The 115,343-nt window shown below is 42.3% G+C and carries 93 protein-coding genes, 1 pseudogene and 2 riboswitches (1 of these 96 running past the window's edge); of the genes and pseudogenes, 52 read left to right on the top strand and 42 right to left on the bottom strand.

Annotated elements, in window-relative coordinates; all coding sequences use genetic code 11:
• Positions 1-278 carry the 5' portion of a cytochrome-c oxidase, cbb3-type subunit II gene (gene ccoO, locus EPB74_RS10910; protein WP_079691303.1) on the bottom strand. The gene continues 361 nt to the left of window position 1, outside the view, so the window shows 278 of its 639 coding nt (coding positions 1-278); it begins with the start codon at positions 276-278; its stop codon lies off the left edge, out of view.
• Positions 279-287: 9 nt separating this feature from the next.
• Positions 288-1,769, bottom strand: coding sequence for a cytochrome-c oxidase, cbb3-type subunit I (gene ccoN / locus EPB74_RS10905; protein ID WP_079691304.1), 1,482 nt, complete (start codon positions 1,767-1,769; stop codon positions 288-290).
• An 851-nt stretch (positions 1,770-2,620) separates the two neighbouring features.
• On the opposite strand from ccoN, the gene EPB74_RS10900 reads away from it, so the two are divergent.
• Complete coding sequence (locus EPB74_RS10900) at positions 2,621-3,010, top strand: SCP-2 sterol transfer family protein (RefSeq protein WP_274904169.1); 390 nt, start codon at positions 2,621-2,623, stop codon at positions 3,008-3,010.
• A 132-nt stretch (positions 3,011-3,142) separates the two neighbouring features.
• Here EPB74_RS10900 and EPB74_RS10895 read toward each other — a convergent pair whose 3' ends face one another.
• Positions 3,143-4,126, bottom strand: coding sequence for a hypothetical protein (locus EPB74_RS10895; protein ID WP_274904168.1), 984 nt, complete (start codon positions 4,124-4,126; stop codon positions 3,143-3,145).
• A gap of 449 nt (positions 4,127-4,575) precedes the next feature.
• Between EPB74_RS10895 and EPB74_RS10890 the strand changes: the two genes are divergently transcribed.
• The 3 genes from EPB74_RS10890 to EPB74_RS10880 all read left to right on the top strand — a co-directional run bounded on the left by EPB74_RS10890 (position 4,576) and on the right by EPB74_RS10880 (position 7,007).
• Entirely contained in the window at positions 4,576-5,811 is a 1,236-nt protein-coding gene (locus tag EPB74_RS10890; protein WP_274904167.1) for a lipoprotein-releasing ABC transporter permease subunit, read from the top strand.
• Between the two features lie 44 nt (positions 5,812-5,855).
• Entirely contained in the window at positions 5,856-6,536 is a 681-nt protein-coding gene (gene lolD, locus EPB74_RS10885) for a lipoprotein-releasing ABC transporter ATP-binding protein LolD (RefSeq protein WP_079691307.1), read from the top strand.
• 159 nt (positions 6,537-6,695) lie between these two features.
• Positions 6,696-7,007: a hypothetical protein gene (locus EPB74_RS10880; RefSeq protein WP_274904166.1), complete on the top strand. Its 312-nt coding sequence runs from the start codon at positions 6,696-6,698 to the stop codon at positions 7,005-7,007.
• A 45-nt stretch (positions 7,008-7,052) separates the two neighbouring features.
• Here EPB74_RS10880 and EPB74_RS10875 read toward each other — a convergent pair whose 3' ends face one another.
• Positions 7,053-7,628: a DUF2062 domain-containing protein gene (locus EPB74_RS10875; protein ID WP_227516741.1), complete on the bottom strand. Its 576-nt coding sequence runs from the start codon at positions 7,626-7,628 to the stop codon at positions 7,053-7,055.
• Positions 7,629-7,933: 305 nt separating this feature from the next.
• Between EPB74_RS10875 and EPB74_RS10870 the strand changes: the two genes are divergently transcribed.
• From EPB74_RS10870 to EPB74_RS10855, 4 genes are all read left to right on the top strand, one after another.
• Positions 7,934-10,993, top strand: coding sequence for a ComEC/Rec2 family competence protein (locus EPB74_RS10870; protein ID WP_274904165.1), 3,060 nt, complete (start codon positions 7,934-7,936; stop codon positions 10,991-10,993).
• A 198-nt stretch (positions 10,994-11,191) separates the two neighbouring features.
• Positions 11,192-12,247, top strand: coding sequence for a signal peptide peptidase SppA (gene sppA, locus EPB74_RS10865; RefSeq protein WP_274904164.1), 1,056 nt, complete (start codon positions 11,192-11,194; stop codon positions 12,245-12,247).
• Between the two features lie 135 nt (positions 12,248-12,382).
• Positions 12,383-13,270 (top strand): alpha/beta fold hydrolase, encoded by an 888-nt coding sequence (locus EPB74_RS10860; RefSeq protein ID WP_274904163.1) that lies wholly within the window; start codon positions 12,383-12,385, stop codon positions 13,268-13,270.
• An 11-nt stretch (positions 13,271-13,281) separates the two neighbouring features.
• Positions 13,282-14,079: a CPBP family intramembrane glutamic endopeptidase gene (locus EPB74_RS10855; protein WP_274904162.1), complete on the top strand. Its 798-nt coding sequence runs from the start codon at positions 13,282-13,284 to the stop codon at positions 14,077-14,079.
• Positions 14,080-14,136: 57 nt separating this feature from the next.
• Here EPB74_RS10855 and dusA read toward each other — a convergent pair whose 3' ends face one another.
• The 3 genes from dusA to EPB74_RS10840 all read right to left on the bottom strand — a co-directional run bounded on the left by dusA (position 14,137) and on the right by EPB74_RS10840 (position 18,551).
• Entirely contained in the window at positions 14,137-15,108 is a 972-nt protein-coding gene (dusA, locus tag EPB74_RS10850) for a tRNA dihydrouridine(20/20a) synthase DusA (RefSeq protein WP_274904161.1), read from the bottom strand.
• Between the two features lie 230 nt (positions 15,109-15,338).
• Positions 15,339-16,640 carry an MFS transporter gene (locus tag EPB74_RS10845; protein WP_274904160.1) on the bottom strand — a complete coding sequence of 434 codons (1,302 nt, stop codon included), beginning with the start codon at positions 16,638-16,640 and terminating at the stop codon, positions 15,339-15,341.
• Between the two features lie 237 nt (positions 16,641-16,877).
• Complete coding sequence (locus EPB74_RS10840) at positions 16,878-18,551, bottom strand: phospholipase D family protein (RefSeq protein WP_274904159.1); 1,674 nt, start codon at positions 18,549-18,551, stop codon at positions 16,878-16,880.
• Between the two features lie 396 nt (positions 18,552-18,947).
• Here EPB74_RS10840 and EPB74_RS10835 point away from each other — a divergent pair, with 396 nt between their 5' ends.
• The 4 genes from EPB74_RS10835 (at position 18,948) to EPB74_RS10820 (ending at position 22,897) form a co-directional block, all read left to right on the top strand.
• Positions 18,948-20,222: an O-succinylhomoserine sulfhydrylase gene (locus EPB74_RS10835; protein WP_274904158.1), complete on the top strand. Its 1,275-nt coding sequence runs from the start codon at positions 18,948-18,950 to the stop codon at positions 20,220-20,222.
• Positions 20,223-20,306: 84 nt separating this feature from the next.
• Positions 20,307-20,636, top strand: a complete 330-nt coding sequence (locus EPB74_RS10830) for a YbaB/EbfC family nucleoid-associated protein (protein WP_079691316.1) — start codon at positions 20,307-20,309, stop codon at positions 20,634-20,636.
• Between the two features lie 162 nt (positions 20,637-20,798).
• Positions 20,799-21,392, top strand: coding sequence for a recombination mediator RecR (recR, locus tag EPB74_RS10825; RefSeq protein WP_274904157.1), 594 nt, complete (start codon positions 20,799-20,801; stop codon positions 21,390-21,392).
• 194 nt (positions 21,393-21,586) lie between these two features.
• A complete protein-coding gene (locus EPB74_RS10820) occupies positions 21,587-22,897 on the top strand; it encodes a ribonuclease D (RefSeq protein ID WP_274904156.1) in 1,311 nt (436 codons plus the stop codon).
• Between the two features lie 16 nt (positions 22,898-22,913).
• Here EPB74_RS10820 and EPB74_RS10815 read toward each other — a convergent pair whose 3' ends face one another.
• From EPB74_RS10815 to gcvT, 5 genes are all read right to left on the bottom strand, one after another.
• Positions 22,914-23,588 (bottom strand): esterase/lipase family protein, encoded by a 675-nt coding sequence (locus EPB74_RS10815; protein ID WP_274904155.1) that lies wholly within the window; start codon positions 23,586-23,588, stop codon positions 22,914-22,916.
• Between the two features lie 211 nt (positions 23,589-23,799).
• Positions 23,800-26,700: an aminomethyl-transferring glycine dehydrogenase gene (gene gcvP, locus EPB74_RS10810; protein ID WP_274904154.1), complete on the bottom strand. Its 2,901-nt coding sequence runs from the start codon at positions 26,698-26,700 to the stop codon at positions 23,800-23,802.
• A 78-nt stretch (positions 26,701-26,778) separates the two neighbouring features.
• Entirely contained in the window at positions 26,779-27,537 is a 759-nt protein-coding gene (locus EPB74_RS10805) for a nitroreductase family protein (protein ID WP_274904153.1), read from the bottom strand.
• A 328-nt stretch (positions 27,538-27,865) separates the two neighbouring features.
• Entirely contained in the window at positions 27,866-28,246 is a 381-nt protein-coding gene (gcvH, locus tag EPB74_RS10800) for a glycine cleavage system protein GcvH (protein ID WP_274904152.1), read from the bottom strand.
• Positions 28,247-28,315: 69 nt separating this feature from the next.
• Positions 28,316-29,503 (bottom strand): glycine cleavage system aminomethyltransferase GcvT, encoded by a 1,188-nt coding sequence (gene gcvT, locus EPB74_RS10795; protein WP_274904151.1) that lies wholly within the window; start codon positions 29,501-29,503, stop codon positions 28,316-28,318.
• 170 nt (positions 29,504-29,673) lie between these two features.
• Positions 29,674-29,811, bottom strand: a riboswitch (glycine riboswitch).
• A gap of 56 nt (positions 29,812-29,867) precedes the next feature.
• A riboswitch (glycine riboswitch) is annotated at positions 29,868-30,005 on the bottom strand.
• 237 nt (positions 30,006-30,242) lie between these two features.
• Between gcvT and EPB74_RS10790 the strand changes: the two genes are divergently transcribed.
• The 4 genes from EPB74_RS10790 to EPB74_RS10775 all read left to right on the top strand — a co-directional run bounded on the left by EPB74_RS10790 (position 30,243) and on the right by EPB74_RS10775 (position 33,919).
• Positions 30,243-30,563: a YcgL domain-containing protein gene (locus tag EPB74_RS10790; RefSeq protein WP_274904150.1), complete on the top strand. Its 321-nt coding sequence runs from the start codon at positions 30,243-30,245 to the stop codon at positions 30,561-30,563.
• Positions 30,564-30,800: 237 nt separating this feature from the next.
• Entirely contained in the window at positions 30,801-31,406 is a 606-nt protein-coding gene (locus EPB74_RS10785; RefSeq protein ID WP_274904149.1) for a hypothetical protein, read from the top strand.
• A 300-nt stretch (positions 31,407-31,706) separates the two neighbouring features.
• Positions 31,707-32,570, top strand: coding sequence for an AAA family ATPase (locus tag EPB74_RS10780; protein ID WP_079691327.1), 864 nt, complete (start codon positions 31,707-31,709; stop codon positions 32,568-32,570).
• Positions 32,571-32,695: 125 nt separating this feature from the next.
• Positions 32,696-33,919 carry a vWA domain-containing protein gene (locus EPB74_RS10775; RefSeq protein WP_274904148.1) on the top strand — a complete coding sequence of 408 codons (1,224 nt, stop codon included), beginning with the start codon at positions 32,696-32,698 and terminating at the stop codon, positions 33,917-33,919.
• A 77-nt stretch (positions 33,920-33,996) separates the two neighbouring features.
• Here EPB74_RS10775 and EPB74_RS10770 read toward each other — a convergent pair whose 3' ends face one another.
• The 6 genes from EPB74_RS10770 to EPB74_RS10745 form a co-directional block, all read right to left on the bottom strand.
• On the bottom strand, positions 33,997-34,767 hold the full coding sequence (locus tag EPB74_RS10770) for a phosphodiester glycosidase family protein (RefSeq protein ID WP_342462773.1): 771 nt from the start codon (positions 34,765-34,767) through the stop codon (positions 33,997-33,999).
• A 110-nt stretch (positions 34,768-34,877) separates the two neighbouring features.
• Positions 34,878-36,680 carry an FMN-binding glutamate synthase family protein gene (locus tag EPB74_RS10765; protein ID WP_274904146.1) on the bottom strand — a complete coding sequence of 601 codons (1,803 nt, stop codon included), beginning with the start codon at positions 36,678-36,680 and terminating at the stop codon, positions 34,878-34,880.
• 215 nt (positions 36,681-36,895) lie between these two features.
• On the bottom strand, positions 36,896-37,999 hold the full coding sequence (rtcA, locus tag EPB74_RS10760; protein WP_274904145.1) for an RNA 3'-terminal phosphate cyclase: 1,104 nt from the start codon (positions 37,997-37,999) through the stop codon (positions 36,896-36,898).
• 538 nt (positions 38,000-38,537) lie between these two features.
• Entirely contained in the window at positions 38,538-38,996 is a 459-nt protein-coding gene (locus EPB74_RS10755) for a DIP1984 family protein (protein ID WP_274904144.1), read from the bottom strand.
• A 36-nt stretch (positions 38,997-39,032) separates the two neighbouring features.
• On the bottom strand, positions 39,033-39,956 hold the full coding sequence (locus EPB74_RS10750) for a hypothetical protein (RefSeq protein ID WP_274904143.1): 924 nt from the start codon (positions 39,954-39,956) through the stop codon (positions 39,033-39,035).
• Between the two features lie 64 nt (positions 39,957-40,020).
• Positions 40,021-41,253: an RtcB family protein gene (locus EPB74_RS10745; protein ID WP_274904142.1), complete on the bottom strand. Its 1,233-nt coding sequence runs from the start codon at positions 41,251-41,253 to the stop codon at positions 40,021-40,023.
• A 267-nt stretch (positions 41,254-41,520) separates the two neighbouring features.
• Here EPB74_RS10745 and rtcR point away from each other — a divergent pair, with 267 nt between their 5' ends.
• Positions 41,521-43,218, top strand: coding sequence for an RNA repair transcriptional activator RtcR (gene rtcR / locus EPB74_RS10740; protein WP_274904141.1), 1,698 nt, complete (start codon positions 41,521-41,523; stop codon positions 43,216-43,218).
• Between the two features lie 65 nt (positions 43,219-43,283).
• Here the strand turns inward: rtcR and EPB74_RS10735 are convergent, their stop codons facing one another.
• Positions 43,284-43,865, bottom strand: coding sequence for a hypothetical protein (locus tag EPB74_RS10735; RefSeq protein ID WP_274904140.1), 582 nt, complete (start codon positions 43,863-43,865; stop codon positions 43,284-43,286).
• 193 nt (positions 43,866-44,058) lie between these two features.
• On the opposite strand from EPB74_RS10735, the gene EPB74_RS10730 reads away from it, so the two are divergent.
• From EPB74_RS10730 to EPB74_RS10720, 3 genes are all read left to right on the top strand, one after another.
• Positions 44,059-44,442, top strand: a complete 384-nt coding sequence (locus EPB74_RS10730) for a hypothetical protein (protein ID WP_274904139.1) — start codon at positions 44,059-44,061, stop codon at positions 44,440-44,442.
• Between the two features lie 56 nt (positions 44,443-44,498).
• Positions 44,499-45,701, top strand: coding sequence for an acyl-CoA dehydrogenase (locus EPB74_RS10725; protein ID WP_274904138.1), 1,203 nt, complete (start codon positions 44,499-44,501; stop codon positions 45,699-45,701).
• Positions 45,702-45,970: 269 nt separating this feature from the next.
• Positions 45,971-47,437 (top strand): NAD-dependent succinate-semialdehyde dehydrogenase, encoded by a 1,467-nt coding sequence (locus EPB74_RS10720; RefSeq protein WP_274904178.1) that lies wholly within the window; start codon positions 45,971-45,973, stop codon positions 47,435-47,437.
• A gap of 487 nt (positions 47,438-47,924) precedes the next feature.
• Here the strand turns inward: EPB74_RS10720 and EPB74_RS10715 are convergent.
• From EPB74_RS10715 to EPB74_RS10675, 9 genes and pseudogenes are all read right to left on the bottom strand, one after another.
• Positions 47,925-49,046 (bottom strand): annotated as a pseudogene (locus EPB74_RS10715) (glycosyltransferase); the annotation flags it as partial.
• A 161-nt stretch (positions 49,047-49,207) separates the two neighbouring features.
• On the bottom strand, positions 49,208-50,092 hold the full coding sequence (locus EPB74_RS10710) for a TIGR03915 family putative DNA repair protein (RefSeq protein WP_274904136.1): 885 nt from the start codon (positions 50,090-50,092) through the stop codon (positions 49,208-49,210).
• Between the two features lie 56 nt (positions 50,093-50,148).
• Complete coding sequence (locus EPB74_RS10705) at positions 50,149-51,417, bottom strand: putative DNA modification/repair radical SAM protein (RefSeq protein WP_274904135.1); 1,269 nt, start codon at positions 51,415-51,417, stop codon at positions 50,149-50,151.
• 141 nt (positions 51,418-51,558) lie between these two features.
• On the bottom strand, positions 51,559-52,134 hold the full coding sequence (locus EPB74_RS10700) for a hypothetical protein (RefSeq protein ID WP_274904134.1): 576 nt from the start codon (positions 52,132-52,134) through the stop codon (positions 51,559-51,561).
• Between the two features lie 314 nt (positions 52,135-52,448).
• On the bottom strand, positions 52,449-53,360 hold the full coding sequence (locus tag EPB74_RS10695) for a hypothetical protein (RefSeq protein ID WP_274904133.1): 912 nt from the start codon (positions 53,358-53,360) through the stop codon (positions 52,449-52,451).
• A 366-nt stretch (positions 53,361-53,726) separates the two neighbouring features.
• On the bottom strand, positions 53,727-54,203 hold the full coding sequence (gene greA, locus EPB74_RS10690; protein ID WP_079691347.1) for a transcription elongation factor GreA: 477 nt from the start codon (positions 54,201-54,203) through the stop codon (positions 53,727-53,729).
• 349 nt (positions 54,204-54,552) lie between these two features.
• Complete coding sequence (carB, locus tag EPB74_RS10685; RefSeq protein ID WP_274904132.1) at positions 54,553-57,807, bottom strand: carbamoyl-phosphate synthase large subunit; 3,255 nt, start codon at positions 57,805-57,807, stop codon at positions 54,553-54,555.
• 149 nt (positions 57,808-57,956) lie between these two features.
• On the bottom strand, positions 57,957-59,207 hold the full coding sequence (gene carA, locus EPB74_RS10680; protein ID WP_274904131.1) for a glutamine-hydrolyzing carbamoyl-phosphate synthase small subunit: 1,251 nt from the start codon (positions 59,205-59,207) through the stop codon (positions 57,957-57,959).
• Between the two features lie 344 nt (positions 59,208-59,551).
• Positions 59,552-60,121: a phosphatase PAP2 family protein gene (locus tag EPB74_RS10675; RefSeq protein ID WP_274904130.1), complete on the bottom strand. Its 570-nt coding sequence runs from the start codon at positions 60,119-60,121 to the stop codon at positions 59,552-59,554.
• A gap of 175 nt (positions 60,122-60,296) precedes the next feature.
• Here EPB74_RS10675 and EPB74_RS10670 point away from each other — a divergent pair, with 175 nt between their 5' ends.
• The 4 genes from EPB74_RS10670 (at position 60,297) to ppnP (ending at position 63,109) form a co-directional block, all read left to right on the top strand.
• On the top strand, positions 60,297-60,833 hold the full coding sequence (locus tag EPB74_RS10670; RefSeq protein ID WP_274904129.1) for a gamma carbonic anhydrase family protein: 537 nt from the start codon (positions 60,297-60,299) through the stop codon (positions 60,831-60,833).
• Positions 60,834-60,877: 44 nt separating this feature from the next.
• Complete coding sequence (locus tag EPB74_RS10665; protein ID WP_274904128.1) at positions 60,878-61,585, top strand: HAD family hydrolase; 708 nt, start codon at positions 60,878-60,880, stop codon at positions 61,583-61,585.
• A 101-nt stretch (positions 61,586-61,686) separates the two neighbouring features.
• Positions 61,687-62,782, top strand: a protein-coding gene (gene prfB, locus EPB74_RS10660) for a peptide chain release factor 2 (protein WP_121509225.1) whose coding sequence is annotated in 2 segments (ribosomal slippage) — positions 61,687-61,758 and positions 61,760-62,782 — 1,095 coding nt in all. Because the reading frame shifts where the segments join, the coding sequence is not laid out codon by codon here.
• Positions 62,783-62,824: 42 nt separating this feature from the next.
• A complete protein-coding gene (gene ppnP, locus EPB74_RS10655) occupies positions 62,825-63,109 on the top strand; it encodes a pyrimidine/purine nucleoside phosphorylase (protein ID WP_274904127.1) in 285 nt (94 codons plus the stop codon).
• 121 nt (positions 63,110-63,230) lie between these two features.
• Here the strand turns inward: ppnP and EPB74_RS10650 are convergent, their stop codons facing one another.
• Positions 63,231-63,707: a GNAT family N-acetyltransferase gene (locus tag EPB74_RS10650; protein WP_274904126.1), complete on the bottom strand. Its 477-nt coding sequence runs from the start codon at positions 63,705-63,707 to the stop codon at positions 63,231-63,233.
• Between the two features lie 172 nt (positions 63,708-63,879).
• Here EPB74_RS10650 and EPB74_RS10645 point away from each other — a divergent pair, with 172 nt between their 5' ends.
• The 7 genes from EPB74_RS10645 to EPB74_RS10615 all read left to right on the top strand — a co-directional run bounded on the left by EPB74_RS10645 (position 63,880) and on the right by EPB74_RS10615 (position 74,803).
• Positions 63,880-65,013: a DNA topoisomerase IB gene (locus EPB74_RS10645; RefSeq protein WP_274904125.1), complete on the top strand. Its 1,134-nt coding sequence runs from the start codon at positions 63,880-63,882 to the stop codon at positions 65,011-65,013.
• Between the two features lie 184 nt (positions 65,014-65,197).
• Positions 65,198-66,907, top strand: a complete 1,710-nt coding sequence (locus EPB74_RS10640) for an AMP-binding protein (protein WP_274904124.1) — start codon at positions 65,198-65,200, stop codon at positions 66,905-66,907.
• A 63-nt stretch (positions 66,908-66,970) separates the two neighbouring features.
• The gene (locus EPB74_RS10635) at positions 66,971-67,762 is read left to right on the top strand and encodes an SDR family NAD(P)-dependent oxidoreductase (protein WP_274904123.1); all 792 of its coding nucleotides are present in this window, start codon (positions 66,971-66,973) and stop codon (positions 67,760-67,762) included.
• A gap of 132 nt (positions 67,763-67,894) precedes the next feature.
• A complete protein-coding gene (locus tag EPB74_RS10630; RefSeq protein WP_274904122.1) occupies positions 67,895-68,464 on the top strand; it encodes a L,D-transpeptidase family protein in 570 nt (189 codons plus the stop codon).
• A gap of 272 nt (positions 68,465-68,736) precedes the next feature.
• On the top strand, positions 68,737-71,334 hold the full coding sequence (gene clpB, locus EPB74_RS10625; protein WP_274904121.1) for an ATP-dependent chaperone ClpB: 2,598 nt from the start codon (positions 68,737-68,739) through the stop codon (positions 71,332-71,334).
• A 172-nt stretch (positions 71,335-71,506) separates the two neighbouring features.
• Positions 71,507-72,760, top strand: a complete 1,254-nt coding sequence (locus EPB74_RS10620) for a PQQ-dependent sugar dehydrogenase (RefSeq protein WP_274904120.1) — start codon at positions 71,507-71,509, stop codon at positions 72,758-72,760.
• Between the two features lie 387 nt (positions 72,761-73,147).
• On the top strand, positions 73,148-74,803 hold the full coding sequence (locus tag EPB74_RS10615) for a BCCT family transporter (RefSeq protein ID WP_274904119.1): 1,656 nt from the start codon (positions 73,148-73,150) through the stop codon (positions 74,801-74,803).
• A gap of 126 nt (positions 74,804-74,929) precedes the next feature.
• Here EPB74_RS10615 and EPB74_RS10610 read toward each other — a convergent pair whose 3' ends face one another.
• The 9 genes from EPB74_RS10610 to dnaQ all read right to left on the bottom strand — a co-directional run bounded on the left by EPB74_RS10610 (position 74,930) and on the right by dnaQ (position 84,134).
• Positions 74,930-75,295: a hypothetical protein gene (locus tag EPB74_RS10610; RefSeq protein ID WP_274904118.1), complete on the bottom strand. Its 366-nt coding sequence runs from the start codon at positions 75,293-75,295 to the stop codon at positions 74,930-74,932.
• A gap of 241 nt (positions 75,296-75,536) precedes the next feature.
• Positions 75,537-75,941, bottom strand: coding sequence for a DUF3144 domain-containing protein (locus EPB74_RS10605; protein WP_446740042.1), 405 nt, complete (start codon positions 75,939-75,941; stop codon positions 75,537-75,539).
• Between the two features lie 87 nt (positions 75,942-76,028).
• Positions 76,029-77,195, bottom strand: coding sequence for a methionine adenosyltransferase (metK, locus tag EPB74_RS10600; protein WP_274904117.1), 1,167 nt, complete (start codon positions 77,193-77,195; stop codon positions 76,029-76,031).
• A 194-nt stretch (positions 77,196-77,389) separates the two neighbouring features.
• Positions 77,390-77,722 (bottom strand): low molecular weight protein tyrosine phosphatase family protein, encoded by a 333-nt coding sequence (locus EPB74_RS10595; protein WP_079693041.1) that lies wholly within the window; start codon positions 77,720-77,722, stop codon positions 77,390-77,392.
• Between the two features lie 24 nt (positions 77,723-77,746).
• Positions 77,747-78,442, bottom strand: a complete 696-nt coding sequence (gene nth, locus EPB74_RS10590) for an endonuclease III (RefSeq protein ID WP_079691365.1) — start codon at positions 78,440-78,442, stop codon at positions 77,747-77,749.
• Positions 78,443-78,483: 41 nt separating this feature from the next.
• Entirely contained in the window at positions 78,484-79,395 is a 912-nt protein-coding gene (locus EPB74_RS10585) for an RnfABCDGE type electron transport complex subunit B (protein ID WP_274904116.1), read from the bottom strand.
• Positions 79,396-79,496: 101 nt separating this feature from the next.
• Positions 79,497-80,534: an NAD(+) diphosphatase gene (gene nudC / locus EPB74_RS10580; protein WP_274904115.1), complete on the bottom strand. Its 1,038-nt coding sequence runs from the start codon at positions 80,532-80,534 to the stop codon at positions 79,497-79,499.
• A 68-nt stretch (positions 80,535-80,602) separates the two neighbouring features.
• The gene (locus EPB74_RS10575; RefSeq protein ID WP_274904114.1) at positions 80,603-82,285 is read right to left on the bottom strand and encodes a hypothetical protein; all 1,683 of its coding nucleotides are present in this window, start codon (positions 82,283-82,285) and stop codon (positions 80,603-80,605) included.
• 148 nt (positions 82,286-82,433) lie between these two features.
• A complete protein-coding gene (gene dnaQ, locus EPB74_RS10570) occupies positions 82,434-84,134 on the bottom strand; it encodes a DNA polymerase III subunit epsilon (RefSeq protein WP_274904113.1) in 1,701 nt (566 codons plus the stop codon).
• 439 nt (positions 84,135-84,573) lie between these two features.
• Here dnaQ and EPB74_RS10565 point away from each other — a divergent pair, with 439 nt between their 5' ends.
• Complete coding sequence (locus tag EPB74_RS10565) at positions 84,574-85,131, top strand: hypothetical protein (protein WP_274904112.1); 558 nt, start codon at positions 84,574-84,576, stop codon at positions 85,129-85,131.
• Between the two features lie 138 nt (positions 85,132-85,269).
• Positions 85,270-85,575, top strand: a complete 306-nt coding sequence (locus EPB74_RS10560; protein WP_079691369.1) for a hypothetical protein — start codon at positions 85,270-85,272, stop codon at positions 85,573-85,575.
• Between the two features lie 87 nt (positions 85,576-85,662).
• On the opposite strand, the gene EPB74_RS10555 is transcribed toward EPB74_RS10560, so the two are convergent.
• The gene (locus EPB74_RS10555) at positions 85,663-86,073 is read right to left on the bottom strand and encodes a YkvA family protein (protein ID WP_274904111.1); all 411 of its coding nucleotides are present in this window, start codon (positions 86,071-86,073) and stop codon (positions 85,663-85,665) included.
• A gap of 439 nt (positions 86,074-86,512) precedes the next feature.
• On the opposite strand from EPB74_RS10555, the gene EPB74_RS10550 reads away from it, so the two are divergent.
• A complete protein-coding gene (locus tag EPB74_RS10550; protein ID WP_274904110.1) occupies positions 86,513-87,838 on the top strand; it encodes an LD-carboxypeptidase in 1,326 nt (441 codons plus the stop codon).
• A gap of 45 nt (positions 87,839-87,883) precedes the next feature.
• Here the strand turns inward: EPB74_RS10550 and EPB74_RS10545 are convergent, their stop codons facing one another.
• A complete protein-coding gene (locus tag EPB74_RS10545; protein ID WP_274904109.1) occupies positions 87,884-88,918 on the bottom strand; it encodes a GlxA family transcriptional regulator in 1,035 nt (344 codons plus the stop codon).
• A 195-nt stretch (positions 88,919-89,113) separates the two neighbouring features.
• Between EPB74_RS10545 and EPB74_RS10540 the strand changes: the two genes are divergently transcribed.
• The 6 genes from EPB74_RS10540 to arfB all read left to right on the top strand — a co-directional run bounded on the left by EPB74_RS10540 (position 89,114) and on the right by arfB (position 95,263).
• Positions 89,114-90,931 carry an acyl-CoA dehydrogenase gene (locus tag EPB74_RS10540; RefSeq protein ID WP_274904108.1) on the top strand — a complete coding sequence of 606 codons (1,818 nt, stop codon included), beginning with the start codon at positions 89,114-89,116 and terminating at the stop codon, positions 90,929-90,931.
• Positions 90,932-91,135: 204 nt separating this feature from the next.
• A complete protein-coding gene (locus tag EPB74_RS10535) occupies positions 91,136-92,143 on the top strand; it encodes an NADP-dependent oxidoreductase (protein ID WP_274904107.1) in 1,008 nt (335 codons plus the stop codon).
• Positions 92,144-92,146: 3 nt separating this feature from the next.
• On the top strand, positions 92,147-92,941 hold the full coding sequence (locus tag EPB74_RS10530; protein WP_274904106.1) for an SDR family NAD(P)-dependent oxidoreductase: 795 nt from the start codon (positions 92,147-92,149) through the stop codon (positions 92,939-92,941).
• Positions 92,942-93,052: 111 nt separating this feature from the next.
• A complete protein-coding gene (locus tag EPB74_RS10525; protein WP_446740041.1) occupies positions 93,053-93,814 on the top strand; it encodes an SDR family oxidoreductase in 762 nt (253 codons plus the stop codon).
• Positions 93,815-93,942: 128 nt separating this feature from the next.
• Positions 93,943-94,788, top strand: a complete 846-nt coding sequence (locus tag EPB74_RS10520; RefSeq protein ID WP_274904105.1) for an HpcH/HpaI aldolase/citrate lyase family protein — start codon at positions 93,943-93,945, stop codon at positions 94,786-94,788.
• Positions 94,789-94,849: 61 nt separating this feature from the next.
• On the top strand, positions 94,850-95,263 hold the full coding sequence (gene arfB / locus EPB74_RS10515) for an alternative ribosome rescue aminoacyl-tRNA hydrolase ArfB (protein ID WP_274904104.1): 414 nt from the start codon (positions 94,850-94,852) through the stop codon (positions 95,261-95,263).
• 121 nt (positions 95,264-95,384) lie between these two features.
• On the opposite strand, the gene EPB74_RS10510 is transcribed toward arfB, so the two are convergent.
• On the bottom strand, positions 95,385-96,584 hold the full coding sequence (locus EPB74_RS10510) for a sugar transporter (protein WP_079691379.1): 1,200 nt from the start codon (positions 96,582-96,584) through the stop codon (positions 95,385-95,387).
• A gap of 379 nt (positions 96,585-96,963) precedes the next feature.
• Here EPB74_RS10510 and EPB74_RS10505 point away from each other — a divergent pair, with 379 nt between their 5' ends.
• The 9 genes from EPB74_RS10505 to EPB74_RS10465 all read left to right on the top strand — a co-directional run bounded on the left by EPB74_RS10505 (position 96,964) and on the right by EPB74_RS10465 (position 107,953).
• Positions 96,964-97,641: a cupin domain-containing protein gene (locus tag EPB74_RS10505; RefSeq protein ID WP_274904103.1), complete on the top strand. Its 678-nt coding sequence runs from the start codon at positions 96,964-96,966 to the stop codon at positions 97,639-97,641.
• A 308-nt stretch (positions 97,642-97,949) separates the two neighbouring features.
• Positions 97,950-98,294, top strand: coding sequence for a DMT family transporter (locus EPB74_RS10500; protein ID WP_274904102.1), 345 nt, complete (start codon positions 97,950-97,952; stop codon positions 98,292-98,294).
• A 20-nt stretch (positions 98,295-98,314) separates the two neighbouring features.
• Positions 98,315-98,884: a TetR/AcrR family transcriptional regulator gene (locus EPB74_RS10495; RefSeq protein WP_274904101.1), complete on the top strand. Its 570-nt coding sequence runs from the start codon at positions 98,315-98,317 to the stop codon at positions 98,882-98,884.
• A 204-nt stretch (positions 98,885-99,088) separates the two neighbouring features.
• The gene (gene betB / locus EPB74_RS10490; protein ID WP_274904100.1) at positions 99,089-100,591 is read left to right on the top strand and encodes a betaine-aldehyde dehydrogenase; all 1,503 of its coding nucleotides are present in this window, start codon (positions 99,089-99,091) and stop codon (positions 100,589-100,591) included.
• A 118-nt stretch (positions 100,592-100,709) separates the two neighbouring features.
• The gene (gene betA / locus EPB74_RS10485) at positions 100,710-102,410 is read left to right on the top strand and encodes a choline dehydrogenase (RefSeq protein WP_274904099.1); all 1,701 of its coding nucleotides are present in this window, start codon (positions 100,710-100,712) and stop codon (positions 102,408-102,410) included.
• 295 nt (positions 102,411-102,705) lie between these two features.
• Positions 102,706-104,751: a choline BCCT transporter BetT gene (gene betT / locus EPB74_RS10480; RefSeq protein ID WP_274904098.1), complete on the top strand. Its 2,046-nt coding sequence runs from the start codon at positions 102,706-102,708 to the stop codon at positions 104,749-104,751.
• Between the two features lie 739 nt (positions 104,752-105,490).
• Positions 105,491-106,408 (top strand): hypothetical protein, encoded by a 918-nt coding sequence (locus EPB74_RS10475; RefSeq protein ID WP_274904097.1) that lies wholly within the window; start codon positions 105,491-105,493, stop codon positions 106,406-106,408.
• A 36-nt stretch (positions 106,409-106,444) separates the two neighbouring features.
• Entirely contained in the window at positions 106,445-107,029 is a 585-nt protein-coding gene (locus EPB74_RS10470) for a YqiA/YcfP family alpha/beta fold hydrolase (protein ID WP_274904096.1), read from the top strand.
• A 285-nt stretch (positions 107,030-107,314) separates the two neighbouring features.
• Positions 107,315-107,953, top strand: coding sequence for a hypothetical protein (locus EPB74_RS10465; RefSeq protein ID WP_274904095.1), 639 nt, complete (start codon positions 107,315-107,317; stop codon positions 107,951-107,953).
• Between the two features lie 163 nt (positions 107,954-108,116).
• Here EPB74_RS10465 and EPB74_RS10460 read toward each other — a convergent pair whose 3' ends face one another.
• On the bottom strand, positions 108,117-110,003 hold the full coding sequence (locus tag EPB74_RS10460) for an autotransporter domain-containing protein (RefSeq protein ID WP_274904094.1): 1,887 nt from the start codon (positions 110,001-110,003) through the stop codon (positions 108,117-108,119).
• Positions 110,004-110,295: 292 nt separating this feature from the next.
• On the opposite strand from EPB74_RS10460, the gene EPB74_RS10455 reads away from it, so the two are divergent.
• The 3 genes from EPB74_RS10455 (at position 110,296) to EPB74_RS10445 (ending at position 115,183) form a co-directional block, all read left to right on the top strand.
• Positions 110,296-111,615 (top strand): short-chain fatty acid transporter, encoded by a 1,320-nt coding sequence (locus tag EPB74_RS10455; protein ID WP_274904093.1) that lies wholly within the window; start codon positions 110,296-110,298, stop codon positions 111,613-111,615.
• A gap of 708 nt (positions 111,616-112,323) precedes the next feature.
• Complete coding sequence (locus EPB74_RS10450) at positions 112,324-113,037, top strand: DarT1-associated NADAR antitoxin family protein (protein ID WP_274904092.1); 714 nt, start codon at positions 112,324-112,326, stop codon at positions 113,035-113,037.
• Positions 113,038-113,554: 517 nt separating this feature from the next.
• A complete protein-coding gene (locus tag EPB74_RS10445) occupies positions 113,555-115,183 on the top strand; it encodes a sodium:solute symporter family transporter (protein ID WP_089554926.1) in 1,629 nt (542 codons plus the stop codon).
• Positions 115,184-115,343: the final 160 nt, after the last annotated feature.

The following is a 115,343-nucleotide window of genomic DNA, read 5'->3' as shown; positions in this document are numbered from 1 at the left end:
GGCCCATAACGTTCAACTTCAGCACGTAGCGGACGAATCATTTGGGTATGACAAACGTGACAACCTTCACGAATATAGATGTCACGACCTTCAAATTCAAGCGCAGTCCACGGTTCCATAGCAGGAAGGGGAGCGTTCACCCCACCTTCTTCAGGACCCTTGTTATCATATATTAGCGGTACGATTTCAACTAGCGTTGCAAAACTAATAGCAATCACAATACCGATGACCAACAAGCCTGTATTTTTTTCAATAATTTCATGCGGTGTACCAGCCATGATCGCTCCTTATACGTTAGCTGCCGAAGGTTTATCAACACTAGGTTCATGATCCGTTGGGTCAGCGATATCTACAGGCTTTCCTTCTGGCATCTTAAGTGTTTTATAAACGTTATATGCCATCACAAACATACCCGATACATACAGTAAGCCACCAAAGGCACGACCAATATATGGGAAATGTGAGAACTCAACCGTATCAACGAAGCTATATACTAAAGTACCATCTGGATTGGTAGCAAGCCACATCATGCCTTGGCCAATACCTGAAATCCACATCGACACGATATAGAAGATAGTACCCGCTGTCGCCAACCAGAAATGCGTGGTGATTAAGCTGATTGAATACATTTTTGGCTTGTTATAGATACGTGGTAACAATACATATAACGAACCAATGGTAATCATACCAACCCAACCAAGTGCACCTGAGTGTACGTGACCGACTGTCCAATCCGTATTATGCGATAACGCATTGACGGTCTTAATTGACATCATTGGACCTTCAAAGGTCGACATTGCATAGAATGACAATGCCACAATCATAAAGCGAATGATCGGATCGGTACGTAATTTATCCCAACTGCCTGATAAAGTAAGTACACCGTTAATCATACCACCCCAAGATGGTGCAAATAGGATGATTGAGAATACCATTGCTAAAGACTGCGTCCAATCTGGAAGCGCTGAGTAATGCAAATGGTGACCACCAGCCCACATATAAGAGGCAATTAGTGCCCAAAAGTGAACGATAGACAAACGATAAGAATAAATAGGACGACCAATCTGTACCGGCACGAAGTAATACATCATTCCAAGGAACGCTGCCGTTAAGTAAAAACCTACCGCATTATGCCCGTACCACCACTGCACCATCGCATCGGTTGCACCGCCAAATAATGAATAAGATTTAAACGCACTAACAGGAATAGCCATACTGTTTACGATATGCAGTAGTGCAATCGTAATAATAAAGGCTGCAAAGAACCAGTTAGCCACATAAATATGTGAGGTCTTACGTTTGATGAGCGTACCAAAGAAAACGATGGCATAAGAAATCCATACCAAGGCAATCAAGATATCGATTGGCCACTCCATCTCAGCGTATTCTCTGGTCGTAGTTAAACCTAGAGGAAGCGTAATCACTGCTGACACGATAACCGCTTGCCAACCCCAAAAGGTAAACCAAGCTAAGTAAGGGGCAAATAATCTTGTCTTACACGTACGTTGAACGATGTAGTAAGACGTTGCGAACAAAGCACTACCACCGAATGCAAAAATAACCGCATTGGTATGCAGTGGTCTTAGACGACTAAATGTCAACCATGGAATGTCAAAGTTGAGTGCTGGCCATGCTAACTGTGAAGCAATGAACACGCCAAGACTCATGCCGATGATGCCCCAAACTACGGCCATTATCGTAAAGAATCTTACGACAGTAATTTCGTACTCACGGTCAACTGGGGCGACTGCTGTGTTTTGTAAACTCATTGGATGATTCCTTTACAGCCCGAATTATCAACAGAATTAACTAACTCTCCGCGGCATCTGTATTATATAAAAATAAATAACCAGATAAGGATTGCGGTACATGCTGTTTTTTGACTTATCTTATCAGGCTGACGTTATTAACTATCAAGCTAAGCTTTCGCTAGGTATCTGCTGCTGATGGGCAGAGAACAGCGCTAAAAATGCACGGCGCTCACAGCTAGTCGATAGTAGGATTGTTAATAAAATGTCAGGTTTAATAAGAAAGTATGCCTTCCTTGAGCATCAAACATCTATTGAGGCGAAGTATTTATCTTCATTATTACTGATAAAAAAAGTACTAACGAAGATAAATACTGATATTCAACTGGTGATAAAAAACTTATCGACCATCAATGTATGCTAGCGGCGGCTGACAAAAAAACATGTTTACGTAATGTTTAGTTAAAACTCCCGACTCTGTTTAAGGGTATTGTAACGCAAACCTAATAAAATATCATCAGAACTATGCGCCAAAATACAAACTCTTTGGTAAAAATATTAGCAAGCAACTTATTATTGCTGCACTATCCACCTATTTTATACCCAATCTTCATACTATTCTAGGGGTGAAAAAATATACTGCTAACAAGGTTAAAAAACAAATTATTAACAAGGTTTTGTAACAATTGCAGTGCTAGCGCTACAAATAGGTTTTACTTATTATGAAGTCGCATCTTATAATAAGACTGAGTATGGCAAGTAATAGAGTGTTTTTGACATTAATGTTAATAACACTTTGATCATTTAAATAGCGGTCAGGCTAGGGTTATAAACAGCATTAGCCTACCATAATAAGTATTAAGGATAATAATATGGCAGTTTTTTTGACAGATGAGTGGTTCGATCAAGTTGAACAGATGGGTAACGAGGCCGGTGAGTTAAATTTACCACCTGCGCTGGCTAATATGGTTGTTAATCTCAAAGTATCTGACGCCGAACAAGATATCGAAGCCAGTTTCGCGGATGGTTTATTACATCGCGGCTTAAATGACGCGGCAACGACCACCTTGTTGCTTGATCGCAGCATTTTACAGTCGATCATCACAGATTTCGATACCAATGAGATCATGGGCGCGTTTATGGGTGGTAAAATCCGTGTCGAAGGTGATATGTCACAATTGATGGCGGTACAAACTGCCCGTCCAAGTGCTGAGCAAAAAGAGCTTTATAGCCGTATTAAGTCAATGACCACGATGGCTTAATTTTTTATTGATTTACTTATGTCTAGCTGAATACAAAAAAGCCCCTAATGGATATATTAGGGGCTTTTTATTTGAGCGTTCAACCTGATTTTGAGCGCCCGTTAAATTCTAAAATGAGCTGCTCAAAGCTGACTAGCTGGCTTTTGATTGTTGTGCAGCCGCTTGTGGTTTCTGATTTTCTTTATAAATAGCAGCTTGTAGCCAAACATTCGCTTGCACATAATCATGAACTTTAATAGAGGCAGTCTCTGGCGTTTTGAGCGCGCCAATACGCACCACAAATGGATCGGCATCTTGCTCACGTAATATTACGACATCAAATAAAATGATTGGCTTACCATTGAATAGCGTGTCCTGCTTGCCAAGCACCTGACCTTGACACCATGCTTCGTCTTCTTGTCCCAAGGTGTCGCCAAATAGATAGGCACACATGTGGCCCAAATTGATCTCTACTGGTGCCATTTGTTCTTTGGTTTCTGGCTGCCACTCTTTGATCTGCTCTTGTAAATCGTCGGGTATTTTTCCGTCATTGGCAGCGACAATATCATTAAAGGCACGGTGATAGCGGATAGACTCTTGGTCTTCCACCATAATCACCTCGTTTTGTTCACTTAGCTTAATCTCATGCGCCCAAGCACTAAGATTGACGAAATAAGCCATATCTTGCTGATACAAATGACGGTTGGCGGTATAAAGTTGATCAAAAGCATAAATAATACTACCGTCAGTCGTGCGTAAGCGTAGTACCGCATCGTGTGAGTTGTCATTGACAATCATACGTTCGATTTTACATGTCAATCCATAGGGGCTATCAACACAAGGATAAGCATTGATAAAACATTCAGGCTTACCATCTTTCATGGCCAGTACTTGATTGATGTGGCAAGGCTGGTCTTCAGATAGGAGCAAGCAGCTGTCTTTTGCGGCACTGACGCTGGTATTGAGTCCTTTAGGCATTGCGGCCTGCTCAATCATCTTCTGTAACCATTCTGGTACATCATGACTCATGTCATCGGTCAAAATACGCCAATGATCAGCATGACCTGCGGACTGCTCGTCAGTTAAAGTGATTTTGGTGGGAGATTGGATGTTTTTATATTGGTAATTAATAGTCATGAATATACTCAAACTTAAGTCAGCCATGAGGTTTGGATCTGAAACTGTGATTGCTGACTACCATGCAACATCTTAGATGGTTGGTTTATGATAGCTCGCAATGTCGTCAGTAAAGAGGCAACAAACAACAATGATGGGTTAATGACAATTGTCCTTAGCCTACAATATATAGGTATAGAAGCAAAGAATAGCAAGTCCCTCATGAAAAATAATAATAAAACCTAATTTTTTATTAAAAAATCTGGGCAGTTTGCGCGAATGACTGGCACATATAAGCCGAATTGTGTCAAACTAGCTCCCTTTTGACAGCCGCATTTGGCTTGTCTTATACCCTGTTTTTGTGTTCGATTGATATGTTTCTGTGGCAGGTGCAAAATGTTGATGCCGCTGCCGCTATTTGTTTTGTAACATATATAAAGTCGCACGTAGATAAGATAAAGAGTTTGAATATGTTTCGTCCTTTAGCGTTATTTATCGGCTTACGGTACACCCGAGCAGAGCGTAGTAATGGTTTTATCTCCTTTATATCTCTAATCTCGATGATTGGTTTGACTCTTGGCGTGGCAGTATTGATTACGGTACTATCGGTCATGAATGGCTTCGATCGTGAGCTAAAAACTCGTATTTTGGGTATGGTGCCGCAAGCGACTGTCACTTCAACCGAGATTATTGGTGATTGGAAACAAATAGCGGATAAGATTAAAGAAGATCCAGAAGTCGCCGCTGTTGCACCTTTCATTCAGTTGCAAGGTATGCTGACCTCAAATGGTCAAGTGGCAGGAATTATGGTCACAGGCGTTGACCCTGAGTATGAAAAAAATGTTTCCATCATCAACGAACACATGGTGGAAGGGAGCATTGATACGCTACAAAATGGCGAGTTCAGTATTGTGCTAGGCGAAGGGATGGTGCAATCTTTGGGTTTGCAATTGGGCGACAAAGTGACTTTAGTGCTGCCAGAAGCATCGCCATCACCTGCAGGCGTGATACCGCGCTTTAAGCGTTTTACCTTAACCGGAATATTTACCATCAGTCCAGAAGTGGACAGTCTCATGGCATTTATTCCGATGGGTGACGCTGCAAAATTACTGCGACTCCCAGATGGGGCGCAGGGTATCCGTATGAAGCTTGATGATATCTTTAATGCACCGATGGCGGCGCAAAAAGCCGCAGCGATTGCCCCTGAACAGTTGTATCCTAGCGATTGGACACAAACGCACGGTAATCTGTTTGGTGCCATTCAGATGGAAAAAGCAATGGTAGGGTTGCTGCTGTTTTTAATTATCCTAGTTGCTGCTTTTAATATTGTTTCAAGTTTGGTCATGTTGGTCACCGATAAAAAAGCGGATATCGCTATCTTAAAAACTTTTGGCGCGTCCCCTCGTTTGATTACTCAGGTCTTTATGGTTCAGGGTATAGTCATCGGTTTTATCGGAACGATTGCTGGCACGATATTGGGCGTGATATTTGCGTTGACGGTCAGTGGTATTTTGGGCTTTATCAACCAAAGCTTTGGTCTAAATTTATTTGATGCTTATTTTGTTAATTATCTGCCATCGCAGCTGCGCTTGACAGATGTGGTGCTGATTACGAGCGCGTCATTTGTGTTGAGCTTTTTGGCAACTATTTATCCAGCACGCCGAGCGGCTAAGATCCAGCCTGCGCAAACGCTGCGTTACGAGTAATATAAAGGCGTAAATGCCACTATAAATAAAATAAAGGAAGCATTATGTCTGCGATTTTAAAAGCGATTAATATCAATAAGATATATGATGAAGGCGCCGTCAGTACACAAGTATTGACAGGTTTAGATTTGACCGTCAATGCCGGTGAGCGTATCGCTATTGTTGGAACCAGTGGGTCAGGAAAAAGTACCTTGCTACACCTGCTAGGTGGACTTGATATGCCGACTAGCGGCGAAGTTTGGCTGCATGGTCAGTTATTAAATAATATGAATGAGACTGAACGTGGGGCGATGCGTAATAAGCACTTAGGATTTATTTATCAGTTTCATCATCTATTGGCTGAATTTACTGCCATTGAGAACGTGGCTATGCCGTTATTGATGCGCCCAAAAGTATCGACGACTGAAGCGCGTCAACAAGCGATTGATATCTTAAATAGTGTCGGTCTTGAGCATCGCTTGGCACATAGACCTGGTGAATTATCAGGAGGTGAGCGTCAGCGCGTGGCTATTGCCCGTGCCTTGGTCACCAAACCATCGCTTATTTTGGCAGATGAGCCAACTGGTAACTTAGATTATGACAATGCACAAAGCGTTTTTGGTCTGTTATCAGAGCTACAAAGTACAATGAAAACGGCGCTGTTGATGGTGACGCATGATCGCAATTTGGCCGCGCTGGCTGATCGTCAGCTGCTATTGCGTAATGGTCATTGGGAAGATTATTAAATAGTGTGCTTTTAATAAGGTAAGTAATTGCCAGCGCGCTAAGTGTTTTATGTTAAATGCTACTGAGCAGTATGTTTTTATGCTTAGACTTTTAATAAAAAATAAGATAAAAAAGAGGCTGCAAAATAGCAGCCTTTTTATTTAATGAGGATTGATGTTATGAATAAAGATGACGACCCGATTGCGGCTTTTGGTAGTATTGAAGAGGGTGATGAGCCATTAAAGGCTTATATGGATCCAACACTATTTGATACGATTGAAAAGCAGGCGCAAATAGAGCTGCTGACTCCTGTTTTTGATAGCATTACTTTAGCCGGTGTTGATTTCGATTTAAAAGCTCAGGATAGCGCAACAGGCAAGCGCTACATATTACTTAAAGATGAGGCAGTGGTTGATGTTTTTGTGATGGATACCAACCTTACCAATAATATTCTGAACACGATAGAGAAACATAAAGAAGACGATTTATAGGTTTGGATGACGATACCGGCTACCACTTTATATTACAGTAGCTGATTAAGGTTTAGGTGGTTTATCGGAGGAGTTACTCTGACGTTTCTGCCAAGTGGTCACAGTTTTATAACGCCAGATCGCTTTAAATGCTAAGCCGCATACAATACTGGTAATAATGGCTAGAATGGTGATACCTAAAGAAAAAGCCGATATTGATACGGTGCCTTTATAAGTAATAAATGGATTGGCGCCGTCTGACAATGCCCATAAGCTAAAATCAGCAATCATCCTGCCAATAAGCCGTAGACTAATCATCGGTACGTCAAGGATTTTGGCGCCAATATAATAAGCGGCATAAAAGATAGGTAAGCTGGTGAGCGGATTGGTAATCCATGTCAGACCGAGCGCCATTGGTACATTAGCACGAAAAATAAGCGCGCCGATTAATGCCAATAACATTTGTCCTGGTAGTGGAAAAAATGCGCTAAGCACGCCAATATAAACCGCTTTGTTCAAGCTATGCCGATTAAAATGCCACAAACGCGGGTCAGCAAGTTGCGGCGCAAATAGTTTTAATGTGCGACTTTCTAAAATTTGTTCAGGGGTAGGGAGCAAGTCTTGCAGACGTTTTTTTGGCACAGAATCGCCTTCGATCGTTATCTACAGCCCGCTCAATCATATTGATAGGCTAGTATGCAGTAATATTGTTAATAAAAAATACGGATAAGGATGTTATCAGAAAAACAGGATAATAATGTTGGATAATCACGATCGCAGTATGTGTCATCAGTATAGGGTAATATCAGTATAAATACCATTGCTCGATATAGCGGTTTTTATGGCTAAGGTAAGAATAACGGAACAACCCAATTCTTTATTTATGCTAATAAGAATGTTGTTCTTAGACATAATTTAACATTCAGAATATCAAGCAAGGAGCGCTGGTGTACTGGTTAATTGGTAGCTTTATCATCATCGCTATGATGGGTGTTTTGGCAGTTGCTGATAGTATGGCGCTGCCAATTAATCCGTGGTTAATGGATATCGTAAATACTCCTATTCTATCTTTATCACTCATTTTTCTTGTCATTATTCTGCTGGTTATTAGCCAATTCAATATACCTTTCGTCAATAGTGTAAGCCCTTCTCGCCATTCATCTCGTTACTCTCAGCTTGCTGCTCGTATCGCCACTCATATCTTAGTCGCCATATTAGCAATCGGACTGGTTATTGGAAGTGCGCTGCAAGCCTTAGTTAGCCATCAACAGGCAGAAGCCACAAAAATCATTGAGCCAATGCGTGTACAGGCTTTAGTTAGTATCGAGGGTATCAGTGATAGCGTCTATGATGCCACCACTGATAGTGGCTATCGGCAAGTAGCTACCATCAGTTACGTAACGCCATTGGTATCTGAGTTGACGGCGCAAGATTTAGATACAGTTTCAGAGAATTATAGGTCAGGGCTTAATAATAGCCTAAGCATGGATAAGGTAAATAACGATTATTTAAGTGAAAGTGATTTAAGCGTAAATAGTACCGAAAGTGTTGAATATCGTGTATTGCTCAATGCTTATCCGAAAAAATCAGTTAAACAGCCATTAAACAAGGCGTCTAACAAATCATCTAAAAAGTCATCTAAAAAACTATCTAAGCACACATCGAATAAAACAACTAAGCAAAATCAGATGATAGACTTAAATCATTTGCAGCCTGGTGATAAGCTATTTATGACCTTGACGCTTACGCCGCTTGCTACTTCTGAGCAAGCGCTAAACAATCCTTCAGGTTTTGATAGTTATCGATGGTTACGGGGTCGTCATATTGATGGGGTAGCCAATATACTGGCTACCAGTAGCTCGACTGTGGCGCTTAATGACTCAGCGTCGCTGGTAATATCTGATGATTCTTATCTAAAACGCTTACGTACTAGTATTGACCAAGGGCGTTGGCAGTTACGCCAACACTTTTATCAAGATTGGTCCGAAAATACTGCCGCAGAACAACAAGCGAAAGCAGTAACTTTAAGTTTGCTGACCGGCGATCGCAGTTTAATCAGTCGTGATACTAAAGATTTATATCAACTGGCAGGTATTTCGCACTTGTTGGCTATCTCAGGTACGCATGTTTTGTTTTTAGCAATTATGTTTGCAGGGGCTGTTGTACTATTGCTGAATCGTCTGTATCCAGCAGTATATCGTTATGTATCGCGCTGGCAAGTACGTTGGTGGGTGATGATTAGCGCTGCGTTTATTTATGCGTTATTTACTGGGTTTGATGTACCGGCTGCTCGTACTGCTTGGATGCTACTGGCCGTAGGTGTGGCAAGGCTCACTTTATTGTCCATCAGTACCATGCGCGTATTATTTGCACTGGCAGTGCTAATGGCATGGCGCGATCCTTATGTGTTATGGCAGGCAGGTTATTGGTTGTCCTTTATCGCCGTGGCGCTATTACTCAAATATGATGATACCTCACAGCAGCGTCAGCAATTACAATCAAGCCAATCACCTATCTTTACTCATAACTTTTCTCCGAATAGTCGCCCGCCGAATAATTCATCTCCAAACAACCTTTATAAAAACCGTCATGTGCTTACACCTATATGGATAGGCTTTAAACACCTATTTAAATTACAGTGTTGGCTATTTATCGCTCTACTGCCTGTGACTTTATTGTTGTTTGGTAAGGCATCGCTGTGGGGTCTGGTCATTAATCTATTTGCGATTGGCTTATTTGGCTGGATCATTGTACCGCTGAATCTGTTAGCAGGACTTTGCTATTTGATATTACCTCCTGTAGCAGAGGGTATTTGGACGCTTGTCATTGCAATGGTAAGTAGTTTACATGAGCTGATAGCATGGCTAACGGCATTGCCTGCGCTATCAGATGCGTGGCTATATACACCCGTCAATTTGGCGATTTTACTCATGGTATTACTAGCCATGTTGCCTTGGTTGGTGCCCCGCGGTCTGATCAGTCGTTGGTTAGCACTACCGCCGCTCAGCCTTTTAGTCATGACCGTATATGCCAATCAGCAATCACTAACTATGACCCCGAGCTTATATATTCTGCCAACGGGTGATCAATATATAAGTGCTTCTTTGTTACAGTATCCTGTCATCAATAACACGGATAAGAAAAGTGTCAGTTGGCTGTTTTTAGCCGACCATAGACCTATGGATGCAAGAACAATGCCCGGTAGTCTGACAGCAGATAAATTATCTGCCGCACTAGAGCAGCAATTGGGTAGCTTATCCGTTAATAAACTAGAGGGCATCGTAGTACAAAGCAGTCGTATTGGCGTGACTGATTCGCGCGCTTATGACAATACGCGCAATGCGATGAATCCCAAAGCCTCTGAGCTTTTACCAATGACAGTCGCTCAGCTAAGTCAGCGTTTACCGGTTAGCCAATATTGGCAAGCAGGGCGTAGTGAGCGTTGGTCTGCGCTTCAGGAAGCTTATAAAGTAGCTAATAACTCTCAAAGTGCTATGACTATCAGTGCCCAACACTGCGAATCAGGTAAAACATGGCAACTAGCGAACGGTGGTTTAACGTTGCAAGCAATTACAGGTTGGAGCAATATAGAGGATGCCAGTGTTTGGGACTGCACTGTTGCTATTGATAGCAGCAAACCTATAAGGGTGCTAAAGTATCATGCAAGTGATCCACTCAAGTCATTACCTGCTACTTTACAAACACTCACGTCAAACCGCCAACAACCGACTGACCAAGCACATACTTCTCAATCACGTCTGATTTTGAATACAGATACTCATCAGCGCGTCTGGCAAATGTGGTCATTAATGTGCTCGGCTGAGACAAAAAATACAAATGTAGCGATGAATCGCACGACATGGCTTGGTCACAGTACATCGCATATATCTGCTGATGTAATAAGCCGGCAACAAATACGTGAGATAATAACCTATGATGATAAGCCTTTAGAAGCTGCTTTATCTGTTAATGCTATTGCCGATACTGATACCTACATTAAGCCTTAGCCTTTATCTTGATAATATTGCCATTATAAAATGCGCGTATTTCACAGATCCGCTATTGAACCATGAGCGAAATGGCACCATACTTAGTAGCCTATTCATACAGAAATCTTGAACAGTAAGAAATATTAATTTTTGCTGTACATAGTTTCTATATCATCTCTTTTATCGTTTTACATTGTTTCTGACTTAGGAAGTTATATGCCCAACTGGCCACCAGACCCTAACAAACGTCCTGACAATTCGGCAAATCAGCCAGTGCCGATGCAGCAGTCAAGCCAGCCGAGCGGACAAGAATGGCGACTGATTGAAAATACTTTACTAGCTAGTGTGGTCGAGCAACGTCGCGCACGTCGCTGGAGTATTTTCTTTAAGCTATTGACCTTTGGTTATATTCTATTGATATTTTTGACGATCGGTCGTAGTTGCAGCACTGAAACAGCATCTGGTCTTGATGGTATCGATACCAGCAAGCCACATTTAGCAGTGGTTGAGCTACAAGGAACAATTAGTAGTGGTGATGTCGCCAATGCTTATGATGTCAATGACGCCTTAACTCGCGCTTTTAAAAACAGTAATTCAAAAGCGGTGGCTCTAGATATTAACTCACCGGGTGGCTCTCCCGTACAGTCTGACGAAATCTGGCAAACCATGATGGACTTACGTAAAGAGTATCCCGATAAAAAGCTTTATGCGGTGATTGGTGATATTGGTGCTTCTGGCGCTTATTATATCGCTTCAGCTGCTGATGAAATTTATGTCAATCCATCAAGCTTGGTTGGTTCGATTGGGGTTATTATGCCAAGCTATAATATAGAAGGCTTAATGGATAAGGTCGGCGTAGAAGATCGCACCATTACTGCTGGCGAGTACAAAGATATTTTAAGCTTGTCACGTCCACTCACTGATTACGAAGAAAAGCACGTCGAAAAAGTGCTGGCCAATACGCATAAACACTTTATCGATGCAGTGAAAGAAGGTCGCGGCGATCGTCTAAAAAATCCTGAACAGAATAAGTTGTTTTCAGGGCTATTTTGGACTGGAGAGCAATCTATCGCACTCGGTCTAGCAGATAAAAAGGGTAGTATCTCAAGCTTAGAAAAGCAGTTAAAACTTGATAATGTGGTCAATTATACCCCAACTGATCCGTTCAGCTTATTTATGGATCGCTTTGCGGTTAAATTGGGCGCAGGCGTTGGTTCAAGTATCAATCTTGATGTGTTACCACAACAAGAGGGTAATGCGCAGATGCGTTAATGACTTTATGTTTTAGATTTAATGTGTATGATTGTTGAGGCTGAGCGTATTATTATGCTCAGCCTTAATTGTATCTCATATTCAATTATTATAAAAAATATACCAAATATCTATTTAAATTAATGAGAGCCTGTCATGAATGGAATCAACTTGCAAACCTTTGCTGCGCTACCTGTATCTAAAATAACACAAAAGCCAGTCATTCATTTTGCCCATGCTAATGGGATGCCAAGTGCAGTCTACCAGCCTTTTTTTGAGAATTTAGCGGAATTTTTTACGATTGAATATATTGCTATGCTGGGTAACACCCCTGATTATCCCGTCGATGATCATTGGCGCAGTCTCACACAGCAAGTTATTGATAGTGTTAAAAATACCTGTGAGAAGCATGGTGTCACCCAAGTGGTAGGCGTTGGTCATTCGCTCGGTGCTATGTGTACCTTGCAGGCGCTATATCGCGCCCCAGAATACTTTGCTCAAGCGGTGCTCATGGATCCACCTTGGATTTATGGCAAAGTCAGTTTCCTATGGCATCTTGCTAAAACTGCAGATCGATTACCAATGATGAATAATCGCTTGATGGATAAGTTATCACCAGCTGGGGTGTCTAAGCATCGCCGTGACGTTTGGGATAGCCGAGAAGATGCGTATGATAAAATGCGCCATAAAGGGTTTTTCAAAAATTTTGATGAGCGCAGTTTTCAGGGCTATATCGAGCATGGTTTACATGAGCGCGCTGATGGCAAGGTGACACTCGCCATCCCCAAAGAAAGTGAAGTTGCGGTCTTTCGAACCAATCCATCGTGGTATTGGCTGAGCCCAAATCGTGCTCCTAAGCCAGCCGTTACTCTGATTATTGGCAAGGACAGTGTGTTTTTGAAGAGCCGCTTCCCGCAGCAAATAAAGTCACGCTTGGATATTCCATATGAAACTCATGCAGGCGGTCATATGTTTCCACTTGAGCATCCAGAATCTGTATCACTGCAAGTATTAGCGTTGATAAAACAACAATTGCCAGCTTGAGTTACGACGTTATGCTAAAGCCAAATCCAACGATGACTGTAAATAACGACTCTGATTCACCGTCTAACCATTCGCCATTATTTTCGCGCTTAGGCACCTTGCTACTTGTCATAGGAATGGTGGTTACGTTTTTTATTAGTCAATTAATAGGCGTTTATATCGCTGGCAAACTATTATTGCCTGCCGCTAAAAATGCAAGCGTAGGCGATATTTTCTTGTTTGGTAGTAATGATGGAACGGTGGTCAGTATTTCTATCATTATAGGCTGTCTACTATTAGTGGCAATCAGCATTTTAATCATTCGCTTAAGAGGAGGTGATTTACGCCAGTATTTGGCGTTAAAGCCGTTTTCATTAGCGGTTGGCGTGGGCATGATAGGACTGCTGTTGATATTTATGATTGGCAGTCAGGCATTAACATACTGGATTGATGCGTCGCCGCTAGCGTTTGTAGACCCTTTATATCAGTCTGTGAGCTCAGTGTGGTTACTGGTTTTTGCGATGGTCATTGTTGCGCCACTTTATGAAGAGCTAGTATTTCGTGGCATATTATGGTCAGCCATTGCAGAGCAATTCTCTAGCTCATTATATTCCGAGCATCGCGGGGCGATAGTTGCGAGTTTTGTGACCAGTTTGATATTTGCTGTCATTCACTTGCAATATGGCATTTATGAGATAAGTACCATTGTGGTACTGGCGTTGATCTTCTGCTATGCGCGTATCAAATCAGGCTCGTTATGGCTGCCAATATTATTGCATATTATAAATAATGGCGCGGCTATGGGGCAATATTTAGCGCAAGTTGCATAAAGCAATAACGGCTGTTCGCGCATACTTAACAGCCATTATTTCATATTATAAATTCAGCTAAGCATCAGGGTTTAATAGTAAAACCTCATCCGCAGCGCGTTTGATATCGTCAATCGTCAAGTGCGGTTTACCACTCAACGCCTGTCGCCATTTTCGTGCACCCGTCAGCCCTTGGAACAATCCTAAATAATGCCGTGTCATCGTTGGCAGCACTTCACCTTTAGCCATTTGCTCTTCTAAATAAGGATAGAGCTGCGCCAAAATATCTGAGCGTTTAGGTGCTGGCTCGCCCCATAAGCTATTGGCTTCTGCTAATAAGTAAGGGTTATGGTAAAACGCTCGTCCAATCATCACGCCGTCTATATGCTGCAAATGTGTGGCAATATCAGCGACCGTCTCGATACCACCATTAATCTCGATATCAAGCGCTGGAAAATCTTGTTTAAGACGGTAAACATCCTCATAGCGCAGCGGCGGTATCTCGCGATTTTGCTTCGGACTTAAGCCTTGTAGCCACGCGGTACGCGCATGAACGATGAATCTTGTACAACCGGCTGCCGCCACCGTTTGCACAAAATCTGCCATAAACTCGTAACTGTCAAAATCATCGATACCAATACGGTGTTTAACTGTCACTGGAATATCGACCGCCGCTTGCATGTGTTTCACTAAATCTGCAACTGTATTGGGCTCCGCCATGAGGCAGGCACCAATCTTATTATGTTGTACGCGGTCAGATGGACAACCAACGTTGATATTGACCTCGTCATAGCCATGCTGCTGAGCGAATTCGGCGCACTGGGTCATCTCAGCGATATCTGCCCCACCAAGTTGCAGCACCAGCGGGTGCTCAAGCGTATCAAAGCGTAGATGCCGCGCACGATTACCGTGTATGAGTGCACCTGTACTAATCATTTCGGTATACAGATAGACATGTGGATTAAAGAGGCGAGCAAAATAACGGTAATCTGTGGTGGTCCAATCGATCATGGGCGCGACTGAGAGGCGCTTGTTGGTCATATCAACCATGGTTGTTAAGCCTTAATTTTCTAAGAGGGTTTTTAAGTGTGTTCTTCAAGTGTGGTTTTCAATTAATTAGATTGTATGTGGCGATGCTAGATGACGACTGTATAAGGCGCAATGGTTCAACTACGCATTGCACCTTATGGTTAATCTATAAGTTCATTCTATATAAGTAAAAGGGTCACTAAGTCAGACAGTAAGAGAACCCAATAGCAGGCAAGTAGAATACCCTTTACCTAAATGACTTCATCAATTTTTTTGAATTCAGGCAAGTTATAAAAATAAAGTCCCATTATTATTCCAATAAAACCGATGAACGCGATATAGAGGGCGGGTGAAAAACTCACATATAGAGTGGCATAACCCAACCCAAAAGGTACCAATACACCTACAATGCCGTAGGCGATATTATAACAAAAAGCCATTCCTGTTAGGCGTACATTGGTTGGAAATAATTGCACAAGGATAGCGGGTATCATACCAACGATGCCAGCACAAAATCCCAAAAGGGCATACATAATTAGGATGTAGTCGCCACTTGCTTGCAGATGATAAAAAAAGGCAAACATTTGGGCGATTAATAAGATAGAACCTATCGTCAAAATTTTGCCAAAATTTTGGTGGTTAGAGATGATGCCATAAAAGACACAGCCAAAAATCATAAAGACAATGCCTAGGCTGTGTGAAAAACCAAATAAATCACTGTCTAATGTAAAGCGTAATTCAATTAAATCAGGTAGCAAGAGCACGACGACGGTCGTTATACTAGAAACAATTAGGGCTAAAACCATGCCAATAAATATGGAATGCTTACAATGCTTAAAAAGAAGGGTAAATGGTTTAGCAACATACTCTTTCGGTTTTGAGTTTTTCATTTGAGCAAAAAACGGTGATTCATCTATCCATCGCCATCCTAATAACGGCAAGACACTGAGGATGGCTGCAACAAAAAACGGTATGCGCCAGCCATAATCAGCAAGTTGGTCAACGGTCATCGAATTGCTTAACCAAAGAAAAAAAGCATTAGAGAATAATACACCTGTAAAAAAACTGGCGGTGACATAACTACAGCCCACTGATAGGTATTGGCGCGGTACATGCTCAGCTACGAAAACCCAAGCAAGCGGTACATAAAGACCAAATGCCATCCCTTGTATCAGTCGTAATATAATAAATAAAGCCGGCGCAATCAATCCCAGTTGTGCATAAGTAGGCAAGCAAGCCATAGCTAATACACTGCCAGCAGTAACCAAAATACTGATTAATAGCATGGGTTTGCGACCTTTGATATCACCATAACGACCAAAGATGACGCCGCCAAGTGGGCGCGCCAAATAACCAATGGCAAACAGTACAAGCCCCTGTATTTTTATAGTAGCAGGATCGGTAATAGCAGGAAAAAAAGAGGCGGCAATAATATCTGCGAGGTATAAGTAAATCAAAAAATCAAAGAACGCGATTGCGCCGCTGAAGCAGATAAACAGTACTGTATTTCTGTCTTTAGAGGACATTAGTGCATATTCAGAACGAGAGGGCATAATAGGTCGCGCATCCACATATGAGAGTATTTGTTAAAAAGGTCATTATATAGATAACCAGCTATAATAAAAAACGACAAATCAGTATTAATAAATAATGATTTGCCGAAAAAATAAAAGTTATTGAGCTGAGAGGTTTGAAAAGCAAGCACTTAAATTAAGAGCATTCAAGTGCGTGTTATTGATTTAAATATTATCAGATATTGATTTAAAGCTTATCAGATAAAGTTATGACTATTATAACAGCCAATCGATCGGTAACCATGACATGATAGTAAGCCAAACATGGTCGCTCACATCGACGCGCGGCTCTGAATCGTAAATCACTTTTTTATCATCTTCAATGGTATGCCACTGTAAATTGCCATTATCTTGTAATTTAACCTCATAAGCTTGGCTTAATAAGTCGTCGCTCAACGCATCATGTAACTGGGTGGCAAGTTGATCATCATTGATAATCACCCCCATCTCAGTATTGATATTAGCGGAGCGAGGGTCAACATTATAGGAACCAATGAATACTTGATAATCATCTACCGCAAAAGCCTTGGCATGTAGGCTGGTTGATGATTGACTGCGTGCTTTCCAGAGTTTGTTTTCGCGTTTTTCTTCACCAGCGGTCGCTTTTAGCTCATAGATTTTGACCCCAGCGCGCAGTAAGCTAGGACGCCATTGGCTATAACCAGAATGTACAGCCGTGACATCGGTTGCATCAAATGAATTGGTCAAAATTTTGATATCGATACCAGATTCGGCTAATTCTACCAGCGTATTGACACCGTCTTTGGTCGGTACAAAGTAAGAAGATATAATGGTCAGTTTTTTTGATGGGCTACCTAATAGAGTGCGTAGCTGATGAACCAAGTTGGTGTCCGCTGGCACCGTTTTGGTTAATTTACCCACGTCATCACTTAAAAACTGCATATCCGTCCAGCGAAAGGGCACACGCTTATTGATTAAATCTGTATCAATAGAAGAGTCATCAATCGCAGTCTTATAAATCGCTAAGCTACTTTTATTGTTATTTTTCTCATCTGCTCTTAACTTATCTAATCCTTCTAAGAAGTCAGTTGTTTCTCTTTTATCGAGTTTGGCTAAGGTTTCGATATCAAATGATATCGGTGCCGACCAGTAATCGGCAAAACTATTATCTATATCTGCCACCACTTTACCAATCAGTAAAACATCCAAATCAGCAAACTGACTATTTTTATCGTTGCTAAGGTATTCATCGCCAATATTACGCCCACCAATGATGGTGATTTGCTTATCAAAAATCATGCTTTTATTGTGCATGCGTCTATTGATACGAGGTAGGCCTGTTAGATAGTTCAAGGTCTGAAATTTACGATACATCAATGGATTGATGATACGTACGGCGATATTGGGGTGACTGGAAAAACGTAATAAATGCTGATCGAACTTAGCATTATTATTAAAATCATCCAGTAATAGACGAACAATGACCCCGCGCTCAGCAGCATCCCATAAGTCTTTTAGCATCAGCTGACCCGCCTGATCATCATGCCAAATATAATATTGTGCATCGATATTGCGTGTCGCCATGCCGGTCAAAATACTGCGTGAGGCAAAAGCGTTGGCGCCGGTTACGATCGGATGGTAGCCTGACAAATCGGGGTGAATGTCGTTTTGTTCACTGATGGCCGCAACCAAATCAATACTATCCGTGTTTGAGTTGGTAATACTCGTACCGTTATCCAAACGCTTTATTTGAACCCTATCTGATTTTTTATTGTCTTGTTGGTATAACGCTTCAACACGTGCCGATAGTGCTTGGCTCTCAGGTAAATGCGGCTGCTTTGGTAGAATTTGGCATCCACTAAGACATAAAGTCAGGCCGAGTGTCAGACTCAACGATAAGTTGCTTGGTTCTATAGTGAACATCGACATAAATAAGTTACCTTAGTGAGCCTTAATATAATAAAAATTTGCCGAAAAACGTGCGTGAGCTTTGTGACGGTTTTGCAGATGACAATACTAATGACAACACTGATTATGAGGCATAGGATAATATCAGCCCAAGGTAGATTTTAAATGGCCGCTAAGTTTATCAGTTGTCGGCAGCTGTGCCTATTATAAATACGTTGTTTTTGTTAGATGTAGCCTTGGTGATTTCTTTCATATCGTCTTAATCAACAGGTCGATCGCTATTCAAAAATAATATGTAGTGAGTATCTGAAACCAGCTGTTTGGAATAAGTTGACATGATATGATAACGAGAATAAATGATGTTTATAATCAACAATAAGCCGTATTTTTAATAATAACCAGTGCAATGGAAACATTATGAGTCAGTCGCAAGTGGATAGTGAAAGCAATTTGAATACATTAGATCCAAACTGGCGCGATGATGCGCTAAATTTAGAACTCGATTATGGCATGCAAACCATTGCTGTGCGTGCAGGACAGCATCGTACCGATGAGGGCGAACACTCAGAAGCTATATTTACCACCAGCTCTTACGTCTATCACTCAGCAGCTGATGCTGCCGCCCATTTTGATGGCACAAAAACTGGCAACGTCTATTCGCGCCATACCAATCCAAGTGTACGTACCTTTGAACGTCGTTTAGCAGCGCTTGAAAACGGTGAGCGCGCGGTTGCCACGGCTTCGGGTATGGGTGCGATTTTGACCATGTGCTTGGCGTATTTAAAAGCTGGCGATCATCTACTGGCTGCCAATCAATTATTTGGCTCATCTATTGGTCTGTTTAATAACTATATGGCTAAGTTTGGCGTTGAAGTCAGTTACGTTGACTGCTTCGACAATGACGCATGGTCAAAGGCTGTTCAACCAAATACCAAGGTTATTTATTGCGAAAGCCCAAGTAATCCATTGGCGCAGATTTGTGATATCGGTTATTTAAGTCAACTATGTAAAGCCAATGACATACTATTGGTGGTTGATAACTGTTTTGCGACACCTGCATTGCAACGTCCACTCGATTTGGGTGCTGATGTGGTGATTCATTCTGCGACCAAATACTTAGATGGCCAAGGTCGAGTGTTGGGCGGCGCGCTGGTCGGCAGCGACAAACTAATGCAAGAAGCCTTTACCGTGATACGCTCAGGCGGTATCAGCATGAGTCCATTTAATGCATGGGTGTTTACCAAAGGGCTTGAGACGCTTAAGTTGCGCATGCAGGCGCATTGTGCCAATGCCAATCAGGTAGCTGATTTTTTAGTCAATCATCCCAATGTTAGTATTGTGCATTTCTCAGGTTTGAGCGATCATCCCTCACATGAATTGACCAAACGCCAGCATCATATGAAAGATGGCTACGGCGCGATTATGGGCTTTGAAGTTAAAGCTACCGATAAACTTGATCCAAAAGCTGCTGCTTGGCATGTGATTGATTCAACGCAAATGGTCTCAATCACCAACAATTTAGGTGATGCCAAAACCACCATTACCCATCCTGCGACCACCACTCATTTTCGCCTGACGCCTGAAGCACGTGCGGAAGCTGGCGTTAAAGATGGTCTTATCCGTCTGTCAGTTGGTCTAGAAGATGTCGAAGATATCATCAAAGATTTGGCGCGTGGTTTAGACAGTTTGTAAAGATAACGGTATAATCGCTGTTAGTGTTTTATTTTAACTCATGACAATATCAATTGTTTATTATTACAAAACAAAGAGGCAACTATGAATATTCAAGCATTAATGCAACAAGCACAAACGATGCAAAAGAAAGTCGAAGCAAACGTTGAAAATGCTAAAAAAGAGCTGGCCAATAAAGAAGTTCATGCAGAATCGGGTAGTGGTCTGGTAAAAGTGACCATGACTGGTCGTCATGTGGTCAAGCGTTTGACCATTGATCCAAGTTTGCTTGAAGATGAGCCAGACATGATCGAAGACTTGATTGCAGCGGCTATCAATGATGCCGTCCGTCAAGCAGATGAGTTATATGAAGAAACGATGGCTGGTGCTACCTCAGGTATGGGTCTACCACCAGGTATGCAAGGTATGTTCTAGGCTTTAATTTGCGTTAAATATGACACATTGAATTTAGAAATGGGGTTGTTATCGACATGATACGACCCCATTTTTATAGCTACGGTTTGAGATTATATATACTGTTTTTAGTAAAATAATTTACATGATACTGATTTCTATAATACTGAAAAGGAAGACACTTTGCTTACAGCTAAATTTGATCAGCTGGTCAAACAGTTGCGTATTTTACCTGGTGTTGGTCAAAAAAGTGCCCAGCGTATGGCATTGCATCTACTCACTAAAAAACGTCCACAAGGGATGGCGCTTGCTCAAGCGCTTGATGAGGCAATGCGTGATATCGTTGAATGTCAGCGCTGCCATAGCTTTAGTGATGATGCAATCTGCCCACTGTGCCAAGACCCAAGGCGTGATGACAACCTATTATGTGTAGTCGAAACTGCAGCAGATGTCATGGCTATTGAGCAGACAGCTGGCTATCGTGGCCGTTATTTCGTTCTAGGTGGTCACTTATCACCGATTGATGGTATTAGCGCCGACGATTTAAATATTGAGCAGCTGGTTTGGCGGGTGAAACAAGAGCCGGTAGAAGAAATAATATTAGCAACCGGTACGACGGTTGAAGGTCAGACCACAGCACACTTTATCAGTGAGGCGGTCAGTCGTCATGTTAATAAGGTGACACGTCTGGCGCAAGGGGTTCCAATGGGTGGTGAGCTTGAATACCTCGATAGTATGACGCTTGGTCAAGCCATGCAAAATCGCTCTTTTTTATAGTATCTGTATAACATCATAGTGTCTACCATAGTACCTATCATCGTATTATCTATATAGCATCTTTATAAAATCGAATGCTTGCCCATTTTATTTTATGATATTGTTATAATGGCTTTATTATTATTTTCTCCTTTAATTTTATTAAGACGCTATTTTAGCGTTTTATTTCCTCTTATCAATGCAGGTATCTGCCCGTGTCCAACAACGCTTTAACCGAATCGAACATTCAAGACAAACTTTCTGCTGTTACTGATGACTTATCAAAGCAATCAGACCAGACTGATATAGAGTCAGCAGGGTTGCCACTAGAACCAGATATCGATGCGCTGTTGGATATCGCCGATGAAGTTGCTATCACTTGGGTGCGTCAGCAAAGCCAATTGAATGAAGTGATTGAGGCATTAGCCACTTGTGGGCGGGTGGCATTAGATACTGAGTTTATCAAGCGTGATACTTATTATCCGCGCTTGGCATTGGTACAGCTTAACGTTGGCGATCATATTTATCTATTAGATGCGCCGCAGCTACAGTTAGATGAGTTGTGGCAAGCCCTAATTAAAGTGGATGTGGCTATTTGGCATGCTTGCGGTGAAGATTTGGGTATTTTTTACCTATTGTCTGGCTGCCCGCCCTTGACCAATATTTTTGATACCCAAATTGCCTTATCTTATTTGACGGGACAATTGCAAATGGGCTATCAGCAGGCGCTTGATGAGCAATTGGATATGCATATCGATAAAGAGCAAAGTCAGTCAGACTGGCTACAGCGTCCGCTATCAGATGAGCAAGAGCAGTATGCGATTGATGATGTACGCTTTTTGCCAGCGTTATATTTGAGCCTTGAATATGAGCTAAAAAAGCAGAATTTATACGATTATGTGTGGGCCGACTGTCAGTTATACGCCCATGATTTATATAAAGCACAGCATGTTGAAGATGAGGCCATGTATCTGACCATGGCTGATTATCGCTATACCTCACAACAAATGGCGGTATTACAAGCAGTTGCGACATGGCGTGAGGAGCTTGCACGTGCGACTAATCAACCTCGTACTTTTGTGATTAAAAAACAAGCGGTACGTGAGATTATCACTGAAAATCCAAGCAATATGCGTGAGCTTGCGCACAAAACGACCATGCACCGTAGTATGCTGCGCCTATATGGTGAAGAGTTAATGAAGGTGATTAAGGACGCAAAAATGCTTGCGCCTGTTGAGCATCCACCTTGCTTACTGCCACCTTATCGTTCTAAAAATAAAGTCTTATCAAAAGCGGTACAAGAAGCAATCGCTAAGCGTGCTGAACAAATTGGTGTACCAGAAAACGTATTGATGCGTAAAAAATGGCTAGGACAATTGTACGAAGTTATCGCCTTTGAGCAAGGGCTAGCAGCATTACCACAAGGCTTAAAAGGCTGGCGTAATAAATGGGTAACGCAAACATTGATTCCAGTGATTGAAGCGCATAAAAAAGAGCTACAACAAGGTATGGGAATTAATGTTTAATCTTTATTGGTATTTACTAACGTTTAAACTGTTCATGTTGTAAAAAATATCCTGTCTGCTTAGCGACGTCATTATCGACCAACATGCCGGTATGCGATACCGGCATGATTAAATGGTCTGTAGCAGCTTCAAGTTTTGTTTCTTTCAAATATACCGTACCATCATGGACAAGATGTTCATCGAGCAGTGGATTACCAGCTTTACGCAGTTTGCGATTATGATAGTGCAAAAATACTTGCCCTAAACCGTATGGGCGATTGCCAGCAATGATACCCAAGGTGATATGCTCAGGTAACGGCGCAACGGTACCATCTAAAGCATCCACATACGATTTTCCTACTATAGCTGGTGTCAGTCGCCAAATATAATCGGCACATATACTGCCAATATGCGGTGTACCTAGTGTCACGCAGCGTCCAATCTGCCACTGCGGATAATGATAAACAAAATCACGAATGATAAGACCGCCTAAACTATGCCCGACTAGATTTATGGGTTGGTCAGGATGATGATGTTGCTCAAGCCATTTATTAAGACGATCACTATTGGTTTGAATGCCATCGCGCATACTACGATAGCCATATTGATGAGTGTCAAGCCCTTGCGCTTGTAGGCGTTTAGCGAGTGGACGCATAATCCATGCGGTTTGATGTAAGCCGTGAATAAGAATAGTGCGGTTTTTTTGCTGCATAGTATTTTCCAAGAAAAGGTTTTTACTTAAATAAATTATCTCATATGCTAATGATATTAAGCTTTTATGACAGCTTTCAATATTGAAAGTACATAAATAATATATGACTGAACAATAAACAGACCAAATAAAAACCTCCAAGTCAGTAGCTGACTTGGAGGTTTTTTAAGTTTCATAACAGACAATTTACTGAGAAGTCTGTTATTGGAAACTACATGTAGTTTTCAATACTTGGGCAAGAGCACATTAAGTTCTTATCACCGTAAGCGTCATCAATACGACCAACGCTTGGCCAGAATTTATGTTCGCGTACATAAGGTAATGGGAATGCGGCTACATCACGGCTATACGGATGTGACCAGTCGCTGCCAGTAATCACAGCGGCGGTATGTGGTGCATTGACTAATGGGTTGTCTTCTAACGTCCAACCATCTTCGCCAGCTTTGGCTTTCATCGCTTCAGCTTTGATAGATTTCAGTGCATTAATAAAGCGATCCAATTCTTCTTTTGATTCAGACTCAGTAGGCTCAATCATCAAGGTGCCTGATACTGGGAAGCTCATGGTTGGGGCGTGGAAGCCATAATCCATTAAGCGTTTGGCAATATCACTTTCACTGATGCCGGTTTCGTCTTTTAATGGGCGAATATCGATGATACATTCGTGCGCCACACGGCCATTTTTGCCAGCATATAAGATAGGGTAGTCACCTTTAAGCTGATCAGCAACATAGTTAGCGTTTAACAATGCAAGATTGGTCGCTGCTAACAAGCCATCACGGCCCATCATGGTAATATACATCCAAGAGATTGGCAAAATGCTCGCTGAACCATAAGGTGCAGCTGATACTGCTGAGCAATCATTTTGCGCATTATGTACAGGGATAATCTTGTGGTTGGCAATAAACGGTGCCAAATGCGCTTGCATACCGATAGGACCCATACCTGGACCACCGCCGCCATGAGGAATACAGAAGGTTTTGTGCAAGTTCATGTGTAATACATCAGCACCCACTTCCGCTGGCTGCATGATAGCAACCTGTGCGTTCATGTTGGCACCATCCATATAAACCTGACCACCATGGTTATGAATGAGGTCACAAATATCACGGATACCTTCTTCAAATACACCATGGGTTGATGGATAGGTAATCATCAAAGCACCTAGATTGTCGCTGTGCTCTTCACATTTAGCGGTTAGGTCAGCGATATCAACGTTACCATTGTCATCAGTTTTGACCACGACCACTTTCATGCCCATCATGATGGCAGTTGCAGGGTTCGTACCATGTGCAGATTGTGGAATCAGGCAGATATCACGATTCATTTCACCTAATGACTCATGATAACGACGGATCGCAAGGATACCGGCATATTCACCAGAGGCACCAGAGTTTGGCTGCATAGAGATTTCATCAAAACCTGTGATGGCTTTAAGTTGTTCTTGCAAGCTGTCAATCATCGCCACATAACCAGTGACTTGATCTACTGGTGCAAAAGGATGCACGTTTGCAAACTCAGGCCAAGTAATCGGTAACATCTCACTGGTCGCATTCAGTTTCATGGTACAGCTACCAAGGGCAATCATACTACGGTTCATCGCTAAATCTTTATCTTCTAAAGATTTTAAATAACGTAGCATTTCATGTTCGGTATGATGCGAGTTAAATACTGGATGGCTTAAGATATCATCGGTACGTAAATGCGCAGCATCTAATGACACAGTAGCCGCTTCTGGTAAATCATGCGCTTTGCTAACAAATAACTGGGTTAGGACGCTAAAGTCTTCTTGGTCACTGGTTTCACTAAAAGCAACGCCCAGTTTATTATTGCCAAGACGCCATAAGTTATAGCCAACATTATCCGCATTTTCAAAGATTTGCGTCGCAAGCTGCTCTGAACCACAATCAACCACCACGGTATCAAAGAATTGGTCATGAACTACGCTTAACTTATTGTCACCATTTGCATTTTTAATCACGTCAGCAAAAGCAGTAGCAAATGCATGAATACGGGTAGCAATACGCTTAACGCCAGTTGGACCATGATACACAGCATACATACCCGCTAAGTTAGCAAGTAATACTTGTGAGGTGCAGATGTTTGAGTTGGCTTTTTCGCGGCGGATATGTTGCTCACGAGTTTGTAGCGCCATACGTAAAGCGGTATTGCCTTGAGCGTCTTTTGATACGCCAATGATACGACCAGGTGCTGAACGCTTAGCTTTATCAGAGAAGGCAAAGTAAGCAGCATGTGGACCACCAAAGCCCATTGGAATACCAAAGCGCTGCGTGCTACCAAGTGCTACGTCTGCACCCATATCAGCAGGTGATTTTAACAATACTAAACTCATGATGTCGCTGACGACTGAGGTATAGGTTTTGTTTTTTTTCACTGCAGCGATAACGTCGGTTAAGTCTTTAACATCGCCTTCTTGGCCGACATATTGGAATAATGCACCAAAGTAATCACCAGATTTAGCCAGTTCAAAATCACCAACGACAACGTCAAAACCAAAGTATTTGGCGCGAGTATTAACAACGTCTAGCGTTTGTGGATAAATGCGCTCATCAACAAAGAATTGGTTTGATTTGCTTTTGCTCATACGTTTTGACATGGCCATAGCTTCTGCAGCTGCCGTTGCTTCATCAAGTAATGACGCACCAGCAAGCTCAAGACCGGTCAAATCGATACAAACTTGTTGGAAGTTAAGCAATGCTTCTAGACGACCTTGGGCAATTTCAGCTTGATAAGGGGTGTAAGCGGTATACCAGCCTGGATTTTCTAACACGTTACGCTGAATAACGGCTGGCATGCGCACAGGCGAATACCCCTGACCGATATAGCTTTTATTAACGGTAATACCGTCTGCCATCTTGCGTAATTTGGCGAGAGCAGCGTGCTCACTCATGGCAAGTGGTAAATCTAATGCTTTATGCATGCGTACTGGCTCAGGGACAGTATCATTGATAAAGCTTGCCATATCTTTATAACCAACAGCACTGAGTAAATCCGCTTGCTTGGTTTCATTAGAGCCAAGATGGCGATAAACGAATTCAGCTTCGTTAAATAAACCTTTAAAGGTATCGAACGTTGGGTTTTGAGAAATAGTCATGACAATCCTTGGAAAAGGGTGATAAAGGGTGGTAACAGAGATTGCTATAATAAATAATAGAAAGAATAGCGTGATTAATTATACGTAGTGCACAAATTGATTTTGCTCAAAGCGAAACTGGGTATTGTAGACGCCATTGTCCGCACGCTCGCCAGCCCCAACCATCATCACGATATGATGCTCGTCGCTTAACTTTAACAAGCGCTTCATGGCAGGTTCATCGAAGCCGCCCATCGGACAGCTATCAAAGCCATGCGCTCGTAGTGCCAACATTAGGTTTTCGGCGGCTAAAGCCGTATTGTTGGTTGCCCAGTTTTTGGTATCTTCAAAGGTATAGTAAGGCGATTTGATCGGACCTTTGACGCGTCTGACCACTTGAGTTGCACCCCATTTAGCGGCTGATATTACATTGGCTGGCCCACGAAAAAAGTCCATGGCAACGACTTTGGTATAGTAGTCTTTGACTTTTTTTGGCACCGGCGTATCAGGATATTCACGTAGAATCTGCTTAGCATGGTCATGCCAAACGTCAGTACGAGCAACGACAGCGATTAAGCGCGCTGATGTTTTTGCCGCATTTTGATTCATGCAGTTTTTGACCGCGCGTTTGCGATTATCAGCATCATCGATAACATAAAACTCCCATGGCTGTAGATTGCTAGAGTTCGGCGCTAGCATAGCCAGACGCAGACAGTCTGCTAATACATCGTCAGGTATTGGCGTGTCCGTAAAACGGCGTACCGAACGGCGCGACTCTACTATGTCGCGAAACGCTTGTAGCTGCGGTGTATGATTAGGCGTAGCGAGGCTGTCTTTATTATCAGTGTTGGGGTTCATATTAAGATCCATGCTGGGGATTGAGTAATCAACTTGAGTCATTATCGATTGCACATCTTTAAGATAAACTGACAAGTGATTAATACGAATAAACGAGATAGCGATTGGAAGTAATAAATTGGCCGATTCAGCGCTTTTAACGAGTAGGCACTTTTAAATAGCAAGAGCCTTTAATTAGCAAAAATCTTTCATTGGTAAAAGCTTTTAAATAAGTAAAAAGTATAGATACCAGCTGACGCTAGTATCTATAATAAGGAGTTATGTTTTTTCTAGATAAAACTGAGACTTAAATCAAACCTCGCTTTTATATGAGTAAGTAAAGCTAATATTACAGCTCGTTTTCGTACTCATCAGCAGACAGTAATGCTTCGTAGTCAGCCATATTGTCAGGCTTCATTCTAAAGAACCAACCTTCACCGTATGGATCAGAGTTGATGATCTCTGGATCATCTTCTAGTGCTTCGTTAATCGCAACCACTTCACCTGAGATAGGCGCATAAACGTCAGAAGCTGCTTTTACTGATTCAACCACTGAGATTTCGTCATCAACCGCGATGATGTCACCCACGTCTGGCAATTCTACAAATACCACATCACCCAATAGCTCTTGAGCGTGGTCAGTGATGCCAACAGTAATAGTACCGTCGTCTTCTAAGCGTAACCACTCGTGGCTGGCGATGTATTTTAGTTCTGCTGGGATGTTACTCATGGTCTCTCTCCTAAGTGATAGAGGTTACTTAATAAAAATAGTAGAAGCTAATAATAAAATTTATGACGCCTATGAGTCAAACTGCTGTTTACCATTACGGACAAACGGTAGCTTAAGGACGCGTACATCGACGAACTTACCTTTGCCGCGCAGATCAATTTGCACATTGTCATCGTCTGCTAGGGTAGCAGGAACACGGGCGATGGCGATAGAATTTTTGAGGCTAGGGGAGAAGGTGCCACTAGTAATGATACCTTTTTGCTCTTTATCAGTGCCTTGATTGATGGTCACTTCCATGCCTTCGCGTAATACGCCACGGCTGGTCATTAATAGGCCAACTTGCTTCATGGCAGTATTGTCATCTTTTGACTGTTTGCGTTTATTAACAAGTGCCTCACGACCAATAAAGTCACGCTCGTCTTTTAACGCAAGTGTCCAACCCATATTGGATTCATAAGGGCTGATACCTTCATCCATGTCATGACCATAAAGATTCATGCCAGCTTCCATACGCAAGGTATCACGAGCGCCAAGACCAGCAGGTTTAACGCCATTGGCTTTTAATTGCTCAAAGAACGCTGGAGCATCATCGCCATGCATGATGACTTCGACGCCATCTTCACCGGTATAACCGGTACGGGCGACGAACCAATCTGCGCCTTCGATATCCGTTAAGTCGGCACCAACAAAAGGCTTAATCGCGGTTAAAGTATCAGCCCAGCTAGGTTTAACTTGTGCCAGTTTTTCAACCGCATTGGGTCCTTGAATGGCAAGCATAGCAAGCTCTATACGCTCAGTTAACGTAACATCAAATTCTTTCGCCGTTTTTTCAAAATGCGCCATATCTTTATCGCGCGTTCCAGCATTTGAGACGATACGGTATGCCGTTTCTTCACTATTCGATAAGTAGACGATTAAGTCATCGATGATGCCGCCTTGCTCATTAAGCATAGGAGAGTATAAAGCTTTGCCAACTGTTTTTAGTTTATCTACATCATTAGCGAGCAGCTTTTGTAACCACGCTTTGGCATCACTACCTTTCACATCAACAATAACCATATGTGAGACATCAAACATACCGGCATCACTACGAACGGCTTCGTGTTCTTCGATTTGTGAGCCGTAATGAATAGGCAATTCCCAGCCAGAAAAATCCACCAGTTTGCCAGCACTATCAACGTGAGACTGGTAAAGGGGCGTGCGCTGAGGGGTTTGGCTATTGCTATCTTGAGCAGTGATATCTTGAGTAGCGGTCATAACAAGTCCTTATGTGTACATCAGTCGTACTCGATGAAAAGTATCATAGCTGATGCACATTATCATAGTAGCGAGAAGCAATATCGCAGGGCGCGAATATCACATCAAAGGTTGGTACAGAAAAAATACAAAGCAATTCACCAAACAAACGCTGAACGTCGGTTTAGGTAAAAGCCCTATCTGTCCTGTAACCTGAGATTTTCAACACGACCCATCATTGTCTGTTTTTAAAAGCCAATGATGTCGCGTTTTCTCCCCTTCGGTGGGTAAGGCGTCGTCCGTCCTTACCGCTCTCCAGATTTGTTATGCCTAAGGTTTAGAGTGCAATACGCCTATCAGCGCGATACAGATAAACCGTTGTGACATGTGTTTTTCAGTCCTTTTACCTGAGCGATTGGCAGGGTGGATGCGCCTTCGGTGGTCATATAGCGGCTGTCAGCTCATGCTCATTGATATGAGCGTAACCAATTTGATGCTAAAGACTCTCTCCTGAAAAACGCTTTTATTATGGAAGGTTCACAGCTTTTTTACAAGTCATCAAAGGTATTAAAGTGAATAATTTTGGCAAAAATCACTTTTTATCAAGATAATCCGCCAAACTTTATAGGATGTGAGCGTTTTTATGTCTATGGTAGCGCATAGCTTTTAAAGCGATTTACCATATCAAAACGTAAAGCGACTAATGATATTTGCTTGAAATATGCTAACCTATGACGATAGTTTCTGATAGGTTGTTCTTATGCATTGCGATATTTATAAATTCCCTAAACATAATGATATGTATGTCTATGTTGCGCGTCCTGATTATCCTAACGATACCGACGAGATTAAGGATTGGCTGGGTGTCCTACCGAAAGACTTTCGTGCCAGCTTAGGTCGTAGCAAGTTTGTCATGCATTTAGATTTGGCAGCCACGCCAACCCTTGCTCGTGTCGACAAAGCAGAAGTATTGGCAAAATTACAGTCGCAAGGATACTTTGTGCAGATGCCACCACAAGATGTCATGCGCCGCCAAGCAGAGTTGCGTGCACGAGAAGCTCAAGACAATATTTATGATTAGCAAATGCTCTAAAAAAGGCTTTAAGAAGGTTCAAAATGAAAGCTTTAAATTCGTTTTATTAAATTCTATTTCTTAGTTCTCTTTCTTAATTTGCTTTTTTAAAAATAGTAGATAGACATATATGAAACATTTAGTGTCATTCATTTTGGTGAATAGTCGTGATAAACTAGGCACTGATTAACATGGTTACTATCATCAATATCCCGCATTATTGACAAACGCAGGTAATAAAAACGCATGGACTGGTTAAAAAATCTCTTACATAGCTTACCGCTAGAAGCCATTAGTGACATTCTTGGTGAGATTGCTATTTGGTGGGGGCAGTTGGTAAAAGACGTGCCGGCAGCAGACTTACCGATGTATGCGTATCTTGGCGGTGTCATTATCGTATTGGTACTTTGGGTGCTGGTTGCTCGGGTATTACCACGGCCATTGGGTGGTATGAGCTGGATGATATTGTTTGCCGTTTTGCTCGCTCCAGGGACTGCACTTGGCGACCCCAGTGTGATTGCACCGGCCAGTATCAGTGTTGTCTATGCAATTATGATGAAAGACACAGCTGGCGCGATTGCGAACTTATTACCCATATTAGTCGTGCTGGTGGTGGGCTTGTTTGTTGGCTTTGTTTGGCAGCTCATTCGCGGAGCATTTGAGTCAAGCTTAGACAAAGCCCGTCGGCATACCTCTGAGGATACTCAAGCTAATATGCAGCTGGCGTCCGGCAACTATATGGCAACAGAGTCTGACGCGTCAGTGCCAGTAGTAAATACTGAGACAGAGATTAGTCTAAAAAAAGATAATAAGCTGCTTAAAAAAGTGTCTAAAGATGCTGACCAGCCTTAATACTTTTAGTTTTTAATATATATTGCTTCTAACTTTAGCCTCATCATGATTTTCTTATGATCTTAAAAGACACCGTGTGTGTCTTTTTTTATGTGAGATGGTTTGCTCTTTGCTGGTTAACTTGAGCAATTGAGCGCATTCAAAAATATGTAAGAGTTGTTAGTATCTGCGAACGCATGAGTATTTTGGCAATCAACAATGCTGTGCTAATCTAAATGATTATTTATCATCCATCGATTGCTTATAACCCTTTTATTACGCTTAAATTCTTTAACGTATAACAATAACTGAGACTTGATTATGACCACAGCGGATAAAACGAAGAAAAAATTTACTGGCACGCAAAGCTATATTGCCACCGATGATTTACAGCTGGCAGTCAACGCAGCGATGACGTTACAAAAGCCATTGCTGATCAAAGGTGAGCCGGGTACCGGTAAGACTTTACTGGCAGAAGAAGTTGCCGAAAGTTTAGGTATGCCACTGATTACATGGCATATCAAATCGACTACTAAAGCAGAGCAAGGGCTGTATGAATACGATGCTGTATCGCGTTTGCGTGATTCGCAAATGGGTGATGATAAGGTGTATGAAATTGGCAACTATATTAAGCCGGGTAAATTGTGGGATGCCTTTACCAGTAAAGAGCGTAGCGTACTATTGATTGATGAGATTGATAAAGCGGACATTGAATTCCCAAATGATCTGCTACACGAACTTGATAAGATGTCTTTTTATGTTTATGAGACCGGCGAGACCATTACCGCTGAGCAACGCCCAGTAGTAATTATCACTTCAAACAATGAAAAAGAGCTACCGGATGCATTTTTACGTCGTTGCTTCTTCCATTATATTGATTTCCCAGAAGAAGAAACCATGCGCCAAATCATTGAAGTGCATTTTCCTAATATTCAAGAAAAGCTGGTCAATGATGCGCTTGATATCTTTTATAAGCTACGTAATATTCAAGGGCTCAAAAAGCCACCATCAACCTCAGAATTGGTCGATTGGTTAACGCTATTACTTGCCGATGATATGGCACAAGCAGAATTAGAAGAAAACTTGCGCGGTGAAAAATCTATTCCGCCGTTATATGGTGCTTTGCTTAAAAACGAAGCTGATGTGAGCCTGCTCCAGCGCTTTGCCAATATTATGCGTCGTTAAGTATGATTCGCCGTTAAGCATTGTTATTTACAATGAGGTCATGATCTGAGCTTTTAATGGACATGACCAAGCTCATACACAGGTCCAAATCGTAACCATATCAGCCAATAAGTGATGCATATCTTATGTTTATCAAACTATTCTATACCTTGCGTACTTACGGCGTGCCTGTCAGTACGCGTGAGCTGCTTGATCTAAATGCCGCGCTTGAGCAAGGGTTGATGATGCAGCCACATCCTGAAGATGCAAAATTATCTACCTTTGCCAGCCGTGAAGACATGTACCGGCTGATTCGGCTATGCATGGTCAAAGACGAGCGCCATTTTGATAAATTTGATCGGGCGATGGCAGATTATTTTGAGGGCGTTGATAGTCTCGATATGGATGAGCTGTTGGCTAAGCTGACTGACGTCCCTAAAGAGTGGTTAGATTTAAAATTAGACCCAAAAAACCTGACTGATGAGCAGCGTCGATTGCTTAAAAAGTACGGCTCACTTGAAGAGTTGATGAAAGCATTAGAAGAACGCCTCAAGGAGCAAAAAGAGCGTCATCAGGGTGGTAGCAAGTGGGTCGGCACAGGTGGCACATCGCCATTTGGTGCTTATGGCGATCATCCAGAAGGCGTGCGCGTTGGTGGCGAATCGCGTAAACGCAGCGCAGCCAAAGTTTGGGAGCAGCGTAAATACCGCAACCTTGATGACGACAGTCAGCTTGGTACCCGTCAAATTCAGATGGCATTGCGCAATCTGCGCCAGTTTGCGCGTACAGGTAGCGCTGATGAGCTTGATATTCATGAAACCATTAAACGCACTGCCAAGAAAGGCGTGCTTGATATTCATATGCAGGCTGAGCGCCGTAACCGCGTCAAGGTGCTGATGCTGTTCGATGTCGGCGGTAGTATGGATATCCATGTCGAAGCGTTAGAAAAGCTATTTTCTGCAGCCAAAAATGAGTTTAAGACCTTAGAGTTCTTTTATTTTCATAATTGTTTGTATGATTATGTGTGGAAAGACAATGACCGTCGCCATAGCGCACCGATGCCAACCTTTGAGCTGCTTAATAAATATGGACGAGAGTATCGTGTCATATTCGTTGGTGATGCGTCGATGTCGCCTTATGAGCTGATGACGGTCGGCGGCAGTGTGGAGTATATGAATAATGAAGCAGGTATTGTCTGGTTAAAAAGGGTATTAGCACATTTTGATAAAGTGGCTTGGCTCAATCCTGAAAACCCAGCCTATTGGCAATATACCCAAACCATCGTTGAGATTAAAAAGTTATTCGATAATAAAATGTATCCGATGACGTTGCATGGAGTCGAAGAGATGACCAACTATATGGCACGGTAGTAACGGTTTTGAGCATTATTTGGCTCATTTCAGTAATAAATCACTTAATAAGAAGTAGCCGTTATGATTGATAACGGCTACTTCTCAGTTTCAATGAGCCCAATGATAACACCCATCTCTTTTTTATCGTGTTTATCGATGCTGGGCGCATACAACGCTGAAGCGATACCGCCATCCAAAAACAGCGCATTTGGACACTTTAGATCGTCTTTGAACAGCGCTGCAAATTGATAAAATGTCACAGGCTCATCGCTATTAACAAACCGTATGCTGCCATCACTGCAAACGCCTGCGCCGTTACGAAGCTTGATTGATGTGCTATGAGGGTTAAATTGCGGATGAATCTCATTATTAATAACCAGCATAGGGCCCGATTGAGTGGCATACCAAGGTTGGGCTTGACCACTTGTTAGCTGCTCATCTAAGGTGTTGCTTTCGGTGATTTGCACTGCGCCAGTCTTATCCCACCACATCACACCATTAGGCAATAAGTGAAAGTTGCCACCACCTTCTTTAAGGTTTAACGCACGAATCTCTTTACCTTTGATAACGGTATAGCCGATGGGCGCGTAGTTCTCGTTGTACATGCCAGCGTTCATGGCAAAATTCAGTGTTTGTTCTGCTGGCAAAGTCGTTAATAAGTTATCAAAAGACAGTAACGGCTGAGTACTATTGGCTTGCTGCCAAAACAGCTGTAGTGAATAACGTTCGCCAGCTAATACCTCAGATTTAACGTGACAAACACTATAAGCAAACGGCAATTTCTGCGACTGACACGACCAGTTAGTCGTATCAGGGGCAGTGCTATGGGTGCCCGTTGGCTGGCAAGCACTTATACTAAATGCCATAAGTGCTGTTGCCAGTATGGTGTGAGGTCTAGTAAAAATGGAGCTTGGCATCAATGACGTATCTTTTATCATGTGGACAGAGTTTGTCTGTTTTAACTACTTAATAGTATTTAGTCGCTTGTAGGTGGAAAGTCGCGAAAAGTGTTATTAACGTTACCGATTAACCGCCCACCGCCAGTGATATTCACAAAACTCCCAAGACCCTGATCTGTTGTCGCACTGGTTTCTTTACCTTTATCACGCGAGTCTTGATTATAAGCAATTAAGGCATCGTTATTGGCTAAGAAGCTATCAGCATTTGCCATCACCCACATTTGATTAAACACGTCCGCGCGCGCGCTATTATTGAGCAGCGCGCCCTTATCGGTAAAATAGAAGAATTTAGACAGCAGCTTGATCTGCCCGTCATCCAAACGGCGAGCAATATGATAAGGCTGCAATTGACTTGGATGTTGCAGACCAACTGCACCTACGATGCTGGCAAGTGATTTAAGCGTGTTCTTATGGAAGCTTGCGACACGATCCGCTTTGCTGGGCACATCGAGTGCCTTTTGACGATAAGGATCTTGCGTTGCAACGCCTGTCGGGCAAGTATTGGTATGACATGAGCGCGATTGAATACAACCTACGGCAAACATAAAGCCACGTGCTGAGTTACACCAGTCTGCGCCCAATGCAATCAGACGTGCAATATCGAAGCCGGAGACGATTTTACCGCTGACGCCAAGCTTAATTTTGTCACGGATACCGGCACCGACTAAGGTATTGTGTACTAATAAAAAGCCATCGACCATCGGCATGCCGACGTTATCCATAAACTCAACGGGCGCTGCACCTGTACCGCCTTCAGCACCATCAATAACGATAAAGTCAGGATAGTTGTCGGCTTCAATCATGGCTTTAACAATCGCCATAAATTGCCACGGCTGACCAATACAAAGCTTAAAGCCAACGGGTTTACCTTCTGATAATTCACGTAGTTGTTGCCAAAAAGCAACCAGCTCACGTGGGTTACTAAAAGCCGAATGCGAAGAGGGCGATACACAATCTTGCCCCATCGGTACTTGGCGGGTATCAGCAATTTCTTGGGTAATTTTTTCTGCGGGTAGCACACCACCTTGCCCGGGTTTCGCACCTTGTGATAGTTTTATTTCTATCATTTTCACTTGTGGATCGATAGCCTTTTCGGCAAAGGATTGCGGGTCAAAATTGCCATGGTCATCGCGGCAACCAAAATAACCCGTGCCCAGCTCCCAAATCAAGTCGCCACCGAACTTACGATGATAAGGACTGATTGCGCCTTCACCGGTATCATGGGTAAAGCCGCCCATCTTTGCGCCTTGATTGAGCGCCATAATGGCATTGGCTGATAAACTGCCAAAGCTCATCGCTGAGATATTGAACACTGACATATCATGCGGCTGCTGACAACGCTCGCCGCCAACAATAATACGAAAATCTTTATTTTTTAACGGTTCGCTAATTGCTGATTGTAAAAACCACTCTTTGCCATGAGCATATAAATTATCAAGCGTACCAAAAGCATTAGTATCGCTGACATTTTTGGCACGTTGATAGACCAAGGCGCGCTGCTGACGCGAAAACGGTACTTGTTCTTTATCATCTTCTAGCAAGTACTGACGAATCTCAGGACGAAAATCCTCCAGTACATAGCGGATATGCCCTGCGATCGGGTAGTTGCTTAATATAGAGTGCTTTGATTGCAGCAAATCATAAATACCTATAGCGACCCCAATACCGCCAATCACAATCAGCCACCAATTAAATAATAGTACGCCCGCTAAGAACAGTAATATAGCAGCGCCAAAGGTGCTATAGCGCAGCAATACACCGGTCAAATAAGGAGAGTTATGGTCAGGTTTGGGATTTAGATTGGTACGAGATTGGGGCATAGCAACGCTCAACAATAAGACATGAAAGTTAAAAAACGCGCTAATTACTAGTAAGAGATAAAAGTAGCATACCCTAATCATCGATACAGATGGTTTGGAAGTAAGCTAGCTTTATCTTAACTTATAATTAACGCGCACATTATACGCTTATGATATCACTGCATCGGTGTAATTGGGTAACAGTGTGCTAACTCGATTTCTGCAGCCCACTCGTTTTAAGTCATAATCTTGACTATTGTTCTATCGTTATCAATAATGTCAAAGGTAATTTTAACCGGTAAGAACTGTTCTATTAACCAAGCTTGAGTCTCGGTATGCTGACTGATGACGCGCGCGGTAAACTCACCGCCGCCGGATAAAGCTAAAGGAAGCAGCAACTGATCGGTTAGATACTCGTCGACTAATGCATCGGTTTTAAACAAGTAACGCTTCACCAGTCCTGCTAAGCGATTGCCTATCTTTTCAGCCGAAGTGCACTTTTCTCCGAGCAAAGTAAACATCTCTTGGTGATTTTGTTCATGATTGTGGGTTGCAGCAATTTTATGAGTTACTTTCGCGTAGCAAGTATTGCCTTCTCCAATACCAATTAGTTTATTACATCTTGTGGTAATAAGTGTTTCGTCGATTCCAGATTCAACCAATAGCGCTTTCGCGCTGGCAAGTTCACGTTGGCAAATGTCGTACTCTAAATTTAGATTACTAGCGACCAACTCCATGCTTATAAGCTCACTGCGTTCCGTTAGTTTAAACGGTGACGAGTCAGCACGGCGCAAAAACGGCGTTATCGTTGTCTTAATGGTGCCACCACCAACGGGCGCAAAACCTGCTTGCAGACATTCAATATCTACTTGCATACCCAGCTTAGTAAGCGCAGGAATAAACGCATGTTGTAAAAAGTCTATGGTTGGCGCCATTGGATTGTGAGTGCCGCCTTTAATCGTTACGGTTGAAGCAGCTTTGCTATCGGTATTAGCAAACAGCAGGGCAGGGAGTACAGTTTGCAGTACGAGACTGGTACTACCAGCCGAGCCGATATCAAAAGCATAATCGCCTGAGTTAATCATATTTGGCGTAAAGCTAAATGCTGTACTAGCTAAATTCGCGCCTGACACGCTAGCATCTGATATCGCATGTGACGCTTGCACGCACATTAAATGTTGACGCATCAATCCAGGTTTAGCACGTCCAGCCCGAATATTAACTATCTCAATTGGAATGCCAGTTAGCATAGATAAAGACAATGCGGTACGGATAATTTGTCCACCGCCTTCGCCAGTGCTGCCATCGATTTTTAGAGGTTTGGTTTTTGATATTGGCATGATGTTAGACTTTTTTATTTTTTGGGATGTTTTTAGCGTTTTTTTGATGACACTCATCGCGTAAGGATAGTTGAATAGATTTTATAAAAATAGAAATGTTAGAGAGCCATAAAAATAAATGCGTTGGGCAAAGCAGGCTTCGCTTATTCCTCCTCAAGGCTTGCAAGGAAAATATCTACAGGCACAGCCTTCCGTCTTGCGCTGCGGACAACTGTCTCCCAGACAGTTGTTACTCCTTGCTCATAAATAGAATTTTCAAAAGTATTCCGATTAACTAAATAAATTGAAACCGACTGTCAGTGTCTGGTGGTAAGGTCTAAATAGTGCTATGTGAGCAGTGACGTGTACGGGGCATGAGGTGTAAAAAAAGCGTCTGCCCGCAACGCGTAGCGGCCACTACAGTATGTTTTCAACCCCCTGTTGTGGAAGTAAGGGGTCTGACACTCGCTCAGTCGGTTCCAAACTGGTCGTCTATGCGCTTATATTCAGCACGTAGAAAATTCTAAAATATGTGGTTTAACATTGTTATTTAAGCAAATCATTCAACCAAATCAATCTGCCAGTTATTGGCTTGAATAACAATGTTAATTTTGCGTAGTTTCATAGCGATGTCATCGGCTTGCTTTTGTAATCCTGCGACCGAGACTATGATATTCCATTTAATCTCACGATGGCTATAGCGATCTGCCTCAGTATCAGTGGCTTCAATTGCCTCAATCAATAACTTATGGCGCATCTCTAAGGTATCACGCTCAACCAGTAGTGTCAGCATCGATTGACCTTTATCCGTCTTAGCAATGGCATTGGTACGGTGAATACGTTCGATCAATGCGAATAATTCGCTAATAATTTGGCTGGCATCGATCATCAGCGCATTAGGATCTTCGCTTGGCGTATCGCCGTCTTGGACTTTGACGTTGCTGCTAATACGACCTTTGAGCTGGGCAAGCTTCTTTTGCATATCGCTGCGGATAAGTAGGGCTTCTGCGAGTTTCATAGGATTCTCTCTTATTTTTTGATGTTTTTAAGCTAATCAAAATTCAGCGTCACTGATTAATCTGAAAGAGTTCTTAAGACAAATAGCTTTTAAGTTAGGGTCATCTATTTCGAATTGATTCATGGAGTAACCGTCACTTTTTTTGAGTAGAATAATTTTTCTAGTAATCTTTTTTAACTGTTCAAAGTCTTCTCCTCCTATGTACCACCACTTGTATGGAACCTCATAGTCTAGAAAAATCACACCATCGCTATGATTGTAAGGTCTTTCTGGGCATGATAATTCTGATATCACAAAACTAAAAAACTCAGTCAAGTATGAATAAAGTGCATGAGCATATAGCCCAAAAAAATTATCTGTATAATTAATGTTATTGTTATACCTATTGCTGTAATAGTAGTCTATAGGAATGATGGCTTCTAAGTTCTTGTCGTATGCTTGGAAGCAAGCTAATTCTTTATCTTCAAGGTAAAAAGGCATTATATTAATACCTCCATGAACTATTTTATTTCTGATTTTATTTATGTTTTTAAACCAATCTATTGAAATTTGTGTAGATTGAGTATTATTGTACTTTTCAAATTTATAAGAAAGAAATGAATATCTAGTCATTTCTTTCTTTGGGTTTTCTAAGTTATATGTATTTCTTTCGCTAGAAAAATCTATTAATTTATCAGCAATTTGATAGGCAATGTCACGTATGGTACTTATCTTATAAAAACAATACTCAGTAGGCTGAGCTAAGACAATGCCAGATGAGTTGTATTTCTTAAATAAATCTTTATCACTTTGAATTTCACTTAAATTAGTTATTGAATAAATAAGCTTATAAAAATGTGTTGTTAAATTTTTAATCAAGAATTCTAGGTTAGTATTTTGAATTTTATCTTCATGGTAGTCATTAAGGTATTCAATTAATCCAAACATTGGGCTGGGTATTTTTACATTATCTAAGTTCATTTTTTTACCTCTAAGTGAGTAAGTTTTGAAGTTTTATATTATTGTAACATGCGGAAATATCAAACTATCCCTTAACACAAACCACCTGCCTCAAAGTATGTACTACTTCTACCAAGTCACTTTGCGCTTTCATCACATCGTCGATATTCTTATAGGCTGCTGGAATTTCGTCAATCACTTCCGCATCTTTACGACATTCTACCCCTTCAGTCTGCGCGATTTGATCGGCGACCGTAAACTGTTTTTTCGCCTCGGTCCGCGACATCACCCGACCTGCACCATGCGAGCAGGAGCAAAACGATTCCTCATTACCTTTACCACGTACAATAAAGGATTTTGCGCCCATCGACCCCGGAATGATACCGTATTCACCAACGCGAGCACGTACCGCGCCTTTACGAGTCACAAAGATTTCTTCACCGTAATGCTCTTCTTTTGCCACATAGTTATGATGACAGTTCACTGCTTTAACCTTGGCATCAAAGGGCTTAGTAATGATTTTACGCAGCGCTTTGATGGCTTTTTCCATCATGATTTCGCGGTTCTTAAAAGCGAATCGCTGCGCCCAACCGACCGCAAACCAATAGTCATCAAAATGCTCTGTACCTTCAGCAAAATAAGCCAAGTCTTTATCAGGCAAGTTAATAAACCACTTGCGCATATCCTCACGCGCCAGCTCGATAAAGTAGCGACCAATAGCATTACCGACACCGCGCGAACCTGAATGCAGCATAATCCACACTTGATTGGTCTCATCCAAGCAGACTTCTACAAAGTGATTGCCCGTGCCTAGCGTTCCCAAATGATTAAGATTATTGGTGTTTTTAAGCTTAGGATGCTTTTGGCTTATATAGTTAAAATCATCGACCAACGTTCCCCAACCATCCATTACGCTATTATCAGGATTTGACCAGGCACCAACATCACGACGTGAACCGCGTCCACGAGTTTTACTACGACCATGCGGAATGGCTTTTTCAAGCTCAGTACGCAAACCTAGCAAGTTATCAGGCAGATCGTTAGCGGTCAAAGTGGTTTGCACCGCCATCATACCGCAACCGATATCGACACCGACCGCTGCTGGAATAATGGCTTCTTTGGTCGGCAGCACCGTACCGATAGTCGCGCCAATACCAACATGCACATCAGGCATTACCGCCAGCCATTTATAAATAAACGGCATTTGCGAAGCTTTAATAAGCTGGTCATAGGCTTTTGGGTCAACAGGTACGCCCTTTGTCCAAAGTCGAATAGGGGTTCCACCGTCCTGAATAATATTATGAGTGGTTGGTTGCATAGCACTTTCCTTAGATTTAAAAATATCATTTATTATTGAATAAGCTGTACTTTATACAATGCGAAGGCTGTGCCAAGTTTAATGTTTCTATATATTTAATACCTAAGTATATGATATTAATGATTTAAATGAGTCTATATACTTAAGGATAAATTTTAATATTAAATTTAAGCTAATTATCTAATATAAAATATTCTATAAAAATAGAATTTGATATATATTAACTATAATAATGGACTGCTCTATATTTATTATAAGAATAATACTATGGCTAACAAAACTGCCGTTATCGGCTTCCTCGGCACCACTTTAGACAATGGCTTTAACGATAAGCGTTGGCAGCGCTGGCGTCCGACGGTGAGTTTGGGATTGCATGATGAGCTGCTAGTTGATGAACTACATATCTTATATAGCACCCGTGATAAACGGCTGTTTAATATAATCGTCGATGATGTGGCACAAGTCAGTCCGCAGACACAAGTTATTGGTCATCATGTCTCGTTATCTAGTCCGTGGGATTTTGCTGATGTGTATGCCGAACTATATGATTTCGCGGCAGCGTTCGACTTTCAAGATAATACTGACTATTTGCTGCATCTGACTACGGGCACGCACGTGGCGCAGATTTGCTGGTTTTTATTGGTAGAGGCAGGATTTATTCCTGCTGATTTACTGCAAACTTCTCCTTGTCCGAGACCTGACCAAGCTGATCCGCAAGGTCGCTATCAAGTAATAGATTTGGATGTCTCGCGTTATGATGGTTTACGCGCACGCTTTGAGGCGGAAAAGCAGCAGCATTGGCAAACCCTGCAAGCCAATCTCGTCACTCAAAATGCTGCTTATCAACAGCTCATCTCCGATATCGAAAAGGTCGCTACTCGTTCAACTGCACCAATACTTCTAATGGGAGCAACAGGGGCAGGCAAGTCGCAATTGGCAAGCCAAATCTACGCCCTAAAAAAGATAAAATCTGACAGTACGACACAAGCTAAATATGCTTTGAATAAATTCGTCGAGGTCAATTGTGCCACTTTGCGTGGTGACACGGCAATGAGTGTACTGTTTGGTCATGTCAAAGGCGCATTTACAGGTGCAGTGAGCAATCGTGATGGCCTATTAAAATCAGCAGACGGTGGTTTATTGTTTTTAGATGAAATCGGTGAGCTCGGGCTGGATGAGCAAGCAATGTTATTAACGGCACTAGAGGAGCAGCGCTTTTATCCGCTGGGTAGTGATGCGCCGATTAACGTCTCGTTTCAACTAATGGCAGGAACCAATAAAGACTTGCGGCAAGCGGTTGCCAATGGCGAGTTTCGTGCGGACTTATTTGCACGGCTCAACACATGGACATTTTTTTTGCCATCACTTAAAGATAGACTAGAGGATTTACCTGCCAATATCAATTATGAGCTGGCACGTTTGGGTAGCGAGCAACAGCAGCAATATCGCTTTACTGTAGAAGCACGGCAGCTGTATGAATCCTTTGCCATGAGTGCTGATGCGACATGGCAAGGCAACTTTCGCGATTTGACCGCCAGTATGATTCGGCTGACTACGCTTGCTGAAAGTAAGGTTATTAGAATGGAGGATGTGCGGGCAGAGATTGAGCGCTTAAAAGAGCTATGGCAGCTACCATTAAGTAATATTCTACAGTCGAAAAATAGCCTAAGTAAAGATGAGATTGAAACCACGTTAGATAGTGGACTCTTAGAGCAGGGTAGCTATGACCTTTTAAGTCAATGCCTTGACGAGGAAACTTTGACTACTATTGACCCTTTTGATGCGGTGCAACTGGCCTATGTAATTAAGGTTTGTATTCAGCATAAGAACCAAGCAACGGCGGGGCGATATTTATATGCCAACTCAAGAGATAAGCTCAAAAGTCCCAATGATAGCGACCGATTACGTAAGTATTTAATGAAGTTTGGATTGAAGTTTGATGAGTTGGGTAAAAATATTTTATAAACTATATAAAAATGCTGTCATGATCACCTATCTAAATCTATCGTAACTATTCAAGCATAACCTTCCTATAACCTCAATGCTGATTCAAGGCCAATACTAATGCTAGTTACGACATCATTATCTACTTGATACTTAGTGCCTAAATTTTGTCCATTATCTTTATACCAATAATAAATGATAATGTTTTCGTTGGGATTGCCGTAAGGACTGTCTTCGACCTCAGGTGATTGACCGTCATGCTTAGCATAGAGCTGATCAAGGCTATCACCAGTCGTAACACCATAGGCCGATGAAATATCTTTGCTCCACGTGCTTATTTCAACTACCGTATTATCGATAATCATGTAGTCGGTAGCAGGATGAGAGGGGCTTTGTGCGCCGAAGCAGTTGTCCAAGGTTTCAGTGTTTTGCGTTAATATCTGCGGGTCAAAGGTAGCACCGATCTTTATATTATCAAGGCTATTGGTAGTAAAAGAGCCAGAGGGCGAGATATCGGTAGCCATGCGCTCATCGACTTTGACCTCACTAGTATTATCAACGTCGTTATCGCTAACGGTATCCGTTGTTGGTGTGCAAGCTGTTAAACCTAGTAATAACACGGTGAGCAGAGGAATTATTCGGTATGGGCTTGTGTATAAAGTCGGCATAAGCATTCCTATTCCTTAAAATCATAGCTTTTGACTATCGGTTTGTCGTGACTAAAGTCAATTTTACATGGGATAAAATTATATCCTTTCCTATTTAACTTGTTTTAGGTATCTTTCATCATACACATATAGTTAAGTGTTTCCACAATAACGAATACTACTTTAATGAAATAGAAAGTTAAGTGAGTTAGATATGCAGCACCTCAAAGCAACCATGAGCATTTTTATCGCTGCTTTGCTGACGGCTTGTCATCCACTGCCCGAATTAAAGCAAACAGTTGGCTTAGTCGACAACCAATCGACTCCACTAGGTATCACCGAGAGGGCGGCATTCGAATTATTAATAGTGGCTTTAGAACAGCGTCCGAACGCAGATCTGGATTGTTTACAGTTTCTCCCTGAGAGCAACAATGATGACACCATAGCGACAACTTGGGAGTTTGCCGCTATTGAAATTCACGATGAAATCTGCGGTGGCGATCCTTACATTGCTCATGTGCGCAGTCGCTACCAGATTAGTGCAGATGGTTCGGTTATGGTTTACGATGCTATAACTGCCGAATATGAACTGCTCTAATATTTGCTTATTTAATAAAACCAAAACAGCTATATAAATCAGCTAAGGAATGAGCCATGTCTGTCCCTATTACTTTGCGTACCAATGCTAGCCCTAGCTTTGACTGGGAAGATCCTTTCTTATTGCGCGATCAATTAACTGAAGAAGAACGTATAGTCAGCGATAGTGCACAGCAATTTTGTCAAAAAGAGCTCATGCCTGGAATCATTCAAGCTAACCGTCATGAGCACTTTGATCGCAATATTATGCGCCAAATGGGTGAGATGGGCTTGCTTGGCGTAACGATTGAAGGTTATGGCTGTGCAGGATTATCACATGTCGCTTATGGTTTGATTGCCCGCGAAGTAGAAGGGGTTGATTCAGGCTATCGTTCAGCGATGAGTGTGCAGTCAAGCTTGGTCATGCATCCGATTTGGGCATACGGCACTGAAGAGCAGAAAGAAAAATTTCTCCCCAAGCTTGCCACTGGCGAATATGTCGGCTGTTTTGGTTTGACCGAGCCAGATTCAGGATCAGATCCTGCTTCGATGTTGACGCGGGCGCACGCAGTCGCTGGCGGTTATGAGCTGACTGGTAGCAAAATGTGGATTACCAATAGTCCGATTGCTGATGTGTTTGTTATTTGGGCGAAAGATGACGAAGGTAAAATACGAGGTTTTGTCTTAGAAAAAGGTATGAAAGGCTTATCAGCGCCGAAAATTGAGGGCAAGTTCTCATTGCGCGCCTCAGTCACTGGCGAGATTGTGATGGATAAAGTGTTCGTCCCTGAAACCAATGCTTTCCCAGATATACGCGGTCTAAAAGGCCCGTTTGGTTGTTTAAATAAGGCCCGTTACGGCATCGCATGGGGTTCGATGGGCGCAGCTAAATTTTGCTGGAAAGCGTCACGTCAATATACCCTTGATCGCAAACAGTTCGATCGTCCATTAGCCGCGACACAGTTAGTGCAGTTAAAGCTTGCCAATATGCAAACTGAGATTACCCTTGGTTTACAAGCAGCGCTACGTGTCGGACGCTTGATGGATGATAACAAAGCGACGCCTGAGATGATTTCTCTAATTAAGCGTAATAACTGCGGAAAGGCGCTAGAGATTGCTCGCGTTGCCCGTGATATGCATGGTGGTAATGGTATCTCTGATGAATATCACGTCATTCGTCATGTCATGAATTTAGAAGCGGTGAATACTTATGAAGGGACGCATGATATTCATGCGCTGATCTTAGGTCGTGCGCAGACAGGAATCCAAGCATTCTCGTAACTTCTAGCTAAGTTTTATCCGGGTAATAACCAGCAGTTACATGCATAAGCGAATTTTAAAAATAAATATAAAAGTTGATATTCTTAGATGTATTGTGAAAACGTCATAATAGTAACGCTTTACTTAGAATGGTGATAGAAGTGTTAGTGAGGGTTGCGAATAGCGTCTTAACGTTCTTATAATAATGGTTTCATTAGTAGCTGTAATCATTGCTTTATTAATAATAATAAATAAGCGCAACGCCAAGGAGCGTTACTATGCAAAAAGATATGTCTAAAAATACATTAAATCTATCAAACCCAGAATTACTCAAACAACAATGCTTCCTTAAAGAGGGCTGGCATGGTGCCAATGATGCAGCCACTATTGATGTCACCAATCCTTTTAATGGTGAAGTTATTGGTAACGTGCCAAGCTTGACCGAGCAAGATGTTGAGGATGTAGTTGCTTACTCTCATAAAGCACAGGTTAGTTGGGCTGCAAAAACGGCTCAAGAACGTAGTGATTTACTACAGAAATGGGCCGATCTAATCGATGATAATAAAGAAGATTTAGCGATTATTATGACCGCTGAACAGGGTAAACCATTAAGCGAGTCGCGCGGTGAGATTGGTTATGCCAATAGCTTTATCCGCTGGTTTGCAGAGGAAGGTAAGCGTGTCTATGGCGATACCATTCCTGCTACCAAGTCGCAGCTGCGCCATGTTATTATAAAACAGCCTATCGGCGTTTGCGCGGCCATCACGCCTTGGAATTTTCCAGCAGCGATGATTACTCGTAAGGCGGCTCCTGCGTTGGCTGCGGGCTGTACCATGATTATCAAACCTGCTACCGCCACGCCGTTTTCTGCATTAGCACTTGGCGTATTGGCTGAGCAAGCAGGTATCCCAGCTGGTGTCATCCAAGTAGTCACGGGTAAATCATCAGTCATTGGTGATATTTTGACCGGTGATGCACGTATTCAAAAGTTATCATTTACTGGCTCTACAGAAGTAGGTCGTAAACTTATGGCGCAATGTGCCCCTACTGTTAAAAAACTGTCTTTAGAGTTAGGTGGTAATGCCCCTTTTATCGTTTTTGATGATGCTGACTTAGAAAAGGCAGCTGAAGGCTTAATTGCCTCTAAGTTTCGCAATGCCGGTCAAACCTGTGTCTGCGCTAATCGTGTCTATGTTCAAGACAGCATTAAAGATAAGTTTTTAGAGATATTTGTTAAAAAGGTAGAAGCGCTTAAAGTCGGCAATGGCATGGCTGAAGACGTTGATATTGGCCCTTTAATCAATAAAGATGGGCTAGAGAAAGTCCAAGCACTCCTAAAAGATGCGCTCGATAAAGGGGCGAGGATTATCACTGGTGGCGATAAAAATGATGCCTCAGCGCTTAGCTTTAACCCAACAGTGATTACTGATCTGAGTAGCGATATGGATATTGCTAGTGAAGAGATATTCGGTCCTATCGCTTCAATATTCACCTTTAAAACCGAAGAACAAGCGATTAAAGCTGCCAACGATACTATTTATGGGCTTGCTGCTTACTTCTATAGTAGTAACTTCGCACGCTCATGGCGCGTAACCGAAAGTCTTGAGTACGGCATAGTCGGACACAATACTGGTATGATATCGACCGAAGTGGCGCCATTTGGCGGCGTTAAGCAATCAGGATTCGGTCGTGAAGGTTCGAAATACGGTATCGAAGAGTATGTCGTGACTAAATACTGGTGTTCTGATATTAGCTAAGGTGGTTTACTGTAAAACGAACCCCTTTCTCTAATAAAGGATGTGTGGTTTTAGGACAGGACGAGACAAGTTAATAAAAGAAGCCTAGCGTCAAACGTTAGGCTTTTTTGGCATACTAATATTAATAGTGGGCAGCTTAAAGAAGCTCGCTAGTTGAACATTATCCATCAAGCTTTTTATCTTTGACCATCAAAGAATCAGGATGTTTCGGTGGTTTTTTTTCAGAGTCGGTATCTTCAGTAGCTATAGGTCTCTTAGCTATAGTATTAGGATTTAAAGGTTCCGTTACTGGCGTGCGCTCAGGTTTGTCACTGACTTTATAATCAGTACCTTTATCAATAGCTTTCTTTTTAAGAACAATAGATGTAGAAGGCTGTTGAGTAACCAAACGCTCAGAGGGCTTATCAAAAGGTTTGATTGTTGGTTTAAGGCTTTTTTTAACTCTCCTTACGGCGGCGGCCTCAGCTTGTGCCTGTCCTTCTGCTAGCGATTTTTCATACAGACCTTGGTACACAGCAAGGGTCTCTTCAATCATTTCACGCATAGTGAATTTATTGGTCATCTCAGGACGAGTGACGCTTTCTAACTGGTTTCTTACTGCTTTACAAAGCGCATTGGCATTGTATTTTTTCACTAAACCTTGCGGATAAAGCGGTTGTAAAATTTCACTAAACGCCGCTTGATCCCAGCCAATCACAGGCGTACCTAGATGAATAGCTTGCAGGGCATTAATACCGATTGATTCAGGCTCGTTAGCAAGTGCCAACACGATATTGGCTGCTGATAGCCACTCGCGCATGTCATTACGTTTACTGCCTACATAGGTGATGCGTTCAGAAAATCCTAAAGTATTGCTGCGTTGGCGAAAGTCCTCATGGGCGACATCACCAGGTCGATAATCCTCATCCATAATAATGACGTGAATATTAGGGAAATCTGCTTCTAAATTACCCAAGATATCAATAAGCCATTCTTGTCCATATTCTTTGCCAATGATAGTGGGGAATACCAGCCATTTTTTGTTCTCAAGCTCAGGATATTCAGCAAATGTATACCTTAGCCAATATACAGATGGATTATGTCGATAAGGGTAACGGCGGGTATCAATACCGCGATAGATACGCTTAATCACTTTAGGATCAAGGTCTTCACGGCGCAGTCCTTTTTTAAGGTAATCGGTCACACTATCAGACACGGTAATGATGGTATCGACATCGAGCAATGCTTGTGAGTATTTATTGATAGGATAAAAACCATACATCGTCGAAACCAGCTTTGGTCGACGTTTAACACGCGCACGGCGCAGCGCTAAATGTAATATCCATGCAGGTGTGCGCGAATGCACATGAATAATATCAGGATCATATTTTTCGATGAGACGACGAAGAGGGGCGACCTGTAGCAATGACAGCCAAGACTTTTTATTCATATATAGCTGGTGATAGTGATTGCCATCACGCTTTAAACGTCTGACCAAATCATTATCTTCGTCAGCACTAGAGATAATGATCGAAGTATGCTCATTTTTGACCAATGCGCGTCCAAGATGAAAAATACCGCGCTCGGATTCATCATGCTTTAAAGACGACAGTAAGCGCATAACTTTCATAATGGCGTGGGTCACTGGTTTAGAATATTAAGTTGCTATTGTCAGTTAAAAGTCGCCAAAACTCAACCATCAAGATAAAAAGATAAGGTTAGATAGTTGGTTTTTTTAAGAGAGCTAGAAGAGAGTTATACCTAAAGGCTTTAATTGAACAATCAAAACCATTAGCGACGTTTTTGTAGATGCTCAGCATTAGGCAGTACTTGTTTTTCGCTGAGGTATTTCCAATAGCGCTGTGGTAAATACTGTTTATGTAAGCGCGAATTTTTACGCTCTTTGATATTAACGTTGGTGAAATAACCTTGCCAAAAACGCTGATAACGCTGCTCATCTTCACTATGAATACTGGCGGGGTTACGTAATACCGCATCGTCAAGGTCAGTAATGGTTTGCAGGGCAGCAGGATGCGAAGGCGTGCTTTGACTTTTGTTATAATAAATACCAAACCCGCGACTGAGATCATAAATTGCCCAATGTTGATCTTGATAACGCTGGCGAAAATGCTCACCAATCAGCGGTAAAACATTAAAATCAGGCTCCACGCGCGCAAAGTAAACGTCATCAACGGTATGCTCAAAACGCACAAACGCTTCCATACGGTGTTTTTCACGACAAACAGACTTGACCGTTTGTACCAGCTCTAATACATTGAGATTACCCAAATCATCCATAATAAGGCGATTAGGATAATCGATGGCATATTTGACCACATGAAATAAAGTAGTACCGATAGAGTCTTTTTCAGATAAAAATCCCCACAGTATGTTGCGCATACCTGAGCGACCTAAGAGTTCATTGAGCTTTATCAGCACGCGCTCAGCTTTGTTTTCATCAGTGACCACGCTAGTCGATTGAGAAATTAATGAGGGCACATAACAATCTTGTGCCGTTAATTGAAGTGCCTCATTGTCTTGAAGTTTGTGTGCGTAAACATAAAATACAGCACTCAGCCAACCTTCAAAACTTGGCTCGTAAAGCACAATGTTTGGTGTTAATTGACCTAGCTGATGAGTTTGATTTCCAGCAAGTTCTGACAGTGATGGCGACATTTTTTGTCCTAAGATAACTTGATGATTATGGCTCAATTTATCAAAATTATTTATGATTAAAACAAAGCCAGTTGCCCACTGCGTTGGTCTTTAAATTTGGTCTGCGTTTGTGCCAGAACATATTGGCGAAAGTTATCACGGGTTAAATGCGCTAGATGCTCGTTTTTACCGGTCGTCGCAATAAAGTATTTGGCACGATTGACAGCAGCGCCCATCTTTTTTAGATGATAAAGCGTCAATTGATTAAACTTACGCGCTTTGAGGATTTTCTTAGCCGTTTTTGTGCCGATACCGGGAATACGCACAATCATCTCATAAGTTGCCGTTTGAATATTGACGGGAAAATGTTCACGATGGCGAATTGCCCACGCCAGCTTCGGGTCGCAATCCAAATCTAAAAATGGCGATTCTGGTTCAACAATTTCGTGCGCACCAAAACCATAAAAACGCATTAGCCAATCCGCTTGATAAAGGCGATTTTCGCGTACCATTGGCACAGGCGTACCGATAGCAGGTAGGCGATCATCAGATAACATCGGCACATAACCAGAGTAGTAAACCCGCTTAAGATCATATTGTTTATAAAAGTGGCTTGAGAGCTGGATCACTTGCAGGTCGGTCTCGTTACTAGCGCCAACAATCATCTGACTGGTCTGACCGGCTGGCACAAATTTCGGCACTTTTTTATGCGTTTTACGGCTCTCACGAATGGTAATAATCTCTTCTCTTACCGTTTCCATCGGTGCTTTTAATTGCTCATGAGATTTTTCTGGTGCAAGCAATGCCAATCCTGATTTAGTCGGAATCTCTATATTGACGCTTAAGCGGTCTGCATATAATCCAGCCTCAAGCAATAATTCTTTTGACGTACCCGGAATGGTTTTTAGATGGATATAGCCATTAAAACGCTCACGAGTACGCAATATCTTAGCGACCTCGACCAAGCGCTCCATCGTATAGTCGCCACTTTTAAAGATACCTGAGCTAAGAAATAACCCTTCGATATAATTACGACGATAAAATTGCATGGTCAAATCAACCACTTCTTCGACACTAAAAGCGGCGCGTGGCGTATCATTGCTTTTACGTGACGTACAGTAAGCACAGTCATAAATACAATGATTGGTCAGTAGGATTTTGAGTAGGCTAACACAGCGACCATCTTCGGTATAGCTATGACAAATGCCTGTTGCTGAGGCGTCACCGAGACCACCGCCTTGATTTTTGCGAGTGCCAGCGGAGGAGGAGCAGGAAACATCATACTTAGCGGCATCGGCTAAAATATTGAGCTTGCCTTGGAGTCGTTCATAATTGATGGTAGCCATGAGTAGGAAATTACCAATTCGTTAACAGGATAATATTTTAACAAATTGAATACTAAGTCACTGTAATTATTAAGAAAATAACAGTATTATACGACAACTGTTGTCGTGCTATTAGTAGAGAATTAAAGAGATATTTATAAATTATATAAATATCTGATCAGCCAGTAGTCCCAATACAAATCCACCCAGAGTACATGTAAAGCCAAGCAACATTATAGGAATTGAAAGCATAGTTAGCCATTGCGACTGACTTTTTCGAACCTCGATAGCGTATTTTTTTAGATCCATATCTGCTAAGGGCAGTACGTCTCCAATAATTTTTTGAAAGCTTGAGACGCTTGAGCCGGCAACTAGCTTTAATTCATAATCACCGGCGTCAGCATTAAAAGTAAACATCTCTATACTGCCACTTGAGAAGTTGTTAGAGCGTGGGGACATTAGTGAGTCACTAAGATTAATTACTTGGTCAGTAGACGTATTACGAATTTGAGGTCGAAACTTAGCAATAGGGGTCTTTTTAAAAAGAGGCCCTTTTTGCCAAATGGAATAAATCCCTGATTTTGAAATAGTGAAACATCCCACTCTATCAAGGTATGGCAGATCTAATAGTACTTTGCCTGTAAAAGTATTTCTCAATAACATAATGCCTTTGAACAAGATGAACAATCCTACAGGGACTAAACAGAAGAGCAGTATTTTTAGGGTTAAGATGCTCATTTATGTAGCTTCTATTATTAAGTTTTTAATAATTTTGTAATAAAGAATAAGTAAAGGGATGAAATTTGATGGGCGATAAAGCGACAACTTACAAAATTATATCATTAAAAAAAGGCCTTGAATAAACAAGACCTTTAAAAATGCGTATATTTAATTCACAATAAAATAGAGACATAAATTAAAACATGCTACTGGTACAAATTTTCCTTGCGTGCTGTGCCTACGCCGACAGAGGCTGCGCAAAATCTATACCAGTAGCATTGCATCCGTTTTAAAAGGTATCGACTATACATATTAAACTGTATAAGCTCTGACTACTGAACTTTCGCGCGAATGACTATTGTTTGTGGAGCGTTTGTAGATAGGTTTGCAAGATCCCACTTTAATCCTGAGTAATTCTCTTGTACGACCACCGTATTACCCACTTGCTGAATAGTTTGATAAGTATCGCCACCAGTGGTCGCAAGTGTTGGTAGCGGACTATTCAACGATACCAATTTCACACCATTTGGCAAAGAAACCATGGCATTGATATCAGTCACTGGCTGCGCTGTGGTATTGGTATAAACGGTATGATACTCAATGACATCACCAGGTGCGATATGGTTAGCCGGTACTGCAACCTCACGTCCATCGCTATTCTTAAGGATTTTCATCACTTTAGTTTTGGCATTGACCACATCTGGCGTACTAAATGTCGGTTTCAACTGCAAGGTATCTATAGAGGTAATCGTGGTCACAGGTGCACTAATGACTGACGTGTTGATGACTGGCAACTGGGTCGCTGTGGTAACAGGCAGTACTTGGGTGACTGTACTGGTCGGTACTGCGATGACGTCAACACGGCTGCTTTGGTTGGTTATCTTATTGGTTACAGGTACGCTAGTAACGGTGGCACTACCTTGAGTGACGACAGTATTACTAACACCATTACTGGCTACTTGGCGAACCACGTAGCGCGGTACATTGGTCACCTGCGTCACAGCAAACGGCATACCATCTTGCATGCCAATGCTATTAGGCGTGGCGGTGATAACAGCCGTTTTACCATCAGAATACTGCTCGACCACGGTAGTGCTACCGCCCGCAGAAGGTAGAACGGTCACCTCAGTGGCGGCATTGGCAGCAGACATAGCCATAACAGTACCTGCCAACAGTGCGGATACTGCCGTAAATGTAGCTGTTTTTTGCATAACAACTGACGAGCGATTCATAGTGATGATCATAATAAAGTCCTTTAAAATTATAATAAGTAAAACAAAAATGGAGAACGCTTAAATAAGAAAACCCTCGTTAATTGACGCTACAGGGCAGGTCAAATAACGAGGGCAACAGTACTGATAATAGACAGCCAAACGATAAAAGCTATCTATCGAACCATCCTATAATATTACCGATTTATCCGTCATTATTTTAATGAATAACTAAGCATATGCTCAGCAATCTCAACCCAACAATTATGCACTAAAACGAGTTAGGTAGAAAAGCAGCGTTGTGTAATTACTTTCCTATAAACAATGACTTTTTGTGTGGTTTACTTTATCTAATTCTTAAGAAAATTACTATTTGACTCACTACAAAAGACAACTATATTAATCGTAGATGACTTTCATGATTTCGTATTCGACTACGCCTTTTGGGGTTTCAATACGGGCTTCATCGCCTTCAGATTTACCAATTAAGCCACGAGCGATTGGTGAGTTGACAGAGATTTTACCGGCTTTAAAATCCGCTTCGTCGTCACCAACGATTTTATATTGTTTTTCTTCTTCAGTGTCCATGTTTTCGATAACGACGCTGACGCCGAATATCACACGACCGTCTTTTGGTAAAGTCGTAGGGTCAATGACTTGCGCGCCGCCAAGTTTGGCTTCGATATCGCGGATACGGGCCTCACAAAAGCCTTGCTGTTCACGAGCAGCATGGTATTCAGCGTTTTCTTTTAAATCGCCGTGTTCGCGTGCTTCAGCGATAGAAGCGGTGATGCGTGGACGGTCGACACTTTTTAACTGTTTTAATTCAGCTTCTAAAGCGGCATGTCCTTGCGGAGTCATGGGGTAACGTTGCATGTTTTTTCCTTAAACCAATAACACCACACCACCTCATAATGAGATGGTGTCAGTGTTGTTGCAATGGGTATAAAATATAAAAAGAGTAATGGTTAAGACTGCGTAATAAGTAAGTTGGCTATCATTTATGAGGTTATTTCACCTCAACTCAACAATATGCACACTTAAGCTTACGTAATAAAAAGCATAGTCGCAGTTTAGCCACTATGCTTTTTAGGTCTATCATTTTAAAAGTGTTTTTTTCAAGCGTTGCTGTCATGTCAGACAATGAGCAATGCTTGCATAAGCTTTTAGGCAAGCCTATCGGTTATGCTTAATCTACTGAAATTCTTCAGCCAAGTCAATAGAGCTAAACAATAGACTTTGCTTGCTCGTGTAAATCTTGCAGTTTATACACCTCAAATGGCAAGTCAATCGCATAAGATTTACAAACCGCATCTGCCGCACCTAAAGTGGTGACGTAGAATACTTTACCTTGTAGCGCACTACGGCGGATGGAGAATGAATCCTCTTGTGCCTGCTTGCCTTCGGTGGTGTTGATAATCATATCGATTTTGCCATTTTTTAAGGCATCAACGATGTGCGGGCGACCTTCGGTGACTTTATTAATTTGCTTACACTCAATACCGTTTTCAGCCAATACTTTTTGCGTACCTGTAGTGGCAACAATATTAAAGCCAAAGTCGATCAGTTGACGAGCGATAGGCGCAACTTGCTCTTTATCGCTATCACGTACAGAGATAAAGACCGTTTTGTTTTCGCCTTCAGTTGGTAGACCTGGCAGACGCTCATTACTACCGATAACGGCTTTATAAAAAGCTTCGCCAAAAGTTTTGCCAACGCCCATTACTTCACCGGTTGATTTCATCTCAGGGCTCAAGATTGGGTCAACACCCGGGAATTTAGCAAATGGGAAGACCGCTTCTTTGACTGCAAAAAATGAAGGAACGATTTCAGTGGTAAAGCCTTGGTCTTTTAGCGACGTGCCAGCCATACAGCGCGCCGCGATTTGCGCTAATGAGATACCAATACATTTAGAAACAAAAGGTATGGTACGCGCAGCACGTGGATTGACTTCTAAGATATAAACCGTTTCACCTTTTACGGCAAACTGAACGTTCATCAAACCGATCACGCCAAGCTCTTTTGCCATAGCGACAGTTTGCGCACGCATCACATCGCATAGCTCATCAGATAGCGAGTAAGGTGGCAATGAACAGGCTGAGTCACCAGAGTGAACACCAGCTTGTTCGATATGCTGCATGATACCGCCAATCACGACGTCTGTACCGTCGCTAACACAATCGACATCGACTTCAATCGCATCGTCTAAGAAGCGATCTAATAGTACTGGTGCTTCGTTAGAGGCTTGTACAGCGGTGCGTAGATAATGTCTTAGCTCGTCTTCGTTGTAGACGATTTCCATCGCGCGACCACCAAGTACATATGATGGACGTACTACCAACGGATAGCCAACGTCTTTTGCTTTGACCAAACCATCTTCTAAGCTAGTCGCTAGGGCATTGGTTGGTTGCACAAGGTTTAACTGCTGAATCATATGCTGGAAGCGTTCGCGATCTTCAGCGCGGTCAATCGCATCTGGGCTAGTACCAATAATTTTGACGCCAGCGGCTTCAAGAGCGCGTGCTAGTTTCAATGGTGTTTGACCACCGAACTGTACAATCACGCCATCAGGATTTTCGATACGCACGATTTCTAACACGTCTTCAAGCGTGATTGGCTCAAAGTAGAGGCGGTCAGAAGTATCATAATCGGTTGAAACCGTTTCAGGATTACAGTTAACCATGATGGTCTCGTAGCCGTCTTCGCGCATGGCAAGAGCAGCGTGTACACAGCAATAGTCAAACTCGATACCTTGACCAATACGGTTAGGACCACCACCGATAACCATGATTTTCTTATTATTCGTTGGATTGGCTTCACATTCGCTATCGTACGTTGAGTACATGTAAGCGGTGCTGGTAGCAAATTCTGCTGCACAAGTATCGACGCGCTTATAAACGGGATAAACGTTTAAGTCCCAACGTTTTTTACGTAGCTGCTTTTGTGAGACGCCGAGCAATTTTGCCAAACGCAAATCTGATAAACCCTTACGCTTAAAGCTACGTAAGTTCTTTTCAGTTAAACCACCAAAACCTAAAGCTTTAACTTGAGCTTCGATTTTCACGATATCTTCGATTTGTACCAAGAACCATGGGTCGATTTTGGTTAAGTTAAATACTTCATCTACGCTCATACCAATACGGAAAGCATCAGCAATATAATAGATGCGTTCAGGCGTTGGAATGGTCAAACGATTGGTGATCTCGCTGCGTGCCTTTTCAATACTCACTTTTGATAAGTCAATTTGCTCATCAAAACCATCGTTGCCTGTTTCCATCCCGCGTAAAGCTTTTTGCATCGACTCTTGGAAGTTACGGCCAATCGCCATTACTTCACCAACCGATTTCATTTGCGTTGATAAAACATTATCCGCTTGTGGAAATTTCTCAAAGTTAAAACGTGGAATTTTAGTGACGACATAATCAATAGTCGGCTCAAAACTGGCGGGCGTTTTGCCACCAGTGATGTCATTTTGCAATTCATCAAGCGTATAACCAACCGCCAGTTTAGCTGCGATTTTAGCAATAGGGAAGCCAGTCGCTTTTGATGCCAATGCTGATGAACGTGATACACGTGGGTTCATCTCGATAACGACCATACGACCGGTATCAGGATGGATACCAAACTGTACGTTTGAACCGCCCGTTTCGACACCAATCTCGCGTAGTACTGCCAATGAAGCATTACGCATGATTTGATATTCTTTGTCAGTCAAAGTTTGCGCAGGGGCAACGGTAATTGAATCGCCAGTATGCACGCCCATCGGGTCAAAGTTTTCAATAGAGCAGATGATAATGCAGTTATCGTTTTTGTCACGAACCACTTCCATCTCATACTCTTTCCAACCGATTAGCGATTCATCGATAAGCAATTGATGGTTTGGTGATAAGTCAAAACCGCGCTCACAAATCTCGATAAATTCATCGCGGTTATAGGCGATACCGCCACCTGAACCGCCCATGGTAAATGACGGACGAATGATACACGGATAGCCCATTTTTTCTTGGGTAGCAAACGCTTGTTCCATAGTCTCAGCTGTTTCAGCGCGTGGACATTCAAGGCCGATACGCTTCATGGCTTTATCAAATAAGTTGCGGTCTTCTGCCATCTCGATTGAGTCTTTGGTCGCGCCAATCAGTTCACAATTATATTTGGTTAATACGCCATGCTTGTCTAGCTCTAACGCACAGTTTAGAGCAGTTTGTCCGCCCATCGTTGGCAAGATAGCATCAGGACGTTCTTTAGCGATGATTTGCTCAACCGTTTGCCATGTAATTGGCTCGATATACGTGGCATCTGCCATAGCAGGGTCAGTCATGATGGTTGCAGGGTTTGAGTTGACCAAGATGACGCGGTAGCCTTCTTCTTTTAATGCTTTACAGGCTTGGGCACCTGAGTAGTCAAACTCGCACGCTTGACCGATGACGATAGGGCCTGCGCCAATGATAAGAATGCTTTTTATGTCGGTACGTTTTGGCATAGTTAGGGCTACCTTCGTTTGAGTGATGTTTTAATTAAGGTGTACTTTGGTTTTATGTGTGTCGAGTATTATTGATTGTGCTGTATATCGTGATAGTAGGCGCTATAATTGTTCTTAGCGCCTAGCTTGTTGATAATGATAGCTTTAACTTAAGCCTGATCTGTTTTAGCTTTTTCCATCATATCTGCAAATTTATCAAACAACGCTGCAGCTTCATGAGGACCAGGACTGGCTTCAGGGTGACCTTGGAAGCTAAATACTGGCTTATTGGTCAGCTCCATACCTTGGTTAGTACCATCAAATAATGAGCGATGGGTTGATTTAATATGCTCAGGCAGTGTGTTTTCATCTACAGCAAAGCTATGATTTTGACTGGTTATTAATACTTTTCCTGTCGCCAAATCTTGTACCGGATGGTTAGCACCATGATGACCGGTTTTCATTTTGATGGTTTTTGCGCCGCTGGCAAGACCAATCAGCTGATGACCCAAACAAATACCAAAGGTTGGAATACTTGTTTCTTCAATGATGTGACGTACCGCATCGATGGCATAATCACAAGTGGCTGGATCGCCAGGACCATTAGATAAGAAAATACCATCTGGATTCATCGCGAGCACATCAGCGATAGGGGTTTGTGCTGGTACAACAGTCACATGACAGCCTCTATCAACCAACAGACGCAATAGATTGGTTTTTACGCCAAAGTCATAAGCCACGACATTGAATTTTTTATCGATATGAGCACCAAGCTGTTTAAAAAAGCCACCCGTGCCGCTGTCATGGCTACCGGTCACATTACGGTTAAGTAGGGTATCCGATAATTCCCACGTTCCCGTTGTCCATTCAAATGTGGTTGGCGTACAGCATTCTTTTGCCAAGTCCATGCCTTCAATACCAGCAAATTCTTGTGCCAGTTTAATGGCTTGGGCTTCATCCTCTTTACTAATGGTGTCGCCGTTTGACGCAGTCATAATACAGCCGTTTTGAGCGCCTTTATCGCGCAATAAACGCGTCAGTTGACGGGTATCAATTTCAGCGATAGCAACCGTATCATTGCGCTGTAAATAGTCGGTTAGAGGCTCAGTGTTACGGAAGTTAGAGGTTACCAATGTTGCATCACGAATGATAAGACCTTCTGCCCACACTTGACGCTTCACATCAACAGTATTGGATTCTGTGTCTTCACTATTGGTGCCGGTATTACCGATATGCGGATAGGTGAGGGTTACTAACTGACGAGCATAACTTGGGTCAGTGAGGATTTCTTGATACCCTGTCATGGCTGTATTAAAAACCACCTCACCGACACGATGACCGAGGCTGCCGATACTAATTCCATGAAAAATCGTACCGTCCGCTAGTGCCAAAATTGCTTGTATTTCTGTCGATGAATTCAAGGGTTGCCTCCGCTGTTATTAGTGAGTTCTATGCTGATTTTTTGGTTAAAATAAAGCGCTGCTTTTTTGATTATTGCTATTTAACTGCGGCTAAATAACCATAATAAAAGAGACAGCGCCAAAATTTTTCCACAAAAAAGCGAGAAGACATCATAGATGAAAAGGTACAGGATTCACTAGGGGGTGAATAAGTAACTTACATCATGTCCGCTCGCTTTGGCACAGATTTTGCGCATTATACTAGAGTTTTGCGTTAAGGGCCAGCACCTTAAGGATAAGTATGGTGAATAATATTCAGATAAAGCCTAAATGCGTCTTAATTTCTAGCTAATAAAATTTATTTATCAAAAATTATAATGTACCGATAAACCATAATAGTCTGGAGAGAGATTGGTGGCGATATGTAGTTGGTCATCTTGATAGCTTTTTGTCAGATACATACTGCTCGCCATACCTAAAGCTGCTCCCGCTAATACATCAATGGCATCATGTTCATCGGCTTCGACACGGCTATAGGCGACAAAACCCGCGCCAATATAGGCGGGAACACTATATTTTAGCCCATAGCGCTTATGAATAAAGCTAGCTCCTTGGAACGCCCTTGAAGTATGGCCGGATGGATAAGCGTTATCATCGCTGCCATCTGGTCGCTCTTTATCAATCACAGATTTCAGGGCATAAGTCGCTGCAACATTGGTTGCAAATGAATAATAAAATTGCTCTCGCCCCTCTTTATCATCCATATAATAAGTGCTACCGTAAGCAACTGCTGGTATGGCAAAAGATAGAATGTCGCTTGCCTTGTCGATATTATCGCTACTGCCGGCTTGAGCTGGCATGGCAACAAGCAAGCTGCTCGATAATAAAAAACTACTGGGTAATAAAATGATAGCGGAAGCGTTTTTGCTGATCATTGAGGCAATCCTAAAGAGAGTTTGGTAGGGCAGATGAAGAGAAATGGCATTATACTATAAATGCTTGCTCCTACATCATGCACGAAAATATTTATAGATCAGTTTTATAGCCGACATCAGTGCCAACTACATTTACGAATAATAACAACTGAATAGAACTCATCAAGGATGGATTATGATTTATCAATATTTAGACAAAGCACCTGAATTCGCTGTACCTTTTAACGGGTGGGTGGCAGACTCCGCACGAGTCATTGGTGATGTGTATTTGGGTCATCAAGCCAGCGTTTGGTTCGGCGCAGTCATTCGCGGTGACAACGAGCGTATCCATATTGGTGACTATAGTAATGTACAGGAAAACAGCGTGATTCATACCGATGCGGGTATTGAAGTCAAGATTGGTAACTATGTCACTATTGGTCACTTGGCAATGCTGCATGGCTGCGAAGTCGGTGATAATAGTTTGATTGGTATTGGTGCGGTGGTCTTAAATAATGCCAAAATCGGTAAAAACTGTATCATTGGTGCCAAAGCACTAGTTACCGAAGGCAAAGAGATTCCAGATAATTCGCTGGTCATGGGCGCTCCTGCAAAAGTGGTCAAAACATTGACGGATGAGCAGGCAGCAATGCTGAAACTGTCAGCGCTGCACTATGCAGAGCGTTGTCAGAAATTTAAAACCGGTCTCAGAGAGATTGAGCAACCAGAATAAAACCCTATTAATCATCATCAATTATCCTTAATGAGTATTTTATTATGAGTACGCCAAGCATCGACAGCCAGCCAACTTCACGCACATTAGCCCTATTTGATTTAGACCATACCTTGCTCGATGTCGATAGTGACTATTTATGGGGCGAATATATCGTCAAGCATAATCTTGTCGATGAAGCGCAGTATCGCACGGCCAATCAGAAGTTTTATAACGATTACATCGAAGGCACGCTTGATGCGACGGCGTACAATGAATTTGTCGCGCAATTCTTAAGCAGCCTACCGATGGATAGACTGCACGAGCTACGAGAAGATTATATTAAAAGTGAAATCGAGCCGCATATCCGTCCAAAAGCGATGGAAGTATTGTGTCAGCATATTGAAAAAGGTCACGATGTAGTGATTATCTCTGCGACCAATGATTTTGTGGTTTCTGCTATCGCTAAACGTTTTGGGATTGAAGATGCCAATGTGTTATCGACGCCGCTTGAGATAAAAGACGAGCGCTATACCGGTAAATTAACCGATAAGCCAAATTTCAAAGAGGGTAAGATTTATCATTTGGATAAATGGCTAGATAAGCAGCAAGCCTCAGGATTGCAATATGATAAAACCTATGCTTATTCTGATTCCAAAAATGATCTTCCGTTGCTTGAATGGGCGGATGTGGCTATTTGTGTCTCTCCCGATGCTGCGCTGCATGCACACGCGTTTGCCCATCGCTGGGCAGTAGAAGATTGGTCGATTTGATAAAGTAGTTGCTAGAATAGTAGCGAGAATTAGCCAAACATTTTGTGCAAATCTCATTTAAAATAGCGCCACCGTATTTTTTAAAACACACAGGAACACTTATGGAAATCAATCCGTATCAAGAAAGAATTAAAGATTTATCAGAGCGTGGGCAGGACTTGCGGAGGTATCTTTGACTTCGATGGTAAGCAAGAACGCTTAGAAGAAGTCAATTTAGAATTAGAAAACCCCGAGCTATGGAACGATCCTGAGCGTGCGACCAAAATTAATAAAGAAAAAAGCCTACTTGATGGGGTCATTGATGTGGTGGTGTCGCTTGAAACCACATTGGAAGATGCGTCTGCAATGTTGGAGCTGGCAGTAGAGGCAGAAGACGAGTCATTACTTGCTGATGTACAAGCCGAGCTCGACAATGCTGAAAAACGTGTGGCGGATTTAGAATTCCGCCGGATGTTTAGCGGTGAGATGGATCCGAATAATTGCTATCTGGATATCCAATCAGGCAGCGGCGGTACTGAAGCGCAAGACTGGGCAGAAATGCTGCTGCGCATGTATACGCGCTGGGCAGAAGCACATGGTTTTAAAGTCGACGTTATTGAAGTGTCCGCTGGCAGTGTCGCTGGTATCAAGTCAGCAACTATTGAGATTAAGGGCGATTATGCCTTTGGTTGGTTACGTACCGAAATAGGCGTGCATCGTCTGGTACGTAAATCACCATTTGACAGTAATAACGGTCGCCATACTTCATTTGCCGCGGTATTTGTGTCACCTGAAATCGACGATAATGTTGAGATTGATATCAATCCAGCTGACTTACGCATTGATACTTATCGCTCATCGGGGGCTGGTGGTCAGCACGTAAATACTACCGATTCTGCAGTACGTATTACGCACGAACCGACTGGCGTCGTTGTGACTTGTCAGAACGAGCGCAGCCAGCATGGTAACAAAGCAACGGCAATGAAGATGCTACGTGCGAAGCTTTATGAGCTTGAGATGCAAAAGAGGATGGAGTCTCAACAAGCGGTCGAAGATGGCAAGTCTGACGTCGGTTGGGGCAGTCAAATTCGCTCTTATGTACTCGATGACTCTCGTATCAAAGACTTACGTACTGGCGTCGAGACTTTTAACACCGGAGCTGTACTAGATGGCGACCTCGATCAATTTATCGAAGCGAGCCTAAAAGCGGGATTGTAAAGACGGTTTTGAATAGTAATTAATATCTAATTAAGGAAAATTATGCCAAGCGTTAATCATTATTTTGATAATAAAGTGACTTCTATTGCCTTTCAAACGGCAACTAAACCCGCGACCGTCGGTGTTATGGAAGTTGGTGAGTATGAATTTGGTACCAGCGAGTTTGAAACCATGACAGTCGTTAGCGGTGCTTTGACGGTAAAGCTGCCAGAAAGCGATGAATGGCAGACTTTTAATGCTGGCGAGCAATTTACCATTGACGCCAATCAGAAATTCCAAGTTACAGTTGATGTAGAAACGGCTTACTTATGTACTTATGGTAAATAGTTTTTTAGCTTAGATTAAGATGACATAAAAAAACGCCAAACGTTCTACGCTTGGCGTTTTTTTATGGGTATTTTATTTTGATTTCAGGTCTTATTATGAATAATAAAGGAGCTGATATACATTATAAGTTTTTACGGTATTGCACCATATCCGTTTTCGTAGCCAGCGTATCATAAAGTATGCGAGCTGTTGTGTTTCCTTCTTGAGTTGTCCAGTAGACACGATTACAGTTTTTCTTACTGGCAAATTCATAAACATGTTCAATCAATGCACGTCCTACGCCTTTTCCACGTACAGATTCATGCACGTATAAATCCTCTAAGTAGCAACATTCAGTGCTATTCCAAGTATTGGGGTGTAGCACCACATGAGTGATTCCGACTAACGCATCATCTAACCAAGCCCCAAACCCATAAATAGGTACATTGCTATCGAGCACATTGTTCCACGTTGCATTCGTAGTTTCTAATGGCAAGCTGCTCTCATAAAAAGTCAGATAGCTTTGCCATAAGCTGAGCCAAAGTTCATAGTCATCGGCAGATAACGGCATTATTTTTAAGGAGCTATTGGTTGTGTTTATAGGATTGGGATTTGTCATATTAGCGGTGCCTTTAGTAAATTTATCTTAAATTATGCCTTAGCGGCTAAAATCTACAAGGCCTTTATCGGTTTATTTTACACAGGATTACACTTTATCCATGGCAAACACACAGCAATAATTGCCGTAGTTAATTATGCTAAAACAACTATGTTATCAAACGAGTATCGTTATGGTTAAGGCAAGTCAGCAGACAATAATCCAAGATGTGCGCCATGATTATGAGCACCTAGCTAGCCTAGCAAGTTTGCGCTACGTCAGCGACGATGAGCCTGGTTATGGACGCAGACGTTGGGGGCGCGGCTTTACCTATCGAGACGCCACTGGAAAAACAGTAAAGGATAAGGCTCTGCGCCAGCGATTTGATGCTCTCGTGATTCCACCGATGTGGTCAGAGGTTTGGATATGTCAAGATGACAAAGGACATCTACAATCGACAGGCCGTGATGACAAAGCCCGCAAACAATACTTGTATCATGCAGAATGGGATCGCGTACGTGACCAAGCCAAATTTCAGGCCATGATAGGTTTTGCCGAAGCGTTGCCAAATCTACGCGCGCAGGTTGAAAAAGATTTAGAAGCGACACCGTTATCACGCGATAATGTGCTTGCGGCGGTGGTCAAACTGCTAGAAACCACCTTGATCCGTATCGGCAATAGCCGCTATGCAAAACTCAATAAAAGCTACGGTTTGAGTACACTGAGAAGCAAGCACGTGAGCGAGACGGATAATGGGCTGGCGTTTGACTTTGTCGGTAAAAGTGCCAAAGCGCATCATATTGAGTTACAAGATGAGCGTTTGATTGAAATTATACAGGCCTGTTCTGAGTTACCGGGTTATCAGATTTTTAAATATTTGGATGACAATGGTAATAAGCAAGTGGTTGATAGCGCCGATATCAATGAATACATACGTAAGCATACTTGCGCTAATGATTGTGAAAGTAAAATGTATAGCGGTAATTTATACAGCGCAAAGGATTTTCGCACATGGATGGCAAGTGTGCTGGCTGCTAGTCATTTGTACGATCAACTGCAAACGTCAGAAGGAGAAAGTATATTAGCCAGTGAGGCTGGTAGCTCTGAGCGCCAGCAGTTGGTCACTGATATGGTCAAAGAAGTAGCAGAGGAACTTGGCAATACGCCTGCTGTCTGCCGTGCTTCTTATATCAACCCTATTATTATTGAGCGGTTTTTAGCAGGTGAGTTTTTCGCGCTTTATAAACAGGCTCGTCGTGGACGCACCAAACAATATCAAAGTTGTGAAGAGAAGGCCTTGCTTGGGTTCTTAAGGGCGCTACAATAAATTTTTACTAAGTAGATATTTTATATTAAAAATGATACGTTATGTATTGAAATAAATATAGAAATGCGTTACTAATAGAATATACGTCATTTAATAAACCTAAATAGTCGATAGGATATGACTGTTTTATTATTTCTAAAACTCTGATTTCGCCAGTGACTCTCGATTGCTAAAGGATTAGCTTATGAACACCTCACCTTCAAATACTACTGCGCATATTACAAGTACGCCAACGAGCTACAGCGATTATTATAATAATTTTGATATCAATGCATTATCGACAGAAATCTTTGGCGAGCATTTAGACGATCGCTTGAACGCTTATATGGCGTGCTGTGGACGCCATGTGCGTGACGGCCGTGGGGATAAGCTTGCGCTGGTGCATGAAGATACGGCTGGTAACGTGACGCACATGAGCTTTGCTGAGTTAGATGCCGCAAGCGCGAAAGTGGCTAACTTACTCAAGTCTTATGGTGTGCAAGCGGGTGATCAAGTAGCGACTATGCTACCGCGCACGCCTGAATTATTAACCATTGTATTAGCAATTTGGCGGATTGGCGCGGTGTATCAACCGTTATTCACCGCTTTTGGTTATGATTCAATTAAGTACCGGATGGATAAAGCCAATACCAAAGTCGTTTTTACCAACCAAGAAAATCGCAGCAAGTTCGAAGACTTAGCCGAGCAAACTAAAATGGTACTGGTTGATAGCGCGGAAAATTCAAAAAGTTGGGGTGATGATAACTCGGTTGATGATAATTATGCTGAAATGATAGCAACGCAGCCGCAAACCATAGATACGGTCATTTTGAATACTGATGCACCATTTTTACAGATGTTTACCTCAGGGACAGTAGGTAAGGCAAAAGGCGTCAGCGTGCCATTAGCTGCATTATCAGCCTTTTATTTATATATGCGCTATGCCATTGACTTACGCGAGGACGATCATTACTGGAATATGGCCGATCCAGGCTGGGCATATGGGCTCTATTATGCTATCACGGGTCCTTTATTGTTAGGCGTCACTACTTATTTTAATGAAGCGGGTTTTGATGCTCAGAATACTCGCAACTTTATGGTGCGTCACAAGATTACCAATTTGGCATCTTCACCAACGGCATTTCGTATGATGAAGTCGAGCGGCGTTTTTGAAAAAGCTCATAACGATGTCGATGCAAAGTTGTCGCTACGCTGTGCTAACTCAGCAGGCGAGACCTTAAATACCGAAGTGGTGAATTGGGTTGATACTTATTTAAACTGCAAAGTTTGCGATCAGTATGGTCAGACAGAGACGGGTATGACCTGCTGCGAGCACCATGCATTAGCACATAAATGCCCAGTCGGCTCAATGGGTATGGCGCTACCAGGGCATACGCTTGTGGTATTAGATGATGATATGAAGGTATTACCTGATGGCGAGCAAGGGCAATTGGCAGTGGTGGTCAGTCAATCGCCGGCGTTTTATTTCCGTGGTTATAGCTGGAATGAAAAACAAGCGTTCGTTGACGATTATTATCTAACAGGCGATGTGGTCGAGCGCCATAGTGATGGCAGTTACTGGTTCTCAGGACGTGATGATGACATCATTACTACCGCAGGTTACCGCGTGGGTCCAACCGATGTTGAAAATACGGTGCTCGAGCACGAAGCAGTTGCAGAGTCAGCCGCCGTCGGTATACCTGATGAGGTGCGCGGTCATACTATTAAGTCTTATGTGGTGCTAAAAGATGGTATTGTTGGGACTGATGAGATTGCTAGGGAAATTCAAGATTTGGTACGCAAGCGTCTATCAACTCATGCTTATCCGCGTGAAGTTGAGTTTGTGTCTGAGCTACCAAAAACGCCAAGTGGTAAGATTCAGCGCTTTTTACTGAGAAGTCTATCCGCCTCTTAAATACATTAAAGTATGAACCAGATAATAAAACAGACAGTTAAATAATAATATCAAGGAATAATTATGCAAATTGAACAACACAGCTTTTTGGTTACCGGCGGCGCGTCAGGTTTGGGTGAATCAGTGGTTCGCGCTATTGTCGCTAAAGGTGGCAAAGCTATTATCGCCGACCTTAACGAATCAGCTGGGCAGGCGCTGGTCGACGAGCTTGGCGACAATGCTCGTTTTGTACGCTGTGATATCACTAGTGGCGATGATGTGCAAGCGGCTGTCGCTATGGCTGAAAAAGAGTTTGGCGGTCTGCAAGGGTCGATTAACTGTGCTGGTATCGCTGTCGTGCAAAAGCTACTAGATCGTGATAATAATCCTGCGAATCTTGAGTCCTTTAGTCGCGGCGTTAATATCAACCTTGTTGGCTCTTTTAATGTCGCGCGTTTGGTCGCAGCCAGTATCGCTAAGCGTGTGGCTAATGGTAGTAATGTAGAAAACAATGCAGAGAAAAATGCGGATCAAGGTGTCATTATTAATACAGCCTCTATCGCTGCTTTTGATGGGCAAGTAGGGCAGGCCAGTTATGCTTCATCAAAAGCGGGCGTGGTCGGTCTGACTTTACCGCTTGCTCGTGAGCTGGCGCGCCACGGTATTCGCGTCATGACCATTGCACCTGGGGTTTTTGCTACCCCAATGATGCAAAGCATTCCGGAAAAGGCACGTGAGCAGTTAGAGTCAGGCGTTCCTTATCCTAAACGTCTGGGCAATCCCAATGAATTTGCTAAGTTGGTTATGCATATCATTGATAATGCCTACTTAAATGGTGAAGTCATTCGTCTTGATGGTGCCATTCGTATGGTTTAGTTTAGCGACTGTCAGAACCCATTTTTATCTTATTCATAACTTTTGCACAAAACTTGGCTACAAAACATGGCATAGTGCTTTGATATATTATGACTCATTGCTATTAAATATTAGTTATAAGGATTCAAGCTTATGTCATTTTTTCGTCCACATTCTAGTAAGTATTCAAGCTGGTTATTTATCGCCACAGGGCTTAGTTTTGCTACTATTATCGGTACAAGTGCTATCGCTGCTGCTAAAGATACCGCGAAACATCCGCCGCCCATTCCCAGTGCCGCTATTATCGATAAAGTATTTGTCGATAAATCAGAGCGTCGTTTGCAGTTATTAAGTGGTGATAAAGTGATTAAGTCTTATCATATTGCGCTCGGTGGTAATCCGATTGGACATAAGCAACAGGAAGGCGATCAGCGTACACCGATAGGTTCTTATACACTCGATTATAAAAATGAAAAATCTCAATACTATCGTTCTATGCACGTCAGTTATCCCAATACTGTAGATAAAGCCAATGCGAAATCACGAGGTGTGAGCCCCGGTGGCGCGATTATGATTCATGGGCAGAAAAATGGTTTTGGTGCATTAGCAATGCTCAACCAGCAACGCGATTGGACGGCAGGCTGTATGGCAGTGACCAATGATGAAATGGATGAAATCATGGCGGCTGTGAAGGTTGGCACAGCTATTGAAATAGTTGAGTAGAAGCTATTGTTTAATGTTAAGGTTTTAGACTTAAAGGTTTATGCTTAAAAGCTCGGATTTTTTTATTTTAATTCACATTTATATCGTGATTTTTCTTTTGCTGTAGTTACTCAGATACCATGAGTAATATCATTACTATTAATAAGGTTTTGCCTATAAATAGCTTGAAATTTTTCACTATATACCATATATAGACAGTAGATGAAGGTAGGTGGACAGCATAAGTCTGCTGCCGAATATACTATTTATATCAATTATAAGAGGACACAAATATGAGGTTCGAAAAATTTACGCAAAAGTTGCAATCTGCGATTCAAGAAGCACAAAGCCTAGCATTAGGGCGTGATCATACCGGTATCGATCCGGTGCATCTGCTTGCGGTATTGCTACAAGATGAATCTAATTTATCAATCTGTCAGCAAGCGGGCGCGTCTATTCCTGCGTTGAAAAATGGCGTGGCAAAGGCATTGGACAATCAAGCAACGATTTCAGAGCCAACAGGCGACGTTAATCTAAACCCAAATTCGGTTAAAATTTTGAACTTGGCAGATCGCCAAGCGCAAAAAGAAGGTGATGATTTTATTGCCACCGAATGGGTAATGCTGGCACTCGCTGAACAAGGCGAAACCAAAAAGATATTTGAAAAGGCTGGCGTGACGGCGAGTAAGTTAAAAGCAGTGATTGAGCAATTGCGAGGTGATGACACAGTGGATAATCAAAATGCTGAAGATCAACGTGATGCGCTGAATAAATATACGATTAACCTGACTGAACTGGCCGAAACGGGGAAGCTTGATCCGGTCATCGGTCGTGATGAAGAGATTCGCCGTACCATTCAAGTGCTCTCACGTCGGACCAAAAACAATCCCGTACTCATCGGTGAGCCGGGTGTTGGTAAAACGGCTATTGTAGAAGGCTTGGCGCAAAAAATCATCAATGGTGATGTGCCAGAAGGTCTACGCCGTAAAGAAGTGTTGTCGTTGGACTTGGGCGCGTTGATTGCGGGTGCAAAGTTCCGCGGTGAGTTTGAAGAGCGTCTCAAAAGCGTACTCAGTGACTTATCGAAGCAAGAAGGCAATGTCATTTTATTTATCGATGAGTTGCATACTTTAGTGGGTGCAGGGAAAGGTGACGGCGCGATGGATGCCGGTAATATGCTCAAACCAGCGCTTGCTCGCGGTGAGCTGCATTGTGTCGGCGCGACCACTTTAGATGAATATCGCAAATATATTGAAAAAGATGCTGCTCTTGAGCGTCGTTTCCAAAAGGTATTGGTCGATGAGCCAACGGTCGAAGACACCATTGCGATATTGCGTGGTCTCAAAGAGCGTTATGAGCTGCATCACGGCGTTGATATTCAAGACAGCGCTATTATTGCCGCTGCACGTATGAGTCATCGCTATATTACTGATCGCAAGCTACCGGATAAAGCGATTGATTTAATTGATGAGGCTGCCAGTCGCTTGCGTATGGAGATGGACAGTAAACCTGAAGCATTAGGTAAGCTCGATAGTCGCTTGATTCAGCTAAAAATGCAGCGCGAAGTGCTTAAAAATGAAGAAGACGCTGGCGCACAAGCAGAGCGTAAAGTGCTTGATATGCAAATTGAAGAGCTGGAAAAAGAATACGCCGATCTCAACGAGATTTGGCAAGCAGAAAAAGCCTTGGTTAAAGGTAGCCAGCAGCTAAAAGACGAGCTGGACAAAGCGCGTACTGCTTATGATAAAGCCAGTCGCGAGGGCGATTATGAGACCATGAGTAAGCTGCAATACGAGACTATCCCGCAGCTTGAGCGCCGCATCACTGAGTCTGACTTAGCAGAACAAAAAGAGCAGACAGGTGAGGGCAGTGGTATAAAGCTACTGCGCAATAAAGTCACTGATAACGAAATTGCAGAAGTGGTTGCCGCCGCGACGGGTATTCCAGTTAGTAAAATGATGCAAGGCGAACGTGACAAGATGCTAGCGATGGAAGAAAAACTCCATGAGCGTGTCATCGGTCAAGATGAAGCGGTCGAAGCGGTGGCCAATGCCGTACGCCGTAGTCGTGCTGGCTTGTCTGATCCGAATCGTCCTTCAGGCTCGTTCCTGTTTTTAGGCCCAACGGGTGTCGGTAAAACGGAGTTGACCAAATCACTGGCGAACTTCTTGTTCGATAGTGAAGATGCCATCGTACGTATCGACATGAGTGAGTACATGGAGAAGCATAGTGTCAGTCGTTTGGTGGGCGCGCCTCCAGGTTACGTCGGTTATGAAGAAGGCGGCGCTTTGACTGAGGCTGTACGCCGCAAGCCTTATAGTGTAATTTTGTTTGATGAAGTCGAAAAAGCGCATCCTGATGTGTTTAATATCTTGCTGCAAGTGTTGGACGATGGGCGTTTGACAGATTCACAGGGCCGCGTGGTTGACTTTAAAAACACCGTCATCATTATGACCAGTAATTTGGGTTCGCATAAAATTCAAGAAATGGTTGGTGAAAGCTACGAGGATATCAAAGCGGAAGTAATGGATTCGGTTGGGCAACATTTCCGCCCAGAATTCGTTAACCGTATTGATGAAATTGTGGTCTTCCATCCACTGGGTATGTCACAGATGGCGGGTATTGCTGAGATTCAATTGAATCGCTTGCGTCAGCGTTTATATGAGCGTGAGATGGATATCGAGCTATCAGCGGAAGCCATGAACAAGTTGGTTGCAGTTGGTTATGATCCTGTCTATGGCGCGCGTCCGTTAAAACGTGCCATTCAGCAAGAGATCGAAAACCCATTGTCATTGAAGCTGCTAGCAGGTGATTTTGTCGCTGGTGACATCATCAAAATCGATGTTGGTGCTGATGATAAGTTGACCTTTGATAAGCTTAGAATGAGCTAATAGCAAACTTTAACGGTCGTTTTGAATGTTATATCAAACCCCTTACTTGCCATGAGCGAGTAAGGGGTTTTTGTTTGATACTCAATCATTATTTTACCGTTTTAATATTTTTACTATGTTATAACTGACCTAAGCTCTAATAATATGAATACAAGATCTATGGAGATAAAAAATGATAATAATAAAAACCAAAAGCATCAATGTATTTTTAGCCTTACCTATCATCGTAACTGCTCTGTTGTTTAGCGCCTCGGCTTGCTCCAATCCTTCAGCAGTCAATACCAATGCAGATCTTGCGGAATATAAAGAAGCGCAGACCTCTACCGCTGATAGGCAAGAAAATATCGATAAACCTGCTTTTACTACTAAGGCAATCGCTACTTTTAATGAGCCTTGGGCAATGACTGCACTACCAAAAGTTGATAATAAGCCGCCAAAACTACTAGTAACGCAAAAGACAGGTGAGTTATTTATAGTTGATACGGCAACTGGTGCTAAAACAGCAGTCGCTGGCGTGCCCAAAGTCGCTTATGGCGGACAGGGCGGTCTTGGAGATATTATCATTGCGCCAGATTTTGCCACTTCTAATAACGTATATATTAGCTATGTAGAAGCAGGTAAGGGAAGTGATAGCAATATCTTTGGCGCTAAGGTTATCAAGGCCAAACTATCAGATTTTAATAGCAGTGCACCAAACCTACAGTCGATTACTCCCATTTGGCAGCAGACACCAAAGATGAAAGGACAAGGGCATTATAGTCATCGATTGCTGTTCTCACCTGATGGGCAATATTTATATATCAGCTCAGGTGAACGACAAGAAAAGACCCCAGCGCAAGATATGGCAGTCAACTTGGGTAAAATCATTAGATTAAATCCGGATGGTTCGCTACCAACAGACAACCCCTTTGCAGATAATAACAATGACATCGCCGCTCAGTTTTGGACAATCGGTCATCGCAATGTGCTTGGCATGGCACTTGATAATAAAGGAAAATTTTGGGCGCATGAAATGGGTCCACGAGGCGGTGATGAGTTCAACCTTATTGAAAAAGGCAAGAATTATGGCTGGCCGCTGGTGTCCAATGGGCGTAACTACACGGGTACAGATATTCCCGACCATGATACCCGCCCCGAATTTGCAGCGCCAGTCATTACATGGACACCAGTGATATCGCCTTCATCAATGAGTATTTATTCCTCTGGTAAATATAATGATTTTCCAGCGTGGCAAGGAAATGCACTTATCAGCGGATTATCATCAAAAGCGCTCATTGTGGTTAATTTTGATGAAAATAACACGGCATCTGAGCGTTATCGCTATGATATGGGTGAGCGCATTCGTAGTGTGCTGGTTGTGAATGGAGAGGTATGGCTATTAGAAGATGGTGCTGAGGGGAGGCTTTTACGATTATTACATAAATAAACTAAAAATAGCACGACGTATAACCAGTACAATATGGAATTGGTATATTAATAGATGGATGGATAGCCACGTATCAAGAGATTTAATTTTTCGTCGCTTACTATGCGCTTTACACTTCAGATGCTTCGAAAAATTAAAACCAGCAGCACTATATTGTTTTTTTAAATAAAATTTATCAGTTTTAAAGTATATTTTTATTAATATAATCATATGTTTACTTATCATTAATATTGTCTAAAAAAGATAAAGAATGTTTAAATCAAAATACTCAGTCACTTGGTTTCTTTAGTGACATTAATTTTTATGATAAAAAGAGGTGACTGCTGCGATTTGATAGTTCGTACATATCTTGTTAAGGTGGACACCCAAAAAAATTGAGATGACTAAATGGATCATGTAAAAGTTGGCCGATTGGGCCCTTTTCCTCGCGTTAGTAAGCCAGTGTTTTTATCCTCGGCAATTTTAATTGTCGCGTTTATTATTTTCGGTGCTTTTTTTAATGAACTTGCAAATGAGGTATTTGGCCAAGCAAAGGCGTTTATTTCTGTACGCTTTGGCTGGTTCTTTATTGTCGTCGTCAATCTAGCCTTAGTAATGAGTGTTTACTTAATATTTAGTAAATACGGTGATATCAGGCTTGGATACCAGACAGAAAAGCCTGAATACAATCTGATTTCTTGGATTGGTATGTTATTTTCAGCCGGTATCGGTATTGGATTACTCTATTGGGGTACTGCTGAGCCGCTACAGCATTTTATGGCACCGCCGCTAGGTGAGCCTGAGACGATTGCTGCTGCCAAGCAAGCGATGAATATCTCGTTCTTACATTATGGTCTGCATGTATGGGCAATCTATGGCATGGTTGCGCTTTCATTGGCCTACTTTCACTATCGCCGCGGTTTGCCATTGGCGATTCGATCGACGTTATATCCTTTGATTGGTAAAAAAATCTATGGTCCATGGGGTCATACGGTTGATACTTTAGCGGTATTCGGTACGATGTTTGGGGTAGTAACGACTTTGGGTCTTGGGGTCTTGCAAATTAACTCTGGTCTTGACACGTTATTTGGTATTCCTAATAACATTACCGTACAGATTATTTTGATAGCCTTTATCACTATGCTTGCCGGTCTGTCACTGATGATGGGTTTGGACAAAGGTATCAAGCGCTTAAGCGATATCAATATTTTCCTGACCATTGTACTGCTAAGCTTTGTTATTATCTTAGGGCCGACCCAGTTTATCGTAAACAGTTTTGTAGAAAACATCGGTAACTATATACATCAAGTGATTCCATTAGGTCTTTGGACGGAGTCATATGCTGGCGAAGAAAACTGGCAGTCTTCTTGGACGATTTTCTATTGGGCATGGTGGATTAGTTGGTCGCCATTCGTTGGGGTATTTATCGCGCGTATTTCTCGTGGTCGTACCATTCGCGAGTTTATATTGGGTGTACTACTTATTCCCATTACTATTTTATTTTTATGGTTTACAGCGTTTGGTGGCTCGGCGGTGCACATGGAGTTGATGGCTGCGGCTGATCCTAGTCTAGCAAGTCCAGGATTAGTTGAAGCGGTAAAAGTGGATTATGGTAGTGCTATCTTTAAATTAATGGAGTTTTATCCATTTGCTAAAGCGGCAACCTTACTGATTATTGTCATGATTGTGCTGTGGTTTGTGACGTCATCAGATTCAGCCAGCTTTGTTATTGATATGCTGACCTCAGGTGGTGATGCCAATCCACCAAAGATTCAGCGTTTATTTTGGGCAGGTACTGAAGGCGTTATCGCTGCGGTATTATTGGCAGCTGGTGGATTAGGCGCCTTACAAGCAGCTTCTATTGTCTCAGGCTTCCCCTTTGCAGTTGTTATACTGATTATGCTGTATTCATTACTGCGTGGCTTAAGTCGAGATCGTTTGATACTGTACCGCAACCAGCAATGGTTTATCACTGAAGAGTCAGCCGAGCATAATTCAGCAAATGAATTCCGAGATGAAGACTTGCTCACGGGCCCGCCTGATATTGAAAAACCGACTGAATAGGTATTTATTAGCCCATCGTTGAATAGAAAAGCCCCAGCTTATGATGAAGCTGGGGCTTTTTTTATGTGTGTGCGCTACCTAGTTTATTTTACTAAAGGGTGTTTAGGTAAGTTTATTAATGATGAGCTATGAGCATTGTCCTTTAACGTAACCGACTGCTGCGGTTGTGCCACACGCTGAGCATGAGTTGCCCGCAGTACGATAGCTGACTCCTGATCGATTCTTTACGGTCACACAAACAGGATCGTATTGCGCCGTACACATCGTTTGTTCAGGATTATAAGGCGGGCACTTGGTAAAAGGGTTGTTGATAGATCCTTGATTCGCCGCCTGACTTTGGTCTTTGTTATACTCAGTAGTATGAATAGGGGAGGTATCAGGCGCATCGATGCTTTGGATGTTATTACAGCCGGCTAAGGCTATGGTCACTGATAACCCTAATAATGATAAGCATGACAGCGATGAAAGCTGTGATTTGTATAAATGCTTCATAATAATATTTCCTTATAGATAGCATTCGATAACGTCCTGTTATCGACCGTTAACTTCAACCATATCAGTCATAAAGTGGTCTAAATTTATAGTAGCTTATTTATCAGCAGTCAGCCACTGAATCATCGTCAACAAAAAACCCAAGCTTAACGTTAAGCTTGGGTTTAAATTTTATTATTATAAAACTCTTTTTAACTTTAGAAAATTCAGCTAAATACTGTAGTTTTATTTAACAAGAGTCTTATTTAGCAGGCTTATCATCTTGATTGATCTGCACATATTTATCGAAATTTTGTGCATAGTCAGTTAAGTTGTCGCTAAGCATTTGACGGTATTGTTTGACATAGAACTCAACAATATCGTCTTTTTCTTTGGCAAAGTCATCACCCTTTACAAAACCGATAGAGGCAACAGAGGCACTATAACGTGCTGCTGCATAGAGTAGTGATGCACCTACTTGTCCTGAGTGGGCATCAGAACCCAACTGACTGTTTGCAACACCGATGATGGCATCCGCACGTTGATAAAACGCCTGCATTTCAGGAGTGATTTCAAGACTTGCATCAATATTATTGTTTTGAGCGTCGTCTTGAATATTGTCTTCAATGTTGCTTTGAATATCGTCTTGAATATTGTCTTGAGACATAAGCGAGTCCTAATAATGGTAGGTAGATTTAAATTTATTATGACAGTTTAAAAACTGGCTAAAATAATAGAGCATTTAATGCAAGTTTTATAAACCTGCATCTGCTTTTAAAATGTCAGCTTTGTCTGTTTTTTCCCACGTAAAGGCCGTTTCAGAACCTTGGCGACCAAAGTGTCCAAAACTAGCCGTTTGCTGATACATAGGCTGCAATAAATTAAGCATGCGCGTAATGCCATAAGGGCGCAAGTCAAAATGTTTACGGATCAAGCGAATGATTTCGTCGTTGCCAATCTTGTTAGTACCAAAAGTATTGATTGAAATAGAAGTTGGTTCAGCAACGCCAATTGCATAGCTTATTTGGACTTCACAGCGATCAGCAATGCCAGCGGCAACTAGATTCTTGGCGACATAACGTACCGCGTAAGCTGCACTACGATCAACCTTGGAAGGATCTTTACCACTGAATGCGCCGCCACCATGACGCGCCATGCCGCCATAAGTATCAACGATAATCTTACGACCGGTAAGACCTGCATCACCGACCGGACCACCAATGACGAACTTGCCAGTTGGATTAATATGATAGCGCGTACCGGCATGCAATAGATCCGCTGGCAATACTTGCTTAATAATAGATTCCATTACTGCTTCTTGCAGATCTGCTTGTGAGATACTTGGGTCATGTTGAGTCGATAGCACCACGGCATCAATAGCAATAGGAAGATTGCCGTCATATTTTAGGGTCACTTGCGCTTTGGCATCTGGACGTAACCACGGTAATTCACCAGCACGGCGCAACTCTGACTGACGCTGCATGAGACGGTGGGCATATTCGATAGGAGCTGGCATTAATACTTCAGTCTCATTACTGGCATAACCAAACATTAAGCCTTGGTCACCTGCACCTTGCTCTTCAGGGTCACTGCGATCGACACCTTGGGCAATCTCAGGGGATTGCTTGCCAAGCATGTTGATCACGGCGCAAGTCTCGCCATCAAAACCTAAGTCTGAATGATGATAGCCAATACCGTTGACCGTATCACGTACAATACGTTCAAAGTCGATGTTGGCGGTCGTTGATATTTCACCAGCCAATACTACTGCGCCAGTTTTGACTAGTGTCTCACACGCCACACGCGCATGAATATCTTCACGCAAAATAGCATCAAGAATAGCATCTGAGATTTGGTCAGCCATTTTATCAGGATGACCTTCGCTCACAGATTCTGAGGTAAATAAGTTGTATTCGCGCATAATAGGATCGCTTAGTTGCAAGGACTGTAATCTATAAACTCAGTCATTATTAAATGTTAACGGAAAATAAGAGGCAAAATTGAATCAAAAAATTATGACATTTTAACGTGAATTGAAGTAAAACTCTAGCTGTTGATATTAATGAAGAGACACTGTGTAGCAACTGGCCAAAAAGAATGAGGAGTATTATGATTTTATCTCATATATTGAAGCAAATAAGCGTTTACTGATTCTGTTAACCATTTAATTAGTTCGTCATCCATATATTGGTATTCGTCAGGAATATCTAGAACAATCAGCCTTTTATTATTAAGTTGGTCGCGAAAATGGTCAGTTATATAACTTTTATGCTTATTTTCCATCACAAATATGATGTCTGACCAATTAATATCTATCGAATTTATAAGTTTACGAGCTGATTGGCTGATACCAGCAGAGCGAACATTTAAATTAGGATGGTCTTGGTAAATTCTTTCAGCAGTTGGACTACGCCATTGGTTTTTGCTGCAAACAAACAATAAATTCATTAAAGTCTTCATTATAAAGTGTATTTATACTTCTAAAAACGCTGCTTTATCCTTAAACATACATTCTTCATAGACAGGACAAGCGCCGCATTTCGGTGTGCGTGCTTGACAAGTATAGCGCCCATGCAAAATCAGATAATGATGCGCATCAACGATAAAGTCATCTGGGATGCGTTCGACCAGTTTTTTTTCGACGATTAATACGTTTTTACCAGTGGCGAGACCAGTGCGATTACCTACCCGAAAGATATGGGTGTCGACTGCCATAGTAGGCTGTCCAAAGGCGGTATTTAAGACCACATTAGCGGTCTTGCGCCCAACGCCAGCCAGTGATTCTAAGTCTTTGCGATTATCAGGTACGGTGCTATCAAACTTCTCGATCAAATCACGGCAGGTTTTGATAACGTTTTTAGCTTTGGCATTATATAGGCCGATATTTTTAATATACGCTTTAAGTCCTTCCTCACCTAATGCCAAAATGGACTCAGGCGTGTTCGCCAACGGATATAACTTGCGCGTGGCAATATTGACGCTCACATCGGTTGCCTGTGCTGATAAAATCACCGCGATAAGCAGCTCAAAATTACTGCCATAATTCAGCTCAGTGACTGGCTCGTCAATCGTCGCTGCCAATTTTTCAAAAAATGGGCGCACGTCACGATTGGGCATCCGCCTCGATGGTGGGGTATCAGCAGTTTTATGTTTGACGGTTTTACTCATGGTGTTTTTACTATCATTGTTCGCTAGTGTTTTATTGATTATTAAAGCTGTGAAAGCTCTGCTTGTAATGCTGTAAGCTCTGTTTGTTTACTTTCATTTGGGCGCACACTAATCTGCTTTTCTAGCTTTTTAATTTTGCTGCGTAGCTTGGCGGCGGCAATGGTGTTTTTCGCTTGCTTTTCACTGATGTTTAACGACTGACTGGCAGCATTATTCAACTTAGCCTCTACCATGCTGACCACGGGCTTGCTATTGCTGCTATCCGCAAGCTGCTCACTGACGCGTTTTAAATGGGTATGATAGCGCTGGCGCAAATCCTCTTGTTCAAATGTACGCTCAGCTATCGAAAGCGTGCGCTCAATGGTGACCAAATCAATGCAATCAACAGGGCAGGGCGCGATACATAGCTCACAGCCGGTGCACAAATCAGTAAAAATAGTATGCATATGCTTACCAGTACCGACGATGGCATCGACTGGACAGGCAGGAATACATTTGGTACAGCCGATACAATCGTCTTCACGAATAACAGCGCGCACTTCAACAGGGCGCTGCGAGATGGCATCTATTGGCCATTTTGAAGGTTTAGCGGTAAGCGCTAGCGTATTAGAAACTGTATCATCTTTTGCGTTGTTATTTAAGCTATTCAAATCATTTGGATTGTATACAAGGTCTTCTTGATTGATAATTTGCGCGATAGCATCAGTAACTGGTTGACCACCCGGCACACATTTATTGTACGCTTCATTATTTAGTACGATAGCAGCTGCATAAGGTAAGCAGCCATCTGCATGGTCGCAAAGACCGCACTGTGTCTGCGGTAGACAAGCGTCAATGCGCGCAATCTTTGCTTGTATACTGGCAGGCAAAATTCGTATGTTCAACGTATCGAACAAGATAGGCAGATTAATTAAGCGGATATTGGTGCTACTTTCGCTGGTATTACTTTGCATTTAATTGAAAACCTTCATATCAGTGCTAAACGCTCTGAGCGCTGACATTAGAATAAATAGGATAATGGCGACATTTATCAATCATACTTTGATGCTAGAGCTTAAAGCGATAACCCTTGTTCGTGGGCAATCTGCGCAATCAGCTCATAAGCAATACTGCCTTTCGACGGTATTTTTGGCAGATTTGAGAGGTCAAAAAAGTCGGCGTGTGAGAGCTCATCTTCTTGTATGACAATGTCACCACCCGCATACGACGCTCGAAAGCCAAGCATTAAATTGGACGGAAATGGCCATGGCTGACTGCTTACATAGTGAATATCAGATAAACTAATACCCACCTCTTCTGCCACTTCACGTACCACCGCATGCTCTAGGCTTTCACCAACTTCTACAAAACCTGCAATCAAACCGTATTGTAGTGATTGTAGCGCTGTTTTTTGCTGACCATAACGATGATGATGGGCTAATAAAATTTGCATTTCACCGGTTTGCGGATTAGGTCGGGTAATGGCAGTAATGATGCAGGGTTGCACACGCGGATACTGCCGCAACCTACAAATTTGACAGACCATGGCGCGATCATCCCGTTTGGCATGAACAACTGGCGCCGCGCAACGACTACAAAACTGCGTATCTGCTTGCCAACGTAACAACTGTATGGCTTGGCTAAGCTGATCAGACAATGCCATAGGAAGTTGGGTGATAAGCTGTCGATAAGGCACAAAAGCGTTAGCGCTACTCTCAAAACTACTATTTTCTAAATTATCGGTTTCTAAAGTTCTAGATTCTAAATTACTGTTTTCTAAAGTATTGTTTTCTAAAATAATAGGCAAGGCAATATTATGTGCTATTGCATAGTCATAAGTAATCGCGCTGGCTGCTTGAGCAGTTATGGCATTAGGGTCAGTATTTTCACTGGCTTCATTTAGACTATCTGTAGCGTCACTAGGTAGCCAGTGGCTTGGCGCTAAGCTTTCAAATAGCGCTACCTGTCCAATTTGATAAGCTTGCTGATAGTCGCTAGCGCTTGACTCTGTCTGGTTATCTGATTGAGGCAACTGAATCTGCAAAGGCCACCAGCCACTAGGCGTCTGACGACATAAAATGGTTTCGTCATTAAGTATAAAGGCGCTTGACATAAGGCAAGTTTCCGAACGGTCAAAGACGGCTCATATCAGCTTAGATATGAGCCTATTAAAGTAATTCATTAAGCAGCAAGTAACTGGCTCAAGCTGTGTTGCCCAACATCAAGTGCTTGCTTACTGACTGGGCGATGGTTTTCAAAACCATCTAGATGATGATCTACTGCCATCATAACATCAGCGATATAAGCTAATGTGTCATCATCGATACGGGTTCCACTATTGATACGTTGCTGCAAATAGCTCGCCAATTGGCTGAGCATACTAGCAGGCGTTGGCAGTTGCAAAAAGCGCACCGCACCGGCCACTTGGCGCATCATCTCAGGAATGTTTTGAATATTCAGTACATCGCGCTCAGGTTCAGCGAGATAGTCATTGATGGCTTGCTCGGCACTGGCAATAGCGGTACGACTTTCTTGTGTTAACGTATCATAAGCAGTATTGAGCTGGTGCAATGAGATATGTGGATTATTCAAAGGCAGATAAATTGCCCCTGGTGTATGCATCTCTGCCATCGCAATAGTGGCGTTTTCAGCATGCATCAATGCCAAGAGTAAGTGGTCAAAATCTTCTGGAGAAGGCGTACGCCATTTAGTGACCGCTTCTGCTGCTTTAGTAAGGCTGTGGGCAGCATTTGATAGACCCAGCAGGTGTAATGATGAGCTCAATGTGCTCAGCTCTTCAATGATTTGAGAGGTTTGCATATCAACTGGATTGATCGAATCACCACGCGCGTAGCTATCGACGTTTTCTTTGATAGTATTGATTTGAGTCTGAATGATTGTATTCAAAGTGTCGGTGAGTGCGCGGTTAGGACCGAATAAGAAGCGCGCCATCTGTTTACGTTGCGGATCTTCTAGTTGGTTAGCAGCATATTGCTCACGCAGGATTTTTGCTTCTTCGGTATCACGTTGGCACGCAAAACTGACCAAATCTGCAAAACGCGTATCCATCACAGGTAAGTAGCTTTGGAACTGCTGTTCTAAATAAATAAGTGTGTGTTTTTGGCTCAAGTTAAGAGGCAAGATAGTTGCAATATCAGTGACCGCAGTTGCTGCTGCTTGCCAAAACAGACTACTGCTGTTTGCTGCTATCAAAGCACAGGCGGCTGCCATTGCATCCAGTTTTTGCTGATCATCTTGGCTCAGATTACCGTTTCGATTAATCAAAGCGACGCCAAGACCACTACGATATGCATAAGTTAATAATTCACTATCAAGATTTAGCTCATTAAGCGGCTGGAAATTCTGTTCAGGATTGGCAATGATGACACTACTGTTGCCGAAAATAGCAAAATACTCTGCATCGATAGGTGCAATTTGGCTATGGGCATTGAGCTTATTAATAATAGATAATAATAAAGTCGGCTCTACCGACTCCGTCAGCAGCACAAATTCAACATAACGATCAAGCGTCATGATGGCTTCTGACAAATCCATAATCAAGGCGACATTGTTATTATCACCACTATCATAAAGTTGTTGCAGCCCCTGTATAATCGCTGTGTTGAGCGCTTCTGCACCAGCCAAAGAAATCAGCTGAAAAATACAAGACAGCTGTTTTAGCACAATAATAGAGTCTAACAATAAAGGCGCTTGGCTATTGTCGTCAGTAAATTCGCCCAAATGGATCTCAGTGTCTTTTAATATGACATTAATCTCATCGTGCAATAAATGGAGTGATGGTAGATTAAAGTCAGTCACACTCAGCGTTGGTGCGGTTAATTTCATTTGGTTAGATTTATTCATAGTTATTTTTCCATAAAATACTGACGAAAATGGCAATCATTTAGAGGATAAATTAAAAAAGTATATAGCTAAGGTTTTAACGCTTATTGTTATAATGATCGAGACTATATCCCCTAACGGCCAATTTAAGAAGCTATTTTAATCACTGTTACATTTTGGCTTTTAGCTCAGGATAGTCTTCTGCGAGCGTAGCATACCAGCTTTGATTGGCGCTCTCATCGGTACTCGACTCAAGCAATAAAGCAGCCAAATTGGCAAAGCTGGCATGGGCAGTATGTCCGCCATCTGCTTGAGTGTCTTCCTCAATCGCCAGTGTGACCTGTCCGCCGGTCATCGCCAGATAAACTTCAGCTAAAATCTCTGAATCTAGTAATGCTCCGTGAAAAGTACGGTCTTGTTTACCAACATCTAAACGACGTACGAGAGCGTCTAGGGTGTTTTTTTGTCCAGGATATTGCTGTTTGGCCATTACCAGCGAGTCAGTCACTTTTACCCGCTCGGCAAAGTCATGCATGCCGACTTTGGCAAATTCCATATTTAGGAAATTCATATCAAACGTGGCGTTATGAGCGATGACCTCTGCACCGTCCATAAAGTCATAGAGCGACTGAGCGACTTGATCAAAGGTTGGTTTGTCGGTTAAAAACGCTTCAGAGATACCATGAATCCGAATAACTTCTTCATCCATACCGCGCTGTGGATTGATATAGACGTGTAACTTTTCGCCGGTAAACTTACGCCCGACCATCTCTACAATACCGACTTCGACAATGCGATCGCCCTTTAACGGATCAAGACCTGTGGTTTCAGTATCCATGATGAGTTGGCGGTCAGATTCATGACGATTGATAGGCTGAGGTAGTAGCGGTTTAAAATGTGGATTGGCACGGCTAGTATCGCCATCGAATTTTGGCGTTTCAGTATCTATAGTAGCTTCTATATCAGTATATATATTTGGTATATTAGCGTTAATCGTGGTATCAGTCATAAAGGTCTGCGCTTCCGGTATATCTGTGGTAGTCGTTGGTTTGCTAGCATTATCCTGATAGCGATTTGCTTCTACTATATCGCTTCTATACATCATATCATCGACATGGTTTTTATCATTACCATAATTGTCCAGTATATGACTTTCCGATATCTGGCTTTCTAACGTCTGTTTTTCTAATATCTGACTTTCCACCATATGATCATCTGATAGTTCTTCATCAAGCTCGTCATCCATCATATCAAAACCTAATGGATCAAACTTTAGCCAATCATCGCTCGTGGATGGCTTTTTATCAGACACTATTTGCTCTTTTTTTTTAGCGGTATCTTGTGTGTCTACTGTCGATAAATCTTCACTACTGGACGTCACGCCTAAATTTGCCAGCTCGTCTGCTTTTTCATTGCCAGCATGTCCAGCATGACCTTTGACCCAATGCCAATCAACATCGCGTGGTTGGCAAAGCTCGTCTAGTTGTTGCCAAAGGTCTTGATTGGCGACTGGTTTTTTACTGGCTGTTTTCCAGCCTCGCTTTTTCCAGCCCTCAATCCATTCGGTGATACCTTTTTTGACATAGCTTGAGTCTGTCCAAATCTCAAGGTTTTGCCCATGTGGGCTATGTTTTAATGCTTGTATCGCACCCATCAGCTCCATACGATTATTGGTCGTCTCGTCATCGCCACCATACAAATCCTGCGTACGCCCGTCACTAAATATAAGATGCGCGCCCCAACCGCCAGCGCCAGGGTTACCTTTACATGCACCGTCCGTATAGGCAACCGTTGTGTCTGGTTTAGCAGCTAATGGATTCATAGCGTTGTTGGTATTAAGTTGCTGCGCTGAGGTACGATTGTCTGACATAAAAATTTATTGACCTAATAAGGAGAAACGTAGGGTAGAGCAAAGAGGTTTTACTCACATTTTTTACGATAGCTCTACTTGCATATGCTGGGATTGAGTATAACAAATCTAGCATTAGTGTGGGCAGTTGCCATGCACAAAAACGCAAAACCATATATCATAATAGTAACATAGCGGTTTTCTGTTAAAATAAGAGCGATTGTCAGAAGCTATCTTCCGAGATAGCTAAAAATTTCCAGCATAATGCTGTTGTAAAAATGGCAGCAATGGTACATATTTTGATACTGTTGTTTTATGGCAGTGCTTGATGATAATGCTTCATGCCCATGCTTGATGCCCATGCTTGATGCCAATGTTTGATGGTAATATTCGATAATATTGTTAGACGATAATACGCCCAATAAAAGCTTTTAATGCACCAATGCAGGATAACCCCATTATGTCCTTACACTCAAATATTTTTTATAAAAGACTGACACGCCTGATGATTGGTATGGCGGCGAGCAGCGTATTATTTTTGACCGCTTGTAATGATACCAACAGCAGCAAAATCGATGCTGGAGCGGTAGAGCCCGTAGTGGATTTGTCAGTTTTTGAAGGCTGTTATACCGTCAGTCATGACGAACCTGCGCAAATAAAAGTCAGCCAACAAAGCGGTTCGTGGGTGATGCAAATGAAAGAGCCCGCTAGTGCTAAGCGCGTTTGGGATGACGCTGAGCCGTTAGAAGTAATTGAGAATAGTGATATACCAACGTTTTTCTCTATTGATCCTGATAATGTTGACGCCGTCATTGGCCGTCCGGATAGAGTATTGGTGCTGGCTCATGTCAAACCTGTTTATGCTAATATCGATCCGTTGCTGGATAGTGAGTATTTATCCTATATTTATCGAGGTGCCAATACCATCTATCGCGTAGAGTGTGATGACGTCAATACCGATATCTTAGCCAATCCACATGCCAATATTGTTATCGATAATGTTAATGATAGTATTTAGGTAAGCGCGATAAGTCATTATTAACAGACCGTCATTTATTATAAATAACGTTTTCATTCAATAAATACTTTTTATAAATCACTGTTTATTATAAGTAACTCATTATCATAAACCGTCATGTCATTCGAGTCAGGCAATATGAATTTTTTCAGTTATGTAGTATTGGGTGGGTTCTCTTATGCAGCCGGTTGGGCAGTCAGAACCTATGTGCTCGATAAGCAGCCCAAACCTGAGCAGCCTTATAATCTAAAGCATCCTGCCATCTTGGCGTATTTGGGTGGGTTCTTTATTATTATGCTGATTATATCGTGGTTAATCGGTCGCTACGCGCTCGGGCACGTCGCTATCGATGTACCATTTATTATCATTAATAGCCTCGTTGCTACTTTCGTCTATTCATTTGGCCTCAATCCCGAAAAATCCAGTTATGGTGTGCCTGATTGAGTAGCCTAGGTAAGTTTATACTGATTAATAAAAAGCCACGACCGATAAATTGATTATCAGTCGTGGCTTTTTACTGCATTTAAACGGTCAGGCTTTTTTCTTTAAATGAGTAGTAGGTTTGGCAGTAGACTGACTTTTCTTCCACGTTTGATATTTTTGCAAATCTTTTTCAATCAATTTTAAGCAAAAGGTAAGCACTAGAGCATCGTCAATATGACCAATAAAAGGGATGAAATCTGGAATAATATCTATAGGGTTGATGGTATAGAGTAAACCGACAATTCCTGCTGAAATGGTCTTGTAAGGAATATCACGATAGTTGCCTTTATAGTAGTCCTTAATCAGACTCATAAATAGCATCAAGTCTTTGGTGAAACGCTCAAGGTGGCTGCTGTCTGCCAATTTTTCTTTAAGCTTTTCTTCCTCATTAATGATGTACTCAAGATCAGCATCTAATATTTCTTCTTTTTTCTGTTTATCAGTCGTTTTATCAGACATTATTATTATCCTTATTTAACAGCAATCAGTATTCTTATACTATAACAAAGTTATGAGGTGTGCCAATGTTGCGCTATAACGATTTGTTGGGTCTGTGGTTTTAAGTATGCAGGTTGCCTGAGCAGTTTTATCTCATATGATAGCGAAAAAGTAAATACAGGCAAAGATTAGGCAACTTTAAGCGCTGACAAACAAGCTACAATGCAGTATCTAGATATAGTCAGTTCAATATAAAAGAGGTACGTTAAAAACAGCGTTATGCTGAGATAAGTTTTCCTCGCTTGCTGTGCGCTTCGCACTCCAGAGGCTTCGCAAAACTTATCTCAGCAGCACTGTATTCTTTTTAAATTGAATCGACTATAGTCTAAATAAATCAATAACAAAGATAAAAACCATTTAAAATTATACCAAGATAAAAATTGATAGGTAGCAACAAAATATGGCTTCAAAAATAGCTTCTGCACAATCATTAAAAAATAATAAAAATGAGAGTGATCATAAAGCGGCTGAATCACCTATAAAAAGTACGGCTGGGTTGAATCGGCGCCAGTTTTTACGGAAAATCGGCATAAGTGCAAGTGTAGGATTGTTAGCGACCCAAGGTATTACTCAGGTGCTTGCCTCTAATACGATTGATACAAATAATAATACGTCATTCACCAAAGACGATCTGCCAACCGCACTGTTGGATGAGAACCTGCCATTACAACAAGTCTCAAAAATAGTATCGCCCGAGACATTGCAGACGCAAACAAGCTGTATCACACCGAGTATAGAGACGCGACTTTTTGCCAGCTCCAACGTTGGTGGCAGTAATGAGCGTAATCAATTGGCATTAGACCGCCTGTCTTGTGCAGGTTTTAAAGTAGATAATCCTGCGATTACTAAACGCCAGTACCTACGTTTTGCTGGTACTGATTCACAGCGAGCCAGTGATTTACAAAACATTGCCACCGGTGCGATCGCAGCACCTAAGCTGCTACTGGGTGTGCGTGGTGGTTATGGTGCGATGCGTTTATTACCCATGGTTGATTGGTCGACGCTAGGTTGTATCATGAAAGAGCGCGGTACGATACTTGCAGGCTTTAGCGATGTGACGGCTATCCAGTGTGCGCTATTGGCTAAAGGGGATATGAGCTCGCTTGCTGCACCGATGCTCTATAGCGAGTTTGGCAAAACTAAACCCGATCAGATCAGCTGTCGACAATTTGTGCAAGCATTAACCAATCCTAATTTAACCATTAGTATAAAAGATGCGTCTTTGACCAGTCCAAATTTACCCAGTATTATGTCAAGTGGTGAACCGAAAACAATAACCGGTACTATTTGGGGCGGTAATCTCAGTGTAATATCGGCGCTGGCAGGTAGTGACTATTTACCACGACTTGCTGGCGGTATTGTGTTTTTGGAAGATGTGGGCGAGCAGACTTATCGTATCGAGCGCATGTTATATGATTTGTATTTAGCAGGCGTGTTTAAAGGTCAACAGGCGATTGTATTTGGTGCCTTATCGGGTACGGGTGAAGACAGCTATGATAAGCGCTATGATGTCGCCACGGTGATTCGTCAATTGCATAAGCTGACAGGATTACCGATTTATAGTGGCATGAGCTTTGGTCATATTGGACAAAAACACAGCTTTCCACTTGGGGCGAATTGTGAGATTAGCCCGAATACAGTGGGTGGCTATCAATTGGTATTTACGGATTACCCAACGATTAAAGCCGATACGATTCATGTAGAAGGATTATGGCAAAACGTTTAGTCATCAGAGAAATCAGCAATAAAGAAAACCTAAATAGCTAAATAGCTAAATAGCTAAACGCGAAAATTTACCCTGATATTCTTTTGGAGTCAACTCAGTAGCGCGTTTAAAAAGGCGGGTAAATGAGGAGATATCATCGTAGCCGACTTGCTCCGCTAGCGATTTTATCGTCACATCGCCCAACTCCAATAAACGTTTTGCCTGTTCAATGCGCACCGCTTGAATATACTCAATCGGACGCATGGCGACAGCAGATTGAAAACGTCTATTTAACGTGCGCGGAGTGATATTAACCATGGCAGCCAAACTGCTCACTTGTATAGGCTGATTGAAATTTTCTTCAATAAATTCTTGTACTTGCTTGATCAGTTGGTCTGCATGCGGTTTATGCAAAGTCACATTGGTATAACTGTTCTGATTGCCTCTTTTGCTATCAATAATCTGGGTTTTTGCCACTTGGGTAGAAATCTCACGCCCGCAATAGCGCTCTATCAATAATAATCCCAAGTCATAAAACGCACTTCCTCCTGCTGCACAAAATATATTGCCGGACTGGGTTATTGAGTCACTTTTTGACTGGCTTTTTGATTGAGTGACAAACTGATTTTCTTGCAAATCAACCAGTGGAAAATCTGCCTTAAACTTACTCGCATAGCCCCAATGGGTTGTCGCTGTTTTATTATCTAATAACCCTGCCTTTGCCAAAAAGAAAGCTCCGCTACAATTACTAGCGATATCTGCTTTGGTATTAGCTAGCCGCTGTAAATGTGGGATTAACTGGCTATTTTGCTTCAATACCTTATCAATTGAATCGCCAATGGTTGGGATTAATAATAAGTCGCACTCATCAACATCCTGAATATCGCAATGCGCTTGCATGATTAAGCGGTTGCTACATCTAATATCGACGCCACCTAAGCTTGCTATCTGTACATTAAATCTAGGTTCTACGGCTTCACCCAAAAATCGTTGCCAGCTGACACCGGTGAATGAAAATAAGTCTAACGCCCCAGCAAGCACGCTACCAAGCACACCATCGAAGCCAAGAATAATCACTTTAAAAGGTTTGAAATAGGGCATAGTTATCTGTTTTCCTTTATCTGTTTTTTAATGGCTGCTGTTTAATACAACGTATTTTTCGGCTGAAACTGTCTAGCTCGGCGGCTTATAAGTGTCTTATTTGACCATAATTATGTCATAAATGACAATACGGCAATGGGCTAAATTAGATTAATATCATTTGATAAACAAATTTAATTAGTTAGCGAGAACACTATGGCAGTAGATACGCTTATCAACGACTTTGAATTACCGTTCCAGCTCTATGATGTATTGGGCACTGAACATCTAACCGAGCATCCTAAATTTGCAGAACACAGCCGCGAAACATTCGATGCAGTATTGGACACTGCCAATAAAATCGCAACCCAGCTATTCTTACCCCACAACCATATTGCAGACAAGAACGAGCCGCAGTTTGATGGTAAAAAAGTTAGCATGATAGACGACGTGAAAGTCGCCTTTGATGCATTTCGTGAGTCAGGCTTTATCGCGGGTCGTTATAGCTTTGAAGATGGCGGCATGCAATTACCTGAAACGGTGATGACAGCGGTGGCAGGCTATTTTATGGCGGCCAATCCATCAACGACGGCTTATCCATTTTTAACCACTGCGGCGATTAATGTTATCTCTCATTTCGCCAGTGACGAGATTAAAAATGCCTTTATGCCACGTATGCTAACGGGCGAATTTACTGGCACGATGGCATTAACTGAACCGCATGCTGGTTCGTCACTTGCTGATATCAAAACCACCGCTGTCAAACAAGATGATGGCAGCTATCGCGTCAAAGGTAGTAAGATTTATATCTCAGGTGGCGATCATGAACTGTCTGACAATATTGTTCATTTAGTTTTAGCCAAAGTGCCAGGCGGTCCCGGTGGTGTCAAAGGTATCTCTTTATTTGCCGTACCAAAGTATCGCTTAAATGAGGATTTATCGGTAGGCGAGCGTAATGATGTGCATTTAACTGGACTGATTCATAAGCTCGGTTATAGAGGTGCTACCTCTACCGCACTGAGCTTTGGCGATAAAGGCGAATGTTACGGCTATCTTATCGGTGAAGAACATTTCGGCTTACGCTACATGTTCAAAATGATGAATGAAGCGCGTATTGCTGTCGGTTTTGGGGCGGCAATGATTGGTTATCGTGGTTATCAGTATTCGCTCGATTATGCCAAAGACAGAACGCAAGGCAGAATTGCGCCTAATAATAAACCTGAGGATGCGGCTACGGCAATCATTCAGCATGGTGATGTGAAGCGTATGCTGCTCGCGCAAAAATCCTATGCTGAAGGTGGGATTTCCTTATGTTTATACGGCTCAAACCTCATTGATCGTATTAATACTTGTGAAGATGCAACGCTAAAGGCTGAGCTATCAGAATTATTGGATTTACTCACACCCGTACTTAAAGCATGGCCGTCTGAATATGGTCCAAAAGCCAATGATTTGGGTATCCAAGTATTGGGCGGTGCGGGCTATACGCGTGAGTATCAAGCTGAGCAGTTTTGGCGCGATAATCGTCTGAATCCTATTCATGAAGGCACAAATGGCGTGCAAGCGTTAGATTTGTCATTTCGTAAGTTATGGCAAAATAAAGGGCTTGGTACTCAAATTCTAAAACGTGAAATCACCCAAGACTTAGAGGCTGCCAGTACTCTAAAAACCACGCCAGAAAGCGCAAAACTTGCTGGTAAATTGATGCCTTATATGAGTCACTTACATGAAGTATTGGTACATTTAAGCAAAGTTCTACAAACTGAGAAAGCATTAACGCTGACTGGTAATGCCCAAGCATTGATGAATATTTTTGCTTCAATCGTCGTGAGTTGGATTTGGATTCGCCAAGCCAGCAAAGCGGAACAGTTATTAAGTGATACAAGCGACGTTGAGAAACAAAACTTCTATAAAGGTAAAATACAAGCGGCAAAGTACTTTATAGATTGGGAATTGCCACTAATAAATCGCGATATTGAGCTGTTAAATAATGACAATGCGGTATGTACCGATATGCAAGTAGAGTGGTTTTAAGGGATTGTTTGTAAAGTTTTCAACATCAGAACTTTAATAAGATGACTAAAGAGATGTTGGGATGAATTTTTCGAAGCCTCTGGAGTGCAAAGCACACAGCAAGCGAGAAAAATTTATACCAACAGAACGTTTTTTTAATGTGGTTCTTTTATTTTAACCAAATTATATAAATAACTTTTTATAAAAACTTTAAAGGAATAAATAATGACAACAATGAATAAGCAGTGGCGCTTAAAAGAAAGACCCGTTGGCGAGCCGAGCGCTGATACTTGGCAATATACCGAATCAGAACTGTCGACTATTTCAGACGGTGAGTTATTGATAAAAATTGAATATATTTCTATCGATCCAGCGATGCGTGGTTGGTTAAACGATGCCAAATCTTATATCGCACCAGTACAGATTGGCGAGGTGATGCGTGCTGGCACCGTGGGTGAGGTTATTGAAAGCAAGCATGAGAAATTTGTAGTCGGTGATTATGTCGCAGGTCATAATGGCGTACAGTCTTATGCCGTCAGTGATGGCACTGGACTACATAAAGTCGATCCAAAACTTGCGCCGTTGTCTTATTACTTAGGTGTGCTTGGTATGCCCGGCATGACTGGCTACTTTGGCTTATTAAAAACTGGTCAACCAAAAGCAGGCGAGACTGTCGTTGTTTCTGGCGCTGCCGGTGCTGTTGGTGGCTTAGTTGGTCAAATTGCCAAAATCAAAGGCTGCCGCGTCGTTGGTATCGCGGGCGGTAGCGATAAATGTAAATTCTTAGTCGATGAGTTAGGCTTTGATGCGGCAATCGACTACAAAAATGAGAATGTGAAAAAAGCGTTAAAAGAAACCTGTCCACAAGGCGTCGATGTGTATTTTGACAACGTTGGCGGTGATATTTTAAATGACGTGCTGACACAAATTAATCTACATGCGCGTATCGTGATTTGTGGCGCTATTAGCCAATACAACGCTACTACAGAAGTAAAAGGTCCATCAAACTATCTGTCACTATTAGTCAATCGTGCGCGGATGGAAGGCATTGTGGTCTTTGATAATATCAAAGAATATCCGACGGCAATGAAAGACATTGCTGGCTGGATTCAGTCAGGTGACATTACAGTAAAAGATCATATCGTCAAAGGTATTGAGACCTTTCCTAGTACGTTGATGATGCTATTTAAAGGTGAGAACTTCGGAAAACTGGTACTCAAGGTAGAGGGATAAATCATGACACTGAATACAAATGGAATTGCATCAGGTGTAGCAAGTAATGTGACTGGTAAACGTATCTTAATCACAGGCGGTGCTTCTGGTATCGGTGCGGCTAGCGCGCTTCTGCTAGCGAGTCGAGGTGCTAAAGTCGTGATTGGTGATTTGGCGGAGGTATTAGGACAAGCGGTCGCGCAACAAGGGCAAGATGCTGGTAATAGCATTGTCTTTAAAAAGGTGGATGTTACCAGTGGCGATGAAGTACGCGCTTTATTTGCCTTTGCGATGGAAACATTGGGCGGTCTTGATGTCGTAATAAATAATGCCGGCATTGACCATAAGCCTGCACAGATGCATGAGCTGAGCGATGAGCACTTTGACCGTAATATCGCTGTAAATCTTAAAGGAACGTGGCATTGCATGCGCGCTGCGATAAACTGTATGGCGCCTAATGGTGGCGGTCATGTGATTAATGTTGCCTCGATTGCTGGTTTGCGTTCTGCGCCGCTGCTGTCAGCTTATAGTGCTGCTAAACATGGCGTGATGGGGCTGACTAAGTCTGCAGCCATTGAGTATGCCCGTGCAAACATCCGCTTTAATGCGGTATGTCCAAGCTTTATCGATACACCAATGGTACGCAATACCATGGCAAATATGGACGAGCGCGCGCAAAAAGCCACTATTAATGCCAGTCCATTACGCCGTTTAGGGACAGTTGATGAAGTATCTGGCGCGATTGCTTGGCTGGCTAGTGATGAGAGCAGCTTTATGAATGGTCATGCCTTTACCCTTGATGGCGGGATGTTGGCTTAATATCTTATAAATAGATATAAGCAAGTGATTAACAGCTTAATCATTGATTGAGCTGTTTCTAAAAGAATAATTTTTATAAAGCTGCTTTTGATAAAAATATAAGGAATAATAATGAAAGATTTATTTGATTTAACGGGTAAAATCGCCTTAGTCACTGGCGCGAGCCGCGGTATTGGCGAATCTATTGCACGCTTGCTCGCGTCAAGAGGCGCACATGTCATTGTCTCTAGCCGTAAGATTGACGCTTGCCAAGCGGTTGCGGATAGCATCATTGCAGACGGTCATAAAGCCAGCGCCTTTGCCTGCCACGTCGGAGAGATGGAGCAGATTGATGCAATCTTTAAGCATATCAAAAACGAGTTTGGTCAAATTGACATCTTAGTCAATAATGCCGCGGCAAACCCTTATTATGGGCATATATTAGATACCGATTTGGCTGCTTTTGATAAGACCGTAGACGTCAATATTCGTGGTTATTTCTTTATGTCCACCGCTGCTGGCAAGATGATGCGCGAGCAGGGCGGCGGGGTGATTTTAAATACTGCCTCGGTCAATGGCTTGGTAGCCGGTGATAAGCAAGGTATTTACTCAATCACTAAAGCGGCTGTCATCAGTATGACCAAAGCTTTTGCCAAAGAATGTGGCCCGTTAAATATTCGCGTCAATGCATTATTGCCAGGCTTGACCGATACCAAGTTCGCCTCTGCTTTGACCACCAATGATAAAGTCTTAAAGATGGCACTACATGCTATTCCACTAGGACGCGTAGCTAACCCAGACGAGATGGCTGGCACGGTATTGTATTTGGTATCTGATGCATCAAGTTATACGACGGGCGCAACGATAGTCGTAGATGGTGGCATGTTAGCCTAGTTAATCTCTGGTCAATAAAAGTAGATTTATTTTTAAAAACCGTATACTAATAAATGGCATACGGTTTTTTATTTGGTTATAGTAAGTACTAATATTTTAAGTAATAGTATTTAAAGAAGGGGCCAAGCATGCCAGTAACTAATAATAATGATTTTACTAATATTAAAACATGGTTATTCGTTCCGGCGACTCGCATAGATAGAGTGGCAAAAGCGTTTTCTAGTGGCGCTGATGCGGTTATTGTTGATTTAGAAGATGCGGTTGCTGCAGCGGACAAGGCAGAAGCTCGCAAGTCATTACAAGTCTATTATGATAGTCAGGACTATCAGCCTATTTGGATTCGCATTAATCAAGCAAGTAGTGAGGATTTTGTAGAAGATTTAGAACTCTGCCAGCAGATGCCAAATCTTGCTGGGGTAATATTACCTAAAGCTGAGCGGGCTTCAGATATTGAACAGCTTCATCACTCTACTGGTCTGCCGGTCATTGCATTGATAGAAAATGCAATTGGCTTGTATCAAATCGATAGTATGGCCAAAGCGTCAGGGCTGGTCGCATTTAGCTATGGCTTTCTAGATTTATGCAATGATTTACAAGTGCAAGTAGGCACGGAGGCAACGGATATTATTGCCAATCAAATTCGCTATCAGCTATTGCTGACCTCAAAAGTGCATAATCTATTAGCGCCTATTGATACAGTTTATACCGATTTTAACGATGATAAAGGTCTCAGTCAGCGAGTACAGTTATGGTCACAAATGGGGTTGTCTGGCATGTTGTGTATTCATCCTAAGCAAGTAGCTGTCGTCCAGCAATCTCTTCAACCTACCGATACTGAGATTGATTTTGCTAAACGTGTGGTAAAAGAATATCAACGCAGTGGGCAAGCAGTATTTAAAATAGATGGCAATATGGTCGATGCGCCCGTGATTGAGCGTTGCCGTCAGTTATTAAGTCAGTTATTGTCTAACTAGCAGGTAAGCAGATAATGGTTTATTATTCATCCTACCTATTAATAATTTATAAAAGTACTCTATGATTTTTATCAGCAATACCATTAGCCTTAATGACAGCGATGTCGAGATTAGCGCCATACGCGCGCAAGGAGCAGGCGGGCAAAACGTCAACAAAGTATCGTCTGCCATACATTTACGCTTTGATATCAATGCCTCAAGCTTGAGCGATGTACACAAACAGCGCCTATTAGACAGTAAAGACAGCCGGATAACCAAAGAAGGCGTGCTAATCATTAAAGCGCAGCAGTTTCGTACCCAAGAAAGAAATAAAATCGATGCCTTTGAGCGCCTGCAAAGTTTTATCATAAAAGCCACTTACGTTAATAAAACTCGCAAAACCACTAAACCAAGCAGAAATGCTAAGCGTAAACGAGTAGATGAAAAAACCCAGCGCGGCAAAACTAAAGTATTACGCGGTAAAGTGGATTTTTAAGTGGAAGATTTTTAAACGTAAAATGCCAGCCCATTTAAATGGCCTGGCATTTTTGACTGCTTTCATTTGATATTGGCATTTAATGACAATAATCTCAACTATACCGCTAGGTGAAAGCTATTTAGCCGAGTCTTTTACTTAACTCAGGAAAGCGTTTTATCATAAACAACATCAGCAGCAGCGCCATACTAGCGATAGCTGCACCAACATATCCTACGCTTGATATTGAGATATGCGTCACAGCATAACCGCCAAATAAAGCACCCGTACCAATCCCCAAGTTGATAATTCCTGAAAACATTGACATCAGCATATCTTGTGCATTGACATCGACCATGATGACCTTGGCTTGCATAGAGATAATCAGCAGCATGAGTGCAGCGCCCCAAAGTAAGGCAATCAGGCTGAGCGCCCAGATAGAGGTCACAGCAAGTAATAGCGCAAGCATCGACAGTAATATCAATATCGTCGATATCAGCATCAATCTAGTATTGAAACGATCGCCCCAACGGCTGAATATCACACTGCCCGCAATCCCTGCGACACCGAACAGTAGCAGTATAAAAGTTGCCGAGTTTTCACTGATTGCGCCGACCTGCCGCATGAAAGGCTCGATATAAGAGTAAGCGGTATAGTGGGCGGTAAAGACCAGTAAAATAAGCAGGTACAGACAGACCAATAAAGGGTTTTTGAGCAACTCTGGGATTTTTCTAAAAGAGCCTTCAAACATACTGGGCAATGTTGGCAAGAGCCTTGCTTGCAGAACGAACACAACAAAAGCAAGCACGCCAATGCCACCAAAGGTCGCTCGCCAGCCAAACCATTGACCAACCAAGCGCCCCAAGGGCACACCGAGCACCATCGCTAACGACGTACCGGTCGCAAGCACACTTAGCGCCAGTGCTTTTTTACCTTCAGGTGCCACGCGTATGGCGATCGCTGCCGTGATTGACCAAAATATTGCATGTGATAGCGCAATCCCAACTCGGCTGATGAGCAGCACTTGAAAGCTCCACGCAAATACTGACAACACATGGCTGGCAATAAAAACCGCAAACAAGGCTAAAAGTAAGCTCTTGCGCTCAAAGCGGCTGGTCAGTAGCATCAGCGGCAATGACATGGCAGCGACAATCCAAGCATAAAGCGTCAACATCCAACCGGTCTCGGCCGTGGTAATGGAAAAATCTTGGGCAATATCGCTTAATAAGGCGACAGGAACGAATTCTGTGGTATTCATAATAAAGGCGCTAACACCCATTAAAAATACTTGGAAGTACTGAGTGCGGCGAGTATTTGAGCTCGCTTCAAGATTGTGTGTCATAAAATCCAACAGTTAGAAAGAGTGCTAAAGAATTAGCGTAAAAACGGGGCAAAAATATCTGCTGACAGAAGAGAGGGAAGCAAGATAACAAGTCAATGGCTTTAGTTAAAGAGGTTTTTTGCTAATAAAAGTGATTATGCAAAGAAGGTTAGTATTATTGAAGATAAACCTGTTTTATTCATATAGACAATCTGCTTAAGAAAAGTGCCCTACTGCTGTAATAAGTTTTTAAAAGTTTCCAGCAGAATTTATCTATAGTAAGCGCAGTTTTATTCATCATGATAAATATAGGTTTTGACAATAGGCTTATCTAATTTGTCAAAATATATAAATCAGAGGATTATTCCAATAATTCTCGTGCTTTATTGGAAGTTACCCTATGCTCATTAATGCAGATTTTGCATGCCGTGCTGAACTAGCACCTGAACAATATCAGTGGGTTAAATCACCGAAAAATGGTGTCGAGCGAGTAATGCTTGATCGCGTGGGCGCAGAAAAAGCGCGTGCAACCAGTATTGTACGCTATGCGCCTGATTCTCATTTTCCTCATCATTTGCATCCCGGTGGTGAGGAGGTTTTGGTATTGTCTGGTACTTTTTCTGCCGATAACATGCATTATCCTACTGGCTGGTATCTGCGTAATCCACCAACCTCAGGACATCAGCCTTATAGTAATGAGGGCGCTGTTATTCTTGTCAAACTCTGGCAGATGTCAGCAGACGAGACGCATGATATCGCTATCGACACTAAAGATGCTGTAAATTGGCAAAAGCAAGGTAGTCGCGAGGTCTGTCATTTATACTCAGATGCGAGAGAGCAGGTTAGTTTACAACGCTTAAATGCCGGCGATGTATTATTCACCGAAATCATCGCTGGTGGAGCAGAGTTATTAGTATTAGAAGGTGAACTGATAGATGCAGAACAAACGTATCAGCATGGTAGCTGGATACGTCTACCTGACGGTGCAGAAGCACAAGTAAAAGCAGGAGCAGACGGCGTGATGGTTTATCTAAAAACCGGGCATTTATCACAAATCATTGGTGTTGATAGTAGATGAGTTTATTCATCTACTATCGTCAGTCTATAGCTAAAAAGGCCATCCTTAAACAATCATTTCCTTCGAATGAGTTCTCCACGCTTATTGGGTGCTTTACCGTCTAGGTTTATCCCAAAATCAAAAATTTCCTTGTAAGTTCACTTAAATACTATTGATTAACCTTTTTTCAAACAATCTTCCCTAACATAATTTAGATACATATCAGCCCTTCACATTGCTAGATTCTTTCTATAAAATACCGACCAGGTGGTTTCTTTAATATATATACATTATTAATATATACTTAATTTAAGACAGGTGTTGTAACTATGAGTCCTACCACTATTGCTTACGGTTACCTTGCGATTGCCATTATTTGTGAAGTGATAGGCACTACCTTTTTAGTAAAGTCCGAACAGTTTACCCGTTTGGTGCCGACACTAATTATGGGGGTGCTTTATACCATCTCGTTTTACTTGCTGACACAAACCCTCAAGACTATCCCACTTGGTATTGCCTATGCACTTTGGGGCGGGCTGGGAATTGTGCTGACCTCACTCGTTGGCTTGGTGTTTTTTAAGCAAACGCTTGATACAGCAGCAGTGGTCGGTATCGCTATGATTGTTGGCGGTGTCGTAGTGATGAATTTACTGTCTAATTCTGTGGTGCATTAACCATTAGCATGGAGATGAAAATGGAAACTGAAAACGCCTATAAGCGTAAAAAACAGCCAGAGCTCGTCCGCCGTGCGCTGCTCGATCAAGCAGCACGGATAACTTTAGAGCAGGGTTTATCTAAGGTCACATTTCAGGCAGTGGCTGATGCAGTGGGTGTTACCAAAGGTGGTGTCATGCATCATTTCACCACAAAGAATGCGCTGATTCTTGAGGTGTTTAATGATGCCATGGCCAAGTTTGAAGCAGAAGTAGATGCGGCAATGGCTAAAGATCCTGTGCGTTATGGCTCTTTTACTCGCGCCTATATCGATGCCACTATCAGTTTGGGCGAAAAAGGGCAGAAAGAGTTTAATAGTCAAGCAACGTTATATGTATTGATGCTTGGCGATATTGAGCTGCGTGAATTGTGGGCCGAGTGGTCAAACGAGCAATTAAAGAAACATGCAGCAACCGACAACACTGAAACCTTATGTATGGTGCGTCTGGTCGCTGATGGTATTTGGCTCTCTGATTTTTCAGGTATCAATATATCGGATAAAACGTCATTGCGTGAGCGTTTAATAAAAATGACGCAACACGAAGGTTAGCAAAACACTGCTGTAAATAATAGACATTAAGTAATAGATATTGTCTAAGCGCTTTATAAGCCAACAGTTAAATGCACTGTTGCATAAATGGTTTGTAAATAAAGACCACATCAATTTTATTTTTAACACTTAAATCATGACGATATTATTCAAGATGAGCGCTTTTTTACTAAGGGCACTTATCAGTAATCGTAAGGAAAAACTATGGAAAACTCAAATAACTTGAAAGACATCATCAATTTAGAGCAAGTGCAAACCGCTTATATCAATGGTCGTTATTTAGCTATCGATAAATCGTTACCAACTTTTGCAGATATCAATCCAGCAACAGGTGAGCTATTGGCCACCATTCAGCAAACGAGCACTGAGCAAATTAACGAAGCCGTAAAAGCAGCACAAAAAGGTCAAAAAGTGTGGGCGGCGATGACAGCGGTTGAGCGTAGCCGTATTTTATTAAACGCCGTCGCTATATTGCGCGAACGTAATGATGTATTAGCACTGCTCGAAACCAAAGACACTGGTAAAGCGCTCTCTGAAACCAAATACGTCGATATCGTCACCGGTGCTGACGTCGTTGAGTATTATGCAGGTCTTGCACCCATGCTTGAAGGTCGTCAGATTCCGTTACGTGATACTAGCTTTGTTTATACCCGTCGCGAGCCGCTGGGTGTAGTAGCCGGTATTGGCGCATGGAACTATCCGATTCAAATCGCTATGTGGAAGGCAGCGCCAGCATTGGCCGCCGGGAACGCAATGATTTTTAAACCATCAGAAGTCACGCCTTTGACTGCACTAAAGCTGGCAGAAATATTCACAGAAGCAGGTTTGCCAGACGGCGTTTTTAACGTCGTTCAAGGGGACTATAAAGTGGGCGAAGCATTAACCCAGCATCCTGATATTGCCAAAGTCTCCTTTACGGGCGGCGTGCCAACCGGTAAAAAAGTCATGGCAAGCGCGGCATCATCGTCGCTTAAAGACGTCACTCTAGAGCTTGGTGGTAAGTCACCATTAATCATATTTGAAGACGCAGATATCGATACCGCCGCTGACATTGCCATGATGGCGAACTTCTATAGTACCGGTCAGGTCTGTACCAATGGCACGCGCGTCTTTATTCCAAAAGCCTTACAGACCAAATTTGAGCAAGCTATCTTAACGCGTGTCGAACGTATTAAGTTGGGCGATCCGATGGATGAGAATATTAATATGGGCCCATTGGTCAGCTTTTCGCACATGGAGCGAGTACTTGGCTATATCGAACAAGGCAAAACCAGTGGCGCACGCTTATTAACGGGTGGCGAACGTGTCACGACAGGCGCACTTGCTAACGGTGCGTTTGTCGCACCGACTGTATTTAGCGATTGCAGCGATGAGATGACTATCGTACGTGAGGAAATCTTTGGTCCTGTGATGTCGATATTGACTTATGAGAGTGAAGAAGAAGTGATTCGTCGTGCCAATGATACTGAATATGGCTTGGCAGCAGGGGTTGTGACCGCTGATTTGACTCGCGCGCATCGAGTCATTGCACAAATTGAAGCGGGTATCTGCTGGTTAAATACTTGGGGCGAGTCGCCCGCGCAAATGCCAGTCGGTGGTTATAAGCATTCAGGCATTGGCCGCGAAAATGGCATCGAAGCCCTTGAGCATTACACGCAGACAAAGTCCATCCAAGTAGAGCTAGGCAAGTTTGAATCGGTATTTTAATCACTTATATTTGAAAATTTTTTAAAACAGTGAGGTTGATATATTAGGAATAGTTTGTCCTTTGAACACAGCCTTACTGATATGAAATGATGGATTTTTTAACATTATGGAGCGTTTTATGACATCAACCACACCTGAGTATGACTACATCATTGTCGGTGCCGGTTCAGCAGGTAACGTGCTGGCCACGCGCTTGACTGAAGATGCCAACATTAAGGTATTGCTGTTAGAAGCCGGTCGTCCAGATCATCGTTTAGACTTTCGTACCCAGATGCCAGCGGCGCTCGCCATGCCTTTGCAAGGAACAACTTATAACTGGGGCTATAAAACCGATCCTGAGCCGTATATGAACAACCGCGTCATGGACTGCGGTCGCGGTAAAGGGCTCGGTGGTTCATCGTTGATTAACGGAATGTGTTATATCCGTGGCAACGCCTTGGATTTTGATGATTGGGCCAAAATTAAAGGCTTAGAAGATTGGACCTATTCTGACTGTTTACCTTATTTTAAAAAGTTAGAGAACCGTGATGCCGGCGCCAATGATTATCATGGCGTCGGTGGTCCAGTTGAGATGACCACTTCCAAGCCAGGGGTCAATCCGCTGTTTCAAGCCATGATTGAAGCGGGCGTACAAGCAGGTTATCCAAGCACGGATGACCTAAACGGCTATCAGCAAGAAGGCTTTGGACCGATGGATAGGTTCGTCACGCCTAATGGTCGCCGTGCCTCAACAGCTCGCGGTTATCTTGATCGCGCCAAACCGCGTAGCAATATCACCATTTTGACAGGTGCACTTACCGATGTGATTTTATTCGAAGGCAAGCGTGCTGTTGGCGTTAAAGCCGAGCACCAAGGTCAAACCAAGAACTTTTACGCAGCTCGTGAAGTCATTGTCTCATCGGGCGCGATTGCCTCACCGCAATTATTGCAGCGTTCAGGCATTGGTCCTGGTCAGTGGCTCAAAGAGTTGGGCGTCAATGAGATTCTTGATTTGCCAGGCGTCGGTAATAACCTGCAAGACCATTTAGAGCTGTATATGCAGTATGAATGTAAGCTGCCAGTCTCGATTGCCCCTGCCAATAAATGGTGGAATAAGCCGGCGATTGGCGCTGAATGGCTATTCAATGGCACAGGACTTGGTGCATCAAATCAGTTTGAAGGTGGCGGCTTTATCCGTACCGATGAGAAGTTTACCCATCCTAATATTCAGTATCATTTTCTGCCACTTGCCGTTCGTTATGACGGCCGCAGTGCTATTAATTCTCACAGCTTCCAAGCGCACGTTGGCTCATTACGCTCGCCAAGTCGTGGTCGCGTTAAGCTGACCTCGAAAGATCCAAATGCTCATCCGAGTATCTTATTTAACTATATGTCGCATGAGCAAGACTGGCAAGAGTTCCGAGCAGCCATGCGTATCACCCGCGAGATTATGCATCAGCCTGCGCTCGACCCTTATCGTGGTCGGGCTATTGCGCCAACCGATGATTTGGTGACCGATGCGCAGTTAGATGAATACGTCCGCAATAATAGCGAAACCGCTTATCATCCGTCTTGTACCTGTCCGATGGGCGAGGGTAATGATGCCGTGGTTAATGGTGAAGGGCTGGTGCACGGTATTGATGGTTTGCGCGTTGTCGATGCGTCGATTATGCCAAATATTATCAGTGGTAATCTCAATGCTACGACCATTATGCTGGCGGAAAAAATCGTCGATAAGATGAGAGGCAAACAGCTGCCACGTTCGACGGTAGATTATTATGTTGCGAATGGTGCACCGTTAAGAGGCGAGCCGATGCGTGCTTACGGTTCTGCTGTTTAAGCAAACTATTTCATAAGCGATCATACAAACTACTCAATTACTTAGCCAGTTTTAATAAAAAGGCCTTTCAATGCAAAGGTCTTTTTCATCAGCGCTAATGTATTTGAGTCATGAGTACAGCCTGACAGCGCTTATCTAATTTTAGATATTAACTTTTCATTTATTTTATATAACCATTTTTATTTATTGGTACTGCTTTGTGCATCATACCGTTATGAGGTTTTATATATAGTCATAAAGTTATGACGGACAAAGCAATATCAGACCGTGTTTCATTTACTTATTGAGGTCTTATATGTACAGCTCGCCATCAGAAGATGCGCCGAAACTCCTGAGTTTAAATAAAACGGTTTTTTTAGGCTCAGCTATTATTTCAATTTTATTAATAATCTGGACGATTGCGTTTCCAGATTATAGTCAGAACTTGCTCAGTGCCAGCATGGCTTGGGTATCAGAGAGTTTTGGTTGGTACTACATGTTGGTGGTTGCTGCCTATAGTATTTTTGCGTTATTTGTTGGTCTGTCCAAATATGGCGATATCAAACTTGGTCAAGACCATGAAAAAGCCCAGTTTCCTTTTTTAACGTGGGCAGCCATGCTGTTTTCAGCGGGTATCGGTATTGATTTGTTATTCTTTGGCGCGTCTGAGCCGTTGATGCATTATCTAACACCGCATACAGGGCTTGAACCTGCCAGTGCTGAGGCCATGCGTGAAGCGCTTGCGCAAACTTTTTTGCATTGGGGCTTACACGGTTGGGGTATTTATGCCCTCATCGGTATGGCGTTGGCTTATTTTGCTTATCGCAAAAATATGCCATTGGCATTACGGTCTCCATTGACACCGATATTTGGCGAGCGCCTAATCAAAGGCTGGCTTGGTGATGGTATTGATACCTTTGGCGTCGTCTGTACCTTGATGGGCATTGCCACCAGCTTAGGTATTGGGGTATTACAGGCCAATGCTGGTTTGACGCATGTGTTTGGCATTGAATCCAGTAAGATGGTACAGACGCTCATCATTGTAGGTGTTGTCACTGCCGCCGCTATCTCTGCCATGACTGGTGTTGAAAGAGGTGTACGCCGCTTATCTGAATTCAACATGTTATCTTCAATATTGCTATTAATCGCGATATTAGTGATGGGTAATACGGTGTATTTACTGAATACATTCACCCAAAATATTGGGCAGTATTTCCAAACCATTATTTATAAAACCTTTGATGTCTATGCTTATGACGGGACTGCTGGAGCTGACTGGAAGTCAGGTTGGACGATATTTTTCTGGGCATGGTGGGTGGCTTGGGCACCATTTGTAGGCTTATTTATCGCCCGTATTAGCCGTGGTCGTACCCTGCGCGAATTCGTATTTGGGGTAATGTTTATCCCACTTGGCTTTATCTTTGCTTGGTTCTCTATCTTTGGTAATTCAGCGATAGATTTGGTCGCCAATGGTGCTACCGAGCTTGGCGAGATAGCGGTAAATGATGCCGCGATGGGCATGTTCGCCTTGTTTGAGTACTTTCCTTATAGTGATGTTTTATCATTTGCTGGTGTGGTTATTGGGCTAGTATTCTTTGTCACCTCAGCGGATTCGGGCGCATTAGTATTAGCGAACTTGAGCTCAAGAGGCATGACCAATGATACCGATGCGCCAGTGTGGTTGCGCCTGTTTTGGGCCGCGGCAACCGGTCTTATCACTTTAGGCTTATTATTTGCTGGTGGCTTTGCCTCATTGCAGTCCGTATCGGTCATTGCTGGTTTACCGTTCTCGCTTATCCTAGTGCTCTATATGATGTCGATGTGGAAATCTTTAAAAGAAGAGGGCAATAAGCGTAAAGCGAGCACCATTGGCACCGCAAATGTATTGGATAGTGGCAAAGGCTGGAAAGCTCGCTTACAACGTATTGTCAGCTTCCCAAGTCATACGCAAGTTGAGCGATTTTTACAAAGTGTCGTTAGACCTGCGATGACTGAAGTTGAGAATGAGCTCAAAGCGGGCGGTCTAAAAACGGCGTTAGATATCCGTAATCCTGCTCATATCGGGCAAGATATTGATGAAGGCATGGATGAAAGTAGCGGTCAAATAGATGGTCTAAAATTGCGGGTTGGACACGGTGATGAAGATGACTTTATCTATGAGGTCAATTTAATCAAAACGGAGCGCCCTAACTTTACGATGAAAACCTCCAGTAAACATGTGGAGTATTATTATCGTGCTGAGGTATTCTTAAGTGATGGCTCGCAAGAGTATGATTTGGTTGGCTACACCAAAGAGCAGGTATTGGTCGATATATTGCATCAGTATGAGCGCCATTTGCAGTATCTACACTTAGAGCGTTAATGATTAAATAATATATTGCTAATGTACATTGACCCTATAAGTTGAAAGCAGCTTATAGGGTTTTTTAAAGATATTTTTTAGTCTTAAAGTTTAATGAGTTGTAGGCAGTTCAATATAAAAGAGGTACGTTAAAAATAGCGTTATGCTGGGATGAACTTTCCTCGCTTGCTGTGCGCTTCGCACTCCAGAGGCTTCGCAAAATTTATCCCAGCAGCACTGTATTCTTCTCACGTTGAATCGAGTATATTAAAACTATAAGCGACACCAGTTGTCGCTACTCTATCCAAACCGCTTTATTTTTATATGAGTTTGTATTATAGTTATTGAGTCAGGCAAAAATAACGTGACAGATAATTAACCCTCGGGGCGCAACGCTTCACTTCTTAATTAATCTGTTTTTAACGAACTATGATTCCCAACGTTATTTTCGTTTATTCATAAACAGCTTCGCCTGCATAAATCCCAAAAATTATATTTACTAATAACTAGAAAAATTGAACAGACATAATGCTCGTTCACTTTGTAAAAGTGTTGACGCTGCAACCATGAAATTCTGTGTTGAAAAACTAACCATAAATAAAACCGCTACGCTACCGAATCAATTCACTCACTTAACTTTATAAATAATGACGTCATTTAACAAAATGGCGAACAGCCTCGGCTGACTTAAAGTTGTGACTAAAAAACTGATAATTAAAAATGCTGCTACAAAACTATATTCAAAAAAAAGGAAAACCCTATGACAAATACCAAATACTTTTTTGAACAAAATCGCATAGACGATGTTCAGTGGTCAGGTGTATCACGACTCTCAAGCTTGCCGTCATTGCCAGACGATGGGAAATCCCCACCGCTAAAAACCCCTTTGTTTTATCTTAAAAGCGTGTCTATTAACACTTATGAAGATGATATTTATTTTGTTAATAATACCGATCAGACGCTACACTTTGTAGCGCCATTTAAGCTATATAAAAATTTAGCTGATGCCAATGCCAAGCTCGGTGATGTAAGCGATAGAAATGTGCATAAGGCTAAACTTTATGCTGACGATATGGATCGTTTATACACCGATGTGTTGCCCAATCAAGGCGTGCGCATTGGACGTACGCATATTATTTATGATAGTGACGCGCTAATGCAGTGGTTTATTCAAGTGCCATTTAAAGCTGTTGACGCTCATTATGGCATGTGGCTCTTTAATGTGGTTGAAAAAGGGGGCGTTGGTGAGGCATATCCATTACTGTGGGATAACTTTGGCAAACCCACGCACATGGTCAGTTGTCAGTGCTTGACTGAACGCGCTGATATGCCGATAGAGCCTTCGGTTTATGAAGAGCGTTGTTGGGTATTTGATAGATTAATAGAATCGCTGGGTATAGCGGATGCGCTATTTGTACTGGCGATTAATGACGTTCTTTATCGTTATTGTGTGGGCTGGAGTGCCCCTTACAATGAATCGGATATCCAAGCAAAAGATATTGCGCATAAACTGCAAAAGTTAAAACCTAAAGATGCGCAAGCAGTGAAAGCCATTGTTCAAAGCGTTTATGACTTTTGGTTTAATGAAGGTTTTGTGAAAAATATCTCAGTGGAGGCTTGCACGGAGCTTTTTGATTTGTACCAAGAATGGCTGGCTAATGATAAAGCTAATCATTAAAAAATGAGTAAGAAATAATAAAAAAAGGAGAAGGCAATGATGTTGCCCATTGAAAATAACGACACGTTTTTACTGTTTTTTCACGGTTTAGATTCAAGCAATGAGACCAGTAAATATACTTGTATTACGCGTGAGCCGAAGCTTTGCCAAACGGTTAATTATCGAGATGACTTTAAAAAAGTTTTTGAGATTTATGAAGCGTTGATTCAAGAAAAAATGCAAGTATATCCTAGAGTGGTATTAGCAGGGCATTCACTTGGTGGTTGGTTTGCCAATCATTTTGCCTATAAATATAATCTGCGGGCGTTATTGATTGCGCCCTGTATTTATCCTAGTGAAGTTTTAGCCAATCGTATTCCAGAAATGGCTAATATGAAACTGTCTTTTCCGACGTCTAACACTGAGATGACACGGGTGATGGTCGAGGTCGATGATGAGTGCCTAGACGTGGCTGTCGCTAAGCGCACGTTAGTGAACTTGCCTGAGAGCTGGGAGGTTGAATATTTTGAGCGTGGTCATCATCGTATTGCTCGTAGCAGTGAGATTTGGAGTCATTTGCTAGATTTGTGCGAAGATCCTCTGGTTTGGATAGATACCGCTACATTTTATGGTGAAGATTAACAGTCATAACATAATCTGGTATGCTATGATTATTGAACATTTTTATTAAAAACCGTTGTTAACAACGATTTTTAATACCTATCGTGGGTTTAATGGTTTTGTTGTGCTGTCATTGTCAATAAGTAATCAATGATAGCGCGACAAACCTTGCAACTTCCAGCACGATATAAAACAACTCTGGTAAAGCGCATGAGCCTGTACTCCGACAAGGTTATCCATGCCTAATTTTATTTGCCTATTTAGGCTTATTTTTATAAATCTGTTGTCGGAGTTCAGGAGTCTTACATGCTAGATAAAAAAACGAGTCATTCTAAATATACTTGTCGTTATAATCCGCGTCACCCTTTGGCGCAACAGGTTATCAGTCAAATAGATAAGCTTGAATTGCGCCCACAAGATATCGTCAAAGTGATGGGTTATCCCATCAAACATACCATTCCTGCTTGTGATCGTCTGCGTCATGTATTGTCTAGCGAAAAGCTGGGGCTGGATGGGAGTTATATCGATGGCTGTTTTACGGCTGATCAGTTTTTAGAGAAGTTGTGCTCAGTACTTGATATGAATTATCAAAAATTTTCAGATGATATCGCCCAAATCAAATACGCTCTAGCGCATTATTCTCATCCGCAACTTCAATATAGCTTGCAAGCTGATGTTGATTTTACGTTTGGGGTAAGCTCAAACTGGCTGTCGCGATGGGGTGCTTCACTGTCTACTCGTGTATATTTGCCAAGCGGATTCGGAAAATTGAATGAAGCCGAGCGTAAAGCGATTATTAAAGAGAATATCCACGAGCATTATCGGCAATATGAAGGCAACGTACCGTATGATGGTATGATAAAAGGCTATCATTTGACGATCGAGCGGAATAATGAAGTTATCGATAGGGTGAAGTATCGATTACCAAACTCTACTAGTGCCTGATATAGGTTTTATAAAAGAAGCAAATTAAGGTCAAATGTTATCTTGATGTTGTAATCAAGCTGATAGATGAGTTGACTTGGAAGCTATGTTAAATAGCTTTAAATAAAAACCGCCCAGTGCTAAATAGCGCTGGGCGGTTTTTTTGACGATTCATTAGGGCTATTTAAAACGCGCCACTAAGTCCGACAAATAAACTGGTTGATTTGTCATCATCACCTTGCGAGTGGGTGACGCCAGCATTGGCATTTAACAGACCAAAGCTTTTAGACACACCCAGTGTCATACCAAAATTATCATCGTCAGTCTTTACCATCGGCGTATCAAAGCTGATATTTGATATGGTATTTAGGCGGGCAGAAGCAGCTTTCCGATTGTCGCTCAACTGCTTTTGATAATGGACATCACCGAATAGATTAAGCGTGTCGGCTAGGTTATGATTGGCTTTTACACCAAGCTTGCCATAGGTTGTGGTATATTTTTGCTCGTCGAATTGCATGGCAATACCAGACATCTCTTGTTCTTTTAGCGCATCCAATCTTACGCGGCTAGCCGTTGCACCGATATATGGCGTGATAGCGAGGCTGCTTACTTGCATCGGGTAACCGGCCTGCAAATTGGCGTAATAGCGTTTACCATCGGCATTGGATTTAAATGCTTGTTTATTGCCGCCAAGCGTGACTGCACGTGTGACATCAATATCCATATTACCAAAGCCAACTGCACCATTAAGCTGCACACCGCCAAGACTATCTAAAGTATTGCTATGATAAACACCAAAGCCCACTTCTTCTAGCTCAATATTGCTTAAGCCAGTACGAACCGCTGAGTTCTCAAACTCTTTTTGGGTAATGTTACCATATAAACCTGTTACCGCATTGGCGGAGTCAGGGTGAGCGAAATCTACACCCAGCAATACTTGCGTATTACTATCGCCTTCAAATCCTGTAATGTCTTGATTTTCAAACTCACCGGTTGCCCACAAGTTACGAGCAGGTTTTTGCTCACTACTTTGGATTTGGTTGATGTGAGATTGCAAGCGCTCGTTGGTTGCAAGTCCTGCTGTCGTCGCAATGTGTGGCAAAACTCCAATTAAGCTAGGTGCGGTTACGACGGCACTTGCATAATCAGCAATCATTTGATGCGCGCGTCCTGACGGATGGATACCATCAGCGAAAAAGTAGTTCTCATTAGCACCTGGCGTTACTAAGTTGTTCGATCCACATAGCAGTGAGCTTGCTGTCGTACAAGCTGCTTGAGTAACATTCGTAAAACCATAAGCAGTAGGGTTGGCAGCTACCTGTTGTAATAAGCTAAAGGTATCTAGCGGTATAATATTTGCGCCGGTAGCGACAGCACCACTATACATAGATTGGTTGTATAGATTTGCCAACATAGTACCAGACGATTGGAAACCTGCTCCTACAGCAATAGCAGTAGGTGTGAGCCCTATATCAGGAATATTGGGTACTAAAATATAGTTTGCACCATTATCTTTTAGCGCTTTGATGGCTGCGACTTGGCTACCCGCAGCAGCTGAAACAGTATTTATAGCATTAGCAGGATTGGTGGCTGCTGCAAGTAAATCGTTTGCGCCTCCCCACACCACATACATGCCATTAGGATCGACTTTTTTATTAGTAAGATAGCCATTAACTTGAGTATTGACAGAGGCAACGGGAACGTTAACGCCGAAATCTGTATTAACGATATCTACGCCAGCTCTTGCCCCACCAATAGCATAGTTATTGCCAGTTTGCGCACCACCAACGGTATTGGCAACAGAGGTTGTACCAAGCTGCTCAGCAAATGAAGTCGCCCAAGTATTGTCAGGATTTGTCGTAAATTGTCCTGATTCGTTTAGGCCTAAAGTGCCCTGAGTAATTGGGCTAAAATAGCCGCCATCGGTTAAGCTGTCTCCAAAAAATGTCACGCTGCTATAAAGCTCAGCGTGAGCCAAACCAGCAACAGATAGTGAGATAGCCAGCATGCTTTTAGTTAGAGTTTTGAGGGTAGTAGGTTTAACAATAGGGCGAGAGGTATTACGAGGCATATCGACTTCCTTGTCGTCAATGTAGCGGATTTATTAAGAAAGTGTAACTGCTTTTAAAAAACCTAGCAATCTAATTCAGCGCAATCCTAAATATAAGTTGAATAACTCAAAGACTTCATAGAACAATATAACTCTCGAAAGTTTTTTCTCTTGAAGAGTAAGGATAGTTTGAAGGGTAAATGCAGTATGAGAAAATCGGCTTTATGCTAAATGGGTAGGAATAAAAAAGGAGAATGAGGTAGCATTAGACAGGATCTGCAAATTCAAATGTAAATAAAAAGGAATTTATAAAATGAAAGGAATCACACGTTTTTCGAACAGTTTAATGGAGAAGTATTTACCAGATCCGTTTTTATTCGTCATTATCTTAACAGTCGTTATTTTCGCGCTGGGCTTAGGCTTAACCGATTCTTCACCGGTACAAATGGTGGCGTTTTGGGGTGAAGGATTTTGGGCGTTACTTGCATTCTCGATGCAAATGGTGCTGGTACTGGTCACTGGTTTTGTACTGGCAAGCAGCCCGATATTTAAAAAAGGGTTAGGCAAGCTGGCGAGTTTCGCAAATTCGCCAGGTAGCGCGATTATCTGGGTAACCTTAGTATCACTTGCAGCAAGCTGGATTAACTGGGGATTTGGCTTGGTTATTGGGGCGTTATTCGCAAAAGAATTGGCGAAGCGTGTTGAACATGTCGATTACCGTTTGCTGATTGCCAGTGCTTATTCGGGATTTATCATTTGGCATGCCGGATTTTCTGGATCGATTCCGTTGTCGATTGCGACGGAGGGACATCCATTCGTTGATAAAATCGGTATCATTCCAACGAGTGCAACCATTTTTGCTAGTTATAACTTAATCATCGTTGCGGCATTAGTGATTATTGTGCCTTTATTAAACCGTTTAATGATGCCGAGAAAAGAAGATACGGTTACCGTCGATCCCAAACTTCTGGTTGATCCGATTATTGAGGAACTTCCGGCAAAATCAGAGATGACACCAGCAGAGCGTTTGGAAAACAGCTGGATTTTATCGATGGTCATCGGCGCAATGGGCATTGCTTTTATTGTTTATTATTTCGTACAAAATGGCTTTGCGTTAACGCTCGACTTGGTGAACTTTATGTTCTTATTCCTTGGGATTATATTCCATGGAACACCTCGCAAGTATTTGATTGCCGTTCAAGAAGCCGTCAAAGGAGCAGGCGCCATCATCGTTCAATTTCCATTTTATGCAGGCATTATGGGAATGATGACGGCATCTGGTTTGGCAGGTGTTATGTCAGATGCGTTTGTCAACGTTTCGACAGCAGACACGCTGCCACTTTTTGCTTTCCTAAGTGCAGGACTCGTCAACTTCTTTGTCCCTTCAGGTGGCGGACAATGGGCAGTTCAAGCGCCAATTATGTTAGAAGCGGCAGAAATGCTTGGCAGTGACCCGGCGAAAGTTGCCATGGCTGTTGCATGGGGCGATGCTTGGACAAACATGATTCAACCGTTCTGGGCATTACCAGCACTGGCAATTGCTGGACTGAAAGCCAAAGATATCATGGGATTTTGTGTCATTGTGTTGGTGGTCAGTGGCGTGGTAATTGGTTTAGGATTATTGTTTTTGTAAATAAAAAATAAGATTTCGACCTTGCCTGTTTTAGAGGTTTCCTTGAATTACGATTCATATGCTTTTCTAGAAAATCGCTTCAACCTTTAAAAAAATAAAAAAAGCCTCACTGTGTAGTGAGGCTTTTTAAGTATTTAGAGCGGGGAAATAGCTAATATCTATCCTAGCTGCCCCAACGATGCTAACTGAATCGTCCCGACTATATTGGAGACTGTTTTATGGGTGTCAGGCTTTTAAACTTGCTGCGGTAAATGTATCTTAATAGGTAGCCTCAAGTTTTTGAAGCGATACATAATTGATAACGTTATGTAGTCGCCTTTATTATGCCTCTACATGTGTATTCGGGTCATGTAAGCGATAAATACTAGACCACTAGGCAAGGTACTCTCTAAAAAGACCTATGCAGATTGGAATGAGATAGACCAAGAGCGTTATCCTCAACACGATCAGTTATTTTAAAATATGGTTTTATTCATCTTTCAACACCTTATACTATGTGAGTTATTGACGCCAAAAAGCCAGTGAGGTTATCAATAATCCTAAAATAGGGCAGGATAAATGACCGATAATAAGATAAACTCCTCCGCGAGCGCTGATGGGGTTCAATGCATATCAGACTGGGCAGATGCATTTGACTGCTAGAGCAGTTGTGAGAGACCATTTATACAAGAATATTTATACAAGAACATTTATATAAGGCACATCGCTATGGAACAAACACAAAACGCTGTAGAACAAAGACCCGTATTCATGCCTAGAGTCAACAGTGACAATCTGGTAAAAACGGATATGGTTAGGTTTGAGCGGCATGTGGGATTCGCGAGTAGACAAAAGAAAAAGTCCATCAATGATTTACATCAAGTCATTCGCAAAAAGTATGGATTTAATAACGTCTTAGAGCTATCTAGTAAATCCGGTAATAAGCTAAGCTTTGCGCTGAGCCCATCTAGCTTAAGGCTCGCTAATGAGCATGATGGGCAACAGTATAGTGTCGAAAACGCCTTTCAAAGCAGTATGGTTTTTGAGGACGGCGGTCCCTATACCGACTTGCTGAGCGCCCCGCCAAGACAAGCCAAAAAAGACGAGCGATTAATAACCTCGGGTGAATTAATGAGCTACGATTATTTTGGTATAGAGTGGAGCGTAGAGCCATTAACGACATTCTATGATTGGCTGTATGTGAATGCCCTAAAGCAAAACCCTCAGCTGCATGAAGAGGTCATGCAATATCAAGCTTTTACAGATATTGAGTTTAATCCCAAAAAGTCTATTCATTGTTCGGCTTATGCGCTGGCTATGTTTGTGGCGCTCAATAAACGAGAGCTGCTCGATAATGTTGAAGACCCAACGGTGTTTTTTAATTTATATAATGAATTTAAAGTGAGTAATACAGAGCAGCTGTTGGAAGAGGGTTGGCTCTGATAGCTAGACCAGCTCTACTGAGTCTGAAAGCCTCCCTAATTTTTAAATTTAGCCAGCACAGCATTTTCAATAAAAAAGGACACAACATCATGTTGTGTCCTTTTTTATTGGTATACATTTTGCCAGTAGCTCAGCTTTATGCTTTATTATCATCCAGCTCAAAGTTTCGCCCAGCCGATATAATACCTCAGTGATGCCAACCAAACTCCCACCTTGGCAATGCTGAGGCACCATTTTATATAAATAGCTATAAATTCACATTAACTTATATCCATTGTTATCAAAGGCTTTAAGCCAGAATATATTCTTTATTCAGTATAGACCAATCTAGGCAAAGTGTATTTTCGACTGTCGTCTAAGGTCAAAATACACCAAAACACCCATATCCATAAATTGATTGCATTCGAATTCAATATTAAATATACTCGAGTTATATTAATTTATAAGAAATTCCAATCAAGTTAATAAAGTATTACTTTATGAGTTTGGGAGGGCCATTAACAAAAGGATTTTGATTATGGAAAGTTTTGGTGCCCTTAACTGGGGGATTGTCATTGTTTATTTATTAGTTAATCTTTTGCTCGGCTGGTTTATGAGTCGGAAAATTTCTACTGCTGAAGATTATTATATTGGTGACCGTTCAGCCCCTTGGTGGGCGATTGGTATTTCTGTAATTGCCACTTATATCAGTGCCTTGTCGTTTTTAGGTGGTCCTGCCTGGGCATATGGTGATGGTATGGCAGCTCTCGCCATTCACATCAACTATCCATTAGTTGTTTTCATCGTCGTAGTATTTTTCCTACCTTTCTTTTATAGCAGCGGCGTAGCGTCTATTTATGATTATTTAGAACGTCGATTTGGTAAGAAATCCCGAGCAATCATGAGTGTATTGTTTTTGATTAGCCAAACCATCACTACGGCTTCTATTCTAACAGCCACCGCTTTTGTCATAACCTTTGCAACAGGTATAGAGCCAAAAACGGCAATTATCATTATGTCAGCTATCGTAGTGGGTTATACGTTAATGGGCGGCATGAATGCTGTTATTTGGACGGACGTCTTGCAAGGATTTATTTTGTTTCTTGGTGCGGGGATTATATTTTTCATACTAATTGGCGAAGTGTCACCGATGTCAGGCGCTCTTACCATGCTTGGCGAAAACGATAAACTAAATCCACTCAACTGGAGCGTAGATTTTTCGGTTACCCCAACGGTCTGGGCAGGCGTTGTAGCGATGACATTGTTTCATGTCACGGTATATGGTGGTAATCAGATGATGGTACAGCGCACCTTGGGTGCAAAAACTATGGGAGATGCTAAGAAGTCTTATCTATTGATGGGCTTTGTTGCATTTTTTATCTACTTTTTGTTCTTCTTTATTGGTGCGCTATTATACGTTTATTTCAAGGGTAAACCATTTGCACAACCAAATGAAATCATCTTGATATTTGCTAATATGCTTGCCATTCCTGGTTTGATGGGGATCATTGCTGCAGCAATCTTATCAGCTTCAATGTCAAGTCTATCATCGGCACTAAACTCTCTAGCGACGATATCTGTGCTTGATTTTTATCAGCCGTACGTAAAAAAAGATGGTAGTGAAAGGCACTATTTAGCCGCCTCTCGTATTCTTACCATCATTTGGGCAATATTAATCATTCCTGCTGCATTCGCATTCATTGATAGTAAAGGGTCTATTTTAGAGACATTTACAGAGGTTTCTTCATATTTTGTTGGGGCAAAGTTGGCCATGTTTGGTTTGGGCTTCTTTTCGAAACACACCACCGAGCGAGGTCTTATCACTGGTGTGATTGCTGGTTTTATTGGTTTATACGTGTTCGCAGTCGGTATTCCATTTACCGATTGGACACCACCAAATATCGCATGGCCTTGGTTTGTGGTCATTGGCGGTGCTATTAATATCATTGTTTCCATCAGTGCAAGCTTGTTACTTGATGGTAGACAAGAAGTTTGGCATGAACAAACGGTCAAAGGTCAACAGCTAAAGTTTGCCGCTGAAGGCAGACCTGAGAAAGTCGATGGATGGTATGTGGTACCTGGTAGAGTTGATAAAGTAGTGTGGTTATTACCAGTGCTATTTGTCTGTATTATATTATTCTTAGCATATTTTGGTACGTTAGGCTAAAGCGTGTCACTGGTTGGATTATGAGACCTACAAAGTAATCATTAGACGTAAGGAGACGGTATGAAGATCGGTGTCATTAGTGCAGATAGCGCAAGCGAGAGTCGGGTCGCGCTAACCCCAGACGCAGTAAAGAAATTACGCAAACTTGGGTTTGAAGTCA

This window comes from Psychrobacter sp. DAB_AL62B (assembly GCF_028895345.1).
In the GTDB taxonomy this organism is placed as follows: Bacteria; Pseudomonadota; Gammaproteobacteria; order Pseudomonadales; family Moraxellaceae; genus Psychrobacter.
The sequence above is the reverse complement of the archived record's forward strand: the minus strand, read 5'-3'. Positions and strand labels throughout refer to the sequence as shown.

Bases quoted from the DNA above. Each gene is read 5' to 3' on its own strand.
- ppnP (WP_274904127.1), top strand. From the start codon at position 62,825: ATGCCAAGCGTTAATCATTATTTTGATAATAAAGTGACTTCTATTGCC.
- carB (WP_274904132.1), bottom strand. From the start codon at position 57,807: ATGCCAAAACGTACCGACATAAAAAGCATTCTTATCATTGGCGCAGGC.
- EPB74_RS10695 (WP_274904133.1), bottom strand. From the start codon at position 53,360: ATGATCATCACTATGAATCGCTCGTCAGTTGTTATGCAAAAAACAGCT.
- EPB74_RS10465 (WP_274904095.1), top strand. From the start codon at position 107,315: ATGCTAGATAAAAAAACGAGTCATTCTAAATATACTTGTCGTTATAAT.
- EPB74_RS10675 (WP_274904130.1), bottom strand. From the start codon at position 60,121: ATGATCAGCAAAAACGCTTCCGCTATCATTTTATTACCCAGTAGTTTT.
- EPB74_RS10790 (WP_274904150.1), top strand. From the start codon at position 30,243: ATGCATTGCGATATTTATAAATTCCCTAAACATAATGATATGTATGTC.
- lolD (WP_079691307.1), top strand. From the start codon at position 5,856: ATGTCTGCGATTTTAAAAGCGATTAATATCAATAAGATATATGATGAA.
- gcvT (WP_274904151.1), bottom strand. From the start codon at position 29,503: ATGACCGCTACTCAAGATATCACTGCTCAAGATAGCAATAGCCAAACC.
- EPB74_RS10845 (WP_274904160.1), bottom strand. From the start codon at position 16,640: ATGCCCTCTCGTTCTGAATATGCACTAATGTCCTCTAAAGACAGAAAT.
- EPB74_RS10530 (WP_274904106.1), top strand. From the start codon at position 92,147: ATGACACTGAATACAAATGGAATTGCATCAGGTGTAGCAAGTAATGTG.
- betB (WP_274904100.1), top strand. From the start codon at position 99,089: ATGGAAAACTCAAATAACTTGAAAGACATCATCAATTTAGAGCAAGTG.
- rtcA (WP_274904145.1), bottom strand. From the start codon at position 37,999: ATGCCAATATCAAAAACCAAACCTCTAAAAATCGATGGCAGCACTGGC.
- EPB74_RS10565 (WP_274904112.1), top strand. From the start codon at position 84,574: ATGTCCTTACACTCAAATATTTTTTATAAAAGACTGACACGCCTGATG.
- EPB74_RS10520 (WP_274904105.1), top strand. From the start codon at position 93,943: ATGCCAGTAACTAATAATAATGATTTTACTAATATTAAAACATGGTTA.
- EPB74_RS10840 (WP_274904159.1), bottom strand. From the start codon at position 18,551: ATGTCGATGTTCACTATAGAACCAAGCAACTTATCGTTGAGTCTGACA.
- EPB74_RS10770 (WP_342462773.1), bottom strand. From the start codon at position 34,767: ATGGCATTTAGTATAAGTGCTTGCCAGCCAACGGGCACCCATAGCACT.
- EPB74_RS10585 (WP_274904116.1), bottom strand. From the start codon at position 79,395: ATGCAAAGTAATACCAGCGAAAGTAGCACCAATATCCGCTTAATTAAT.
- nth (WP_079691365.1), bottom strand. From the start codon at position 78,442: ATGAGTAAAACCGTCAAACATAAAACTGCTGATACCCCACCATCGAGG.
- EPB74_RS10765 (WP_274904146.1), bottom strand. From the start codon at position 36,680: ATGCCCCAATCTCGTACCAATCTAAATCCCAAACCTGACCATAACTCT.
- EPB74_RS10735 (WP_274904140.1), bottom strand. From the start codon at position 43,865: ATGCCGACTTTATACACAAGCCCATACCGAATAATTCCTCTGCTCACC.
- EPB74_RS10805 (WP_274904153.1), bottom strand. From the start codon at position 27,537: ATGAACCCCAACACTGATAATAAAGACAGCCTCGCTACGCCTAATCAT.
- metK (WP_274904117.1), bottom strand. From the start codon at position 77,195: ATGCGCGAATACAACTTATTTACCTCAGAATCTGTGAGCGAAGGTCAT.
- EPB74_RS10895 (WP_274904168.1), bottom strand. From the start codon at position 4,126: ATGACTATTAATTACCAATATAAAAACATCCAATCTCCCACCAAAATC.
- betA (WP_274904099.1), top strand. From the start codon at position 100,710: ATGACATCAACCACACCTGAGTATGACTACATCATTGTCGGTGCCGGT.
- EPB74_RS10505 (WP_274904103.1), top strand. From the start codon at position 96,964: ATGCTCATTAATGCAGATTTTGCATGCCGTGCTGAACTAGCACCTGAA.
- EPB74_RS10835 (WP_274904158.1), top strand. From the start codon at position 18,948: ATGAGTCAGTCGCAAGTGGATAGTGAAAGCAATTTGAATACATTAGAT.
- EPB74_RS10545 (WP_274904109.1), bottom strand. From the start codon at position 88,918: ATGCCCTATTTCAAACCTTTTAAAGTGATTATTCTTGGCTTCGATGGT.
- EPB74_RS10510 (WP_079691379.1), bottom strand. From the start codon at position 96,584: ATGACACACAATCTTGAAGCGAGCTCAAATACTCGCCGCACTCAGTAC.
- EPB74_RS10595 (WP_079693041.1), bottom strand. From the start codon at position 77,722: ATGAATTTATTGTTTGTTTGCAGCAAAAACCAATGGCGTAGTCCAACT.
- EPB74_RS10555 (WP_274904111.1), bottom strand. From the start codon at position 86,073: ATGTCTGATAAAACGACTGATAAACAGAAAAAAGAAGAAATATTAGAT.
- nudC (WP_274904115.1), bottom strand. From the start codon at position 80,534: ATGTCAAGCGCCTTTATACTTAATGACGAAACCATTTTATGTCGTCAG.
- arfB (WP_274904104.1), top strand. From the start codon at position 94,850: ATGATTTTTATCAGCAATACCATTAGCCTTAATGACAGCGATGTCGAG.
- EPB74_RS10725 (WP_274904138.1), top strand. From the start codon at position 44,499: ATGTCTGTCCCTATTACTTTGCGTACCAATGCTAGCCCTAGCTTTGAC.
- EPB74_RS10645 (WP_274904125.1), top strand. From the start codon at position 63,880: ATGGTTAAGGCAAGTCAGCAGACAATAATCCAAGATGTGCGCCATGAT.
- betT (WP_274904098.1), top strand. From the start codon at position 102,706: ATGTACAGCTCGCCATCAGAAGATGCGCCGAAACTCCTGAGTTTAAAT.
- EPB74_RS10450 (WP_274904092.1), top strand. From the start codon at position 112,324: ATGGAACAAACACAAAACGCTGTAGAACAAAGACCCGTATTCATGCCT.
- EPB74_RS10620 (WP_274904120.1), top strand. From the start codon at position 71,507: ATGATAATAATAAAAACCAAAAGCATCAATGTATTTTTAGCCTTACCT.
- EPB74_RS10500 (WP_274904102.1), top strand. From the start codon at position 97,950: ATGAGTCCTACCACTATTGCTTACGGTTACCTTGCGATTGCCATTATT.
- EPB74_RS10615 (WP_274904119.1), top strand. From the start codon at position 73,148: ATGGATCATGTAAAAGTTGGCCGATTGGGCCCTTTTCCTCGCGTTAGT.
- ccoN (WP_079691304.1), bottom strand. From the start codon at position 1,769: ATGAGTTTACAAAACACAGCAGTCGCCCCAGTTGACCGTGAGTACGAA.
- EPB74_RS10880 (WP_274904166.1), top strand. From the start codon at position 6,696: ATGAATAAAGATGACGACCCGATTGCGGCTTTTGGTAGTATTGAAGAG.
- dusA (WP_274904161.1), bottom strand. From the start codon at position 15,108: ATGGTTGATATGACCAACAAGCGCCTCTCAGTCGCGCCCATGATCGAT.
- EPB74_RS10475 (WP_274904097.1), top strand. From the start codon at position 105,491: ATGACAAATACCAAATACTTTTTTGAACAAAATCGCATAGACGATGTT.
- EPB74_RS10815 (WP_274904155.1), bottom strand. From the start codon at position 23,588: ATGCAGCAAAAAAACCGCACTATTCTTATTCACGGCTTACATCAAACC.
- EPB74_RS10700 (WP_274904134.1), bottom strand. From the start codon at position 52,134: ATGAGCATCTTAACCCTAAAAATACTGCTCTTCTGTTTAGTCCCTGTA.
- EPB74_RS10605 (WP_446740042.1), bottom strand. From the start codon at position 75,941: ATGTCTCAAGACAATATTCAAGACGATATTCAAAGCAACATTGAAGAC.
- EPB74_RS10855 (WP_274904162.1), top strand. From the start codon at position 13,282: ATGCTAAAGCCAAATCCAACGATGACTGTAAATAACGACTCTGATTCA.
- greA (WP_079691347.1), bottom strand. From the start codon at position 54,203: ATGCAACGTTACCCCATGACTCCGCAAGGACATGCCGCTTTAGAAGCT.
- EPB74_RS10710 (WP_274904136.1), bottom strand. From the start codon at position 50,092: ATGTCGCCATCACTGTCAGAACTTGCTGGAAATCAAACTCATCAGCTA.
- sppA (WP_274904164.1), top strand. From the start codon at position 11,192: ATGCCCAACTGGCCACCAGACCCTAACAAACGTCCTGACAATTCGGCA.
- EPB74_RS10830 (WP_079691316.1), top strand. From the start codon at position 20,307: ATGAATATTCAAGCATTAATGCAACAAGCACAAACGATGCAAAAGAAA.
- EPB74_RS10535 (WP_274904107.1), top strand. From the start codon at position 91,136: ATGACAACAATGAATAAGCAGTGGCGCTTAAAAGAAAGACCCGTTGGC.
- EPB74_RS10665 (WP_274904128.1), top strand. From the start codon at position 60,878: ATGAGTACGCCAAGCATCGACAGCCAGCCAACTTCACGCACATTAGCC.
- EPB74_RS10455 (WP_274904093.1), top strand. From the start codon at position 110,296: ATGAAAGGAATCACACGTTTTTCGAACAGTTTAATGGAGAAGTATTTA.
- EPB74_RS10775 (WP_274904148.1), top strand. From the start codon at position 32,696: ATGTTTATCAAACTATTCTATACCTTGCGTACTTACGGCGTGCCTGTC.
- EPB74_RS10540 (WP_274904108.1), top strand. From the start codon at position 89,114: ATGGCAGTAGATACGCTTATCAACGACTTTGAATTACCGTTCCAGCTC.
- gcvH (WP_274904152.1), bottom strand. From the start codon at position 28,246: ATGAGTAACATCCCAGCAGAACTAAAATACATCGCCAGCCACGAGTGG.
- EPB74_RS10720 (WP_274904178.1), top strand. From the start codon at position 45,971: ATGTCTAAAAATACATTAAATCTATCAAACCCAGAATTACTCAAACAA.
- EPB74_RS10785 (WP_274904149.1), top strand. From the start codon at position 30,801: ATGGACTGGTTAAAAAATCTCTTACATAGCTTACCGCTAGAAGCCATT.
- EPB74_RS10755 (WP_274904144.1), bottom strand. From the start codon at position 38,996: ATGAAACTCGCAGAAGCCCTACTTATCCGCAGCGATATGCAAAAGAAG.
- EPB74_RS10745 (WP_274904142.1), bottom strand. From the start codon at position 41,253: ATGCAACCAACCACTCATAATATTATTCAGGACGGTGGAACCCCTATT.
- EPB74_RS10525 (WP_446740041.1), top strand. From the start codon at position 93,053: ATGAAAGATTTATTTGATTTAACGGGTAAAATCGCCTTAGTCACTGGC.
- EPB74_RS10750 (WP_274904143.1), bottom strand. From the start codon at position 39,956: ATGAACTTAGATAATGTAAAAATACCCAGCCCAATGTTTGGATTAATT.
- EPB74_RS10575 (WP_274904114.1), bottom strand. From the start codon at position 82,285: ATGAATAAATCTAACCAAATGAAATTAACCGCACCAACGCTGAGTGTG.
- EPB74_RS10495 (WP_274904101.1), top strand. From the start codon at position 98,315: ATGGAAACTGAAAACGCCTATAAGCGTAAAAAACAGCCAGAGCTCGTC.
- EPB74_RS10635 (WP_274904123.1), top strand. From the start codon at position 66,971: ATGCAAATTGAACAACACAGCTTTTTGGTTACCGGCGGCGCGTCAGGT.
- EPB74_RS10630 (WP_274904122.1), top strand. From the start codon at position 67,895: ATGTCATTTTTTCGTCCACATTCTAGTAAGTATTCAAGCTGGTTATTT.
- EPB74_RS10640 (WP_274904124.1), top strand. From the start codon at position 65,198: ATGAACACCTCACCTTCAAATACTACTGCGCATATTACAAGTACGCCA.
- gcvP (WP_274904154.1), bottom strand. From the start codon at position 26,700: ATGACTATTTCTCAAAACCCAACGTTCGATACCTTTAAAGGTTTATTT.
- EPB74_RS10890 (WP_274904167.1), top strand. From the start codon at position 4,576: ATGTTTCGTCCTTTAGCGTTATTTATCGGCTTACGGTACACCCGAGCA.
- dnaQ (WP_274904113.1), bottom strand. From the start codon at position 84,134: ATGTCAGACAATCGTACCTCAGCGCAGCAACTTAATACCAACAACGCT.
- EPB74_RS10780 (WP_079691327.1), top strand. From the start codon at position 31,707: ATGACCACAGCGGATAAAACGAAGAAAAAATTTACTGGCACGCAAAGC.
- EPB74_RS10670 (WP_274904129.1), top strand. From the start codon at position 60,297: ATGATTTATCAATATTTAGACAAAGCACCTGAATTCGCTGTACCTTTT.
- rtcR (WP_274904141.1), top strand. From the start codon at position 41,521: ATGGCTAACAAAACTGCCGTTATCGGCTTCCTCGGCACCACTTTAGAC.
- EPB74_RS10470 (WP_274904096.1), top strand. From the start codon at position 106,445: ATGATGTTGCCCATTGAAAATAACGACACGTTTTTACTGTTTTTTCAC.
- EPB74_RS10445 (WP_089554926.1), top strand. From the start codon at position 113,555: ATGGAAAGTTTTGGTGCCCTTAACTGGGGGATTGTCATTGTTTATTTA.
- clpB (WP_274904121.1), top strand. From the start codon at position 68,737: ATGAGGTTCGAAAAATTTACGCAAAAGTTGCAATCTGCGATTCAAGAA.
- EPB74_RS10705 (WP_274904135.1), bottom strand. From the start codon at position 51,417: ATGGCTACCATCAATTATGAACGACTCCAAGGCAAGCTCAATATTTTA.
- EPB74_RS10730 (WP_274904139.1), top strand. From the start codon at position 44,059: ATGCAGCACCTCAAAGCAACCATGAGCATTTTTATCGCTGCTTTGCTG.
- EPB74_RS10560 (WP_079691369.1), top strand. From the start codon at position 85,270: ATGAATTTTTTCAGTTATGTAGTATTGGGTGGGTTCTCTTATGCAGCC.
- EPB74_RS10550 (WP_274904110.1), top strand. From the start codon at position 86,513: ATGGCTTCAAAAATAGCTTCTGCACAATCATTAAAAAATAATAAAAAT.
- EPB74_RS10650 (WP_274904126.1), bottom strand. From the start codon at position 63,707: ATGACAAATCCCAATCCTATAAACACAACCAATAGCTCCTTAAAAATA.
- EPB74_RS10460 (WP_274904094.1), bottom strand. From the start codon at position 110,003: ATGCCTCGTAATACCTCTCGCCCTATTGTTAAACCTACTACCCTCAAA.
- EPB74_RS10900 (WP_274904169.1), top strand. From the start codon at position 2,621: ATGGCAGTTTTTTTGACAGATGAGTGGTTCGATCAAGTTGAACAGATG.
- EPB74_RS10860 (WP_274904163.1), top strand. From the start codon at position 12,383: ATGAATGGAATCAACTTGCAAACCTTTGCTGCGCTACCTGTATCTAAA.
- EPB74_RS10610 (WP_274904118.1), bottom strand. From the start codon at position 75,295: ATGAAGCATTTATACAAATCACAGCTTTCATCGCTGTCATGCTTATCA.